Consider the following 115,343-nt stretch of genomic DNA (forward strand, 5'->3'; position numbering starts at 1 on the left):
CGCCGGATCAGCGGAGTGGCGGGCAGGTCCGCCCCCAGGAAGTCACGCAGGATCTCCACCGCCAGTTGAGGGCGATCGGCGAACAGCTTGATGAGGGTGTCATGTCGGGGGGACGGCATGACACTCATTGTTACATCACGAGCACGTAAAGTGACGATCATTTGCCCACCTCCGGCCCGGCCCTGCCCAGACGTCAAGGCGCCACAGCGCGTCGGCCATCACGTAATACCCCAGTGACACCGCCCACGGATACCCGCGGTCTTCATCAGAGCCATCAGCGGCCTCTCCGTGGGTGCGGAGTAGCGATAGAAGGCCAGTTCACCGGTGGTCAGATTGCGGCGGATCAGCAGCCACCGGTATCCCTCGGCGGTGGTTTCATCGATGCGCCCAGACCCAGGCATACCAACGCGAGCCTATGGCGCCATGGCCGGCGCGGTAGCGGTGCCAGTTCCGATCGGCCACCCCGACGGCGAATCGGCGGCGCTGCTGTCGGTTCCATCCGGCTTCACCTGCCGGTTGCCCGCGATCGCCAGCACGTAGCCGACCCCGCATTGCTCCAGCAGGCCGCGTAGGCGCGGGTCCTGGCCGTAGACGTCATCACCCCCCACCGGGCCGACAGTCCAGCAGCCTGTGCCCCCGCGTCTGACAGCCGCGACGGGATCGCGTCCGGGGGTAGCGGGGACCGGCAGGCCCCCGCCGAAAGGCGGAGCCCCCGAGAAGGCAGCCTGAGCGAAAGCGAAGACCATGCTTTTCGGGGGTCGAAGGGGGCGGAGCCCCCTGGGAGGCGCCGCCCGACCGCCAGGGAGGCCCGAGCTTGGGGTTACTTGTTGGTGGGGCTGGGGCTGATCATTTCCGTGGGGGGCTGGCTGGCCTGGCCCTTGGGCTCCGGTGGGAGGGGGGCCTGGTCTGCCGTCGTGGTGATGGCGTCGGGGCCGCCGCAGATGGCGCCGGCTTCAGGGGTGTCCGGGCCGTTCTGGTACTTCTTGATGAACGCCGCGAGCTTCGGGTCGTCGGCCTTGTCGAGCTTCAGCTGGTGGCCCCAGGACGATGCCACGACCGGAGCGGGCAGGTTCGGGTACGGACTGACCAGCATGTAGTCCTGCTGCCCCGTCGAGGTGGCCGTCTTCTTCAGTGCGTCGACCTGCGCCTTCGGCAGGTCGGGGCGGTACGTGATCCACAGGGCGCCGTGCTCCAGCGAGTGGACGGCGTGCTCGTTGTGGATCGGCTTGTCGTAGACCGCGCACTGCTGCCAGTAGTTGTTGTGCTGGCCGCCGACCGGCGGGGTCTCCTTGTACGTGACCGTGTTCCAGACGTGCTGGCCCGCCTCGTACTTGTAGTTGGCCACATCCCCCAATGATGTCTCTTTGGCCTGCTTGACCAAGTAGAAACCGACCACTCCGACGAGCAGCACGATGACGAGTCCGCCTGCCCCCCACATCAACAGCGCGGCGCGGCGCTCCTTGCTCTTCTGCTGCGCTCGCATCTTCTGCAGATGCTCGCGCCGCGCCTGCGCCTTCTCCTTCGTCATCGTTCCTCCATCGGCATGCCAACTCCGGGTCACCCTATGCCCTAGTGCAGTATGCGGAGAATAAGAGCGTCTTAAGTGTCCGGACTCGTCTCGGCGATGAGATGGGTACGCTGGACGAGCCATGGAAAAGCCCGCCAAGAACTCACTGCTCATCGCCTGCGCCGTGCTCGTACTCGCCGGAGCGGTGATCTTCCTCGTATGGGGTCGGAGCGGCACTCCCGGCGACGCCTCGGCGGAGGCCGGATTCGCTCGCGACATGGCCACGCATCACGCGCAGGCCGTCGACATGTCGTTCACGATCAGGGACAAGACGCAGTCCAAGGACATCAGAAACCTGGCCTACGACATCATCACCACCCAGTCCAACCAGCGGGGCATGTTCCAGGGGTGGTTGCAGCAATGGGAGCTCGACCAGGCCACCGACCGGCGGCCGATGGCCTGGATGGCCGGGCACGGGCACAGCGGGTCGGGCACGTCGGCCGCCCCCGCGGCCGTTCCCGTGGGCGGGGCGATGCCGGGCATGGCCTCGCCGGATCAGCTGACCAAGCTCAAGGAGCTGCAGGGCACGGCTGCCGAGGTGCTCTTCCTGCAGCTGATGATCCGCCACCACGAGGGCGGCGTGCAGATGGCCGAGGGTCTGCTGAAGCTGTCCACGCGGGACGAGGTGGTCAACATGGCGCAGAAGATCATCGATGGGCAGACCGGCGAGATCAAGCTCATGACCGAGATGCTCAAGCAGCGCGGCGCGCAGCCGTACCCGACGATCCTGAAGTGAGCGCCAGGCGCCATGGATTGAGGCGGGCCTGAGGTGAGCGCGAGGCGTCTCAGGGCAATGAGCTGGATTGACGCGGGCCTCACGTGGGCTCGCGCCGCCAGGGACTGAGGCGGGGATGAAGTGAGCGCGCGGCGTCACGGATTGAGGCGGCCCTGAGGTGAGTGCCGACGCCGTTGTGGTGGGGTCCGGGCCGAACGGGCTGGTCGCCGCCGTGCTGCTGGCTCAGGCCGGGCGTGAGGTGCTGCTGCTGGAGGCGGCCGATCAGTTCGGCGGGGGGCTGCGGTCGGCGGAGGTCACGCTGCCCGGGCGGGTGCACGATCTGGGTGCGACCGTGATGGCGATGGCGTTGGCCTCACCCGTCTTCAGAGAGCTCGGGATCAGTGCCGGTGGATCCGGCCCCAAAGAGTCCGATCTCCGTGGGGGTGAGGTCGGTTCGGTGGAGTTCGTGCATCCCGCTGTGGTCGCCGCTCATCCGCTCGACGATCGGCCCGCCGTGCTCGTGCACCGTGATGCCCGCCGTACCGCGGCCGGTTTGGGGCAGGATGCGGCGGTGTGGGAGCGGACGGTGGGGGCGGCGGCGCGGGCCGGGTTGCCGCTGGTCGATCTGCTGCTCAAGCCGCTCGGGCCCTGGAAGCCACGGCCGCGGGTGTTCGCGCAGGCGGCCAGGTTCGGGGTGGCGGCGGCATTGCCGGCCACGACACTCGGGCGGCGGGCGTTCCGGACCGTCGAGGGGCGGGCGGTGCTCGCGGGCATGGCCGCCCACTCGATGCTCGACCTGCGCTCGCCCATGACGAGCGGGTACGGCCTGCTCCTGGCGGCCCTGGCGCACCTGGTGGGGTGGCCGGTGGTGAAGGGCGGGTCGCAGGTCCTGGCCGACGCCCTGGTGGCCAGGCTCAGGGCGCTGGGCGGGGAGGCGGTCACCGGGCATCGGGTACGTCACCTGCGGGAGCTGGACGCCGAGACGGTGGTGCTCGACGTGACCCCCCGGCAGTTCCTGACGATGGCCGAGCTGCCGGCCGGGTATCGCAGGGGGCTGGAGCGCTATCGGTACGGGCCAGGGGTGTTCAAGCTGGACTGGGCGCTCGACGGACCCGTGCCGTGGCGGGATCCGGCGGTGGCGGCGGCCGGGACGGTACACCTCGGGGGCACGCTGGAGGAGATCGCGCTCAGCGAGGCCGAGATGGCCCACGGGCGGCACTCACCGCGGCCGTACGTGCTGCTCGTGCAGCCGTACGCGGCCGACGACAGCCGGGGCGGGCACACGTTGTGGGCCTACTGCCATGTGCCGAACGGGTCCAGGGCCGACATGACGGACGCCATCGAGGGGCAGATCGAACGGTTCGCGCCGGGGTTCCGCGACCGGGTGCTGGCCAGGCACGCGATGGGGCCCGCCGAGCTGGAGGCGGCCAACCCCAACCTGGTGGGCGGCGACATCGGGGGTGGGCTGGCGAGCCTGGGGCAGTTCGTCAGGCGGCCGGTGTGGTCGGCGGCGCCCTGGCGGACGCCGCTGCCGGGGGTGTTCCTCTGCTCGGCGGCCACGCCACCCGGGGCGGCCGTGCACGGCATGGGCGGCTGGCAGGCCGCCCGCCTCGCACTCACCGACTGAGAGCCCTAAGCCCTAAGAGCCCTAAGGGCCCAAAGAGTCAGCCCATCTCCTCCCGGATCGCGGCCGCGAAGGCGTCCACGTCCGCTTCGGTGGTGTCGAAGGCGCACATCCACCGCACCTCCCCCGTCGCCTCGTTCCAGGTGTAGAACCGGAACCGCTTCTGCAGCCGCTCCGTCACCTCACGCGGCAGCACCGCGAACACCGCGTTCGCCTCCACCGGCCGCGGCACCTCGACGCCGGGGATGTCGCGGACCGCCGCCGCCAGCCGCTGTCCCATGGCGTTGGCCTGGCGGGCGTTGCGCAGCCACAGGTCGCCGGAGAGCAGCGCCTCGAACTGGGCGGACACGAACCGCATCTTCGACGACAGCTGCATGAACGTCTTGCGGATGTAGTCGATGCCGCCGGCCGCCTCGGGATTGAGCACCACGACCGCCTCGCCGTACAGCAGGCCGATCTTGGTGCCGCCGAAGGAGAGGACGTCGACGCCCGCGTCGGTGGTCAGCGCCCGCAGCGGGACGTCGAGAGCGGCGGCGGCGTTCGTGAGCCGGGAGCCGTCGAGGTGGACGAGGAGGCCGCGCTCGTGCGCGTGGGCGCAGACGGCCGCGATCTCCTCGGGGGTGTAGAGGGTGCCGAGTTCGGTGGTGTTGGAGATGGACACGACGCGGGGCTGGGCGCGGTGGACGTCGCCGAACCCCCAGGCCTGGCGGTCGATCAGCTCCGGGGTGAGCTTGCCGTCGGGCGTGGGTACGGTCAGCAGCTTGATGCCGCCCACGACCTCCGGCGCGCCGCCCTCGTCGGTGTGGATGTGGGCGGTCTCGGCGCAGATGACCGCCTCCCACCGGGCGGTCATGGCGCGCAGGGAGACGACGTTCGCGGCGGTGCCGTTGAACACCGGCCAGACCTGGGCCCGCTCACCGAAGTGCCGCTGGAAGACGTTCAGCAGGGCCTCGGTATAGACGTCGTCGCCGTAGGCGATCTGGTGGCCGCCGTTGGCGTCGGCGATGGCACGCAGGATCTCCGGGTGTACCCCCGCGTAGTTGTCGCTGGCGAAGCTCTTGAGCTGCGGGTCGTGCCGGGCAATCACTGAGTGAGGTCCAATCTGGTGCCGTTGAGCTGCGCGGCGGGCCGGTCGTAGAGGTCGCCGATCGCCTCTGCCAGCGTATTGACGTCGGTGAAGCCGGTGAAACGGGCGTCCGGCTTGGCGGCGCGCATGGCGTCGTTCACCAGGGCCTTGATGACCAAGATGACCGCCGCGCTATGGGTGTCCTTCAGTGCGTCGGCCAGGGCCAGGGTCCACGCCTCCGCGGCCGCCTTGGCGGCGGCGTACGGAGCGCCGCCCGCCGTGGGGTGCTGGGCCGCCTTGGCGGAGACGATCACGAAACGGCCGTTCTGGCTCTTGCGCAGCAGCGGCTCGAAGGCCAGCGAGACGTGCTGGAGCGTGCGGATCAGCAGGTCGTGCAGGGTGTCCCAGTCGTCGAGGTCGGTCTCGGCGAACGACTTCGCGCCGCGCCAGCCGCCGACCAGGTGCACCACCCCGTCGACGTGGCCGTGCTCGGTGGAGATCCGGTCCGCGAGCGCTTGTACGGCCGCACGGTCGAGAAGGTCGACGTCGTCCCTGCCGACCCCGATCACAGTGTGCCCATTTTTCCGGAAAAATCCGGAGACGGCCTGACCCGTGGGGCCACCGGCACCCGTAACCAGAATGATCATGCCCGGATCCCCCTAGTCGATTCGACCACTTCGGCCAGCTTACGGCGCAGTGCCTCATAGAACATGCTCAGTGGGAACTCGTCCGGCAGCACCGCGTCCACCTTGGCCTTCTGCTCCTCCGGCAGCGCCTGGATCCCCTTGGCCCACGTCGATCCGGGGCTCGGTTCGACGTACCCGCTCACCAGCTCGTACGCGGCCAGCCAGTGCGCCAGCTTGGACCGGTCGATGCTGTCCCGGTACAGCTTCTCGACCTCGCCCCGCAGATCGGCGACGCCGCCCGCCACGCGCTCCCAGTCGACCGTGAGCCGGTTGTCGGTCCACCGCACCACGTCGTTGCGGTGCAGGTACGCGAAGAGCAGCTGCCCGCCGAGCCCGTCGTAGTTGCGCACCCGGTCACCGGTGATCGGGAAGCGGAACAGCCGGTCGAACAGGATGGCGTGCTGGACGTACCGCGCGTGCGGCACCCCCTTCTCCTCCAGCCGTACGGCCTCGCCGAACGCCGTCAGGTCGCAGCGCAGCTCTTCGAGCGAGTAGAGCCAGTACGGCATGCGCTGCTTGATCATGAACGGGTCGAACGGCAGGTCACCGTGGCTGTGGGTACGGTCGTGGATCAGGTCCCACATGACGAAGGTGTCCTGGGCCAGCCGCTGCGACTCCAGCAGCCGGGCCGCGTCCGGCGGCAGGTCGAGCTTGAGCGTCGCCGTGGCGGCCGTGGCGACCCGCCGGAACCTGGCGGCCTCACGGTCGGCGAAGATGCCGCCCCAGGTGAACCGCTCGGGTGCCTGACGTACGGCGACGGTCTCCGGGAAGAGCACGGCCGAGTGGGTGTCGTAGCCGGAGGTGAAGTCCTCGAAGGCGATCGGCACGAACATCGGGTTGTCGTAGCCGGACGACTCCAGCTCGGCCAGCCAGTCCGGCCAGATCGTCCGGAGCCAGACGGCCTCCAGGGTGCGGTTCGGGTTGCCGTTCTGGGTGTACATGGGGAACACGACGAGGTGCTCCAGGCCGTCCACCCGCTGGGTGTCGGGGTGGAACAGCTCCAGGGAGTCGAGGAAGTCCGGTACGCCCAGATCCTGGGCGCTCCAGTTGGCCAGGTCGGCGCGGACGGCGGACAGGTAGGCGGCGTCCTGCGGGAAATATGGCGATATTTCGGCTAGCTGGCTGTCGATCGCAGCCACCAGCGCCTTCGCCTGGGGCTTGTCGGCGGGCACCGAGCCGTCCTTGACCTGGAGCGGGCGGAGCTCTTCGACCGTCGCCTTGAGGGCGGCGAACAGGCCCGCCTTCCGCTCGTCCCGGGAGCCGGTGGCGCCGTCGTCCGGCACGCGGGCCGCCCAGGTGACCACGTTCCCCCACAAAGTGCGGTGGTCGTAGTCCTCGATCGAGTCGTCGCCGAACAGGTCCGAGTCGGCGAACACCACGACCCGGCCGCGCCCGTGCCGCACCGCCACCGCCAGCGGCGCCCCGGCCGGATCCGCACTCCCGGAACTGGTGAACAACACGGTCGCGTCCACCGACGAATCCGCGTCGGCCGACGCCGCGTCCGCCAAAGAATCCGCAAGGATCAGCGCGCCGGAGCGGTAGAAGCAGGCGGTCTTGACCCCGGCCAGCAGCCCGTCACTCGTGGCGCGCTCGCCGAGCACCCAGGTCGCCACCCCACGGTGAGCGTGCCCGGGATCCCGCACCGTGGCGTGCGTCACACCCACCCCGAACCGGCCCAGCAACTCGGCCAGGTTGTTGCCGTACTTGTCCTGCTCCTCCTCCGCCAGCACGACCAACCCGCCGCCACCGGCGACGAACGCCGCCACCGCGTCCAACTCGGCGGCGGAGAACACCGGGCTCCCCTGCCCCGTGGTGCGCTCCCACCGCTCCCCCGACGGATGCGCGATGACCAGCACGTCCTGCTCCTGGAGCGTTCCCGCGTCGAGCGGTCCCGTCTGACGGGCCGTCACCGTGTGCCCCAGACGCCGCAGCAGCTCGGCCGCGCGGGCGTAGCTGTTGTCGTCGGGGTGGGCCGGGTTGATGGCCTCGGCGACCTCGCGCCGGATGGTCCACGACTCGCTGTGGGCCTCGTCGAACAGCACCCTGGGGAACGCCTGCATGAAATATCTCCCGCCATAAGCATCTTCTACGGGAAAATATACATATAGGGATGCCCAAAACCGCCAAACCTGTCCGCATGGTGAGATGTCAGGAGAGGTGGACGCTCTGCCTGACGCGGCCCTCGGTGGCGTCGTCGCAGCGGTTCTTGGCGCAGAAGTACAGCACCAGCAGCGGTTTGGGCCGGCGGTCGATGACGTAGCTGACGAAGCCGAGCCGGTTGCCGCTGTTGCGGTCGCGCAGGGAGCCGTCGTACCGGGTGGCGTCGCTGTCGCCGGCGCGGTCGGGTACGGGCTGGTCTACCACGATCTCGCCGGGCAGCAGCCCTTCGAGCATGGCCTTCATCTGGGCGGCGGTCGCGCTCGCGCTGAGCGCGTCGGAGACCTGCACGTACACGCCCACGGCGTTGTCGGCGTCGCCGGTGATGACCTCGTTCACCGCGGTCCAGTCCGCGGCCGCCCCGGAGACGAACATCGACTCGAACTCGGCGGCGTGCGGCGAGGCCACCACGAACAGGTCGCCGTGTGTCCTGACGGTCCAGTCGGCCGGGTACTCGAAGGTGAGCGGGGCGGCGGTGGTGCTCTGGTAACGGGCCCAGGAGTCGCCCTTCTGGGTCATGACGAGCAGCACGACGAGCGACAGCGCCGCGATGGCCGCGATCACCGTGGCCACCACGAGCGGCAGCCTGCTCGGGCCGCCGGACCCGGCGGAGGTCGCCTTCCGGCTCTGGCGTACCGCCGACGACGGGGTGGGCGACGGCGCGGCGGGCTGGCCGCTGATCGCGTCGCGCAGCGCGGTGACGAACGCGGTGCACGACGGGTAGCGCTGCTCGGGCGACTTGGCCAGCGCCCGCATCATCACACCGTCGACCTCGACCGGCAGTTCCGGCCTGACCTGTGACAGCGGCGTGGGCTGCTCGGCCAAGTGCGCCCAGAGCAGCGCGATGTCGTTGTCGCGCGGGAACGGCAGCCGCCCCGACAGCGCCTCGTAGGCGACGCAGGCCAGCGCGTACTGGTCGCACCGCCCGTCGATGTGCTCCTTGTTGATCTGCTCGGGCGCCATGTAGCGGGGCGTGCCGATGAACTGGTCGGTCTGGGTCAGCCCGGAGATCGACGTACGGTGCTTGGTGATGCCGAAGTCGGTCAGGTAGACGTGATCCCCGGCCAGCAGGATGTTGGCCGGTTTCACGTCGCGGTGGATCAGGTCGTGCGCGTGCGCGGCGTCGAGCGCGGCGGCCACCTGGGAGATGATCTGGTTCGCCTGCGCGATCGGCAGCGCCCCCCGGTCGTAGATGAGGCGGCGCAGATCGAGGCCGTCGACGTAGCGCATGGCGATGTAGAGCACGCCGTCGGCGTCGGCGTTCGCCTCGTAGATCGGGATGATGTTGGGGTGCTCGATGCTGGCGACCGTCCGGGACTCCAGGATGAAGCGCTGCCTGAACCGGTCGTCGACGCTGAGCACCGGGTTCAGGATCTTCAACGCCACCCGCCGGCTCAGCCTCGGATCGAGCGCCAGGTAGACGACGGCCATGCCGCCCTTGCCCACGATGTCCTCGATGTAATAGCCGGCCACCTCCTGGCCCACGAGCGATCTGTCGTTCACGGGCATCACGTCTCGATGGGGTGGCCGCAGTAGCCGCAGAAGCGGTGCGCGGCCCCCAGCCGCATTCCGCACGCGGTGCAGTATTTGACCGACGGCTGGTCCTGCTCGGTGAGCACCTGCTTCTGCTGCGGGATCACCTGGAAGGGCTGCGACCTGCGGACCACGACGGTCTGGTTCGCGCCCTCGTCGAGCGGCACCGGCGGTGAGGTCGGCGCGGACGACACCGACGAGGCCGCGGCCGCCGCCGCTGCCGCCGCGACCAGCGGTGGTGGCTGCTCAGGTTGGTCGTCAGGAGTACGGCGGCGCCGCCACAGCAGGTACGCCCCGGCGCCCGCGGCCACGAACAGCACCCCGGCGGCGACGATGAACGGCCACAGCGGCATGCTCCTGGGCGCCGGTGCCACGGCCTGCTTGCTGCCCGCGTCCTCCGGGCCGCCCCGCTTCTGCAGGGAGGTCTGCAGCAGCTTGGCCGCCACCACGTTGCCGGGATAGAGCTCCAGCACGCGCTGGAAGCCCGGCGCGGCCTCGGTGTAGTACTTGGTGTGGTAGCGGGTCAGCGCCGCCTCGAAGGCGGCGTCGATGGCGCCACGGCGCGGCGCGACCCCGGCCTTGGCCAGCGCGGCGAGGATCTCCCTGACGCCGATCATCCTGGCTTCCTTGCCGCCGCCGATCAGCATGCCGATGACGTGGCCGTCCTTGTCGCCGATGACCGGCGCGCCGAGCAGGCCGCGATCGACCAGGGCGCCGAGCTTCACGGGCTCGTCGACCTTCTTCTCCGGATCGGCGAAGCTCCGGCCGGCGTCCTGTCCGCCGCCGCCTTTGCCCAGGTGCGCGATCTCCACCGTCTCCTTGACGTTCGCGCCGGGCCGGTCGGTGAACCCGGCCACGTTGGTGGGCGAGCCCTGCTGGTCGGGCACCTTGTCGGCGAGGGGCGCGGTGGGCATGCCGACGCTGCCGACGGCCCGGCCCGTGGGGATCAGGACGGCGGGGCTGTCGGGCTGCGGGCCGGTCTTGACGATGTCGGCTTTGATGCCCTTGGGGTCGGCCGGGGAGACGTTCGGAAATATCGTGACGTTGGTGGTGACGTTGATGATGCAGGTCGACACGTTGGTCTTGGGCGGGTAGCACTCTTTCAAGTGGTGCTCGAGCAGGTCGTCCTTGACCTTGTGCCGCTCGAAGTCGATCGGGATCTTCACTTTGTGGTGCTCGGCGAAGATCTTGTTGGCCGCGTAGACCGCCACGTCCTTGTCGGTCTTGACCACGCGGGTGAGGGTGACGATGGCGCCCTCGGGGTTGACCACGATGCCCGTTCCCACGCCTAAGGGGACTTCGTAGGACCGTTCCACATGCATCAGCTCGCCTATGTGATCGAGCAGAGTGATCTCGACGTGCGAGGAGGCTTCCACGCGAACCACGGCCGGGGTTACGAGGTCGGTGATCCCGCTGGGATGCTCGTGCGCCGCCGCGGGCAGGGCAAGCAGGACGAGTGTCGCCGCGACACCCCCGGCAAGAGCTGTGAGACGTGCCATCTCCGCTCCAATTTCGCAGTTATCGAAATAAGGGTCTCAATCACCTGCCGGAAGTCAATAGACGTGCTCATAGACAAGCGCTTGCTTGGACGTCTACGGTACCGGAATGGGCTACGCGATCGGCATCGACGTAGGCGGTACCTTCACCGACGTGGTCCTGCGCGGTCATGTGGGCGAGGTAACGGTAGCCAAGTGTTTGAGCACCCCCTACGACCCCATCGCCGGAATTACGGACGGTGTTACACGCGTGCTCGCCGGCGTGGACCCCGCGTCGGTCACCCGGGTCGTCCACGCCACCACGCTGGCCACCAACGCCGTGCTCGAACGCAAGGGCGTGCGGGTGGCCTACGTCACCACCCAGGGCTTCCGTTCGGTCGTCCCCCTGGGCCGGTACGCCCGGGTCGAGGAGGACCGCTACGACCTGCGCTTCACCCCGCCGCCCCCGCCGGTGGCCGCGGGCGACTGCTTCGAGGTGGTGGAGCGGGTGTCGGCGCGCGGGGCCGTACTGACGCCCCTCGATCTGGAGTCCGTACGGCGGGTGGCGGCGGAGATCGCGCGGCGGGGCATCACGTCGGCTGCGGTGTGCCTGGTGCATTCCTACGCCAATCCCGACCATGAGCGGCAGGTGGCCGCGATCCTTCGCGAATCGGTCGAGAACGTGGTCGTCTCGTCCGAGGTGTGGCCGGAGATCCGCGAGTACGAGCGGGCCACGACGACCATCATGTCCGCCTATATCGGACCGATCATGGCCTCGTACCTCTCCAGGCTGCGCGACCAGCTGGCCACGCTGGGTGTGGAGGCGCCCGTCCACGTGATGGAGTCGAGCGGCGGCGTGATCTCCGCCGAGCTGGCCGCCAGGCGAGCCGTCGCCATGATCGAGTCCGGCCCGGCGGCTGGGGTGCTCGCGGCGGCGGGCAGCGGGTTCGCGAACGTCATCTCCTTCGACATGGGCGGGACGACGGCCAAGACCTGTGTGGTGCGTGACGGGCGGCCGGAGATCACGCACGAGTTCCACGTCGGCGGCAAGGGCAGCTTCGGCGGGCGTCGGGCCGGGACCGGGGTGCCGATCAAGACCCCGGCCATCGACCTGGCGGAGGTGGGCGCGGGCGGCGGCAGCATCGCCTGGCTCGACGCCGCCGGCGCGCTGCGCGTCGGCCCGCACTCGGCCGGCTCCGACCCGGGGCCCGCCTGCTACGGACTGGGCGGCTCCGAGCCGACGGTCACGGACGCGAACCTGGTGCTCGGCTACCTGACATCGGCGTCGATCCCGCTGTCCGCGCCGCTCGCCGACAAGGCGCTGGAGCGGCTGGCCGGGCCGCTCGGGGTGTCCAGAGCGGCGGCGGCGCATGCCGTCCACGAGATCGTCAGCGCCTCGATGGCCGCGGCCGTGCACGTGGTGACCGTGCAGCGGGGGATCGATCCGCGGGGGTACGCGCTGGTGGCCTTCGGCGGGGCCGGGCCGATGCACGCGGCGCGGGTGGCGGAGCGGTTCGGGATCGGGACCGTGGTGGTGCCCGCCCACTGCGGGGTCGCGTCGGCGGCCGGGCTGCTGGTGGGCGACCTGTCGACGGACCGGGTGCTGTCGCGGCTGGACGCCGGGGATCCTTCGGACGTGTTCGACTCGCTGGCCGGGGCGGCGGCGGAGGATCTCGGGGTGTCGCCGTCCGATCCGGGGGTGCGGGTCTCGCGGTCGGTGGACGTACGGTTCCGGGGGCAGTCGCATGATCTGACCGTGCCGTGGAGCTCGTCGCGTACGGAGCTGGAGGGGCGGTTCTTCGACCGGTACGAGCGGGTCTACGGGATCTCGCAGCGGGGCGAGGTGGAGATCGTCAGCTACCGGGTCCGCGTCACCCTGCCCGCCGCCCCGGTCCCCGGGGCTCTTTCGGAGCCTGTTGGAGTGCGCTCCGGCCCGGTTGGAGTGCGGTCCGCGTACTTCGCGGAGCTGGGCGACTATGTCGAGGTGCCGGTGCACACCCGCGACACGCTGGCGGTGCTGCCCGGTCCGGGGATCATCGAGGACGCCGAGTCCACGATCGTGGTGCCGCCCGGGTGGACCGCCACGCTGGGCCCGGCGCGGGCCGTACATCTGAGCAGGGAGCCGCATGAGTGACGTGCTGACCGCCGAGGTGCTGCGGAACGCGCTGGTGGTCGCCGCCGAGGAGGCCAGCATCGTCGTCGTGCGGTCGGCGTACTCGACGTTCATCGTGGAGGGGTCCGACGCCTCCGCCGCCGTCCTGGACGCGCGCGGACGGCTGATCGCGCACTCCATGGCCACCACGCTCATGAACAGCATGGCGCTCAAGGTCGCCCTGCCCGAGCTCGTCCGGGACGTGCCGCTGGAGACGATGCGGCCCGGTGACGTGTACGTGCTCAACGACGCCTACCGGGGCGGCGTGCACACCAACGACCTGCTCGTCTACCGGCCCGTCTTCGTCGAGGACCGGCCCGCCTACTTCGCCGCGACCATGATCCACGTGTCGGACCTGGGCGGGCTGTCCGCCGGTGGCATGGCGCCGCTGGCCACCGACATCTTCCTCGAAGGGCTCCAGCTGCCTCCCGTACGGCTGGCCACCTCCGCCGGTCTGGAACCGGCCGTGGAGGCCATCCTGCGGGCCAACAGCCGTACGCCGGACAAGGTCATGGGCGACGTACGGGCGCTCGTGGCGGGCACCGCCGTGGCGGCCGCCCGGGTCGGGGCGCTGGTGGCGGAGTACGGGGCGGCGGGGCTGGCGAGCGGGATCGACGATTACCTCGACTACACGGAGGCCAGGACGCGGACCGCGCTGGCCGACCTCCCGGAGGGCCGCTTCGAGGCGTCGTACCCGATCGACGACGACGGAATAAGTCCTGAAAAATCGCATGATGTCAGGGTGGCCATCACCCTGGAACGCCACTCCTCCGATGGCGGGCGCGTCGAGCCTCAGGCGCCCGAGATGAGGGCCGTGGTGGACTTCGCCGGGACCGGGGCGCAGGTGCCGGCGGCGATCAACGCGTCCGCGTCACAGTCGCTGGCCGCCGCCGTCTTCGCGGTGCGCTGCTTCCTCGATCCGACGATTCCCATGAACGACGGCTGCCTGCGCGCGATCGAGGTACGGCTGCCGGAGGGCTCGCTGCTCAACGCCCGCTCTCCCTACCCGTGCGGTGGACGGTACGTGCCGATCTACGCGGCCATGGAGGCCATCTTCCAAGCGCTGTCGGATGCCGTACCGGAGCGGGCCATCGCGCCCAGCGGCATCCTCCAGCCGTTCTCGATCGCGGCCGTCGGGGCACCGTACTGGATCCACCTGTCGTACGACTTCGGCGGCGTCGGCGCGCGGCGGGGGCTCGACGGGCCGGACGCGACAGGCGTGCACTTCGGCATCGGCCGGAACTCGGTGCCGCAGGCGGAGCCGGTGGAGAGCCGCTGCCCGCTGATCGTGGAGTCGATCGAGACCATCCCGGACTCCGGCGGCCCCGGACGGCATCGCGGCGGGCTGGGCTCGCGGACCGTGTACCGGTTCCTGGCGGATTGCCACGTCACGACGCGCGGCGACCGGCTGCGTCTGGCCCCGCCGGGCCGCGACGGCGGGCTGCCGGGACGGGTCGGCGGCTTCTTCAAGCGCCACCTGGACGGGACGGTCGAGCGACTGGCGTCGAAGGTGAACAACGTACGGTTCGCCGCGGGTGAGGCATTCGTGGTGGAGACGACGGGCGGGGGCGGAATGGGCTCCCCGTACGAGCGGGACCGCGAAGCGGTGCTCGCCGACCTCGACGCGGGCCACGTCACGGAACGCGGCGCCCAGGAGGACTACGGCCTCACCCGCTGATCCAGCGGCTGCGGACGTCCACTCTTCCCCGCCCCCGGATCCCACCGAAGGTGGCATCCCTCCACAAGGACACCAACCTCCACGGCCCGTCACAGGAGATCGAGGCGGTCGTGGGACGAACCACCCCGGGGGACCATCGTCCTAGCTCCGGGGGCGCCAGGAGGCAGCGCCCTGGTGGACGGCGGAGTGGACGGCGCGGGCCAGGCGGGCGCCCCAGGTCGAGCGCGGGCCGCCGAAGAGCTCCTGCTGCCCCTCAACGCGTACGGCCAGGCACAGGGCGTCCGAGGCGGTACCGGTGCACGGGAAGCCCGCCTCGATCAGCGCCTGCGACTTGGCCTCCGTCATCGTCATCACGGCGTTGACCAGGGCGGCGTCGGTCATCGCGACCGGCACCACGGCCATCAGGTTGATCGTCCCCACGGGCGGCGCGGGGGTGGCGAGCATCGGGGCCAGTTCGGGGTCGGTGGCGCCCTCGGGGGCGGCCGCCCAGGTGGGGACGCGTAACCCGACCGTCGCCACGACCTCCGCGCCGCCGTCCACCGACCGCGCGTAACGCTCCACCGAGGCGGCGGTCATCATCCCCACCCCGCTGCCATCAGGCCCGAGATCGAGCAGGTGCTCGACCGGGTCCATCCGCGAGTAGCCCGCCACGACCTGCGCGTTCAGCACCCACGTACGCTCCCCGATCCCCCCGCCCAGCAGCGCCGACGAGATCATCCGCCACCCCGGCCCGAACTCCCACAGCAGCGACCCGAGCCGCGCTCCGTCCTCGACCCGATACGTCAGCTCCACGAAACCCCCTTCAGGACAACGCCCTCGACCCGGTAGGCCACCAGATCCCCTTCAGGACGACATCCTCGACCCGATAGGCCGACGCCACTTTCACGAGACACCCCTGACCAGGTGCACCACGGGCCGGCCTCCGGGACCCGGCGCGATCTCCACCCGGGCGTCGAAGTGGGTGCCGACCAGCGCCTCCGTGAGCACCTGTCCCGGCCGCCCGGCAGCGATGGCCCGGCCGCCGGCGAGCAGGAGGAGCCGGTCGGCGTACTGGCCGGCGAGGGTCAGGTCGTGCAGCGTCGTCACCACGGTCAGCTCGTCGGCGAGCCTGAGCCGGTCGACCAGTTCCAACACCTGCTGCTGGTGCCCGAGGTCGAGCGCGGTCGTTGGCTCGTCGAGCAGGAGCGCGGGCGCCTCCTGGGCCAGTGCCCTGGCCAGGACCACCCGCTGCCGTTCGCCACCGGACAGCTCCCCCAGCCGGCGCGCGGCGAACTCGGTGAGGTCGAGGCGTTCGAGCACGGACCTGGTGACCTCCTTGTCGTGGCGGCTCTCGCTGCCGAGGTAGGGGATGTACGGGGTGCGGCCGAGCAGGGCGTAGTCGTACACAGTGATGTCGGGTGGCAGCGAGGGCGTCTGGGGGGCGTAGGCGACCAGCCTGGCCCGGTCCCTGGGCCTGAGCGTGTTCGCGGCCCGGCCGCCGACGGTGACGTCGCCCCGGTGGGCGACGACGCCCATGACGGCCTTGAGCAGGGTGGACTTTCCGGCGCCGTTCGGGCCGATGATCGCCAGCCATTCGCCGCGCCGTACGGAGAGGTCGACGTCGCTGAGCACCTCGCGCTCACCGAGCCGTACGGACAGGCCGCTCGTCTCGATCATCCGGGCCGGCCGGGCCGTGTCGGCGGTCATGTGGCGGTCTGCCGGGTCATGCGCAGGACCGCCACGAAGAACGGCGCGCCGACGAACATGGTGACCACCCCGATGGGCAGTTCGGCGGGGGCGATGACGGTGCGCGCGACCAGGTCGGCGAGCACGAGGAAGGCGGCGCCGCCGATCAGCGACAGTGGCAGCACGATCCGGTAGGAGCCGCCCGCCAGCCGTCTGACCACGTGCGGGATGACGATGCCGACGAACCCGATGAGCCCGCTCACCGCCACGGCCGCCGCGGTGGCCAGGGAGGCGGCGAGCAGTACCGCCAGCCGTACCCGCCCGGCGCGGACGCCGAGGCTGGTGGCCTCCTCGTCCCCCACCGAGAGCACGTCCAGCATCCGCCCGTGCGCGAGCAGCAGCACGGCCGAGACGGCGGCGTACGGCAGGACCAGCCAGAACTGGTCCCACCCGCCGCCCACGTCGCCCAGGATCCAGGAGTAGATGCGCTGCAACTGCTCGACCTTGAACTGCTGGATGAACGTCTGGATCGCGGTCAGGAACGAGGTGACGGCCACCCCGGCGAGCACCAGCGTGGCGGTGCCGCCCGAGCGCCCGGCGGTGTTGCCGAGCACGTACGCGAGGAACACCCCGCCGACCGCACCCGCGAAGGCGGCCACCGGGATGCCGACGGCCGGGGTCGGCACGAGCACGATGACCACGGTGGTGGTCAGCCCGGCTCCGGCCGCGGCGCCCAGCAGATAGGGGTCGGCCAGCGGGTTGCGGAACACCCCCTGGTAGCCGGCCCCCGCGATGGCCAGCAGTCCGCCGACCACGGCCGCCACCAGCACTCTGGGCAGCCGCAGCTCGAACAGCAGCCCCTGCTCCACGGGGGCCAGCCCCGAGTCCACGTGTACGTACGGCAGCCAGTCGAGCGCCTGGAGCACCACCTGCCACGGCGAGATGTCGGCGGCCCCGCCGAGCAGCCCGGCGACCATGGAGACGGCGAGCACGGCCAGCGCGCCCGCCGTCCACATCGGTCTGGACCTCACTGGCGGGTGGCCGCCTTGCCGACGGCGTCGCTGATGGTCTGTGCCAGGTCGACGACCCGCGGGCCCCAGCGCGAGGCGATGTCGTCGTCGAGCTGGATCACCTGGTCACCCTTGACGGCCGACAGTCCCTTCCAGCCGGGGCGCTTGGCCAGCGTGTCCTTGCTCTGCTGGCAGCACTTCACGTCCGCCAGGAAGATCAGGTCCGGGTCTGCCTGGGCGACGAACTCCGCCGACAGCTTGGGGTAGCCGCCCGCCGGGTCCGGCGCCTTGTCGGCGATGTTGGTGAGGCCGAACATGGCGTAGATCTGCCCGATGAACGTGCTGGACGTCGCCGCGTAGGGGGTCTGGTCGAGTTCGTGGTAGTAGGTGAGCTTCTTGTCCTTGGGGGCGTTCGCCGAGAGCTTGTCGAGGGACGTCTTCATGCCAGTCACGACTTGTCCGGCCTTTTCGGTGTTGCCGGTGGCGGCGCCGAGGTCGGTGATCTCGTCGTACGCCTCGTCGAGCTTGGTGGCGGCGGGCTCCAGGAGGACCGGCACGTTCACCTTGCCCAGCTTGGCGACGATGCCGTCGATGTCGTTGGAGACGATCACCAGGTCGGGCTTCTGGGCGACGATGGCCTCGACGTTCGGCTTGAAGCCGGACAGGTCCGTCTTGGGGACACCGGCCGGGTAGTTGGACTGGTCGTCCACCGCGATGACCTGGGGGCCCGCGCCGATGGCGAAGAGCGTCTCGGTATGGCTGGCGGAGAGCGAGACGATCCGCTCCGGCTTTTTGGCGATGCTGACCTTGCCGTTGCCCGCCTCGACCGTCACGGGGAAGGCGGCGGAGCTGGTCGAGCCGGTCGTGCCGGTCGTGCCGGTGGGGCTCGCGGGTGACGGGGTGGTGGTAGTGCTGGTCTGACCACATCCGGCCAGAACGAGCGTTCCCAGCAGCGCGCCCGCGAAGGCCGTGCGTACGGGCCTCACGAGAAGTCCTTTCACACTGTCGGAACCGAGAGACCCGCTTGAGAGCGACGGATCACCCTTTTCCACGAGGGTTGATGACGTCAGCGCGGAGGCAGGCGACCTGGCTATGACAGTTGCGGGACAGCGCCGGACTCGCACCGGACTTCGCTGCAACTCTGCGCGTCGGACAGACGCTATCAATGCGCCAGATGCGCGTTAAGTCAAGGGGTGCCCAATTGGGCTTCCGCCTCGGCGATGATCTCTTGCAACCTGAGCCCGTGGGCCGCGTCCAGCGGGTGGCCGCCGCCCTGGCGTACGGTCCGCGCGAACTCCTCGGCGATGGTCTCGAACGGATCGTCGTCATCACTGGGCAGCAGCGTCGCGCTGCCCGTCCTGCCGTACACCGCGACACTGGCCGGCGGCAGGTCACCGGCGGCGGCCATGCACAGCGACGCCTCGCTGGCCGCGCCGCCCTCGTGATCGAGCAGCAGTCCGGTCCAGCCGAGCGGGTTGCCGTGCGCGCGCACGCCGGTCACCCGGCCGAGCGCGGCGTCGAGCAGGTCGACCACGTGCGGCCCGACGTCCAGGAGCGCCCCGCGCTCGAGCCGCCACGGGGTGCCGAAGAGGTGGCCGCCCAGCAGGACATCGGAGATGTTCGCGGCGTGACCGCCGAACGCCTCGATTTCCGCGCAGCGCGCCAGGAACTCCCTGACCTGCTTCATATAACGCATGCTGAGCACCATCTGGGAGGCCACACCGGCCTCACGCACGGCATCGGCGAGCCGCCGCGCGTTCTCCAGCGAGTCGGCGAGCGGCTTCTCCAGCAACAACGCCTTCCCGGCCTTCGCCGCGCGCACCCCCAATTCGGCCTGTACGCCCGGCGGCACGCAGAACGCCACGGCCTCGCACGCCTCGAACAACTCCTCGACCCGCTCGAACACCGGCGCCCCCAGCCGAGCGGCAGCCTCCGGACGCCGAGCCCACACGCCGGCGAACCGGAGATGCGGGCTGTTGACCAGCATGGGCGCATGCGCGCGCTCCGCCCACGGCCCCGCCCCGACCAACCCGACCGACACCGGCTCCATTCATCCCCCTTGATCCGCCACAACCCTAATGCGGTTCCTAGGAATGTTCTCCGGGTATCCGGGCTTCCGCTCCCCCGCAGGGGTGTCCGCTCCGAGGGACTCCTGCCACGACAAACCGTCACAGGGATCGAGACAGTCGTGTGACGGACCGCTCCGGGGAATTCCGGTGGTCACCCCGCCGCGTCGCGCCATTGGCGCAGGGCGTGTTCAGGGCGGTGGGCCACCGTGCCGGAGTCGATGACGATGGTCTGTCCCGTGATGCACCGGGACTCAGCCGAGGCGAGGAAGGCGACGAGGTCGGCCACGTCGTCCGGGGTGCAGGCCCAGGGCAGCAGCCGTTCGGCCGCCTTGTCGGCCAGCCGCTCCCGGCCGAGGGCCTGCGCGGCCGCGTCGGTCAGGACCAGTGCGGGCGCGATGGCGTTGCAGCGGATGCCGCGCGAGCCGTACTTGGTGGCCACATAGCGCACGAAACCGGTCAGCGCCGCCTTCGAGGTGCCGTACGCGACGTGCGCGACGTCGCCCAGCAGGCCCGAGACCGACGAGGTGACGACGAACGCGCCGCCGTCGGCCATCACGGGGGCCGCGTGCTTGACCATGAGCAGGCAGCCGCGCAGGTTCACCGCCATCGTGCGGTCCCATACGGCGACGTCGAGGTCCTCGAGGTCGCGGTCGCGGCCGTAGGTGCCGGGGTCGAGCGCGGCCGCGTTGGAGTGGACGATATCCAGGCGGCCGAACGAGGCGAGCAGGTCACCGATCGCCTCGGCCACCTGCTTCTCGTCCGACACGTCACAGACGAGCGCCGTGGCCGTGCCGCCCCTGGCGCGGATGGCGGTGGCGACCGACTTGGCCCCCGCCGCGTGCACGTCCAGGACGCCCACGCAGGCACCCTCGGCGGCCAGGCGCGACGCGCACGCCGCGCCGATGCCCGACCCCGCGCCCGTCACCAGGGCAACCCGCCCATCGAACCGACCCGGCGCGGCACTCACCACGTCACCCGCAGAGCCGTCAGCCCCCGGCCCACGAGGGACTTGCGGTAGACGATGGGCTCGTCGGCGAGCCTCAGCGAGGGTAGGCGGCGGCCGAGCACGTCGAGCGCCGTCCGAAGCTGCAGTCGGCCGAGCGCGGCGCCCACGCAGAAGTGGATGCCGTAGCCGAACACCATGTGGGCGTCGGCGTTGGGCCGGTCGATGACGAACCGGTCCGGGTCGGGGAAGACGGTCTCGTCGTGGGCGGCGGAGTCGGTGGAGAGGAGTACCAACGACTTTTCCGGAATTATCACGTCGTGTAGCGAAATATCCGTGGTGGCGTACCGGAACGACCCGAGGGAGGCGCCGTCGATGCGCATGCACTCCTCCACCGCGTTCTGGATCAGCGGCGGCGCGACTGGCCAGGCGTCCTCGCGCAGTAGCCGCAGGACGCTGTTGGCGAGCTGGTTCGGCACGGTGTCGTTGCCGCCGAGCAGGATCGTGGAGATCAGCTCCACCACCTCGCGGTGACTGAGCTCGGAGCCGATCAGCGAGGTCATGAGCGAGGTGAAGTCGTCGCGCGGCTCCTTGGCGCGGGCCGCGACCAGCCGATCCACGTAATCCAGATAGGTCAGGAAACTGTCGGCCAGTTCGAGCTGGCGGTCGGGCGGCTGCGGCGACAGGAAGAGCTGGAACCAGTCCTTCACATGCGCCTGTACGAACCCCTCGTCCGACTCGGGCACCCCGATGAACCGGGCGGTCAGCTTGATCGACGGCTCGTGCCCGATCTCGGACACGAAGTCGGCCTCGCCCCTGGACGCCACGCGGTCGAGCAGGTCCTCGTTGAGCCGCCGGAAGTGCTGCTCCATGGCCGAGACCGCCCGTGGCGTGAACGCCTTCGACACCGAACGCCGCAGTCTGGTGTGGTCGGGCGGATCGACGTTCGCCACGAAGCTGGACAGGAACGACCCGTGCTCGCCCAGCCTGTCGCGCGTCTCACGGGTGAGGCTGCGGGAGATGGTCAGCGAGCCCTCCGAGGAGAACCGCCTCGGATCGCCGTACGCCGCGCGCACGTCGGCGTGCCGGGTCAGCACATAGGCGCCGAGGTGCTCGCTGCGGAACACCGGCCGCTCCCGGCGCAGCCTGCCGAGGAACTCGTACGGCGAGGCGACGTGCCAATCCGAGCCGACGTCGAAGTCCTCGATCGCGTCCCCGATCGTGCCGTGGGTCGCGCCGTAGCTCGTGCCGCCGGCCGTCCCGCCGGTCGTGCCATCGGTCGCGTCCTTGAGCGTCCCGTCGGTCGTGCCCTCGATCATGCGAAGATCCTCCGGGGATTGTCGACGAGCATCTGGTGGATCTGGTCCTCGGTGACGCCTCTCTTGCGCAGCTCGGGCAGGACGTCGCGGGAGATGTGCAGGAGGTGGTAGTTCGGGTGGCGCTGCCGTACGACCTCGGCGTCAAAGCGATCGTTGAAGCAGTACGAGTCGTGACTTAGCACCATTTGGTCGGCGTGGCCGCGCGCGCACATCGTCGCCACGATCGACACCCGGTCCTCGAACGGCGAGAGCGTCTCGATGCCGAAGCGGTCCATGCCGAGGTAGGAGCCGTTCGCGGCCAGCTCCTCCAGGTAGGCGACGTCGGTCGAGTCGCCCGCGTGGCCGATGACGACCCTCGTGAGGTCGACGCCGAGCTCGCCGAGCAGCCGCTGCTGCTCCAGGCCGCCCCTGGAGGCACTGTGCGAGTGGGTGGTGATGGGCACGCCCGTCTCCAGGTGCGCCTCGGCGACCGCCCGGAACACCCGTTCGGTCCCCTTGGTCATGCCGAGATGGTCAGTGGCGCATTTGAGCATGCCCGCCTTGACCCCGGTCCGGCCGATGCCCTGAACGATGTCCCGTACGAAGAACTCCGCGAGCCGATCAGGCCCGCCGAACAGCGAGCCGGGACCCCGGTTGCCGAAGTACGGGGGGAGGGCGTCGTAGGTGTAGAGGCCGGTGGCGGCGACGATGTTCACGCTGGTCAGCTCGGCCACCCGCTGGACGGCGGGGATATACCTGCCGAGCCCGATGACGGTCAGGTCCACGATCGTGTCGATGCCCTCGGCCCGGAGGTCGTCCAGTTTGGCCGCCGCCTCCCTCGCCCGCCGCTCGAGGTCCCACCCTTCCGGGATGTCCGGCCAGTTCCAGAGAATCTCCGGGCTGAGCCCGAACACGTGCTCATGCATGAGCGTGGCGCCGAGCTCGCCCACCGGCCCTCTCACCGTCTCAGGCATAGGCGTCGTCTCTCATCTGTACGTCTGGTCTCATCTGTACGTCTGGTCTCATCTGTACGACTGGGGCGCTCACACGCACGGGAACCTCGGATGGTCGAACGGCCGGTTCACCTCTAGGTCGAGCCCGTCCGTCTGCTGGTACGGCGTGCCCGTGTAGAGGGCGTTCGCGTCGAAGTACGTGACAGTGAACGACAGGCGCGGCTGGTCACGGTGGTTGGCGGGTGCTCCGTGCACGGTCAGCGCGTGATGCACGGTCGCGTCGCCCGCCGCGAGGTCAAGGGGCGGCGACAGCTCCAGTTGCTTGAGCCACGGGTGCTGGCTGAGCTGATCGTCCCCCGTCCGGGTGAAGCTCCGCCCGAGCAGTCCGTACCGGTGCGAACCGCTGAAGAAGCGCAGCGACCCCATGTCCGCCGGTACGTCCACCAGCGCCAGCCAGACCGTCAGCATCGCCGAGCGGTCCATCGGCATCCACGGGAAGTCCTGGTGGAACTCGGTCGCCGCGTGCTCCCCGGGCTCCTTGACGAGCAGGTTCGTGACCTGCACGCGCACGGCCTCCACACCGTGCAGCAGCCGGGTCGCGTTCACGCCCATGGCCGGGCTCAGGGCCAGCGTCCGGAACGCCTCGTCGCTCTCGGCGATGTCGCGCGACTGCCCGAACGCCTGGTCCACCAGTGTCCGCCGCTCCTTCGCGCGGGCCGCCAGATAGCCGGTCGCCCGCTGCCTCAGCTCGGCCACGGCGTCGGGGGGCACGAGGGCGGGCAGCCGCACCCATCCGTGCTCATGAAAGAAGCCCGCCTCGTCGTCCGACGCGGCGCGCACGGGGATCTCCATGCCCCACAGTCTTGCACCTGAGCAAGCGCTTGGTAAGTGCCCTTGCCCCTTCGGTCAACTAGAGCCCTCAAATACGGAAGGGGAAGCATAAAACGGATACACGGCCATAAAAGTGGGCAGGGAACTCTTGTTCGTCGCGCGCGGGGGAGGCGTTCGACGTCCGCGATATGGGGGAGGAATCATGGCCGTTGCCCAGTCTCGAGCGCGTTCGTCCAAAGAACTAACGATTGATCTGCCGATGATGAGCGTCCAGGTCCATCCCCCGGATCTGCGGATGCCGCACGTCGAGATGCCGCATCTGGGTTTGCCACGTCTTGGGCTGCCGCGCCTTTCCCGGCGGGAGCTCGGTCACGCCGTGGACGTGGCGCGGACGTTCCTTCCGCCGCCCGAGCGCCTCGCGTACTACGGCGCGCTCGGCGCTCTCGCTGCGTTCGGCGTGCTCGACTGGCCGGTGGCCGCCGCCATCGGCGCCGGTGCGCTGATCGCGCGGCGCGGCCAGCAAGGGGAGAGCGGGACACCCGCCCGCGGTACGCAGGCGTCCCCGCCCGCCACCGCCCGCGCCACGACCTCCACCGCCCGTCGTCGCGCCACGACCTCCGGAACCCGCAGCCGCACCACGTCCGCCACGACCCGCGGCCGTGCCACGACCTCCGCCGCGCGCAGCCGCACCGCGACCGCCGCGACCGCCACACCGAAGAGCGACACCGAACAGAAGAGCGCCACCACGTCCAGGAGCTCAGCCGCACCGAAGAGGACCACCACGTCCAGGACCACCACCTCCAGGACCACCACCTCCAGGAGCGCCACCACGCCGAAGAGCACCGCCACCTCCAGGACCACCGCCACACCGAAGAGCACCACCGCCTCCCGGAGCTCCGCCGCATCCAAGAGCACCACCACGTCCAGGAGCACCGCCACACCAAAGAGCACCGCCTCGGGCGGGACCGCCACCTCGGGTCGGCGTACCGCTTCCGGCAGGCGCAGCACCTCCTCGACGAGCGCCGCCGCGACCACCGGCTCCTCGAAGAGAGCCTCCTCCCAGCGCAGAACGGCCTCCTCCACCACGTCACGAGGTGCTCGGGCGAGCACCACCGGGCGTGCGCGGTCGGGCCGGTGAGACCGGGTTGCCACGTGTTCTGAGTAGCCTGCGCGCCCGGACGGTTCAGCGTGTTCTGAGCGGCCCGCGCGCCTGGACAGTTCCGCCGAGCAGCCTGCGCGCCGCCCGGACGGTTCCGCTGAGGGGACGACATGTGGCCGTTCTCCGCTGACACGGTCCTGAGCGTGCTCCCCGAGCCGGTACGGAGCCTGCTCCCCCGCCCTCGCCGGATACAGAAGTGCGCGGGTGGCGTACGCATCGAACTGCGGCACGTCGGCGGCCCCGGCACGGAGTCGGCCGCCCGCGTCCTCGAAGACCGGCTGCGCGCGGCCGGGGTGGACCGGGCCGAGGTGAACGGCGCGCTCGGCTGCGTGTTCGTAGGCTGCGACGCGGCCACGGCCGATCTGGACAAGCTCACGGCCATCGTCGACGAACTCGACCTGGACGGCGCCGGTGGCCCGGTGGCGCTCGACGGGGTGCAGCAGCAGGCCCGCGCCGCGATGAGCCTCGGCCTGCACGTCCTGGGCACCGGGCTCGCGCTGGCCGGCCGGGTCGCCCGCCTGCCGAGTCTGCCGGCGGCCGTGCCCGCCGTCCTGTCGCTGGCCGAGCACACCCCGCGGATCCGGCGCGAGCTGGAGCGGTACATGAGCGTTCCCACCGCGGAGGCGGTGGTCGCGTCCACTCGCCTGGTCTCCCAGACGTTGGCGGTACGGCCCGTGTCGATGCTCGTCGACTCCGTCGCGGCGGCCATCCGCTTCGTCGACTCGTGCGCCGGGCGGCGGGCCTGGGAGCTGCGCGAGGAGGAGTTCGCCGACGCCGACGGGGCGTACCGGCACATCAAGGTCGCGGAGCGGCCTCGGCCTGTTCCGCTGCCGCACGGGCCCGTCGAGCTGTACGCCAACGCCGCGAGCACCGCCACGGTGGTGACGCAGGCGGTCACGACCGTGGTGGGCGGCGGCCACGAGCGGGGGCTCTCCGTGCTCATCACGGGGATCCCGAAGGCCGCGCACTTCGGCAGGGACGCCTTCACCAGCGTTCTCGCGCGCGCCCTGGCCAACCGCGGTGGAATGGTGCTCCACCGCCGCGCGCTGGGCCGCCTGGATCGCGTCGGCACGGTCCTCCTCGACGCCGCCGCGCTGACCACGGGCGGGTGGACGATCGACGGCATCGTCCCGCTCGGCGAAAACCTTGGCACGGACCACCGCGCGAACCTCGGCACAGACCACCGCACGGACATCGGCGCGGACCACCGCTCGGACATCGGCGCGAACCTCGGCACAGACCACGGCGTGGACAAAAGCCTGGACGAGCTGCACGCGCGGATCTACACGCTGCTCGACCTCACCGATCCGGCGGCCCGGCGCGAGCGGGACGGCTGGTCGGCGGGGCCGTACTCGGCGACGCGCGAGCCCGCGGAGGTGCGGAAGTGGCGCCGCCAGGGGATCCGGCCGATCAGCGTCTCTCGGCAGGGAGTCCCGGTCGCGCTGGTCGGGGTGGCGCCGGAGCTCCACCCGCTGGCCGAAGCCGTGGTCGCCGCCGCGAAATGCGCCGGTGACGTGGTCCTGGCCGGTGGGGAGGCGTACCTCGGCCCGCGACTCGGTGTGGACCGGGTCGTCGACGGCGGCTCCCGGCTGGTCGCCGCGCTTCGGTCGCTGCAGTCCGAAGGACACGTCGTGGCCCTGGTGTCCCGTACGTCGAGGCGCGGCCTGCGCCAGGCGGACCTGGGCATCGGCGTGCTCAGGGGGGCGCGGCGCGTGCCGTGGGACGCCGACGTGATCAGCGACCTCGACGGGATCCACCTGCTGCTGCGCTGCGTCCCGTACGCGAAGAAGGCCAGCAGGCGCAGCGTGCGGGTGGCCGCCGCGGCGGGGGTCGTCGGCGCGGGCCTGGCCGTGCTCGGCCCGGCCCCGACGGCGGTGGCGCGGGCGAACCTGGTACGCGACTGCGCCTCGGTGGCCGCCTTGGTCACCGGGGAGTGGGTGGGACGGAACGTCAGGCGGACGGCGCCGCCGGTGCCCGCCGATCGCACGCCGTGGCACGCGATGGCGGTGGCCGACGTCCTCGACCTGCTGCGTACGTCGCCGCACGGGCTGAACGAGAGGGAGGCCGAGCGCCGCAGGACGAAACCGGCGCGGCCGGATTCCGCCGGGCCCACCTCCCTGGTCATGGCGTCTCTGGAGGAGCTCGCCAACCCGTTGACCCCGGTCCTGGCGGCGGGCGCGGGGCTGTCGGCATCGGTCGGTTCGGTCCTGGACGCCGTACTGATCGGCGGCGTGATGGTGGTCGACGCCGTCATCGGCGGGGCGCAGCGGCGCGGCGCCGACCGGGAGGTGCACCGGCTCACCGAGGTCACCGCCGTCCGGGTCCGCCTGCGCAGGCCCGGCGGCGGCGTCTCCGGCGTCGCCGACGACCTGGTGAAGGGGGACGTGATCGAGCTGCGCGCCGGTGACGCCGTACCGGCCGACGGCAGGCTGATCCAGGCGGTCAACCTGGAGATCGACGAGTCCACGCTGACGGGCGAATCGCAGCTCGTGTCCAAGACCGCGGCGCCCACCGTGGCCGCCGCCGTCGCGGATCGCCGATCCATGGTGTACGAGGGCACTACGGTGGCGGCCGGTCACGGACTGGCCGTGGTCGTGGCGACCGGGGAGGAGACCGAGGCGGGCCGGACCGCCGGGCTGGCCACCGAGAGGCCGCCGGTGAGCGGTGTGGAGCTGCGGCTGCGCAGGCTGAGCCGCCGCATCCTGCCCGCCGCGATCGGGTCGGGCCTGGTCCTGATGGTGACCAACCTGCTGCGCGGCTCGCCCCTTTCCGCGGCTCTCGCCCCCGCGGTCAGCCTGGCCGTCGCCGCGGTCCCCGAAGGGCTGCCCTTCATCGCGACCGTGGCCGAGCTCGCCTCCAGCAAACGGCTCTCCCAGCGCAACACGCTGGTCCGCAACCCGTCGACGATCGAGGCCCTGGGCCGGGTCGACGTGCTCTGCTTCGACAAGACCGGGACGCTGACCGAAGGCCACATCAGCCTGCGCCAGGTCTCGGACGGAAGCCACGCCCGGCCGGTCGAGACGTTGACGCCGGAGCTGAAGGTGATCGTCGGCGCGGCGCTCCGGGCGGGCCCCCGCTTCGAGGGCGGGCGGGCCATCCCCCATCCGACGGACCGCGCCGTCGTGGACGGTGCCGCCAAGCTCCACGTGGCGCCCAAGGACGGCCTTCGGGAGTGGCACCGGGTCGACGAGCTGCCGTTCGAGCCCGCCCGCGGCTACCACGCGGTGCTCGGCCTGTCCGAGTCGGGTCACCTGCTGAGCGTCAAGGGAGCCCCCGAGGTCGTCCTCGACCGCTGCACCCACCTGATCCGCGGTGGCGAGCAGGTGCCCATGGGCCCGAGGACCAGGCGTGAGCTGGAGAAGGAGGTGGAAAGGCAGGCGTTGCAGGGCTTCCGCGTACTCGCCGTCGCCGAGCGTGAGGCGTCCAGCCGCGCCGATCTCGACGAGGCCCGCATCCAGCGCTTGTGCTTCCTGGGCTTCCTCTGCCTGGCCGATCCCGTACGGCCCACGGCGAAGCGGAGCGTCGAGGGGCTGATGGGCGCCGGCGTGCGGGTCATCATGATCACTGGTGACCATCCGAGCACGGCCGAAGCCATCGCCGCCGAGATCCACGTTCTGAACGGTCAGCGGGTGATGACGGGACCCGAGCTGGAGCGGCTGGACGACGACGCCCTGGCCGAGGTGCTGCCCGAGGTGGCGGTGTTCGCGCGTACCACGCCCGAGCACAAGGCCCGCATCGTCTCCTGCCTGCGGCGCGCCGGCAAGGTGGTGGCCGTGACCGGTGACGGCGCCAACGACGTCCCCGCGATCCGGCTCGCCGACATCGGCATCGCCCTCGGACCGCGTGCCGTCCCGGCCGCCAGGGCCGCCGCCGACATCGTGGTGATCGACGATCGCATCGAGACGATCATCGACGCGATCTCCGAGGGCCGGGCGATGTGGGGCTCCGTCCGCGACGCGCTCGGCATCCTGCTCGGCGGGAACGTCGGAGAGATCGCCTTCACGGTCGGCTCTAGCCTGCTGTCCAGGCGCAGCGCGCTGAACGCCCGCCAGTTGCTCCTGGTCAATCTGCTGACCGACATGCTGCCCGCCATGGCCGTGGCCGTTCGCCCGCCGAACGCCGAGACCCCGGAGAAGCTGCTCGCCGAGGGGCCGGAGGTCTCGCTCGGCGCCGCCCTGACCCGGGACATCTACGTACGCGCGGTCACCACCGCGGCGGCGGCGACCGCGGCGTGGCTGCTCGGCCGGATGACGGGCACACCGCGCCGCGCGTCCACCGTCGGGCTCATCGGCCTGGTGGGGGCGCAGCTGCTGCAGACGCTGTCGGTGGGGGATGGGGATCGGCTGGTGTTCCTCGCGTCGGTGTCGTCGCTGGCGGCCCTCATGGTGATCATCTCCGTCCCGGGGCTCAGCCAGGTCTTCGGCTGCCGTCCGGTCGGCCCGTTCGGCTGGGCCATCGGGCTGGGCTGCGCCGGGGCGGCGGCGCTGGTGGCGGGGCTGATGGAGCGGGCGAGCGCGGGCTAGTCATCAGCGGTTCACCATATAGACACCTGAATTGTGGCCTTATCGCAACTTTTGTGGCTGATTATCCTCATAACGGTAGGTTTACTGATGTGAGGTACTCAGTGTCTGAATTTCTGGCCTCTGTGCTCGCGAAGGCGGGCATGATGCTCCTGGAAATGCTGATCGCGCGGATCGTCCAGGCGCTGGTCACGTCCCTCGCGGGCCGCACCGCGCTCCGCCTGGCCTGATCTCGCCGCGCGCGTCTTCCGGTCAGGGCCTTTGTTTCCCGTACGGCACAGCCGCCCCACCCGCCACCCGCCGCACATGACTGGGGGCCTCCAGGAAAACGGCCGCTGAACCCGCACGTGGCCGGGCGCCGTTACGTGCGCATAGTTGACCATCTCCATGGTTTCGCCGCGTGATCGCCTCTACGCTGGCAAGCGTAGCTACACAAGCGCTTGCTCAAGCAAGGAGAGGCACGTGCGGCGGTTCAGGTTCGGGGCGGTGGTGCGGCAGGCGGAGTCGGGCAAGGCGTGGGCGGACAAGGCCAGGCGGCTGGAGAGTGCCGGGTTCGACGTGCTGCTCGTGCCCGACCACCTGGTCGGTCCGCGATTCGCCCCCGTTGCGGCGCTGGCCGCCGCCGCGAGCGTGACGACGCGGCTTCGGGTGGGGACCCTTGTGTTCGCGAACGACTTCCGGCATCCGGCCGTGCTGGCCAAGGAGACAGCGACCCTCGACGTGCTGTCCGACGGGCGGCTCGACGTGGGACTCGGGACCGGCTGGATGGCCGAGGACTACCAGCGGGCCGGCCTGCCGTTCGAGCCGCCCGGGGTGCGCGTGGACCGGCTGGCCGAGGCCGTGGCGGTGCTCAAGGGGCTGTGGGGCGACGGGCCGTACACCTTCGACGGGGCGCACTACCAGATCCGGGCGCTCGACCAGCAGCCCAAGCCCGTGCGGCGGCCGCACCCGCGGCTGCTCCTGGGCGGCGGCGGGCCGCGGATGCTGCGGCTGGCCGCCCGGGAGGCCGACGTGGTGAACCTGGGGATGCGGGTACGCGCCGACGGCACCGGACCCGACGGGAACGACGGCGGGCGGCAGGCGTTCATGGACAAGCTGCGGACGGTACGCGCGGCCGCCGGCGACCGCTACGACCGGCTGGAGCTGGGCACGAGCGTGGTGCAGGTGGGCGTACGCAAGCCGGAGGAGGCCTGGAGCGCCGCCGACACCTCACAGCTGGACGAGACACCGCAGGTACTCCTCGGCACCCACCACGACATCGTCGACAAGCTCCGCTACTGGCGGGATGAGCATGATATTTCGTATTTCGTGGTGCACCACGAGCGCGACCTCGACGCCTTCACCCCGATCGTCGAGGAACTCGCTACGGGGTGAGGATCACCTTACCCATGGTGTTCCTGCTCTCCAGCGCCGCATGGGCGGCCGCGGCCTGCTCCAGCGGGAAGGACTGGACGGCCGGCGTGAGCTCGCCGTTCGCCGCCGCCTCCAGCGCCCGCTCCTGCAGGTCGTCCATGCCGCCCTGGCGGCCGAGGAGGTAGGCGAGAGCGTCGTACGAGGTCACGCCGCGGGCCGTCAACTCGTCCTTCTCAGGATGGAACCACTCCCCCGACGCCTGCCCGAACACAACCTGCCGCCCACCCTCGAGGAGTTCGAAGGCGGTCCTGCCGAGTGCGCCGCCGACCCCGTCGAAGACGATCGTGACGTCGCCGACCGACTCCCGCACGACATCCGTCCAGCCGGGCGTGCTGTAGTCGACCGCCAGATCGGCGCCCAGCGAGCGAACTCGGGCCGCCTTCGCGGGGCCGCCCGCCGCTCCGACGACCGTCGCGCCCACCCGGTGGGCGTGCTGGACGAGCAGCGTGCCGATCCCCCCGGCGGCGGCCATGACCAGCACCACGTCCGAGGCCGTCACGGGCGCGACCTCCAGCAGTCCCAGCGTGGTGGCGCCGGTCGAGAGCATGGCGACCGCAGCGCCGTACTCCAGCCCGTCAGGAAGCACCGTCAGACCGGCGGCGGGCGCGACGGCGAGCGACGCGTAGCCGCCCGACGTCACCTCGGAGGTCACCACACGGCTGCCCAGCAGGCCGGGGCCGACGCCCGCACCGACCGACTCCACCACCCCGGCCACCTCGTGACCGAACGTCGTGGGCAGGTCGGGCGCGGGGTGCGGGCCGATCGGGATGCCCCGCCTGAACAGGGTCTCGATGAAGTGCACACCGACAGCGTGTACGGCGATGCGGATCTCGCCGGGGCCCGGCAAGGGATCGGGGACGGACTCATAGCGGAGGTTCTCGGCAGGGCCGTAGGAATAGAGCTTTATCGCGTGCATGCCGCCCAGCCTGCTACCTGAACCACGGTTGAGGTCAACCGTGCCGGATGATGGAAGTCATGGACGAGATGGTGTTGCTCAGGCACGGCGCGACAGAGTGGAGCAAGGCGGGCAAGCACACGGGCCGCACCGATGTGCCGTTGCTGCCCGAGGGCGAGGAGCAGGCGCGGGCGCTGGCGCCGCTGGTCAAGGAGATGACGTTCGATCTGGTGCTGGTGTCCCCCGCCCAGCGAGCCCGCCGGACGGCGGAGTTGGCCGGGCTGGAGGCGTACGAGGTGGACGCGGATCTGTGGGAGTGGGACTACGGCGGCTACGAGGGCATCACCACGCCCGAGATCCGGGAGACCCGGCCGGGCTGGTACCTGTGGCGTGACGGCGTGACCCCCGGCGACGCCGAGCATCCCGGGGAGAGCGCGACCGACGTGGGCGCGCGCGCCGACCGGGTGATCGCCAGGGCCAAGGCGGCCGAGGGGCGGGTGGCGCTGGTGGCGCACGGGCACTTCCTGCGCGTGCTGACGGCCCGCTGGCTGGACCTGCCGCCCACCGACGGCCGCCTGTTCAAGCTCGACACCGGCACGTACTCACGGCTGGGCTACGAACACGCCGAACCCGTGGTGACCACCTGGAACGCACCGGTCGCCTGACCCCCGGCGAGCAGCCCGACGCTAACCCGATGTGCCTCCGGGCGCCAGACGGCTGCCGGGGAAGGGCGACAGGAGGGTCTCGCGCCACGGCCCGTCGAGGAAGTCGCGGGCCCGCCTGGCCCAGTCGAGCAGGCGCGGGTCCGGCGGCACCTCGTCGTCCAGCCCGAGGGCGGCGTCGCGGGCCCGCTGGGTGCGCAGGTGGTCGTCGAGCGACACGCCCCAGACCGTGACGGCCTCGGTGTCGCAGAACAGCACCTCGTACAGGCCGACCAAGTGATGCCCGTGCTCGGCCAGCAGCGGGGCGCGTTCGGTGCGGACCGCCTCCAGGTAGTCGAGGGCGGCGCCGGGTCGTACGCGGGCGCTCTCGAACACGTAGAACTCGGCGGTGGCCACCTCGCTCAGGTCCGGGCAGCCCGGCACGGCGCCGAGCGGGCGGGAGAAGGCGGAGAAGCGCAGGTCGTCGATGTCGGACAGGAACAGACGGTCGTCCACCCCACGGTAGATCTCCATCATCTGGCGCCAGCCGCCGTCCCAGCCGCCGTGGCAGTCCCACAGCGTGACCGCCTTGAACTGCGGGTGCCCGGTGATGCCCACGGCGTAGAAGGCGCCGGCCAGGTCGATCTCGCGGGACCTGATGGACATGCCGGAGGTCAGCGTGGGCGCCTGGCGGGCCTCGTCCTCGCGCTTGTAGCGGGTCAGCCAGGTGAGGTACTCCATCGGGCGCCGGGAGTTCATCGGCCGGAAGTCGACCTCTTCGAGAAGGTAGATCCCACGCCGCATCCAGGGCTCCTTTGACCAAGCGATTGCTCGGCCTCAACCCTAGCCGATCAAGCGACCGCTTGGGTAGGCTGCGGCCCTCTCCCCGTCAGCCACTCCAGCACCCTGCGGTGCCCGGAGGTGGCGTCCTCGAAGTGTCCCCAGTGCCAGTAGCGCGGCTGGTCACGAAGACCCGTGACCCACGTGCGATAGGAGACGGCGGCACCGGAGGGCGCGACGCCGTAGGTGCGGATCACGACCTTGCCGCCGGGTGCGAAGAGCACGTCGTCGGCGATCGGATAAAGGGTCATCTGGTCGAGCATGTGCTGATCATGGAGTCCGCCGGAGGCGGGGCGGTTACGCCTCCGGCGCGCCCCCGTTAAGGGGGCCCGCCGGAGGTTAACAACCTGTTACACCAGGAGGCCGTCGAACTCCCCATCCTTCACTCCGAGCACGAGGGCTCGGATCTCGTCGCGGGTGTAGATCAGGGCCGGGCCATCGGGGAAGCGCGAGTTGCGCACCGCCACCCCGCCGTCGGGGAGCTTCGCGAGCTCGACGCAGTTCCCCTGTGAGTTGCTGTAGTGGCTCTTGCGCCAGGCGACCTGCTGCAGGTCGGTCGCGGGCATGCCGTTGTAGGTCTGCTTCATCTACATCTTTCTGAGAAGACCGCCGATGAGCTCGACGGTGCCCCCTGGCGTGGTGCTCTCCACGCATAACTGCTCCATAGCCGTGAGATATGGATCGATGTCCTCACGCTTGTCCAGGTACAGGGCACCCCAGAGCTGCTCGACATAGACAACGTCCGACAAGTCGGACTCGGGAAATCGCAAGATGCTGAACGCGCCACCTTCAGCGGCGTGCATGCCATATCTGAAGGGCATCACCTGAATGGTGATATTGGGAAGGGCAGCGACTTCCAGCAAGTGCTGAAGCTGCTCGGACATGACCTCCCGCCCGCCGATGGTCCTCTTGAGGGTCGCTTCGTCGATGACCGCCCACAGTCGCGGGCCGTCCTTCTGCGTGAAGCGCTCTTGTCGCTGCATGCGCAGATGCACGCGGCGCTCGATCTGCCCAGGGGTCTCATCGGGGTTGCCGAGTTGGTATACCGCGCGTGCGTATGCTGCCGTCTGCAACAGACCGGGCACGAACTGCACCTCATAGGTACGGATCACGCTGGCTGCTTCCTCTAGCCCCACGTACGTGGTGAACCACGCGGGCAGAACGGCTGAATACTTGTGCCACCACCCGGGGGTGTTGGCTTCGCGGACCATCTCCAGCAGGGCACGGCGCTCGGCGTCGTCGACGACGCCGTACAGGGTGAGCAGGTCCTCCACATCGCGTGTCTTGAATCCGACGCGACCGAGTTCCATACGGCTGATCTTCGACTCGGACGCCCGGATGTGGAATCCGGCCTGGTCGCGGGTGAGCTCGCTGGCTTCACGCAGCCGCCGCAAACTGGCGCCAAGCATGATGCGCCGAACGGTCGAACCTGAACCGGGCGGATCGAGGGACACGTGCTGCTCCTTGGTCGTTTCCTTAGCACACAGTCTGTCACTCCACGGCCGAAAGATCATATGCCGCGGACAAGATCCCCTTTCCCACTGATTGACCTTTTGGGGCAACGGTAGCGCTTGCACACGGTGTCTGCACGTGCATTCGCTCTTGCACCTGCACGAGAGTTTGCTCCAGAATGATCAACGTGCAATCCACCACGGCGACGCAGGGCTCGTGGACCACGTTCGACTGGTGGCCCCCGGTCGGGTGGTGGCCGGAGGCCGCGCGTGACCTGCTGGTCCCAGGCCCGGCCTCGAGCGCCACGTTCGTCCTCCCGCCCACGGCGTCCTCGATCCACTCCGTCCGCAGCTTCACCAACGGCACCCTGACGGGATGGGGGCTCGGTGAGCTGATCGAGAACATGGAGCTGGTGGTCTCCGAACTGGCCACCAACGCCCTGCGACACGGATTACGCCTGGCCGAGCCGCATTGCCATCGCCCGGTCCACATGTCCCTGGTGCGCCGCGGCGCGCTGGTTACCAGCGCCTTCACCGATCCAGGCTCATCGGTGCCCGTGCTGAGATACCCTGGCCCTCTCGACACCGGCGGCCTCGGACTCCACATCGTCGAATCGCTCAGCCACCGATGGGGCTGGTCCGCACTCGCGCCCCACGGGAAGATCGTCTGGGCAGTCCTCTCCTGACCGGGGGTGATCTGCATTACCGTGGATGCTCATGGCTCACGGTGAGTCCCTGCGTGCGACCCCATGAGAGTGCTGACAGATGGATGATCACCTGCTCGGCTGGCTAAGAACACTTGACGAAGACAGGCTGGGCCGCATCCTGGCGACCCGGCCCGACGCCATCGCGGCCCCCTGGCCGCGGCGGCTCGACACCCTTGCCCAGCGGCTCGGCAACGGATTCGCCGTGATGGAGGCCCTGCGCGGCCTGCCCCTTCCCTGCCTTGAGCTGGCTCAGGCGTGCCTGGTCGTGCGGCACGCCACTCCCGAGCGGCTGGCGGCCTTCCTCGGCGTGCCGGCCGAGGAGCTGACCCCCTGGCTCGACCTCCTGCATGACCACGCTCTGGCCTGGCCCGACGGCGAGGGCGTCATCCGCCTGGCCGAGCCCGTGTCGCGGTGGTGGACCGCGCCCCTCGGCCTGGGCGAGCCGCTCGACCACTACCTCAACTCCTGGACGATCAGCAACGACACGCTGCGCTCGCTCGCCAGAAACCTGGGGCTCCCGCCCGACGGCAACAAGCGCCGCACGGTCAGCCGGGCCAGCGAGGTGCTCGGCGACCGGGACCGGCTCGACGCGCTGCTGCGCACCGCCCCCGAGGGCACGGTCCGGCTGCTGGACAGCTTCGCCTGGGAGGGCCCCGTACGCGATGTCGAGGGCGGCCGGTTCGTCATGCCCGGCACGCCGGAGAAGTGGTCCGCCGACCACGGGCTCCTCTACCGGCCGAGCTGGCACGTGGCCGAGATGCCGCGCGAGGTGGCGCTCGGCCTGCGGGGCGGCGACTACCACCCACCCTTCACCCCCGAACCACCCGAGGTGGCCACGATCCCGATCGACCCGGAAGAGGTCGACCATCTGATGACGCTGGCCGCTCCGCACGTGGTGGAACGGTGCGCGGCACTGCTCGACAACGCCTCCAAGGCGCCGCTGCCGCTGCTCAAGACCGGCGGCGTGGGCGTGCGCGAGGTACGCAGGATGGCCAAGGAGACCGGCTGCGACGAGGACGAGACCCGGCTGCTGCTGGAGATCTGCACCGTGGCCAGGCTGCTGGCCTGGGACGAGCCGTCCGGCGGCATGATCCCCACCGAGCGGTTCGACCGCTGGCGGCTCGACGAGGGCTCGGCCAGGCTGCGGGTGCTGCTGTCGGCCTGGTGGCGCATGGAGCGCTCGTCGCTGCGCAAGATCGACGGCAAGTACGGCACCGTGCTGGGCGACGACCAGTCGGGCGCCGCCGTGGCGCGGGTGCGCCGGGCGGTGCTGTCGGTCCTGTCCCACCTGCCGGCCGGCACGGCCTTCGCCGATCGCGCCGGCCTGGTCCGCAACGTCCACTGGCACTCCCCGATGCTCGACCAGGACCTGCTGGCCGAGTGCGCGTCCGCGGTGCTCGTCGAGGCGCGGCTGCTCGGCCTGCTGGCCAACGACTCGCTGACCGACCTGGGCAGGGCGCTGGCCGGGCTGGCCGCCAAGGCGGGCGAGGAGAGCGACGACGCGGTGCCGCTGGTCGAGCACGACCCGATACTCGCGGAGGCGTCGACCAGGGCGCTGGCCAGCGTGCGCAGGAGCGCGCTGTTCGGCCCCGACCTGACCGCGGTGGTGACGGGACCGCCGTCGGCCGAGCTGGCCGCGCTGCTCGACCGGGTGGCCGAGCGGGAGTCGCGGGGCGCGGCCTCGGTGTGGCGGTTCACCACCGAGAGCGTGCGCCGCGCGCTGGACCACGGCTACGAGGCCGACGAGCTGCTGGAGGAGCTGTCCGGCGTCGGCACCGTCCCGCAGCCGCTCGAATACCTCGTACGCGACGTGGCCCGCCGGCACGGCGAGGTGACGGTGACCACGGTGGGCTGCGTGGTGCAGGCCTCCGACCCGACCCTGCTCGCCGAGATCGCCGCTCACCGGCGGCTGAGCCGGCTCGGCCTGCGGTTGCTCGCGCCCACCGTGCTGGTGAGCTCGGCGGGCGCCGAACGGACTCTCGCCGCGCTGCGCGAGCACGGCTACTCGCCCGTCCCCGTCGCCGACGGCGGTGAGATCACGATCCGCCGCACCCGCGTCGAGGAGCCCCACAACGGCAAGCTCATCCTGCTGCCCGGCGGCCAGGTGGCCGAGCTGTCGGAGCTGGCGGCGATCGGCGGGGCCGAGGCGATCCCGCACATCATCGCCGAACCGATCCCCGACCCGCACGAGCACGCCGCCCGCCTGATCAGCGCCAGCCGGGCGGCGAACGACCGCGCGGGGCGCACCTGGGCCGTCATCGGCCGGATGGCGACCAGGTTGCCCACGGCGCAGCAGTCGCTGCTGGGCTTCGTCGTGGACCGCGGCGTGCGGGCCGGCATCACGCTGACCGACGGCCTGACCGCGACGATCAGCCATGGCGAACTCAAGGGCGGCGCCCTCGACGCCTGGTGCGAGGAGGCCGGCGACTACCTGGAGTTCCCGCTGGCCGAGATCGTCGAGGTCACGGGAGCTTATTAGCGTCTGCGATTCTCTGTGTTTGCCGGGGGATTTCCGGCATTCCGGGCGGGCGTGGCGCGTGGCGGGCCACCTGCGTACGTTCCCAGGGGGAGTACGGGGGTGGCTGCGACACGGTGGAAGCCAGTCCGGTGGTGAGAATTGCGTACAGGCCCTGTACGTCCCGCCGGTGAGCGGGATGCCTGGGGTGCCTGGCCCGCCGGACGCTTTCCCATCCCGGGCGTGCCGGGGTCGGGGGCGGGCACCGTGCGCCGGTCGGGCACACGGCTGAACGTCTTGGTGCGGCTGACCTGCCGCCGTTTGGGGGTCGGCCGGGTCTTGGCGCGCGCCCGGGCCGGTGGGCGTGGATGCACATCGGTCTGGGTGCGCCGGGCCCGACGAGCCGCGCGGGTGGGCCTGTTGCGGCGGCGCGCCCGGGTCACGTTGCCTTCCACCACCACCGCGATGGTGCGCACGCCGGTGCCCGGGGCGGTCCGGGTGTGGCGCTGGCCGAGCAGGCCGCGGGCGGCGATCCGCTCGGCCGCGGCATGATCGCGGTCGCACGACAGCCCGCACGCCGGACAGTAGGCCCACTTCCAGCCACGCTCGCCCGGCCGGTCAGGCGCCGGAACATGCCGCAGCACGCTGCCACCCTCACCGCAGCGTGGACAGTAGCGGGAGGTGCCCCGTGCGGGCACCGTCACCACCGCGACACCGTCCTTGGCGGCCAGATGCCGGATCGCCTCGATCACCATGCCGCGCACCTGCCCCGACAACGCCGCATTGCCCCGGCGGACCCCACGCGCCTCCAGCGTGGCCAGATCCTCCAGATAGATCGCCCCGGCACCGAGCGCGACCGCCTGATCCACCGCCCACCGCGCCGCCGACCAGGCCAGCGCATGATCAAGCCGCCGGATCCGGGCACACACCCGCTCATGCTCCACCGCCACTACCCGTAGCCCGCGCTCCAGCGCCACACGGCGCACATCATGGGCATCGGCGGTATTCAGCCCGGACAGCAGTGCCGCGCAGTGATCGCGTTTGGCGGCCAGGTGTTCACGGTGGCCGCGCAGCCGGTGCAGCTTGGCCGAGATCACCGTGGCGTCGTAGCGCAGCATCCGCCCGTCGGTGCACACCCGGCCCTCGCGCGGTTGGCCGTCGCGCAGCCGGGCGACGGAGCCGGTCAGCAGCGTGTTCACGCCCCAGTCCAAGCCCAGAGCCACCGTGTGGCCGACTGCCCGCGCTGAGGGGATCGGGCTCTGGAACGGCAGATCGATACGCACCCGGCCGTCGGCGATGCGCACCGTGGGAGTGCACGGCCGGGCCTGGGCTCCGACAGTGGGCGGCAGCGTCATCGCGATGGCATGCCACGCCCAATCCTTGCGGGAGGCCGGAGTCGCCTTCAGCGGCAACTGCACCCGCAACATCGCGCTGGACTCGCCGGTGCGAATCAGGGTGACCAGTTGCCTGTCGGCCGCCGCCAGCACTGCCTGGGCGGCCACCCGGGGCGGCTCCTCCACCTCGGTGAGGCCACCCGGCAACACGCCATCGCGCTCCAGCACGGCGCGGATCTGCCGGGTACGGTTACGGATCTCGGCGGCGCTGACCCCCTGCGGCAGCGCCGCGCGCAACGCCTTCCGCTCCACCTCGTCACGCCGCCGGGGATCCCGCGGCCACGTGGCCAAGATCGCCGCCACGACGCCCCGCCGATGCACCGCCGCCCGCAACATGCGAGCCGCCTGCTCCTCCGCGCACCGCCGCACCCGATCCGAGAGATACACCCCACCACTGCCCGCTGCGGCAGCACACCCCCAGCCCAGCCGGCGGATCGCCACCCACCCCTTGATCGGCAACACCCGCCCATCCGGCCCCACCCCACCGGCCAGAAGATCCAGATCCCGCGCATCCCACCGTTCAGCGACGATCCCGGCCGTCATCGCCTGGGTCAGCGCGGTCAGCCAGGCCACCCGCTCACCCAGCACCGGCCCGGCCACCACCTCCCCACTCGCCTCCACCACAGCCCGATACCCGGTACAGGATGCGGTCGCCACCAACGCCACCATGCGCACCCGCCCCTCCCCGAACCATCAGTCACATCATGTGCACGCGACGCTACACACCGCCACCGACAATCCCGGAGTCACCCAACCCCACCGCTCGCCGATCCCGGCACGAAACAGACGATCGGATGATCCGAAACACATCTCCACCCACATTCGCTCAGCGAATCAGGACAAGCGTTCATACCTTCTTCAGGTTGGCCACGAGGCCTTCCACGAAGTCGGCGTAGCCCTGGTAGCTGTAGGGGGCCTCGGCGCTCCACGGGTAGAGATGCCCGGCCTTGACGGCGGGAAGCTTGGCGAAGGTGGGCTTCTTCATCATCTCGGCGGGCTTGAGCGACTGGGTGCGGGTGTCGTAGAGGATGACGTCGGCGTCGTAGGTGTCGGCGTTCTCCCAGCTCAGCGTCTGGAAGAAGCCGCCCTCGTCGACCTTGGCGGGCGTGACGATGGTCAGGCCGTTCTGGGTGAGGTGCACGATGTCCGGATACTCCGGCGGGTTCACCACCCACATGGCGTCGGGGCCGGCCGAGACCATAAGGATCTTGAGGTCCTTGAACGCGGCCAGCTCCTTGCCGGCCGCCGCCAGCCGGGCCTTGGCCTCCGGCACCCCCTGCAGGTCCGCGCCCAGCGACGTGGCCAGCTCCTCGTACTTGCCGATCACCTCCATGGCGCTGCGCCCGGTGAGCATGATGCCGGCCGTCGGGGCGATCTGCTCGATCGTGGCCTTCGACTTCTCCGGTACGTACCAGAGCGTGCCCTTGATGTACATGCTGCTGACCAGCAGGTCGGGCTGGAGCGCGATGTACTGCTCCACGTTGAACTCGTCCCACACGTTGCCCAGCCCCGTGACCTTGGTGATGTCGACGTTGCCCACCTGGGGGTCCCTGGCGCCGTCCTTGAGCTTGTGCGGGCCGAAGACGCCGACCGGGCGCACGCCGAAGTCCCACAGCGCCGCCGCGGCGCCGACCTGGGCGACCACCCGGGTGGGGCGCTTGGGCAGGCTGAGCTTCTTGTCCCGGTCGTCGGTGAACGTCCACGCGCCAGCCGCGCCCGAGGCGCCCGACGCGCCGGTCGGGGCCGCCTGGGTGGCGGCGCCCTCGCCACCCGCCTGGGTGGCGGCGCCCTCGCCGCCGCAGGCCGCCAGCGTCAGGGCCGCCGCGACGCCCGCCGTGGCCGCGAAAAAGCCCCTGCGAGGCAGTACCGGTCCCGACATGTCCATCTCCTAAGGTTAGGCTTGCCTTGGTTGTGGGGCTTTACCTTAGCCTCGCCTAAATGTGACCGTGACGAAAGGGGTGCGGGTTGCCCGCGGTAAAAGAGCGCCCGGCCGAGGTCGAGCCCGTGGCGTCCCGGGGGCGTCCGGCGGCGCTGGCCGGTGGGCTGGTGGTCGTGTTCGGCGTGCTGGTGCTGGGGGCGATGGCCAGCGTGGCGCTGGGCGCCCGATCGGTGCCGCTGTCCACGGTGCTGGACGCGCTGACCGCCCCCAACGGGTCCGGCGACCACACGGTCATCCGCGAGTTACGCGTCCCGCGGACCCTCCTGGGCATCGGCGTGGGGGCCGCGCTCGGGCTGGCGGGCGCGCTGATGCAGAGCCTGACCCGCAACCCGCTGGCCGATCCGGGCCTGCTCGGCATCAACGAGGGCGCCGCGCTGGGTGTCACCCTCGCGCTCGGGCTGTTCGGGCTCACGGACCCGGCCGTCTACGTGTGGTTCGCCTTCGGCGGCGCCGCCGTGGCCTCCGTCGTCGTCTACGCGCTGGGCTCGGCCGGCCGCTCGGGCGCCGGTCCGGTACGCCTGGCGCTGGCCGGCATCGCCGTCGGCATGGTGTTCACGGCGGTGGCCTCGGCCATCCTGCGCATGGACCCGCAGACGTTCGACCGGATGCGGTTCTGGCTCACCGGCTCGCTGGCCGGGCAGACCTCCGACGTGCTGCTGCGGATCGCGCCCTTCATGGTCGTCGGCCTGGTGGTGGGGCTGCTGCTGGCAAGGCCGCTGAACATGCTGGCGCTCGGCGACGACGCCGGCAAGGCCCTGGGCGTGGCCGTCACCCGTACGCGGGTCCTCACGGCCGTGTCGGTCACGCTGCTCTGCGGCTCCGCCACGGCGGCGGCCGGGCCGCTGTGGTTCGTCGGGCTGGCCGTGCCGCACGCCGTACGCGCGGTGGTGGGCCAGGATCAGCGGTGGGTGCTGCCGTACACGGTGCTGGCCGCTCCGGCGCTGCTGCTGGCGGCGGACGTGGCCGGGCGGCTCATCGCCCGGCCCGGCGAGGTGCAGGTGGGCATCATGTGCGCCGTGGTCGGCGCGCCGATCTTCATCCTGATGGCCAGGCGCAGGAGGCTGGCCGCGCTATGAGCTTCCGCTTCGGTCCCTGGTCCGTACGGCTGGCGCCGCGGGCCCTCGTCGTCGCCCTGGTCCTCGTCCTGGTCGCGTTCGCCGTGACCGTGGCGGCGATCTCGACCGGCGAGTTCACCGTGTCCGTACCCGACGTGCTGACCGCGCTGTTCGGCCAGGGCACGCCCGTCGCCGAGCTGATCGTGAGCAAGCTGCGCGCGCCCCGGGTGGTCACCGGGCTGCTGGTGGGCGCGGCGTTCGGCCTGAGCGGCGCGATCTTCCAGAGCCTGACCAGGAACCCGCTCGGCAGCCCCGACTTCATCGGCTTCACCGCCGGCGCCTCGACGGGCGGCATCCTCGGCGTGATCGCGGGCGGCACGGCGCTGCAGATCGCGGGCGGCGCGCTGGCGGGCTGCGTCGGCACCGCCGTGCTGGTGTACGCGCTGGCCCATCGCGGGGGCGTGCAAGGCTACCGGCTGGTCCTCGTCGGGATCGGCGCGAACGCGCTGCTCCTGTCCGCCAACTCCTACCTGCTGACCAGGGCCAACATCAACGACGCCGCGACCGCGGGCGCGTGGCTCACGGGCAGCCTCAGCGGGCGCGGCTGGGACCACGCGATCCCGGTGGCGGTGGCGCTCGCGGCGCTGCTCCCGGTCTGCGCCGCCGTGTCGCGGCCGATGCGAATGCTGGAGATGGGCGACGACTCGGCGCGGGCCATGGGCATCAGGGTCGAGGCCGTACGGGCCACGGCCATCACCGCGGGCGTGCTGCTGTGCGCGGTCGCCACGGCCGCCGCCGGACCGGTCATCTTCGTCGCCCTGGCGGCTCCGCAGCTGGCCAGGCGGCTGACCCGGTCGCCCGGCGTGACGATGGGCGCCTCGGCGCTCATGGGAGCCGTCCTCCTGACCGGCGCCGATCTGGCCGCCCAGCGCGTACTCGCGCCCACGCAGTTGCCTGTCGGCGTGCTCACGGCCGCGATCGGCGGCGCCTACCTCGCCCTCCTCCTGCGAAAGGACCGCCACTGATGCCCGCGCGAAAGAACCGACGGCCACTGATGCTCGCGCGAAAGGACCGCCACTGATGGCACTCCCCCAGTCCCAGTCCGCCCGGTTGTCGGGCAGCGACCTGACCCTCGCCTACGACCAGCGCGTCGTGGCGGCCGAGCTGGACGTGACGATCCCCGACGAGTCGTTCACCGTGATCATCGGCCCGAACGCCTGCGGCAAGTCCACCCTCCTGCGCGCCCTGGCCAGAATGCTCAAGCCCAGGAAGGGCGCGGTCCACCTCGACGGCAGCGTGATCACCTCACTGCCGTCGAAGGAGGTGGCCAGGCGACTCGGGCTGCTGCCGCAGAGCTCGATCGTGCCCGACGGCATCACCGTGACGGACCTGGTGGCCCGCGGCCGCTACCCGCACCAGAAGCTGATGCGGCAGTGGTCACGCGCGGACGAGACCGCGGTGAGCGAGGCGATGCGCGCCACCGATGTGTCCGAACTGGCCGACCGGATCGTGGACGAGCTGTCCGGCGGCCAGCGGCAGCGCGTGTGGCTGGCGATGGCGCTGGCCCAGGAGACGCCGATCCTGCTGCTCGACGAGCCGACCACGTTCCTGGACATCTCCCACCAGATCGAGGTGCTGGACCTCTGCGCCGACCTGCACGAGGCCGGCCGCACGATGGTGGCGGTCCTGCACGACCTCAACCAGGCGTGCCGCTACGCCACGCACCTCATCGTCATGCGCGACGGCGCCATCGTGGCCGAGGGCGACCCGGCCGGGATCGTCACGCCCGACCTGGTGGCCCAGGTGTTCGACCTGCGCTGCGAGATTATCGAAGATCCACAGTCGGGCACTCCGCTCATCATCCCGGAGGCGCGCCGCCAGGTGAGAACGACGGCCTGATCCACCGGCTCCCCCCTCTCATCCCGCTCTCAGCCCACCAGGGCCCCGACCAGGGCGGTGATCGCGTCGCGGGCGCGCGCCTCGCCGTACTCCTCCCTGAGCACGCCCGCCACCTCCGCGGCGGTGGCCGCCAGCAGCGCGTGGGACAGGACGTCCGCGTCGGACCCCGGGCGCGAGGCCGCCAGCAGGATGGCCGCGTGGCGGTGCCAGAAGCGGTAGGCCCCGATCCGGTAGCGGGCGCCCGGACTGGCCGTCTCGGACATGCGTACCAGGTCGAGGTGGGCGAACACGTAGTCCAGATAGGCGTCGACGAAGGCGGTGAGCCGGTCGCGGGCGGGCGCGCCGGGGCCCAGCGGCGGCGGGCCGGACAGGATGCGTTCCTGCAGCACCCGCTCGCGCTCGTCAAGCAGCGCCACCGCCAGCCCCGATTTATCCCCGAATCTGCGGAACAACGTGCCCTTCCCCACCCCGGCCTCCGTCGCTATCGCATCCATGGAGACCGCTTCGACACCCTTCTCAGCGAACAGTCTGGCCGCGGCGGCAAGGACCTTCTCCCTGTTGCGCGCCGCGTCCGCACGTTCGTTGACCGGGCCCCCGCGAAGCAGTTCCAGTCTCTGTCTTGACGAACCGGACCGCGGTCCGTTAGCTTTCGAGCCATCCACAAACCGGACTGTAGTCCATTTGGACCGGAGGCCACAATGACCATCACCCGCGACGAGCTCCGAGCCGCACTCGGCACGGTCACCGTGCTCGACACGCTCGGCGGCGCTTACTACGAACAGCAGCACCTGCCTGGTGCCATCGCGCTGGTCGAGAGCGAGGTCGTCGAGCGGGCGCCCGCTCTGCTGCCCGACAAGGACGCGCCGATCGTCACCTACTGCTCGAACCCGGCCTGCAACAACAGCAAGGCCGTCGCCCGCCGCCTGACCTCCCTTGGCTACACGAACGTGCGCAGGTACGTCGAGGGGATCGAGGACTGGGTGACGGCGGGCCTGCCGGTGGAGTCCTCGTAGAACATAGTTCTTGGAGCGTGCCAAAGGACGTGGAAGCGGGCGGCGGGCGCGGGTGACCCTCTGGAAGCCACAACTTTCTCAGGGGGAACCATCATGGATCACGCCATCGTGATCGGCGCGAGCATGGCGGGCCTGTTGTCCGCCGCCGCTCTGCACCGCAGGTACGCCAGAGTCACCGTGATCGACCGCGACACACTGCCCTCGGCCGACGCTCATCGCAGGGGCGTCGGCCAGAGCCGTCACGCGCATGGCCTGCTCGCCAGGGGCCGTGAGGTCATGGACGAACTGCTGCCGGGGCTCACCGCCGAGCTCGTCGCGCAGGGCGCGCTCATGGGCGATCTGCAGAGCCGGGCCCGCTGGATCCACAGCGGGCATACACACGCCCGCGCGGAGAGCGGCCTGATCGGGCTGTCGGTCAGCCGCACGCTGCTCGAAGGGCAGATCCGCCGCCGCGTCAGCGCCTTGCCGGGGGTGCGGGTGCTGGACGACCGCCCCGTCACCGATCTGCTCGCCAACCGGGGCCGGGTATGCGGCGTGGGGCTGGCGAGTGGCGACCCGATGCCGGCCGACCTGGTCGTCGACGCCTCGGGGCGCGGCTCGCGTACGCCGTACTGGCTGTCCGAGCTCGGCTACGAGCGGCCCGCCGAGGAGCGGGTGACGATCGACCTGAGGTACGGCACGCGTGAGTTCCGCCGCCGGCCGGACGAGCTCGGCGGCGACCTGGTGCTCGTGGTGGCGCCGACGGCCGAGATCCCGCGCGGCGGGGTGGCGCTGGCGCTGGAGGGCGACCGCTGGATCGTCACCATGGCCGGGTACACCGGCAACGGGCCGGAGCTCCCACTCCGGCAGTTCGCCGCGTTCGCCGAGACGCTGCCCGCCCCTGATCTGCACCAGTTGATCACCGTCGCGGAGCCGATCGGGGAGCCGCGTTCGTACCACACCCCGGCCAGCGTCAGGTATCGCTACGAGCGGCTCTCGCGCTTCCCCGAGGGCCTGCTGGTGGTCGGGGACGCCGTCTGCGCGTTCAACCCGTTCTACGGCCAGGGCATGTCGGTCGCGGCGCTGGAGGCCAAGGCGCTGCTCGACCCGGATCTGCGGCCGCTGCCGTTCTTCAGGCGGATCACCAAGGTGCTCGACGCGCCATGGGACATCGTGGTCGGCGGTGACCTGCGGCTGTCCGGTGTGGAAGGTGAGCTCACGCCGAAGATCCGGATGATCAACGCCTACCTGGGGCGCTTCCACGCGGCGGCGGCACACGATGCGGACCTGGCCAGGCGTTTCCTCCGCGTGTCGAACCTGATGGACGCGCCGCCGTCGCTGATGAGCCTGGGGGCGCTGCTCAAAGTGTTCCGCAACGGCGCACCACGAGCGTTGCCAGCGCTCGTGTGACCTCGCGCAGTTCGCGCAGCTCGACCTGCTCCCTGGGGGCGTGCGCGTACCGTACGTCGCCAGGGCCGTAGTGCAGCGCCGGGATCCCGCCGGCCGCGTAGAGCCGCAGGTCGCTCCCGTACGGCGCGGCCTTCTCCATCGGCCGCGCGCCCGTCGTGTCGGCGATCGCCCCGGTCACCTCCGCCAGCAGCGGGTGTGCCTCGGGCAGCCGCCCGCTGGCGAACTGGCCGCCCGGCCAGGTGATCGCCGGCGGGTGGTCGCGCAGCCACGGGTGCGCGACCGTCAGCACCGCCTCCTCGAACGCGGCCCGCGCCGCCGCCGGGTCCTCGTCGAGCCGGACGCCCATCCGGCCCTCCGCGACGAGCAGGTCGGGCACGCTGCTGGCCCAGTCGCCCGCCCGCACGGTGCCGATCTCGATCGGGTACGGCATCGCGTTCCCGGCGAAGATGGCCGGCACGTCACGGTTGCGCTCGGCCTCCAGTCGCCGGATCGCCTCGAACACCGGCCAGAACACCTCGACCGCGTTGACCCCCTCGTACCGGGTGGCCCCGTGCGCGGCCCGGCCCACCACCTCCAGCCGGAACGTCAGCGCCCCCGCGTTGGCCGTGATGACGGCGCCACTGGTCGGCTCGGTGATGACCGCCGCCTCCGCCGTGTGCCCCCTGGCCAGCGTGGCGAACGCGCCGAGGCCGCCGTCCTCCTCGCTGACCACGCAGTGCACGGCGAGCGGCCGGGCCAGCCGTACCCCGGCCTTCTTGAGCGCGCGGACGACGGCGAGATTGGCCACCAGCCCGGCCTTCATGTCGCAGGCGCCGCGGCCGTGCAGGGTGTCGCCGGTGATCCTGGCGGCGAACGGGTCGTGTCCCGCCCACTGGGCCAGGTCGCCGATGGGCACGACGTCGACGTGACCCTGCAAGGCCAGTGCCGGGGTGCCTTCGCCGCCGGTCACGGCCACCACGCCGTAGCCCTCGGCCCGGGGCGCCTCGGTGCCGGGGAAGCCCGCGCGGCGGCCGAGGTCGTCGAGGTCCAGCTTCCAGACGTCCACGTCCAGATCGGCCTCGGTGAGCACGCGGGCGACGCGGTGCTGCAACTCGGACTCCGCGTCGGTCCCCGTCACGCTGGGCACTCTGACGGTCTCGGCCAGCAGGTTCACGGTGTCGGTGTCGTCGATGGCCTGGAGGACCCTGGCTTCCGCGTCGCGCATGGAGGCCACCATCTCATGACGTGAACCTCTGTGATGATTCGTGGCGATACATGGGAGGAGGTGCGGGTGCGAACTTTGGTGAGCGTTCTGGTGTGGTTGGTGGTGGCTCCGCTCGCGGTGTGGGCGGCGCTGCGGGTGAGTCCGTACGACGGGTTGTGGCCGTGGGTGCCGATCGTGGCGTTCACGCCGTACGCCGCGGCGGCCTCCGTGCTCGCCCTCGCCCTGGCCGGGGCGCTGCGGCGGTGGGTCGCCGGGGCGGTCGCGCTCGTCACCGTGGCGGCCCTGGCGCTGGTCGTACTGCCTCGCTGGTTCGCCGACGGCGAGCCGGTCGCGGGCGGCAGGACGCTGCGGGTGCTGGCGGCCAACCTGATGGTGGGCTCGGCCGACACGGCGGGGCTGATGGACCTGGTCGCCAGGCTCCGGCCGGACGTCCTGACGCTGCAGGAGCTCACCCCCAAGGCCGCGGCGGCCCTGGACCGGGCGGGTCTGCGCAAGGTGTTGCCGCAGGCCGTGGTCCGGGCGCTGCCCGGTGTGGGCGGCTCCGGCGTCTACTCGCGTTATCCGCTCACGGCGGGGCCGGCCATCCAGTTCGGGGCGTTCGGGCAGGCCAGGGCGGTGGTCGCGGAGCCGGGCGGGACGAAGATCGAGGTGGTGTCGGTGCATCCGTGCGCGCCCAAGTACGAGCGACGTACGCCCTGCTGGCAGCAGGGGCTGGTCGCGCTGCCTCGCGGCGGCGGCGCCGCGCGGGTGCTCGCCGGCGACTTCAACGCCACGCTCGACCACGTACCGATGCGCGACCTGCTGGCCGCCGGCTACCGCGACGCGGCGGACGTCACCGGACGGGGCTTCACCGCGACGTACTGGCCCAGCGGCGGGCGGGCTCCCGGTGTGGTGATCGACCATGTGCTGGCCTCCGCCGGGATGGGGGTACGCGCGTTCTCGGTCGAATCGCTGGCGAAGACCGACCATCGGCCCGTCTTCGCCGAGCTCACACTGCCCTGACGTCGCCATTGCCGGTTCGCGGGAGTCCGGATGACCGTAAACTGAGCGCGTGGTAGCACCCAAGTTCGAGATCCAGATGCTCAACGACCGGGTGATGATCCGGCTTGAGCAAGAGACCGAGGAGCGGCGCAGCGGCTCCGGGATCGTCATCCCCGCGACGGTCAAGATGGCCAACCGGCTGGCCTGGGGCGAGGTCTGCGGGGTCGGCTCGAACGTGCGCGCGGTCAAGGTAGGCGACAAAGTGCTGCTCAACCCGGAGGACCAGTTCGAGGTGGAGCTGCACGCGCAGGTCTACCTCGTCATGCGCGAGCGAGACCTGCACGCCGTCGCCACGCAGGAGACCGACCACGGCACCGGCCTCTACCTCTAGCCCCGGTGGAAGGTCAGCCAGAGGTTCGCCTTCCACGTCTGGGACGGGATGTCGGCCAGCACCCGTGTCACCTTGCTCGTCAGGTCGAGCACCGACAGGCGGTAGACGCTCTGGTGGGGCATGACCGCGATGACATGGCTCTCGTCCCACCAGCCGAACAGCATCGGCGGGCTGACGGCCACCCGGCTCGCGATCTTGCCGGTGGCCGGGTTCACCACGCAGAGCTGCTGCGTGAAGCGTGCCGGGCACCACGTGGTCAGGCGGCTGCCCGACGGCGAGTAGGCGTCCTCCGGGCCGGTCGGCGGTCCGACGCCCACGAACGTGCGCAGAGTCGCGCCGTCACTGGCCCGGTAGGTCCGCAGGCCGTCGCCGAACCTGGCGACGAGGTCGCCGCCGGGGCTCCACCCGAAGTCCGCGCCCCCGTCGAGCCCGGCCGGGCGGACCGTGCGCGCGGTGCCCGCCACCACGTCGACGACGGTGAAGCCGACGGTCCGCCAGTTCCCGCCGGCCTTCTGCTCGACGGTGAGCGCCACGCGCTTGCTGTCGCGCGACCATGAGATGTACGAGGCGGCCAGGGGCTTCTTGACCGTACGCACCCGCCTGGTCTGGCCGCTGGCGCGGTCGGTGAGCAGGAGCGAGTCGTAGCCCGCCCGGTAGGACTTCGGGACGCCGGCCACTGTGGCGGCGTCGGGTGAGACCGCCGCCTCCGACAGGGCCGGCTGCCTGGCGAACGCGTTGCCGGTCCTGGTCCTGAGGTAGGTGCTCTTGGTGCCCAGGCCGTAGCTGCTGAGCCGTACGGGATCACCCGCTTTTTCCTGATATTTCACGCTGATGCCGGGAAGGAGCAGTGTGTCCGCCTGAGCGGTCGGGAGCCCGGCCTGAGCGGTCGGGAGCCCGGCCTGGACGGCGGGGAGCACGGCGGTACCGGTGGGTGAGGCCGGAGCGAGCAGGGCGAGCGACACGGCGACGGCGATGTGGGCGATCACGCCCCGCAGAATAGGCACCGGATGGCCCGAATTCCGGCAGCGATAACGACCCGGTCTAGATAACGCGCTGGGCCAGCGCGATCAGATCGATGCCGAGCGTTCTGAGCCCGAAGTAGACGATCACGGCCGCGACGGCCACGGTCACGATGAGCACGATGACGCGGACCGTCCAGCCCTGCCGTTTGTACCATTCGGTCCAGTCGTGCAGCACCCGCTTGCCAAACTCCAGCGCCCGGCGCGCCCAGTGGAACTCGGTGGCCAGCACGGCCAGCCCCGCGAACACGACCAGCCAGCCCGGCCCGGGGAACGGCACCATGATCAGGCCGCCCACCACCATGATCGCGCCGATGGCGCCGATGACGATCTTCAGCGTGAGCGCGCCCGCGCGGGTGGATCGAATGCCGTCCAGCCAGCCGTGGATGCCCGACCGGCGCTCGGGCATGCTGGAACGGTCTGCCGACTCATCCTTGATCGCGTCGGCGTCTCCGGTCTCGGAGTCCTGGATCGGCAACGTACTCCCCCGCACGGTCGATGTGCCCCCCAGGATACGGCCCAGCGGCCCTGAAATAGGCTGCCTTACCAACCCGACAACCCGCCAAATCGACAAACCGCTCAAAACGTAAAATTTCATGCTTTTATAGGCGACTTCGGGCAAAAATCGGTTACCGTCTCCTATGCCCGAGGCCATGCTTCGTACCGTCACCGGTCCCGTACCCGCGACCGCCATCGACGGCGCCGTCCTTCCCCGCGAGCACCTGCGCACCGACATGCGCTGGGCGACCGGCATCGACTCCGACCCCTATCGGTGGCTCGACGAGGACCAGACCGTCACCACCGAACTCCGCGAGGTGCGCCAGTCCGACCACCTCGGCTTGATCATCGATCTTACCTGCCTGGGTATGGGCCGCGACGCCGCCGCCCTGGCCAGGATCGCGATGGGCAGCCGGGTTCCGGTGATCGCCTCGACCGGCCTGTTCGCCGGACCGTTCAGCGGTCCCCGCGACACGGACGTCGAGACGCTCACGAGGCGGCTGATGAGCGAGATCTCCGACGGTCTCGACGACATCGGCGTGTTCCCCGGCGTGATCGGCCAGGCCGGCTGCTGCGGCACCGAACCCAGCCCGGCCGAGGAGCGCGGCCTCATCGCCGCCGCCCGCGCCGCGCTGGCCTCCCGCCTGCCCGTGGCCACGTACGGGCACAACGGGCTGGCCATGCTGGAGATCCTCCTCGCCCAGGGCCTGGCGGGCGACAGGGTGAGCGTGGGCTACGCGGGCAGCGACCCGGCCGTCGCCCGCAAGATCGCCGAGGCCGGTGCGTACGTCAGCCTGGGCTCGCTCAGCCTCGGCACGGACCAGTCGGCCAGGATCGCGCTCGCCCTCATCGAGGACGGCCACGCCGACCGCCTCCTGCTCAGCACCGGCGTGAGCCGGATCGCGCAGGTCAACCGGTACGGCGGGCCCGGATACGCGCACCTCTTCCACACGCTGCTGCCGCGCCTGCGCGAGTCCGGGGTGACCGAGGACACGATCCGCCTCGTCACCCGGGACAACCCACTGCGCTGGCTCACCAGCGGAGCCGCCTGATCTGGACGGCGCTGCAGGTGGCCGACGGCGCTCCAGGCGGAGTCGCTTGACTTGAACCGCGCCCCAGGTGACCGGGGTTGCCAACTGCGCCCCAGGTTGCTGGCCGCACCCCAGGTTGGCGGGCGTGCTCCAGATTGGCGGGCGCTCCAGGTGGCGGCCAGCCGAACCCCCACAAGATCGTCTCGTGGGGGTTCGGGCGGCCCAGCCGCCAACCGGAGGGCCGGAAACTGGCTAGGATTATGGGCTGAGCGAGCCTGGCCAGGTGGGGGGACGGTGACCGAGCACACGCACAGCGGTGACGGCCCGCGCGGGCCGTTCAAGGCGCTGTCCCGCATGGCCCGGCTGGGTGACGTCCCGGTCGTGATCATGCTGGCCTGGGCCGGCTGGCTGGCCGTCCCGTGGTCCTTCAGCGGCCTGGCCCAGGCACGCGCCGCCGCTGCCGCGGCCGCCGCGGAGGCCGAGCCGCCACCGGCCATCTCCACGGGCACGGCAGGAGCCGGCACTTCCACCGATGCCGCACGAGTGGGCACCGCCGCCGACACCGCACGAACCGGCCTACCTGTCGATGCCGTACGAACCGGCACCACCGCCGACGCTGCACGAGCCGGTGTCACCGCCGATGCCGTACGTACCGGCTCGCTGGCGACCGCGACGCCCGCCAGGGCCTGGGGCATCCCGGCGGCCCACAGCCTCGCCCCGGCACACCGCACGGTCCGCGCCCTCCGTGACGACGCCCCCTGCGACGGCGCCCTCCACGCCGACGTCCCCTGTGACGGCGCAGTGGGTGACGCCGCATCGGGTGGCGGGCCCCGGGAGGATGTACTCGCCGCCGAGCGGGCGCGGATCGCCGGGGAGGTGCACGACGCCGCCGGGCATGGGCTGGCGGCCATCGCCCTGCAGGCCGGGCTCGCGCTCGTCACGCTCGACGACGACCCCGAGCAGGCGCGCGCCTCGCTGCTGGCGATCAGGGAGACCAGCACGACGGCGCTCACCCAGCTACGCGCCGCACTCGACCGGCTCGACCCGCGCGACAGCACCCATGACCCGCACGCCGGCGCCAATGACGCGCGGGACGGCGCCCACGACCTGCCGAGCCTCATCGACGGGGTCCGGGCCGCGGGGCTCGCGGTGGACGTGGAGCCCGCCGACCCCGTCGTGCCCGCTCACCTCAGCGCGACCGTCTACGGGGTGGTACGCGAGTCGCTCACCAACGTCCTGCGCCACGCCGGCCCGACACAGGCGCTCGTCCGGCTGTCCAGCGACCCGGCCGGGCTGCTTGTCCTGGAAATCGCCGACCGAGGCGCCCTCCGAAGCACTGGTCCAGCCGCCGGCCGGCTGGGAACGACCGAGGAGCACGGCCGAGCAGGGACGTCCGAGGGCCGGGGACTGGCCGGGATGCGGGCCAGGGTGCTCGCCGCGGGCGGACACTTCACGGCGGGCCCGCGGGACGGCGGCGGCTTCCAGGTCCTCGCCACATTCCCGCAGCAACCCGCACTCCAGACCGGCTCAGCTCGCCACAACACCGCCGACTCCCCGGCAGACCTCACGTGACCCCCGCCTCAGCCGAGGAACCCGAGGAAGCCAAAGAAGCCGAGCAGGGGCCGGTGATCCGGGTGGCCGTCGCCGACGATCAGGCCGTCGTACGGATGGGGCTCAGGGCGTTGCTGGACCGGGAGCCGGGCCTGGAGTGCGTGGGTGAGGCGGCCGACGGCGCGGCGGCGCTCCAGCTCATCCGCCGCACCCGTCCCGACGTACTCCTGCTCGACATCCGCATGCCCGGCATGGACGGCCTGGCGACCCTGCGGGCCATCGCCGGTGACCGCGAGCTGAGCGGCACCAGGATCGTGGTGGTGACCACGTTCGCCGTGGACGAGTACATCTTCGCCGCGCTCCAGGCCGGAGCCAGCGGGTTCCTGCTCAAGGACAGCGCCCCCGACGAGCTGGTCGGCGCGGTCCGGGTGGTGGCCGCGGGCGAGGCGCTGCTGTCGCCCGCGATCACCAGGAAGGTCATCGGCCTGTTCGGCCGCCACGGCACCGAGCCGGTCGAGGGCCTCGACACCCTCACGCCGCGCGAACGCGAACTGGTCGCCTGGGTGGCCACCGGCAGGTCCAACGAGGAGATCGCCAAGGAGTTGGTGATCAGCCCCGACACCGTCCGCACGCACGTCAGCCGGGCCATGGTCAAGCTCCACGCCCGCGACCGCGCCCAACTGGTCGTGTTCGCGATGCGCGCCGGCCTGGCCGTCCCAACGTAACCAGCCGACCTGGCCGTCCCAACGCAGCCAGCCGACCCGGCCGTACCAACGTCGCTATTTCCTGAGGAAGCCCTCGTAGTTGCGCTGCTGGAGCTGCGCCTCGATCTGTTTCACCGTCTCGAGCCCCACACCCACCATGATCAGAATGCTGGTCCCCCCGAACGGGAAGTTCTGCTGGGTGCTCGGATCCCGCAGGATCGCGAACGCGAGCAGCGGCAGCAGCGCCAGCACCCCCAGGTAGACGGCCCCGGGCGCGGTCAGCCGCGACAGCACGTACGCCAGATACCGCGCGGTCGGCGCGCCAGGGCGGATGCCCGGCACGAACCCGCTGTACCGCCGCATGTTGTCGGCCACCTCGACGGGATTGAAGGTGATCGACACGTAGAAGTACGCGAATCCCACGATCAGCAGGAAGAATCCGATCATGTAGAGCGGGTGCGTGCCGGCGGTGATGTTCCGCGACACCCAGCCTCCTACCTCTTCACCGAGGAGTGGAGCAGCGAGCGTCGGCAGGTACAGCAGCGACGTGGCGAAGATGACCGGCACAATGCCCGCCTGATTGACCTTCAGGGGGATGTAGGTGCTGCTCCCGCCGTACATCCGCCGCCCCACCGCCCGCTTGGCGTACTGCACGGGAATGCGCCGCTGCGCCTGCTCGATGAACACCACGGCCGCCACCAGGAACACCCCGGTCACCAGCAGCATGCCGAAGGCGAACGGGCTGAGCACGAAGATGGTCGACATGTACGACGGGAAGAAGGCCACGACCTGGGTGAACATCAGGATCGACATCCCGTTCCCGATCCCCCGGTCGGTCACCAGCTCGCCCAGCCACATCACCATGCTGGTCCCCGCCACCAGGGTGACCACCACCACCGCGACGCCCAGCAGGCTCTCGTCGCGCAGCAGCGGCCGCGCGCACCCGGGCAGCAGTTGCCCGCCGCGCGCCAGCGCGACCACCGTGGTGGCGTTGAGCACGGCCAGCCCGATGGTCAGGTAACGCGTGTACTGGGTGATCTTCGCCTGCCCCGACTGCCCTTCCTTCCTGAGCGTCTCAAGTCGCGGCACGACGACGGTCAGCAGCTGCATCACGATGCTGGCGGTGATGTACGGCATGACGCCCAGCGCGAAGACCGACAGCTTCAGCATCGCGCCGCCGCTGAGCATCTGCACCATGTCGAACAGCCCGCCACGCGCCGTACCCAGGCACTGCTGGACCGCCACGACGTCCACCCCCGGCGCCGGCAGGATCTGCCCCAGCCGGAACAGCCCGATGATGGCCAGCGTGAACAGTAACTTCTTACGGAGATCCGGCACCCGGAACGCCCTGAACAGCACGGTCAGCATGAGCCGAGTCTGTCGGCGCGCCCGTCTCCGGTCGTCCGCCGAGCCGCGTCACCCGCGTACGCAGATCCGCGTACGCGACACTGACCACATGAGCACGCTTTGGGTGATCAGCGGCCCGCCGGGGGCGGGCAAGTCCACCGTCGCGGCGGCGCTGCTCGCCCGCCTCGACCCGCCGGCCGCCCTGCTCGACAAGGACACCCTGTACGGCGACTTCGCGACCGAGATCCTCCGGGGGTACGGCAGGCACCACGGCGAACGCGAAGGCCCGTGGTACGACGAGCACATCAAGGCGCACGAGTACGCGGGCATGACCAGGACGGCCAGGCAGATCCGCGAGCACGGCTGCCCGGTGCTGCTCGACGGCCCGTTCACCGCGCAGGTGCACTCGGCGCGGCTCTGGGAGCGCTGGGTCGGCGAGCTGGGTGGCGACCCGGTCAGGCTCATCTGGGTTCGCTCGGACGGGCCGACCCTGCGCGAGCGCCTGGTGGCCAGAGGGCTGGAGAAGGACGCGGGCAAGCTGGCGGCGTTCGAGGCGTACCTGGCGGCGATCCGGGTGTCCGAGCCGCCGGCCGTACCGCACCTGGAGATCGACAACCGCCCTGGCGCGCCGTCGGTCGGCGAGCAGCTGTCAAGAGCGGGCATCCCACCGCGCCCCGACAAATCAGGTTAAGGAACCCGATACTCGTCGTCGCGCGCGTCGATGATCGCCATGTGGCCCGGCAGATGGCCGATCGCGAAGTCCACGCCGCTGGCCATGATCACCGCCTGCGGCGTCACGCCGCAGGCCCAGAACAGCGGCACCTCGCCGGCCCGTACCTCCACCGGATCGCCGAAGTCGGGCCGGCCGAGGTCGGTGATCCCGATCGCGGCCGGGTCGCCCACGTGCACGGGCGCCCCGTGCACCTGCGGGTAGTGGCCGCTGACCTCGATCGCGACGTCCACGAGCGCCGCCGGGACCGGCCGCATCGACACCACGAGCGGGCCTGACAGCGGGCCGGACGGGCGGCAGGGCACGCTCGTCCGGTACATCGGCACGTTCGTCCCCAGCTCGAGGTGCCTGATCGGCACCCCGGCCCGCAGCAGCGCCTGCTCGAAGGTGAAGCTGCAGCCGATGAGGAAGGCCACGAGGTCGTCACGCCACTCGGCGACCACGTCGTCGAGGTCGGCGACCGGCCGCCCGTCGCGATAGACGCGGTATCCCGGCAGATCGGTACGCAGGTCGCCCGGGAACAGGGCGGTGGACCAGGCCCCCGGCTCCCCCACGTCCAGCACCGGACACGCCTGTGCGTTCAGTTGCGCGAACAGCAGCAGCTCGTAGCCCAGCTCCTTGGGCACGGCGATCAGATTGGCCTGCGTCCAGCCGGAGCACCAGCCCGCGGTCGGCACCCGCTCGCCCGCGCGGAAGCGCTCGCGCGCCTGCGCCGGGGTCAGGTCTGCGACATCCACACCTCGAGATTACGCCCGGTAACTGGGCCCGCAATCGCCGACATACTCTGACTTTTCGGGGTAGTAGGGAACGCCGTGCGCCTTGATGTGAACCTCCTCGACTACGCGCTCATCGCGATCTACTTCGCGACCGTGCTCGGCATCGGGTTCGCCGCCAAGCGGCGGATCAGCTCGAGCCTCGACTTCTTCCTGGCCGGCCGTGGATTACCCCCGTGGATCACCGGGCTGGCCTTCGTCTCGGCCAACCTCGGCGCGATCGAGATCCTCGGGATGGCGGCCAACGGCGCCCAGTACGGCGCCATGACCGTGCACTACTACTGGATCGGCGCGGTGCCCGCGATGGTGTTCCTCGGCATCGTGATGATGCCGTTCTACTACCGCTCGAAGGTACGCAGTGTCCCGGAGTTCCTGGGCCGCCGCTTCAACGGCGCCACCCAGTTCCTGAACGCGCTCTCCTTCGCCGTGGCCCAGATCCTCATCGCCGGGGTCAACCTCTACGCGCTCGCACTGGTCATGGAGGCCCTGCTGGGCTGGCCCCTGCCGGTGTCGGTGGTGGTGGCGGCGGTGATCGTGCTGTCGTACATCACGCTCGGCGGGCTGTCGTCGGCGATCTACAACGAGGTCCTGCAGTTCTTCGTGATCCTGGCCGGCCTGATCCCGCTGACCATCCTCGGGCTGGCCAAGGTGGGCGGCGTCTCCGGCCTGTTCGACAAGGTACGGCAGAGCGCGCTCGGCGAGGCCGGCCTGCACACGTGGGCCGACAGCGCGGGCAAGAACCCGATGGAGGCCCACTGGCTCGGCATCGTGTTCGGCCTGGGCTTCGTGCTGTCCTTCGGCTACTGGACCACGAACTTCGCCGAGGTGCAGCGGGCATTATCCGCCCGCAACACCAACGCCGCCCGGCTCACCCCGATCATCGCGTCCTACCCGAAGCTGTTCATCCCGCTGGTGACCGTACTGCCGGGGTTGATCGCCCTCGTCCTGTTCAAGGACCTGGGCAAGGGTCAGGCCTACAACAACGCGATCCCGCTGCTCATGCAGGACCTGCTGCCCAACGGTGTGCTCGGCGTGGCGGTGACCGGGCTGCTGGCCTCGTTCATGGCCGGGATGGCGGCCAACATCAGCGGGTTCAACACCGTGTTCACCAACGACATCTGGCAGGCGCACCTGGCCAAGGACCGCGACGACGGCTACTACCTGCGGGTCGGCAGGATCGCCACCGTCGCGGGCGTCGCGCTGGGCGTCGGCACGGCGTTCATCGCGGCCGGCTACTCCAACATCATGAACTACCTGCAGGCGCTGTTCTCGTTCTTCAACGCGCCGCTGTTTGCGACCTTCATCCTCGGGCTGTTCTGGAAGCGGATGACGCCGTGGGCCGGCTTCTGGGGCCTGCTGGCCGGGACCGCGTCCGCGTTCGCCTCGTACATCGCGTACAAGGCCGGAATGCTGGACTTCGGCACCGAACTGAACGCCAGCTTCTGGGGCGCGGGCGTGGCCTTCGTCGTCGACCTGCTCGTCTCGGTGGTGGTCACGCTGGTCACCACGCCCAAGCCCGTGGAGGAACTGCGCGGGCTGGTGTACGGGCTCAGCGCCGTCGACCTGGCGGACGACGCGCTGGCCGGTGACAAGAAGTGGTACCGCTCGCCCGTGATCCTCGGGACGGGCGCGATCGTCCTGGCCGCCGCGATGTACGGGGTGATCCTGTGAGCGACATCAGAATGGTGATCGGCGGGCTGTTCCTGATCTACGGGGTGATCCTGATCATCGCCGGGGTGGTGGGGGCGGCGGTCAACCTGTGGACCGGGCTGGTCATGGCGGTCTTCGGCGGCGCCTTCGTGATCTGGGCCCGCGTCAAACGCATCTGACGCCGGGGGGCGGCCGGCCCGCATCCAACGCCGGGGGGCGGCCGGCCCATCGGCCCGCCGCCCCCTGTCGAGGTTTTCAGTAGTCGAGCCCGAACGTATGAGCGCCCAGGCCGAACCCGTTCCCCCGCGGCACCACGTAGCCCTGCTCGATCAGCGTGGCCACGCTCCGGCGTACCTCTTCCTCTTCCAGACCGGTCGCGCGGATCAGCGCGCCGAGCTCCGCGCCGCCGGACTCGACCGCCTGCGAGGCGACCGCCTCGTACACGTGGATGTCGACGTCGGACAGTGCCTGCACATCGTGATCTCGGGCCATCAGCGTCGCCTCGCTCCCTCTCTCAGCCGCCCGGGGTCGATGTCGCGCTCCGGGTAGCGGCGCAGGTATTCGCTCTCCAGTTGGTTGGTCCGCGTGGTGTGGCGCGCGAGCGCGTCGTCCGAGCCGTGCAGGAAGGTGTCGGTCCGCGTGGTGTGCAGTTGCCGCAGCTCACGCAGCAGGTCGTCGTCCTGGAGTTGCGCTGGATCGATTCCCATCATCGTCATGGAGTAGCCCCTACCCCAGAAGGCGCCCGACAATATGTGTCACATTTCCTGACATAAGGGCATTGTCGGGAGGAGATCACCGCTTTACCTTCCCGTTATGGACCTCGAGCTCAGGCACCTCAGGATCGTTCGCGCGGTCGCGGACGCGGGAAGTGTGAGCAAGGCCGCGTCCCTGCTCGGGCTGGCGCAACCGGCCCTCACCGCACAGCTCAAACGTATCGAGCGGGTACTCGGCGGCACCCTGTTCGAGCGCGACAGGCACGGCGCCCGGCCCACCCGGCTGGGCGAGCTGGTGCTCGCCCGCGCCCGCGTGCTCCTCCCGGCGGCCAAGGAACTGCAGGACGAGGCCGTACGGTTCGCCCAGGCCCCCTCCCCCGGCTTCCGCATCGGCGCCACGAACGGGCCGATACTCGGCGGCCTCGTCGACCGGCTCGCCGCGGAACGGACGGTGAGCACGTACACCTCATGGTCGGCCGACGAACTCACCGCCATGACCGGGCTCGGCCGGCTCGACTACGCGCTGACCGGCGCCTGCGGCGACGGCGGCACCCCCACGGGCTCGCTGCGATGGGAGACGATCAGCTATGACCCGGTCTTCACCCTGCTCGCCGAGACCCACCCGCTGGCCGGCGAGAAGGAGCTGGACCTGTCCGAACTCGCCCTCGAAAGCTGGGCCGTCACGCCCGGCGACGGCTGCTTCGCCGACTGCTTCGCCACCGCCTGCGCCCGCGCCGGCTTCACCCCGGGAACGATCTATGAGACCGACGTGGCCACCTGCACCCACCTCGCCCGGGTCGGCCGGGCCGTGGCCCTCTGCCAGGCCACCCACCAGCCCGCCCCCGGCCTGGCGATGGTCCCGCTCGCGGGCGCGCCGCTGCGCTGGCGGCAACTCCTCGGCCACCACCCCGCCGCCCCGGATGCCGCCTGGGTGGCGGAACAGGCCAAACAGACCCACGCGGAGGTGGTACGGCGAAGCACGGTCTATCAGGACTGGCTGGTACGGAACACCGGCTTCGGCACCGCTCCCTAACCTGCCCTGATGTCCGACCTCCGCGCTGGGCCGCGATCTCGTAAGTGAGGGCCGGGGAGCCACGCCTCCCCGTGCCCGCCAGGGAGCTTTGGGGGCTCTAGGCGCTTAGGCCAGGGTGTACTCCCACCCCGGCTTCCAGTCGAACGGAGCATCCACAAGCTCCTCCAACGCCACGCCCTCAAGCAGATTCTGCAACGCCCACCGATTGGCCGAGTGCGAGATCACCAGCACCGTACGCTTCTGCCACTTGTCCATCACCTCTTCAAGAAACGCCGCGGTCTCCGCGACCACCTGCCGATAGCTCTGCCCCCCGGGCCACGGCATCTCAATGAACCGCCGCCGCAACCTCGCCACCTCACTGACGGGCCGCCCGTTGTAGATCCCGTAGTCGCACTCCCGCAACCGGGAGTCGAGCCGAATCTCCCGCCCATCCCCGAACGCGACCTCCGCCGTCTGCACCGCCCGCCGCAGATCAGAGGCGTAGACCACATCCACGTCCCGCCGCCGCACCCCCAACTCCACAGCCAACTCCCGCCCAGCCTGGGACAACTCCCCCGGCAACCAGCCGGTGGCGATCCCCTTCTCGTTGTCCACCGTGAGGGAGTGCGTCTCGTAGATCAGCTTGACCGCCATGGCCCGACGCTACCCATGGATCCCGGTGTCTGGCGTACGCGCTGAGTGAACGAGGACGATCTATGCTGGCATGAGGGCTCAGGTGTGGAAGACTGCATGTTTGCAAGGGGCGGTAGCTCAGCCGGTCAGAGCATCGGACTCATAATCCGTGGGTCGTGGGTTCAAGTCCCACCCGCCCTACTTCTCGATACCAGCAGAAACCCCCGCCTGACCTGCACTTTTGTGCCGGGGCGGGGGCCACATACGTCCGGCTGTCCACGGCTGGAGCCGATCGTTCGCGGGCGTCTCTCCCCAATGCGTCCCCACGGTTCCGGCCATGTTCCGGGTCATGAGTCGAGGTCGGCCACCTGCGCGCGCGTAGGCCCAAGCAAGGCCGCGACTTTCGCTCTTCCCGCCAAGTCGAGCCACCCTGCTCCGGACACCTGTAGGACGACGTTCAGTTCGAGGTCATAGGGCAGTAGCGCCATTCCCGTTGCCGAAGATCTTTACGGCTGCGTGAGACCCTCTCAAGGGCGATGAGTCGCTCTTCAAGTTGAGACCACTCGTAGGGGCGGCTGATGGATTCTGGCTGCGCCGGCCGGTCAGGCTTCCAGGATGGCCGACTCGATGCGCTCGGTGATCCATTGGACGGTCCGGTCGACGCCCCAGCCGAATGTCGTGGGGCTCGCGCCAGCCGTACTTCCGAGTCACTGGTGCCCGCTGGCGGCCGCGAGTGACTGGAGCTTTCCGCCGTTGGCGTCGAGCCAGTGGGTCGTGTCCTCCAGCTTGCGGATCCGGTCGGTGACCTCGCCGAGCTGTGCCTTCCCGTTCAGCCAGCGGCCTGCCCGCGACAGGGCGCTGCCGACCGCCCGGGCGAGGAGCAGCCGGGGCAGCGCGTCGGCCTCGGCGGCGTCCAGCGGGCGGACCGAGGCGTACCCCCGCAGGAAGGCCATCGTGCGGAGCTGCCAGTCGCGCGTCTCCAGGGCCCCGCTGTAGAACAGCGCCGCCATCATGTCCTGGACCAGGAAGCCGACCCCGGCGAACTCGAAGTCAAGCAGCCCGCTCACCTCCCCGGTGTCCTCGTCGACCAGCACGTTCGAGGCCGCCAGGTCACCGTGGATGACCTGGGTCGGCAGCGCGCCACCGCCCGCAGGCCACTCCTGCCCGACGCGGCGCGCCACGGCGTCGAGGCGGGCGACCCGCTCCGCGCTGATTCCGGCGGCGCGCAGCTGATGGCAAAGGGCGCCGACGTGCGGCACGGCGGGGTGCGCCAGAGGATTACCACGCCAGTCCCCCAGCCCGTCTTCTGGTGGCACGCCCAGCATCGCCTCGCCGAGCAGCCCGGCTGCCCGGCCGAAGCGCTCGAGTGCCGTCGGGCCCGTGAGGTCGGGCCGCACGCCGGGGATCCACCGGCAGACGGTGGCGGGCCCGGCCGCGGTCTCGATCACCGTGTCCCCGCTGGGCGCGGCGACTGGTTCAGGCACCTGGAAGGGAAGTCCGACCGACCGTAGCCGCCGCAGGATCCGGTGCTCGGCGCCGGCCTGCGCGGCGGACTGGGTCCGGCTGACCCGGAGCACGAATCGAAGGCCCCCCTGGCGAAGCAGGAACGTCTGGTTGTTGGTCCCCTGCTCGGTTCGGATGATCGTCGCGTCCGGGGGGAAACCCCACGCTGCCAGCAGCGGGGCCAGGAACTCCAGGTCGGCGGAGGCGGTCATGCGCCAATTCTGGCGGCATGCCCAGGTCGGCGGGCAACCGGTTATAGGCCCCCTTCGGAGCAAGAGTACGGCTGGTGCGAGGCCCGCGACGGAGCTCGTTGCCTCGATATTTCGCAGGTCAGAGAGTTCAAGATCCGCTCATGGCCGGAATTTCTGTCATCTCGGCTCACCCCGGTCACCGGCGAGCGGTTGCCTGGTTGAGCCGAGCCATGGGCTCGCGATTGGTGGCGCGTGCGGCGGACAGATCCTCGTCGTGTTCTTCGAGTTGGAGGCGCAGATCGACGACTTGTTGCTCCAGATGGGTGATCTTCTCGTTGAGCGTGTCGACATCGGCGGGTGTGCCGAGCCCGGACTCGCGCCAGACCTGTTCGCCGAGTGCCTCGGACAGGCGCTTCTCGAGTTGCTGGGCGCGGGCGTTGAGTCGGACCGCCCGTTCGTGGGCAGCGAACAGGTCGGCTTGCAGTGATCGATGCCTGCTCGAGAGCCGATCTGGGGTCGAGTTCGCCGTTCGGTTCACCAGCGAAGAGCGGAGAAGTCGATGGGAGCCGGCGGCAGTTTGCGGGTGCGGGTGGATTCCCAGGCCGGGTTCTCCCGCGCCAGGTGTGCTATCAGGTCCCGGATCTCCTTGCTCATCCGGGGCCGACCGGGTCGGCTCGTGGTGGCGGCCACGAAGAGCACCGGCGCGCTGTTCTCCAGCTTCGGGCTCTGGTTCGGCGACGACTTCGGTCCTCGGCGCGATCATGTTGCTCGCCGACTACCGGCACCGGCACTTCGGCTGGTGGGTCTCCGATGCCGGGTCGTGGGGCGGCATGCCGGCGGGCGTCACCTCAACCTGCGCCGTCACGGCGGACGGACGGCGGCTGCGCTTCCTGCGCAACTGGACCTGGCAGGAGATCGCCGTAACGGCACCGACCGCGGTGCGCGACGTGCTCGCCGGCGCCGACCACGCGGCAGGTGCGGAAATACGTCTCGGTCCATGGGATGTACGTGGGCTGCTGGAGATGCCAAAGTCCTCGCTGGACCATGGCCCGTCGGGCCGGGGCCGCTGTCCGCAATGACGCCCCCGCCGTCCAGACCGCTGGAGCCGCTACGGAAGGGCCGGCTCCAGGGTCCGGACGGCACGTGGCATTCAGACGCGGGTCCACTTCTGGTTGTTCTGGCCGTTGCACGCCCAGATCTGCACCTTGGTGCCGTTGGCGGTGGCGGCGCCGCTGACGTCCAGGCACTTGTTCGCCCCGACGGCGGTGATGCTGCCATCGGCGTTGAACCGCCATTTCTGGTTGTTCCGCCCGTTGCAGTCCCAGATGATCACGGCGGTGCCGTCCGCCGTCCCGCCCCCGTTCACATCCAGGCACTTATTGCCGTACACCTGAAGCTCATCCGCGGCGGTCGACGTCCACTGCTGGCCGGCCTGCCCGTTGCAGTCAAAGATCTGCACCTGTGTACCGTTCGTCGGCGAGGCGGCGTTGAGGCACCGGTTCGACCCGACACCCCGCAGCGCGCCCGTGCTGCCCGGAGGCGAGCCGTCGCCCTGCCCGACGCCCTTGCCGTTGACGGTGAACGAGTCCACGTCGAACGAGTTCGCGGACGGCGACTTGAACACGACGTAGACATTGCGGGTGCCACCGGGATCGGTGACCTGCACCGCGGGCAGGGACACGTAGGTGTTCCATCCCCCGGTCGCCGGCACGGGGCTGGAGGCGATGAGGGCTCCGGTCGGCGAGTCGGCGTGCAGTTCGATGGACGCCCCGGTGTTGGACGGTGCCGAGACGCGGAAGGACACCGTGTCGATCCCGGACAGGTTGATCGGGCTGAAGGAGGTCCAGTCGTTGTTGGAGATGTCGCCGATGCGCCTGCCGCCTTCGGCTCCGGGCTCGTCGACGATCCGGATTCCGGACGAACCGGTGAAGTGCTCGGCCTGCTTGTGCTTGGGCTGCAGGGTGACGCCGGCGCTGCCCTTCAGGCCGCCCTTGTCGGTGTAGTCGGCGGACAGGGCGTAGTAGACGTTGGCGGCCTCGTCATGGCCGGAGGCGGTGGTCGTGACCGTTCCGGAGCAACCGGTGTGCTGGCCGGTGTCGTGGGCGTGCTGGTCATGGCCGAGCGCGGTGATCACGTTGACCTTGGTGCAGTCGATGGCGCCGTCCTCGGGGTCGGTGACGTTCACCGTGTAGGCCACCTGGTCGCCGAAGTCGATGAACCCGCCGTCGGGCGGAGCCGAGAAGACGACCTTGGGACGGGTGTTGCCGACGGCGATGGACAACGTGACGCTGCCCGTCTTCCCGCCGGAGTCCCGTACGGTGAGCTTGGCCGTGTATGTCCCGTTGGCGTTGTAGGTGTGGGACGGGTTGGCGCTGGTGGAGGTCCCGCCGTCGCCGAAGTCCCACGCGTAGGTGATCGCGTCGCCGTCGGGGTCGGACGAGCCGGCCGAGGAGAACGCCACCGTCAGCGGCGCCGCGCCCGAGTCGGGGTTGGCGCTCGCCTTGGCCAGGGGCGCGCGGTTTCCGGCTACGTAGTCGACCCGGTAGACGCTGTCATCGGTGTTCGCGTGGCCGAAGCCGTTGCCCCAGTCGGCCATGTACAGGGCGCCGTCCGGACCGAACTTCATGTCGATCGGCGCGTGCGGGGCGAGCTGTGCCGCGAAGGGGTTGATCTTCAGGAGGTTGCCCGAGGAGTCCAGCCGGAACTCCTTGACGAAGTTGCGGCTCCATTCGTAGACGAACGGCGTGCCGTCGAAGTACTCGGGGAACTTGCGGTCAGAGCCGCCGGCGGCGTCGTAGCGGTAGAAGGGGCCGCCCATCGGGGCGGCACCGCCGCAGCAGTCGATCTCGGGGAACTCGGCCGAGGCGTGGTAGTTGTACCAGACGGTCGCGGGCTTGGCCGCGGGCAGATTGGTCAGCCCGGTGTTGTTGGGCGAGTCGTTGACGGGCGCCGAGCAGTTGAACTTCGCGCCGGAGGTGTTGGTGGCGAAGTTGTAGTCGTTGAACGGGATGTTGTTGCCGACGCAGTACGGCCAGCCGTAGAAGCCCGGCTGCTTGATCAGGTTCCACTCGACGGTGCCCTCGGGACCGCGGCTGGGGTTCGCGGCGCCGGCGTCGGGGCCGTAGTCACCCAGCGAGATCCACCCCGTCACCTTGTCGACCGAGAAGCGGAACGCGTTGCGGAAGCCCATCGCGTAGATCTCCGGCCGCGTCTTGGCGGTGCCGGGCGCGAACAGGTTGCCGGACGGAACCGTGTAGGTGCCGTCGGCCTCGGGGTGGATGCGCAGGATCTTGCCGCGCAGGTCGTTGGTGTTGGCCGCGGACCGCTGGGCGTCGTAATGCTCCCGGCCCGGCCGCTCGTCGATCGGGGCGTAGCCGCTGGAGCCGTTGGGATTGGTGTCGTCACCCGGGCCGATGTACAGGTTCCCGCCCGGCCCGAACGCGAGGTAGCCGCCGGTGTGGCCGGGCTCGTCGACGTTGCGGTACGCCGGAACCTCGATGATCTTCTTCTCGCTCGCCAGGTCGAGGCTGGTGCCGTTGAAGGTGAACCTCGACACCCGGTTCACCTCGCCGCCGTTGGACGGCGAATAGTTGACGTAGATCCAGCCGTTGGTGGCGAAGTTCGGGTCCAGCGCCAGCCCGATGCCGCCGTCCTCGCCTCCGTCGTACACCGACAGGGTGGCGATGACGCGCGTGCCCCCGCCGTTGGCGGGGATCAGGTTCACCTTGCCCGAGCGCGAAATGTAGAAGACCCTGCCGTCGCCGGCCACGTCCAGTTCCATCGGCTGGTCCGGTGCGCCGTCGAGGGTCACCTTCTGGAACCGGGCCGCGACGGTGCCGCCGCAGTCGCCCGGCGCCGCGCCCGCCGCCCACTTCACCCCGCCCAGCAGGTGCTGTTTGAACGACGGCTCCGAATAGGAGGACGCCTGGTGGCCCATCGCGGTGGCCCACACCCGGCCGCCCTCCGGGTTGTGACACCAGGAGATCGGGTGGTCGGCGCCCATCTTGTTCGGCCCCGCGTCATAGGTGGTCTCGTCCGCGGTCACCAGCACGTGCACCGAGCCGCGCAGGTTCTTGTCGAAGTTGTACCACTCCTCTGTGCGCACCCAGCGATCCGGCAGTCCCTTGGTGGAGGGGTGAACCTTGTCGGCCACCTTGGCGGTGCCCTGCAGGACGGATGAATGCGCGGTCATGTGCGCGCCGGCCAGGGCGACCTGGTCCCACCAGGGGAACTGCGCCTCGATGTTCATGTCGGTGGCGTTGTGGATCGCGACGACGCCGTGGCCGCTGCGCACGTACGCCTGGAAGGCCTGACGCTGGGCGTCGTTGTCCCACACCATGCCGCTGGTCTGGAACATGATCACCGCGTCGTAGGTGTTCAGGGTCGCGGCCGTGAAGACGGCGGAGTCCTCGCTCTGGTCGAGCTGGAAGTTGTTGTCGGCCGCCATCTGCTGGAACATCGCGACACCGGCGGGGATCGAGTCGTGCCGATAGGCGCCGCTCGCGGTCTTGGTGAACAGCAGCACCTTGAACTGCGGCGCGGCCGCGTGCGCCACCAGCGGCACCGCGGACAGCCACAACCCTAATAAGGCTGCGGCGAGGGCGGAAAGCAGGCGTGATGTTCGCATGAAGGATCTCCTGGGGGGTTACGGAGTTGACGGGTGGGAAGGCGTGCGTCATCTCGGCCGATGCCGGTCGTCTTCAGCAGTGACCCACCCATCGATCCGGGCGGCGGGGCCTGACCATGCGACAGATGTCGAATCGATTCGGAACGAAAATAGGTCGGGCTAAACATGAGTGTCAAGCATGCTTATCGAGCGAGTCCAAGACCGCCTTTCCGCTTCTACTGAGTCAGGGTCTCACCGCCTTTACCGGGAATCTGCAGGTTCAGGCCGCGTAAGCGATGCCGCGCCGCTCCGCCGGCATTCAAAAGGGCAAGGAAAAAGCCTTCAATAAGTATGAAACTTTCAAGCACCATTTTGATCAGAGGGTGCGCAGGTAGGCGAGGCCGTCCACGGCCAGCGCGTCCTGGCTTTCGGCGAGGGGTCGCCAGATGGAGGCCGCGGTGGCGATGGTCTGGTTGTGCGCGGTGAAGGACTCGATGACGAGCGGCCCTTGATAGCCGGCGTCGTTCAGGGCCCGGGTGAAGCCGGGCCAGTCGAAGCGGTCGGCTCCCGGCGTGCCGCGGTCGGTGCCGCACACCTGGACGTGCGCGATCCGATCCGCCGCGACCCGCACCGCCTGGGCGGGGTCTTTCTCCTCGATGTTCATGTGGTAGGTGTCGAGTGTCAGGTGGCAGTCCTCAGGCAGCGCGTCCAGCGCCTGCTCGACGGTGTTGACGAGGCTGGTCTCGTACCGGTTGAGCGGCTCGACCGCGAGCTTCACCCCACGGCCGGCCGCGTAGTCCAAAACGGGCCGCAGATGCTCACGCAACTCCGCGTAGACCGCCCTGCGCTCGTCCGGCGCCAGCCGCCACGTACGGCCGACCGAGGCGTACGCCGGCCCCCCGATCGCGGGGGAGCCGACGGTCGTCGCCACGTCGACGCAGTGCCGCAGATAGTCCTGGGTGTCGCGGATGGTCTCCGGAGAGGCGGCCACGAGTTCCCGCCCCGGCGGCATGACCAGTACCACGGACGCGGCCAGCCCGTGCTCGGCCAGTACCGTCGCGGCCTTGTCCGGGTTCCAGTCGCCGGGCTGCTCGATCGGCAGTTCGATGACGTCGAAGCCCCACCTTGCGATGCGGGGCGCGAGCCGGGCCAGTTCGTCGTCGGTCAGCGGGGAGACCCAGACCCAGGTGTTCACTCCGATGGAGAACATGCGCCCCTCTTCGTGGTCGGTTCGCGGAAGGAGCCGATCAGCTCTTCTTCCCGCCCCAGTTCTCGGGGAACCCGGGCAGGGTTTCGCAGCCGCACAACGCGTAGTGCAGCGGTGGCATGTTCGGCTTCAGGTACGCCGACAGGTTCTCCGAGGTGACCTTCGGCTGCGGCAGGTTCCACATTTTGGGCACCTCCTCGCCCTTGAGGATCTTCAGCGCGGCGATGATCGGGGTGCGCCATTGGTAGGTCGGATATGTGGGCGCGATGGCGGTGAGGTCGGCGTCCTTCCACTTCTGCAGGAAGTCCTGCTGGTCCTCGCCGTTGATGGGTGGTACCGGCAGGCCCGCGTCCTCGAATGCCTCGATCGCGGCCACCGCCGTGGCGCCTGCGTCCATCCAGACGCCGTCGATCTTGCCGTGCCGCTGGATGTAGTCGCTGACGATGCTCTTGGTCTTGGCGGCGTCGCCGTCGGTGAACTCGACCCCCACGACCTGGACCTCGCTCTTGTCGAAGACCACCTTGGCCGCCGACCAGCGGGTCTCCAGCACGTCCACGCCGGGCAGGATACGGAGCGCGAGCACCTTACCGCCGGCCGGAACCTTCTCGACCAGGAACTCGGCGGCGTCGGCGCCGAAGGCGTAGCCGCCGATCGGCTTGATGAACGTCACCGGGCAGTCCGTTTCCACGCCCCGATCGAACACGATGACGGGCACCTTCCCGCAGGCGGCCGTCACGGCCGGGGTGAGCGTGGCCGTGGTGTTCGGCGAGACGATCAGCGCGTCACAGCCGTTGGCCTGCAACTCGGCGATGTCGGAGATCTGCTTGTCGTCCTTGCCCTCGGCATCCAAGGCGGTGAACTTGGTGATCTCCTTGTGCAGGCCGGCCTCGGCCTGCATCGTCTTCCACCCGACCTGGCGCCAGGGGTTGTTGACCGCGGCGTTGGAGAAGCACAGGTGGTACGGTCCGTTCTTCTTGTACTTCGCCGTATCGACCATCTGCGGGGCGATGGCCTGCTCCCAGGGCTTGTCCATGGGACCCTGCGGCGTCTGGGAGCGCATGGCCAGCTGGGCGTCGAAGTCCGCCCGCACGAAGAACTTCGACTGCGCACCCGTGCCCGAGCGGTGAGCGCTCGTGGCGGGAGCCGCGGACTGGGTAGTGGACGTCAGCTTGTCGGTGGTGCAGCCGGCGAGGGCGAGCGCGGCGAGCACGGCGACTGCGGCCTTATGACGCGGCATGTGCGTCTCCTTTGCGGGGGGTGAACGTCCGGGGAAGCCGGATTGCTCCCGCCGCGACCGCGGCGATGATGATGACGCCCTGCACGGTGAACTCCAGCTCCCCCGAGATTCCGTACAGGTTGAGCAGGGTGAACAGCGCCTCCAGCGTGAAGGCCCCGGCCATGGCGGCCAGCACGGAGCCGCGGCCGCCGCCGAGCACCACGCCGCCGAGCACGACCGCGGTGATGGCGGAGAACTCCAGTCCCTGGCCGACCTGGGCCGAGACACCGGCGAAGCCGCCGAGCAGGATCGCCGCGACGGCCGCGGCCAGGCCGGAGAGCATGAAGGCGAAGATCTTGGCTCGGTGGACCCGGACCCCGGACAGGGCCGCGGCGCGTTCGTTGTCGCCGGTGGCGATGAGCGTCTTGCCGAAATCCGCGCGCATGAGCAAGATCGCCGCCGCGCCCCCGGCGAGGAGGATCAGCACCGACCACGGCACCGGTCCGAGGCCGCCGCGGCCGAGGGCCCGGAAGCCCTCCGACAACGCGCCGCGCGGTGCGCCGCCGGTCCACAGGAAAACGGCTCCGGACAGGATGAGCAGCATGCCGAGCGTCACGATGAACGACGGCACCCGCAGCTTGGTGGTGATCACTCCATTGATCAGTCCGACGAAGAGCCCGACGGCGGTCAGCAGCGCGAGGACCGGCCAGGTGGCGGACTCGTCGCCGTCGATGAGCCGCGCGGCGATCACCACCTCCGCCGTCACCAGCGAGCCGACTGAGAGGTCGAACTCGCCGGAGACGATGACGAAGTACTGCCCCGCGGCCAGGATCACCAGCGGCGCGGCCCGTTTGAGGAACGCCAGGAACCCGGCGGGCTCCAGGAAGAAGGGGTTGGCGACCGCTATCGCGGCCAGCAGCACCAGGAGGACCGCGACGATGGGAAGTGCCCGTTTCATGCCGACCGCTCCTTGGTGCGCCGGGCGTAGACGGCCACCGCGATCACGATGACCACGCCGCGGACCACGTCCTTGACGAAGGAGTTGACCTCGAGCTGATTGAAGATGGTGTCCAGGACAGCCAGCAGCAGGACGCCGCCCACGGTTCCGGCGACGCCACCCTTTCCGCCGGCCAGCGCGGTCCCGCCGAGCACGACCGCGGCGATGGACTCCAGGTCGTAGCCGCCGTCGGTGCCGACCGTGGGCGCCCCCGCCCCGAGCCTGCCGGCCAGGAGCAGGCCCGCGATGCCGGCGCAGACCGAGCAGAGCACGTGGGTGAGCAGGATGACGCGACCCGTACGGATCCCGGACAGCCGGGCGACCTCCTCGTTCCCGCCGACCGCGTAGATGCGGTAGCCCGGCCGGGTCCTGCTCAGCAGGAACCAGGCGGCGACGGCGACGCCTGCCCAGAGCAGGGCGGAGACGGGGATCGGCCCTATTCGGGAGTAGCCGAGGATCTGGAACGACTCGGGCACCTTGCCGGCGGGGCCGTCGTACAGGTGGTCGACGATGCCCCTGATGATCAGGGCGACGCCGAGCGTGGCGATGAAGGCGTGAACCTGGAGCCTGGTGATGACCAGCCCGTTGACCAGCCCCACCAATGCACTGACGGCAAGCACCGCGGCGACCGCCGGCAGGATGTTCCCGTCCTGGCCCGCCATGATCTCCGCCGCGATCAGCGAGGTCAGGCTGATCAGGTACGCCACGGATAGATCGAGCGACCCGGCCAGGATCGCCAGCGTCTGCCCGATCGCCACGATGCCGAGGGCCGCCGAGCGCTGCTGGATCCCGACGATGCTTTCCATGGTCAGGAACTGACCGCCGTCGAGCGCGACCAGGACCCAGCCGACCGCGACCAGGCCGAGCAGCGCGAGGAACACCACCTGTGTGGGCTCACGTAACCAGGCCGCCAGGCCGCCGTGCGCCTCGCCGTGGTGGGCGGGACGGCGGACGCGTGAGAGCGTGTTCATTCAGCCGCCTCTCCTGCGGCCAGACGCATGATGGCTTCCTCAGATGGGCCGGCCGGCAGTGTGCCTGCGATCCGGCCGCCGCGCAGGACGACGACGCGATCGCTCATGCCGATGAGTTCGGGCAGCTCGGAAGAGATCATCATGATGGCCATGCCGTCATTCGCCAGCTCACGCATCAGGTCGTGGATCGCGGCCTTGGCCCCGACGTCGACGCCCCGGGTCGGCTCGTCGAACAGCAGCACGCGCGGCGCCATCGTCATCCATTTGGCGAGCACGACCTTCTGCTGGTTGCCTCCGGACAGGTAGCGGACCTCCTGTTCCTGTCGTGGAGGCGACAGGCGTACCCGTTCGAGCAGGTCGTGGACGCCATTGCGGCCCTTGGCGCCCACCGCCCGGGCGACGAGCAGGGCGTTGTCGCGAACCGACTGGCGCAGGGCGAGTCCTTCGGCCTTGCGGTCCTCGGTCACGAGCCCGATGCCCATGGCGACGCCTTCCCGGACCGAGCGGGGGCGCGACGGGGTCATCTCGCCCGTAGTGAACGGCTCCGCGCCGAAGATCGCCTTGGCGAGCTCCGATCTGCCGGATCCTTGCAGGCCGGCGATGCCGACGATCTCCCCGGCACGCAGCTCCAGATCGATGTCGCGGAGCTTGTGGTTGCCCGCTCCGCGCAGGCTGAGCCGTACCTCACCGGGGCCCGGCGAGCGGGGCGGGAAGTAGGCGCCGAGGTCGCGGCCCACCATCAGGCGGATCAGCTCGTCGGGGGTCACCTCGCCGATCGGGAGCGTGGTGACGAGCGAGCCGTCCTTGAGCACGGTGACGCGGTCCGCCAGGTCGAACACCTCGCGTAATCGGTGGGAGATGTACACGACGGCGACGCCGCGCTCCCTCAGCCGCCCGATCAGCCGGTAGAGCAGCTCGACCTCGTGCTCGGCGAGCGCCGCGCTGGGCTCGTCCATGACGACGAGCCGGGCGTTCATCGACAACGCCTTGACGATCTCGACGACCTGCTGCTGGGCCACCGACAGGCGCTTGACCGCGTTGCGGGGGCCGAAGGAGTCCTCGCCCAGTTCGGCGAGGAGCCGCGCAGTCGCCTGCTCCATGGTGGCCCGGTCGACCAGGCCGCGCCTGAGCGGCTCGCGCCCGAGGAAGACGTTCTCGGCGACCGTACGCTCGGGCAGCAGGTTGAACTCCTGGTACATGATCGCGATGCCGGAGCGCTGCGCCTCGAGCGGATGGCCGAAGGAGACGGGGTGACCGTCGATCTCGATCGTGCCCTCGTCCGGCGGGTGAACACCGCCAATGATCTTCATCAGGGTGGATTTGCCGGCGCCGTTCTCGCCGACGACGGCGTGCACCTCGCCGGCCGTTACGTCCAGGTCCACTCCGGACAGCACCCGCACGCCCAGGAAGCTCTTGCCGATGCCACGCATGCTCAGCACCCCGCCCACCTCCCCCACCGTGGCCGATCCCGCGGACGGAGTCTTGAGGGTAAGCCTGGGCCAGCGGCAAGTTTCGGCCTTATATCCCTCATGCTGCCGGATGCTAAGCGGGCTTATGTTGATGGTCAAGCAAAAGCTCGCACCCTTGACGGCATAATCGGTGGTCTACAGCAGGCCTTGAGCAGCACCTCGACATCCTGGCGAGCGAGCTCGGCGACCGCGCGGCCATCACCGGTGCGGCGGTGATGGCCGTAATCGGCGGATAATATGACAGCGATAAGCCTTCTTATGCTTGACCATCGACAAAAATGGCTCTTACCATCACGGAGACTTACATACCGGATGCCTTCCGCATGCGGGGATAGTCCCGACACGATGGAGCTTTCATGGACAAGCTCGGTGTGTGGCTTATCGGGGCACGGGGATCCGTGGCGACCACTGCCATCGTGGGAGCCGCGGCCATCAGGGCAGGAGCTGCCGCCCCGCAAGGATGCGTGAGCGAGTCCCCCGGCTTTCCCTGGCACCTGGTTCCGCTGACCGACCTGGCCTTCGGCGGCCATGACATCACCGAGACCTCCTTACGCAAGCGCGCCGAACAGCTGGGCAGAGCAGGAGTCATATCACCGGACCTGCCGGGGCTGCTCGCCTGCGACCTGGACGCCGCAGACGCCGAGATCCGGCCGGGTCACGTCCCCGGCGACGGCGGCCGGGCCGCGACCCGGCTGATCGACGACATCGCCGGCTTCCGGGCCCGGCACGGGCTGGCCCGGGTGGTCGTCGTCAACGTGTCGTCGACCGAGCCCCCGGTGGATTCGCGTCCGGAGTTCGAGAGGCTGGCCGATCTCGAGGAGCGGCTCGCCGCGGGGGACGACGTCCTGCCGCCGAGTTCGCTGTACGCCTATGCGGCGTTCCACGCCGGGTGCGGCTATGTGGAGTTCACCCCTTCCACCGGGCCGGCCCTTCCCGCCCTGGCGGAACTCGCCGCCCGGCGGGGCGTGCCGTACGCGGGACGCGACGGCAAGACCGGCGAGACCCTGGTCAAGAGCGCCCTGGCGCCCATGTTCGCCGACCGGGCACTGCGGGTCCGCTCCTGGTCCGGGCTCAACCTCCTCGGCGGCGGCGACGGGGCGACCCTCGCCGATCCGGCCGCCAGGTCCAGCAAACAGCTCTCCAAGGACCAGGTCGTCGCGAAGGTCCTGGGAGGACCCGTCGAGGGTGAGACGCACATCGACTACGTCCCGGATCTCGGAGAGTGGAAGACCGCCTGGGACCACGTAACATTCGAGGGCTTTCTCGGCGTGCGGATGACGTTGCAGTTCACCTGGCAGGGCTGCGATTCGGCGCTGGCCGCTCCGCTCGTCCTGGACCTGGCCCGGCTGGTCGCCCGTGCGCACGAGAAAGGGCGGCACGGCGTCCTGCCCGAGCTCGGCTACTTCTTCAAGAGCCCGCTGGGGACGGACGAGCACGCGCTGGCCGCCCAGTACGCCCGGCTGCGCGCCTTCGCCGAGGAGCTGTCGTGAGGGCGCTGCTCGAGCTGGTCCGCGCCCCGGCCGCACTGTCGGTGCCGGGGGACACCATGGCGGGGGCCGCCGCCGCGGGGCGGATGCCGGCACCCGGCCTGGCCCTGGCGTCGGTGCTCATGTACTGGTCGGGAATGGCGCTCAACGACTGGGCCGACCGTGAGGCGGACGCCGTCGAGCGTCCTGAACGCCCGATCCCGTCAGGCCGGGTTCGCCCGGGCGCCGCGCTCGGGCTCGCGGCCGCCCTGAGCGGCGCGGGCCTGGCCACCGCCGCCCTCGCCGGCGGCCGTCGCGCTCTCACCGTGGCCGGCCTGCTGGCCGGCGCGGTGTGGGCCTACGACCTGGGCCTCAAACGGACGGCGGCGGGACCGGCCTCCATGGCGGCCTGCCGCGTGCTCGACGTGCTTCTGGGCGCGGGCGAGCAGGTCAGGGCCGCCGTGCCGACGGCGCTGGCGATAGGTGCGCACACTTACGGGATCAGCGTCCTGGGCCGGGCCGAGGTAACGGGGGCGGCACGCGGGACCGCCGAGCGCGCGCTCGTGGCCAGCACCGCGGCGGCCGGTCTCGCAGCCGCCTCCTGTGTAGGCAACCGAGCCGCCGCCCGGGCCGGAGCGGGCGTCCTCATCGCCGGCTATCTCGCCTTCACCCTCCCGGTCCAGGCCGGGTTGCGGGCCCGTCCCGACCCCGAGAACGTCCGGCAGGCCGTCCGCCTGAGCATCCTCGGCCTGATCCCGCTCCAGGCGGCGGCGGTCGCCGGTGGCGGGCGGTTCGCGACGGCGGGCGCGCTGCTGTGTTCGCTGCCGCTGGGAAGGTGGCTCTCATCCCGGCTGGCGACATCGTGAAGTGGGCCTACTGCACCAACGGCTTCGCCGGCCACCGGCTCCCCGAGGCGCTGGCGGTCCTGGCCGATCTGGGGTACACCGGTGCGGCGATCACGCTCGACCACGGTCATCTCGACCCCCACTCCCCCGGCCTGGCTGCGGCGGTGTCGCGAATCGCCGGGCTCCTCGAACGCCTGGGCCTCGATGCCGTCGTCGAGACGGGCGGGCGTTACACCCTCGATCCCCTGCGCAAACACCATCCGACCCTCATCAGCGACAACGCCGAGCGCAGAGTGGAGTTTCTGACCACGGCGATGCGGGTCGCCGCCGATCTGGGCGCTCCCGTGGTGCACCTGTGGAGTGGGGTCCGCCCCGACGGCATGCCGGAGGCGGAGGCGTACACGCGGCTGGCCCGCCAGTGCGCACGGCTGCTCGACGAGGCCGACCAGGTGGGCGTCACGCTGGGATTCGAACCGGAACCCGGGATGCTCGTCGCCGACCTGGACGGCTTCGAGCGGCTGCGCGCGATGCTCGGCGGCCATGACCGGTTCGGTCTCACCCTCGACATCGGGCACTGCCACTGCGTGGAGCGGGAGGACCTGGGCACCTGTATCCGCCGGGCGCTGCCGTACACCGTGCACGTGCAGATCGAGGACATGCGCCGCGAGGTCCACGAGCACCTGGAATTCGGCGAGGGTGAGATCGACTTCGTGCCGGTGCTCGCCGCTCTGCACGGCTACTCGGGTCTGGTGGCCGTGGAGCTGGCCCGGCACAGCCATGCGGCCCCGCAGGTCGCCCGCCGCTCGATCGACTTCTTGAGGAGGGCACATGAAGGAGCCGGCGCAGGAGTGGCTGGCACAGGCCGTCCGGCAGGTCGAGGCTGACCCGTACGCGATCCACCGGCTCTTCGCGCAGGCCGAACGGCGGGGCGGCCCCGGCGCCCGACGCGCGCTGCTCGGCGCGCTGCACGGCGACCACGCGGTGATCCACGGCCTGTACGAGGCCGGCGACAGCGGCGAGAGGCTGGCGATCCTGACCGTCCTGCATGAGCTCGATTCAGAAGGGACGGCGGTCGGGCTGGTGGAGGACGCGCTGCGCACCAATGACACGCGGCTGGTCGCCGCGGCTCTCGGCCCGTACGGCTCGGCGTGGCTGGACGACCACTCCTTCCGTCAAGGAGTGCTCAAGTGCGTCTTCATGTCGATCCCCCTGGCGGCGGTGGCCGGGCTGGACCGCCGCTTCGACGCCGAACTGGCCCGGATGCTGTCGGACTACGCGGCGGAGCTGCGGGCGGCCGGCCGGCCCGTCCCGAGCGACATCCTGGAGAGGAGCTGAATGCGCATCTTCGACCCCCACATCCACATGACCTCCCGGACCACCGACGACTACCAGCGCATGTACGCCGCGGGGGTCCGGGCCGTGGTCGAACCCGCCTTCTGGCTGGGGCAGCCCCGTACCAACGTGGGCAGCTTCCTCGACTACTTCGACGCGCTGCTCGGCTGGGAGCCGTACCGCGCCGCGCAGTACGGCATCCACCACCACTGCGCGCTCGCGCTCAACCCGAAGGAGGCGAACGATGCGCGGTGCGTGGGGGTGCTGGCCGAGTTGCCGCGATACCTGCTGAAAGACTCCGTCGTCGCGGTCGGCGAGGTCGGCTACGACTCGATGACGGCGGAGGAGGAACGGGCCTTCGAGGCCCAGCTCGCCCTGGCGCAGGAGAATGACCTTCCGGTGCTCGTGCACACTCCGCATCGGGACAAGGCCGCGGGCACCCGCCGCACCCTCCACGTGGTACGGGACGCCGGGATACCCCCCGAACGGGTGCTCATCGACCACCTCAACGAGATGACCGTCGGCATGGTCGCGGACTCCGGCTGCTGGATGGGGTTCTCGATCTACCCCGACACCAAGATGGACCCGGACCGGATGGTGGCCCTGCTCAAGGAGTACGGCACGGACAGGATTCTGGTGAACTCGGCCGCCGACTGGGGACGGAGCGACCCGCTCAAGACACGTGAGGTGGCCGACGTCATGCTCGCGGCCGGTTTCGGCGAGGACGACGTGGACCGGGTGCTGTGGCGCAATCCGGTCGCCTTCTACGGGCAGAGCGGCCGCCTCGACCTCGAGACCGGCTCGGAAGCCGGCCCCGACCACGCCGGCAACACGATCAAGCGGGGGTGACCATGCGGCTGCGCCATCCGGACGGCTCGACGGTGCACCTGTCCTACTGCACCAACGTCCACGCCGCCGAGGATCTCCCCGGCATCCACGGTCAGCTGTCCGGCGTCGCCGCGCGGGTCAGGCGCCTGCTCGGCGTCGAACGGCTCGGGCTCGGGCTGTGGCTGTCCCAGCACGCCGCCGCGGACCTCCTCGCCCGGCCCGGGGAACTCGCCGGGCTGCGCGAGCGGCTGACCGCGCTCGGGCTGGAGGTCGTGACCCTCAACGGGTTCCCCTACCGCGGCTTCCACGACGAGATCGTGAAGTACCGCGTCTACACCCCTGACTGGGCCGACGCGGAGCGGCTGCGTTACACGCTCGGGCTCGCCGAGATCCTCGCCGCGCTGCTGCCGGACGGCGTCACCGAGGGCACGATCTCGACCCTCCCCCTCGCCTGGCGGACCGGGTGGACGAAAGAGAAAGCGGCGGCGGTCATGGCCAATCTCGACGCGGTCGCCCAGGGCTTGCGCGCGCTGGCCGGCCGTACCGGCAAGGTGATCCGGCTGGGCTTCGAGCCGGAGCCCGGTTGCATCGTCGAGACGACGCCCCAGGCTACCGCCCTGCTGAGCGGCGTGGATCATGACCACCTGGGCCTCTGCCTGGACGCCTGCCACATGGCCGTGGGCTTCGAGGAACCCGGCGCGGGCGCCCGCACCGGGCTGCCCATCGTGAAGCTCCAGGCGTCGTGCGCCTTGGTGGCCCCACCGGGAGCACAGCGGGCGCTGGCCGCGTTCGACGAGGCCCGCTTCCTCCACCAGACGCGCTCCGCCACCGGATACGCCGATGACCTGGGCGAGGCCCTGTCCGGCGGCCTGCCCGCGGACGAGAGCTGGCGCGTGCACTTCCACGTCCCGCTGCACGACGCGCCGCCCCCTCCGCTCGCCACCAGCGCCCCCTACCTGCGTGACCTGCTGAACGTGCTCCTCGGCGGAGAACGGCCGCTGACCAGGCACGTCGAGGTGGAGACCTACACGTGGAACGTGCTTCCCGGCGCGCCGGCCGATGTCGCGGAAGGCATCGCCGCCGAGCTCGACTGGATGCGGGGACAGCTCGCCGCCCTCGGGCTGAAGGAGACGTGATGGCACCGCTGATCGTGATCAATGTCGTCGGGCTCACCCCGCGCCTGCTCGCGCACATGCCGAACGTGGCGAAGGCGGGCGCGGCGGCCGCGCTGCGGCCCGTGCTCCCGGCCGTCACCTGTTCGATGCAGGCCACTCTGCTGACCGGTTCGATGCCCCGCGACCACGGCATCGTCGGCAACGGGTGGTACTTCCGGGACCTCGGCGAGGTGCTGCTGTGGCGCCAGCACAACGCGCTCATCCAGGGTGACCAGCTGTGGACCGCGGCGCCCGGCCTGCGCACCGCCAACGTCTGCTGGTGGTATGCGATGGGCGCGCCGACCGACCTCCTCGTCACCCCGCGCCCCGTCTACCACGCCGACGGCCGCAAGTCGCCCGACTGCTACACCCGCCCGCCCTCACTTCACGACGACCTCGAGGCCGCGCTGGGGCCGTTCCCCCTCTTCACCTACTGGGGCCCCAACGCGGGGATCACCTCGTCCGAATGGATCATCGCCGCGGCCCGCCGCATCCTGGCCCGCGAACGGCCGGATCTGCTGCTGGTCTACGTGCCTCACCTCGACTACGACCTCCAGCGGTACGGCCCCGCCGGTCCCGAGGCCATCGCGGCGGCCCGCGCCGTCGACGCCGCGCTGGCTCCGCTCCTGGCCGAGGACGCCGAGGTGGTCGTGCTCTCGGAGTACGGCATCACCCCGGTGTCCCGCCCGGTGGACATCAACCGGGCGCTGCGGACCGCGGGTCTCCTGGAGGTCCACACCCAGGCCGGGATGGAGTACCTCGACCCGTGGACGTCCCGGGCCTTCGCCGTCGCCGACCACCAGGTGGCCCACGTGTACGTGCGCGATCCGGCCGACCTCGGCCGCACCTGCGCCGTCGTCGCCGAGCTGACCGGCGTGGACGAGGTGCTCGACCTCGCGGGGAGGGCGAAGTACGGGCTCGACCACGAACGCGCCGGCGAACTCGTCGCGGTCGCGGAACCTGACGCCTGGTTCACCTACTACTACTGGCTCTCCGACGACCGCGCCCCGGATTTCGCCAGGCTCGTGGACATCCACCGCAAACCCGGCTACGACCCCGCCGAGCTGTTCATGGACCCGAATGATCCGTTCGTCAAGCTCCGTGCGGCGGCGGCGCTGGCCAGGAAGAAACTGGGCTTCCGCTACACGATGCGGGTGGTGCCGCTCGACCCGGCGCCGGTGCGGGGCAGTCACGGCCGGTTGCCCGACCTCCCCGACGACGGCCCGCTCATCATCGGCCCCTTCGACCGTGACTCCTACGAGGCGACCGAGGTCAAGGACCTCCTGGCCGGTCTGGCCCGGAGAAGCCGCTGACCGCGGACACCCCGGGCCGCCATATCGGCCTCAGACGCGGGTCCAGCGCTGGTTGGTTCCTCCGGTGCAGCTCCAGATGCGCGCCTTGGTGCCGTTGGCGGTGGCACCGACGTCCAGGCACTTGTTCGCCCCGACCGCGGTGACGGTGCCGTCGGAGTTGAGGCGCCACTTCTGGTTGTTCTGCCCGTTGCAATCCCAGATGATCACCGCGGTGCCGTCCGCCGTCCCGGCCCCGTTCACGTCCAGGCACTTGCCGCCAGAGGCCCGCAGCTCACCCGCGGCGGTCGAGGTCCACTGCTGGTTGGCCTGGCCGTTGCAGTCCCAGAGCTGCGCCTGCGCGCCGTTGGCCGGCGAGGCGCTGACGTCCAGGCACCGCCCGGACCCCACGCCCTTGAGGGCGCCCGAGCCGCCCGGTGTGCCGGCCAGTTCCTTGACGCGGATGTTGCGGAATGACACCACGTCGCCGGACCCGTGGTTCTGGATGCCGATGTAGCCCTGCTGGAGCGAGCGGACCGGATCGGCGTTGGTGAAGTCGTTGATTCTGGTGCCGTTCAGGAACACCTGCAGCCGCTCGCCCTCCACCAGCAGCTCATAAGTGTTCCACTGACCCGGCGGGTTCAGCGCCGCGTCGCGGGCGGCGATGTCGGCCGTCTTGAACCCGTAGATCGCCCCGGTCGTCTTGTCCGGGGTGTCGGTCGCGTCGATCTGCACCTCATATCCGGTGCTGAGCGCCGCGTCGGGGTCGCTGGTGGCCGGGAAACCGACGATCACGCCGGAGTTGGAGTCGCCGGTCATCTTCCAGTCGAGCTTGACGGAGTAGGAGCGGAACTCCTTGGCGTTGTACCACAGCATGCCCATGCCGCCCTGGGAGGTCAGCGTGGCGTCGCTGTTGGCGAACGACCCCGGCCCGGCCTGCGACCAGCCCGTCGTCGAGCCGTTGTACAACGTCGTGTACCCCGTCTCCGGGCGGCAGTCGGCGTTGGTGGCCTTGGCCGCGTACCGGATTCCGCCGAGCAGCAGCGTGCGGAAGTTCGGATCGGCGTACGACTCTTTGGTGTGCCCCAGGCCGGTGTAGAACGCGCGGCCGGAGGACTGAGGGTGGCACCAGGTGATCGGGTGATCGCCCATGCCGCCGCCGCTGTAGCTGCCCTCGTCCAGGCTCTGGAGCACCCGGACGTTCGGGCGGGGGTTGGTGCGGTAGTTGTACCACTCGTCGGTACGCGACCAGGTCACCCCCAGGTGAGCGGTCGCGGCGTGCGCCCGGTCCTCGTTCCGTACGGTGGCCTGCTGGATCGCCGGGTGGTTGTTGAACCAGGCCCCCATCAGCTGCCCGTAGTAGGCCCAGCTGTACTCGGTGTCCGCGGCCGAATGCACCCCGACGTAGCCGCCCCCGCCGTCCACGTACGTCTGGAAGGCGGTCTGCTGGTTGTCGTTCAGCACGTCACCGGTGGTGCTGAGGAACACCACCGCCTTGTACTGGGCAAGGTTGGCCGTGCTGAAGGCGTTCGAGTCCTCGGTGGCATCGACCGCGAAGTCGTTGGCGGCCCCCAGGTCGCGGATGGCCTGGATCCCGTTGGGGATCGAGTCGTGCCGGAATCCGGCCGTCTTGGAGAACACCAGCACCTTGTAGGCGGCGGCCTGGGCGGGGATGGCGGGGATCACCGTCGCGACGGCGGTGATCGCCGCCACCGTCACTGAGAGGCGTCGCAGCACAGATGTCTTTCGGTCGCTCGGCATGGGTGTCCTTTCAGACGCGGGTCCAGCGCTGGTTGGTTGCTCCGGTGCACGTCCAGATGCGCATCTTGGTGCCGTTGGCGGTGCCGGAGCCGGTGACGTCCAGGCACTTGTTCGCCCCCACCGCCGTGATGGTGCCGTCGGCGTTGAGGCGCCACTTCTGGTTGCTCTGACCATTGCAGTCCCAGATGATCACCGCGGCGCCGTCCGCCGTCCCGGCCCCGCTCACGTCCAGGCACTTGCCGCCAGAGGCCCGCAGCTCACCCGCGGCGGTCGACGTCCACTGCTGGTTCGACTGCCCGTTGCAGTCCCAGAGCTGCGCCTGCGCGCCGTTGGCCGGCGAGGCGCTGACGTCCAGGCACCGCCCCGACCCCACACCCTTGAACGCACTCGTGCTCCCCGAGGGCGGGGTGCCGGTGTCGAGAGTGAAGTCGTCCACGTCGAACAGGTAACCCTGTCCGGTCGGGCCGCGGAAGACCAGATAGAGCGTCGTGGTGCCGGCCGGCGCGCCGCTGAGGTTCGCCGAGACGTCGGTGAAGGTGTCCCAGCTGCCGGTGCTCGCCACGTTCACCGTTCCCAGCAGTGTGCCCGTCGCCGAGCCTGCCCGCACCTCGATCCGGCCGCCCGCGCCGGCCGAGGAGACCCGGGCGGTGATCCTCGTCGCGTTGCCCAGGTTGTACGGCTGGAAGGAGATCCAGTCGCCGTCGTCGGTGAAGCCGACCGTCTTGCCGCCTTCCGCGGTGGCGTGGTCGGCCGTCTGGATGCCCTGCTGGGCGCCGAAGTGCTCGGCCTGCCGATGCCGCGGCTGGAGGGTACGGTCGCTGGTGGAGGTCAGACCGCCCTTGTCGGTGTAGGAGGCCTCGAAGACGCCGTAGATGTTGGCCGCGGCGTCATGCTCACCGTCGACCGGCACCGAGATGGAGCCTGAGCAGCCGGTCGTGGAGGTGATCTGGTGGCGGTGGCTGTCGTGGCCGAGGAAGTAGGCGACGGTGACCCCGGCGCAGTCGATCGTGCCGTCCTCCGGGTCGCTGACGGTGACCTGGAAGGGAACGGTGTCGCCGAAGGAGAACAGCTGTCCGGCGGAGGGGGTGGTGAGGATGACCGTCGGCGCGGTGTTGCCGACGTTCACGATCACGCTTGCCGTGCCGGTGAGGCCCTGCGGGTCCCGGACCGTGAGCGTCGCCGTGTAGGCGCCGTTCGTGGTGTAGGTCTTGCTCGGATTCGCCGCCGTGGAGGTGGTGCCGTCGCCGAAGTTCCACGAGTACGTCAGCGCGCCGCCCTCCGGGTCGGAGCTGCCCGCCGCGGAGAAGTTCACCGTCAGCGGAGCCGGTCCAGACGTCTTGTCGGCGGACGCCTTGGCGATCGGATTGCGGTTGGCACTGCCGATGTACTCGATGCGATACAGCGCCTGGTTGTTGTTCCCGTCGCCGTAGTCGAGGACGTACAGGGCCCCGTCAGGACCGAAGGCCATGTCCATCACCTGCGTCCCCGACCAAGGGAACGCCGAGATCTCCCCATAGGCGCCGTCCGGCTTGACCTCGATCGCCTTGATCCAGCGCCGGCCGTACTCACCGGCGAAATACCGCCCGTCGAGCGCCTGGGGGAACTTGACGGCCGAGTTCAGGTTGGGGTCGTAACGGTAGACCGGACCACCCATCGGCGACTCCGATCCGGAGCCGAACTCCGGCGGGCTTCCGGCGTCCCCCGCGTACCTGATCCACGCCGGCTTCGCCGCAGGCAGCGTGGTCAGGCCGGTGTTACGGAAGGAGTTGTTGGTCGGGCCGCCCGCGCAGTTGTACTTCGGACCGGTGCTGTTGGTGGCGAAGTTCCATTCGTTGTAGGTCTCGCTGGTGGTGTTCGTGCCCGTGCAGTACGGCCATCCGTAGTTGCCGGGACCGGTGATGCGGTCGAACTCCACCTGCCCGCTCGGCCCCCGGTTGGCGTTGGTCACACCCGCGTCCGGCCCGTAGTCGCCGAGGTAGACGATGCCGGTCGCCTTGTCCACGCTCATCCGGAACGGGTTGCGGAAGCCCATCGCGTAGATCTCCGGCCGGGTCTTCGCCGTCCCCGGCGGGAACAGGTTGCCGCTGGGGATCGTGTAGGTGCCGTCGGGCTGCGGCTTGATGCGCAGGAGCTTGCCGCGCAGGTCGTTGGTGTTGCCGGCCGAGCGCTGGGCGTCGAACTGCGGGTTGCGGTCGGTCCGCTCGTCCAGCGGGGAGTAGCCGCTCGACTCGAAGGGGTTGCTGTCGTCGCCGGTGGTCAGATAAAGGTTTCCGGCAGCGTCGAAGTCGAGGTCCCCGCCCACGTGACAGCACAGGCCGCGGTCGTTCTGGACCTGCAGGACCACCTTCTCGCTGGCCATGTCGAGAGTGTCGTCCGGCTTGAGGGTGAACCGGGACACGTGCAGCTCGCCCTTCCACTGGTCGAACTGCGCCTGCGTGCCGTTGCTCGGCGCATCACCGTTCGGCGTGCTCAGCCGCGGCGAGTAGTAGAGCCAGATGTACCGGTTGGACGCGAAGTCGGGGTCCACCGCCACACCCTGCAGGCCCTCCTCGTCGTGACTGTAGACGTTGAGCCTGCCGGCCACCTTCGTGTTGCCGTTGACATCGGTGACGCGCACCGTACCGTCGCGCGCCGTGTGCACCACCGACCGGTTCGGCATCACGGCCAGCGACATCGCCTCACCCAGCTCGGCGCCTCCCGACGCGAGAGACACCTGCTGGTAGTCGGCCGCCGGAATGGCGAGGGCGTTCGCCGGGGAGGCGTCGAGCGCGAGCGCTCCGGGAATGATCAGCGCCATCGTGGTCAGCAAGGTGAGCCACGGACGTCGGGACATGAGCGTTCCTCTGCTATCGAATCGATTCGAGCGAAAGCTTTCTCGTCCCCCGAGAATGGGGGTGCCGAGGGCGCGTCGCCAGACGGTGTCAGGCGCGCGCCCACTTCTGGTTGGTGCCTCCGGTGCAGGTCCAGATGCGTGCCTTGGTGCCGTTGGCGGTGCCGGAGCCGGTGACGTCCAGGCACTTGTTCGCGCCGACCGCGGTGACGGTGCCGTCGGAGTTGAGGCGCCACTTCTGGTTGTTCTGGCCGTTGCAGTCCCAGATGATCACCGCGGTGCCGTCCGCCGTCCCGGCCCCGTTCACGTCCAGGCACTTGCCGCCGTACACCCGCAGCTCACCCGCGGCGGTCGAGGTCCACTGCTGGTTGGCCTGGCCGTTACAGTCCCAGATCTGCGCCTGCGCGCCGTTGGCCTGCGAGGCTCCGCTGACGTCCAGGCACCGCCCAGACCCCACACCCTTCAAGGCACTCGTGCTCCCCGAAGGCTGGCCCTGGGGACCGGCGGACGCCATCACCGCCTGGGCGCCCGCGGGCCAAGCGCCGTTGGTGACGGTGACATTGTTGTTCACCACGTTGCCGCGGTCGCCGTTGGTCACATTGGTGCTGCCGTTTGTCGACCAGTTGCCGGTGACGGTGAAGTTCCCCATGTTCTCGCCGCCCCAGTAGTTGGCGGTGGCCCAGGTGCCGGTGTTCGAGAGCACGTTGCCGGTGACGGTGTAGTACTTGGAGCCCTCGTCGAAGTAGATCCCGAACCAGCCGTTGGTCCGCAGGCAGTGGTTGCCGCTGATCACCGCGTTCGGGTTCCACGACAGCGTGTAGATACAGCCCCCATCGGTCATCTGCTGCATGACGTCGTGCACGTAGTTGCCGACGAGCTTGTTGCCGGACGCGGTGGTGGGAGTGGTGTAGCGCGGCTGGTAGTTGTACAGGCCGCGGTTGGCGTACTGGTTGCTGCCGCCCGGCTCGTTGGCGCCCCAGCCGTACCCGATCGACATGCCGGTGTACGGCAGGTTGTAGACCTCGTTGTGTGACACGTCGGTGTTGGTGACGTAGGTGGTCAGGACCGAGACGATGCCCCGGTAGTCCAGGCCGAGGTCGTGAATGCGGTTGTTGCTGACGGTGATGTTCCGGTTGACCATGCGCTGGTCACTGGGGTGGTGCGCGTCGGCGCGCACGCCACCGACCACGATGCCGCCGGCCGAGCTCTGGGCGATCTCGGACCGGGTGACGGTAATGTCGCCGGCGCCCAGGCCGACCCCGCTGGCGTGCGCGTTGGCGTCGTTGCCGATGCCCACGGCCGTCTGGCCGAGGTTGACGAACCGGGAGTCGGTGAAGGTGATGTTGCCGGCCGCGGACACCTGCACCGCTGCCGGCATCTGCTGCCAGTGCGGCCGCGCGGCCTCGAACTGCTGGCAGCCCTCCTGGCAGGAGGTCAGCCTGTCGGCGGGCCAGTTCCAGTTACCCGCGATGTAGGCGCCGGTCTGCTGGTCCGCATAGCCCTGGTTGCCGCTGGGTCCGAGCCAGGTCGTGCCGGTGAACGTGATCCCGCTGAACGTGATGTGGTGCGCGGGTGCGTCGTAGGTGCCTCCGACGTTCACCAGGGACTGGAGAACCGGCAGCTCAACGTTGACATTGCTCATGTTCTGCCCGGCAGCCGGGATGTAGTACAGGACGCCGGTCCCGGGGTTGATGTACCACTCCCCCGGCGCGTCCAGGAACTCGTAGGCGTTCTCCAGGTACAGCGGACCCGCCCGGTGCGGCTGCGTGAAGGTGTCGTACCCGAAGGTGTTGTTGTTCCAGCCGGGCTGCTGCATCGTGATGAAGTTCCCGCTGATGCTCTGCACCGTCACATAGCGGTCCGTGAACGAGCCCACGCTCTCCATCTCGACCCGGTTCTGGTTGGCCAGGTTGTTCAGATAGTTCAGCGCGCTGTTGCCGAACCGCAGGCCGGTGCTGCTCGCGGTGAGGTCCGACCGGTTCACGGCCGTACGCGCCCGCGTGGCGATGGCGCCGTTGACGTACAACTGCCGGGTGTCGATTCCCGTGCCGACGTCGGCGCGCCAGATGTTCTTCCCTGAATCGGCCACGGTCCATCCGGTGACCGCCCTGGCTCCACTGATGACGGGACGGGCGCCCGCCGCGGCCTGCCATTTGACGGAGTAGCCGTTGTTCCCGGAATCGGCGGCGGCCAGCCGGAGCGGCGCGGAGAGCCGGTACACCCCGTCGGCCAGTTCCACGACGATGTCACCGGACATCGCGCCGTTCAGCGAGCGTACCGCCGTCTGCGCCGCGGACAGCGAGCACGGCTGGGTGGAGGTGCAGGCGGTGCCGGTGCCGGCGGGTGACGCGTACAGGGTCGTGGTGGCCGCCAGGGCTGGGGTGGCGGGGGCGATGAGGGCGAACGCCGCGGCCAGCGCCGCGGCGACGATGCCGATCAGAGCCGGTCTCAGTGCCGTGACGGGCGAAGATGACTGCACAGTTGTTCCTTTGGGGGGTACGGGTGTGGCCAGGTCACGCCCTGCTGCTCAGGCAGGTGACACCCTTCTGAGGGTCCTCGCCTCTAATTACGTTGTGAGTATTGATAGCCGTCAAGACCTTAAGCCCGCTTATTTCACCATTTGCACACCTGGCGCATGGCCATAGTTAGCCGCATCTCTTTCTTTACCAGCGGCAATGCAGGCCATCACGGTTACCCGCGCCGATCGCCCTCGTATGAACCGTTCATATGTGTCGTACTAATCGGCAGTACGTCTGAGCTTGGGAGGAACCCACATCAGTCATACTTTGCAGAGAACGGCGAGGAGGAAGCACGGTGACCGACACCCCGCGCGAGAGCGGATACCGGCCGGGCTACGAGGTGGCGGCCGAGCAGGTGCTGGAATTGATCGTCCGGCTCGGCCTGCGTCCGGGTGACCGCATGCCGACCGAGATCGAGCTGGCCGGGCAACTGGGCACCAGCCGCACGGTGGTACGCGAGGCGGTGAAGCTGCTCTCCGCGCTCGGCCGGGTACGCGCTCAGAAGGGCCGCGGCCTGTACGTGGCCGACGACGAGGGGATGTTCGGCACCGGGCGCTGGGCCTCCTTCTTCCTCCCGACCGACCTCGACCACGTCTACATGCTGTTCGAGTTCCGCCGGGTGCAGGAGATGGAGACCAGCAGGCTGGCCGCCCGCCGCGCCACCCCCGCGGAGCTGAGGGCCATCGAGGAGGCGGCCGGCGTGTGCCGCCACGGCTTCGAGACCGGGCAAGAAGACCTGTTCAACAAGGGCGACGACACCTTTCACACCGCCATCGCCACGGCCTCGCACAACATGTTCCTCCAGGTGGCGGTGCGGGAGGCCCGCAGGCTACAGGCTCAGTCCAACCTCATCGGGCTGAGCGGCTCGGTGGGCGGGCACGCCGCCAAGGCCGTCGAGGAGCACGACGCCATCTACCAGGCCATCCGCGCCGGCGACCCGGAAGCGGCCGCCCAGGCCGCGGCCACGCACATCGACAACACCCTCGACGACTACCGGAGAGAGATCCAGCAGCGCCTCTTCTCCTCCCAGTGATCCGGCCCTCCGAACCGGTTCGCCCTGCGGGGCACTGACGGGACCTGATCAGCCGGGCCGACGGCGGATGAACGTTTCATCGAGCCCGGCTACGAGCGTGGCCGATGAGTGCCGCCGGACAGGGGTTCCGGCAGGCAGCCGGACAGGACCGAGCCTTGACAGGCCGTCCGCCCGTCGTATGTGCTTCGCCGTACACCGCTGTCTCCCCCTCCTCAGTTGATCAGTACGTTGGCGAATCGATTCGCACCGGTCTCCGAGCGCGGCTGTCTCCGTCTCGCCCTACCTCCAAGGAGTACGACAATGCAGCCTTCATCCGTTCCCTTATCGGGCCGTGTGAGGCGTTCTCGGGCGGCCGTCGTCGCAGCTGTGGTGGCGGCGCTGGCAACGCTCCTGGCCACCGCCCTGACCTGGTCGGCACCGGCCTCGGCAGCGACAACGCCGCTGGTGGGCGTGGGCTCGGGGCGTTGCCTGGATGTCAGCGCCTCGCAGACGAACGGCGCGCAGGCGCAGATCTGGGACTGCAACGGCCAGGCCAACCAGCAGTGGACCTCGACCGCCGCGGGTGAGCTGCGGGTGTACGGCACCAAGTGCCTGGACGTTTACGGCGCCGGCACCGTCGACGGCACCAGCGTGATCATCTGGGACTGCAATGGCCAGAACAACCAGAAGTGGCGCCTCAACGCCGACGGCTCCGTCACCGCGGTCGGCGCGAACAAGTGCCTGGACGTCAGCGGCGCCGGCACCGCCAACGGCACGAAGGTGCAGATCTGGACATGCCACGGCGGCACCAACCAGAAATGGACCACCGGAGCCGAGCCCACCCCGACGCCGACCCCGACCCCGCAGCCGCCCGGCGCGCGCCCGTGCGACATCTACGCCTCCGGCGGCACGCCGTGCGTGGCCGCGCACAGCACGACACGGGCGCTCTACGGCTCCTACAACGGCAACCTGTACCAGGTCAGGCGCTCCGACAACACGACCAGGAACATCGGCGTGCTGACCGCGGGCGGTGTCGCCGACGCCGCGGCCCAGGACTCGTTCTGCGCCGGCACCACGTGCGTCATGACCGTCGTGTACGACCAGTCCGGGCGGGGCAACGACCTGTGGTACCAGGGATCCAGCGTGGTCCCCGGCTCCCCTCAGAGCAGGCCCGCGATCGCGACCACCGAGTCGCTCACCGTCGGCGGCGGCAAGGCGTACTCGCTCTACATCAACCCCGGCAACAGCTATTGGCGGGACGGCCACCTGACCGGCGTGCCCACGGGGACCGCGCCCGAGGGCATGTACATGGTGACGAGTGGCACCCACGTCAACGGCGGCTGCTGCTTCGACTACGGCAACAGCGAGACGACCAGGAAGGCCGACGCCGCCGGCGCCATGGACGCCATCAACTTCAGTACCCAGTGCTGGTTCGGCGGCTGTTCCGGGGGCGGCCCCTGGGTCCAGGCCGACCTGGAATGGGGTCTGTACCCCGGCGGCAGCCAGTCGTGGAACCCCAACCAGCGGGCCCTCCCCCACAAGTTCGTCACCGCCACGCTGAAGAACAACGGCACCAGCCGGTTCGCCATCAAGGGCAGCAACGCGCAGTCCGGCAACCTGTACACCCTGTACGACGGGCCGCTCCCCAACGGCTACAACCCGATGAAGAAGCAGGGGGCGATCATCTTGGGCAGCGGCGGCGACTGCTGCAAGCCCGATGGCGGCGCCAATCTCAGCGCCGGAACCTTCTACGAAGGAGCCATGACCGCCGGCTATCCCACCGACGCCACCGAGAACGCCGTCCAGACCAACATCATCGCCGCCGGCTACCGCTGACCCGGTCTCACGAACCTTCGACAGACCCGGAGGCCGGCGAGAGGCGCATGACACTAGGTCTGATGGAAGCCGCCGGTGACCGCCAGCAGCCGTCGTCCGGCGTGCTCCGGCCGGATGTTGGGGCCTTCCGCGGCCCTGGCGTCCGGTCGGCGGGTGAACGCGTTGATCGCGTTCTCGTCGATCGTGATGCCGAGACCCGGCGCGTCTCCGAGGATGAAGGCGCCGTCCTCGATGGACAGGTCGAGCGAGATCCCGACCGGCGGGTGCAGATCCTGCAGCTCGCTGGCCAGGTGGTTCGGCACCGACGTCGCGGCGTGCAGCAGCCCGACCGGCGTGGTGCCGATCGGGCTGACCGGCAGGTCATGGGCGTGCGCCAGGGCGGACACCCGAAGGAAGTGGGTCACCCCCCAGACCGCGGCCGTCTGTACGATGTCGACCGCCCCCGTGGCCAACAGCGGACGGAACTGCTCGAGCCCGGTCAGGTTCTCCCCGGTGGCGACGGAGGCGCGGATGCCGTTGCCGACGACGGCCAGGCCTTCGGCGTCCCACCTCCGGACCGGCTCTTCGATCCAGGTGAGATCCAGGGTGCGTTCGAGCTCGCAGACGTGCCGGACCGCCTGCTTGCGGGTCCAGGCCTCGTTCACGTCGAGCATCAGGCCCGGCCGTGATCCGTGCCTCGCCTCGGTCAGGACGTCCCGTACCAGTGTCAGGCGGTGCCGGTCGCAGTCGATGTCGAGGCCGCCCTTGAGCTTGGCCGCCCGCAGGCCGTGCTGGGCGTAGAGCTGGTACGCCGAGACGAGTTCGTCGTCGGTCAGGCCGATGTCGAGGCCTGAGGCATAGGCGGGGACCCGCCGGTCGCGTCCGCCCAGCAGCCGCCAGAGCGGTTCACCGGCCGCCTGTGCCTTGATGTCCCACAGGGCGGTGTCGAGCGCGCCGATCGTGCCGAACACGGCTCCGGCGTGGCCGGCCTTGAACGTCTGCCGCAGCATGCGGTCGTAAAGAGCCGTCACGCCGCGCGGGTCCTCCCCCTCGATCGCGGCGAACACGGTGTCGATCTCGACGTGCGGCCCGAGGCCGATGCCGGTGATCCCCTCGTCCGTGTCCACCATGACGACCGGCACCGACACGACACCGTCGGCGAAGACACCGTTGGCGTCACCGACAGGACGGCCCCATCTCTGGACCGTCGTCGTGGTCCGATATGCCGTGATGCGCATGTCAGCCTTTCGTGGAACCGGCGGTGACGCCGTCGGCGATCTGCCGCTGGAGGAACAGATAGATCATCAGTACGGGTATCGCGGCGATCAGGACTCCCGAGGCGAAGGTGGGGATGTCGTCGGAATACTGTCCGCGCAGCGCGTTGACCCCGATCATGAGAGTGCGATGCTCGGGCGACGGCATCATCAGCAGGGAGATGAGCACGTCGTTCCAGCAGAACAAGGCGTCGAGGATGCCGACCGACAGCAGCGCCGGAACGCCCAGCGGCAGCATGATCCGCCGGTACACGCCGTACACCGTGTTCCCGTCGATCCTGGCCGCGTCGACGATCTCCGCCGGAATGGTCCTGTAGTGGCTCGTCATCAGGAAGACGGTGAACGGCAGGAACTGCGCGACGTAGGCCAGGATCAGCCCCGGATAGGTGTCGATGAGCCCGCTGTCGGCCATGATCCTGGTGAGCGGCACCATGATCACCTGGAAGGGGATGAACAGCCCCGCGAGACAGCCCAGGAAGATCACCGAGGATCCGCGGAAGCGCAGTTGGCTCAGCGCAAAGCCCGCCATCGAACCCAACAGCAGCAGCAGGGCCACGGCGAATGCCACGACGATGAACGAGTTGACGAAGTATCGCGCCATTCCGGCGCCGGCCCACGCCTCGGCGAGGTTGTCCCAGCGCAGGGAGCCCGCCGGGGAGAACCGGTCGAGGATGTAGTCGCGGCGGGTCTTCATCGCGACATTGGCGGTGAACAGGAGAGGATAGATCGTCGCCAGCGCGAGAGCGGCCATGGAGACAGCGGCCACCCACCTGGCCGGACGCCTGCCGGGCATCAGTCCTGCCTGCCCGCGCGCCGGAGCAGAGTGATCTGCAGGAGCCCCACCACGAGCATGACGACGAAGAGAACCGTCGAGGCGGCCGAGGCGAGCGCCGGCTGGTTCAGCTGTCCCTGCTGGTGCCAGATGTAGAACTCCGGCAGGTAGGTCGAACCCTCTGGTCCTCCGCCGGTCATGACGAAGAGCAGGCCGAACATGGAGGTCAGCATTCCGATCATGGTGGTCACGAAGACGAACTGGATGGTGCGCGTCAGGCTCGGGATGATCACGTGCCAGATGATCTGGCCAAGCGAGGCGCCGTCCACGCGGGCGGCGTCCAGCAGCGAGGCGTCCAGGGTGCTGAACCCGGCGAGGAACACCACCAGAGCCATCCCGAACGTCGCCCATATGTGCACGCCGACAACCGTGAACATGGCGATGCCCGGATCGCCGAGCCAGTCGACCGGGCCGACGCCGACCGCCCCGAGGACGGCGTTCAACGGGCCGTCGAACCCGAGCATGAGGTTGAAGATCGCACCGACGATCACCGGTGAGAGCACGGCCGGGAAGAAGTAGACACTGCGGTAGACCCGGTGACCGGGCACCCGCAGATAGATGAAGGTCGCGAGCAGGCCGGGGATCGCCACCGCCACGGGCAGCAGCAGCACCAGCAGCCCGACGTTGCGCAGCGACGTGCTGAACAACGGGTCGCCGAGCAGTTCCAGATAGTTGCTCAGGCCGACCGGGGCCCCATTGAGCTCGCCGTCACCGGTGAAGGAGAAGTTGACCCCCAGGACCAGCGGCCACAGCCGCAACACCACGATGATCAGTACGGCCGGCGCCACCAGGACGTAGGGCGCGAGGCGCTCGGCGCGCGCCCTACGGGTGGTACGGGCGCCCCGGTGCGTGACGGTCGCTGCGCCGGCTCGCCCGGAGCCGGCCGGGCGGACCAACGGCGACGGACCTCCGATCGGCACCCGGTCAGCCTGTCCGGTCGGAGGCGGCCAGCTGCTCCACAGCCTTGTCCACGGTGGTCGAACCACTCAGGAGCTGCTGGGACAGTCTTCCCATCAGGTCCACAGTCTTGGAGGACAGCGCGACATGCAGGGCGGGCTTGCCGGTCTTGATCTCGGGCACGATCGCGGCGACGGCCGGGCCCGCCTGAGAGACGTCGATCGTCGTGTCGGACGCGATCGCGCCGGCCTTGGCGTAGAACGCGGTCAAGGCGTCGGTCGAGGTCAGGGATCGCACCAGATCGGCGGCCAGCTTCGGGTCCTTCGTCCACTTGGCGACGGCGTAGCCGATGCCGCCGTCGTACGGAAGGCTGGGCGTGGCTCCGTCGGTGACGACCGGGGCCGGCATGACGCCGATCTTGTCGGGCGGCAGGAACTCGGCGAAGTCCTTCCAGTGCCCGACGTCCGACATCAGCCCGATGATGTGCGCGGCCTTACCGGTCTCGAAGACCCTGAAGATGTCGGTGAACATCGCGGTGGAGTTGGCACCGTCGTTGTTCAGCCCCTTGTCGCCGGCGTCCTTCCACAGCTCGAAGATCCGCTTCACGTGGGGGGAGGTCCAGTCACGCTTCCCGGCGATCCAGTTGTCGTACTCCTGAGACGTCAAGATGCCGGAGCCGAGGCCCGACATGAAGAACTGGATGCCGATGCCTTCCTTGTTGCCGAGCGCGAAGCACGCGGCTCCGGTCGCCTTCTTGATGGCGGCGCAGCCGCTGACCAGCTCCTCCCAGGTCTTGGGCGGGTTCGCCGGGTCGAGACCGGCCTTCTCGTAGAGCGCCTTGTTGTAGTAGATCGGGTGGCCCTGCAGGGTCACCGGCGCGGCGTAGGTCTTGCCGTCCTTGCTGAAGGCGTCCCAGCCCGCCAACCGGCTCTTGTCCTCGCTCACGTACTGGTCCAGCGGAAGGAGCGCGGCGACCCGATCGCGGAGCTGTCCGCCCCCGTTGAACAGCATGACGTCGGGTCCCTTGCTGGACTGAATGGCCGTGCCGAGCAAGGTGTAGTACTGGTCGAAGGGCTGGGCGACGAACTCGACGGTGACGCCGGGATGCCGATTGGCGAAGTCGGCCTTCGCCTTCTCGATGTAGGTGGCCGCCGCCGGTTCGCCGGACTTCCAGTCCCACACCACGAGCTTCTGCGGCTTGGACTGCGAGTCTCCGCCGGACGGGGACTCCGTCCGCGCCGCACTCCCGCAGCCGGCCACGGCCAGTCCCGCGGCAAGCAGGACCGACCACAACGCTCGCTGCCTCATAGCTGTTCACCCTCCGAGAGCGGCCGATATGCCCGTCGCCCTGGGAAACATAATTCGTATGACGTATTACGGTCAAGAGGGACATGTAGACTGATGCGGTCGCGCTGTCCTTGCCAGTCACCAGAGGGGGGATATGACGGCATCGCAGGAAACGGGCAGCGCCGTCCCGGCACCACCGGCCTGGGCCCAGCGTCCGGCCAGTCTCGCCAGAGCGGTGACCGCCGAGCTGGTGGAGCGCATCGTTCGCGGCGTGCACCCGCCGGGGACGCCGCTGCCCACCGAGCCCGCGCTGTGCGAAGCCTTCTCCGTGAGCCGCACCGTCGTCCGGGAAGCGGTGAAAGTCCTGCAGGACAAGGGACTGGTACGGGTCCGTCAGGGCTCCGGCACCATGGTGACCCCTCCGGTGATGTGGGACATGCTCGACGAGCTCGTCCTCGCCGCGGCCATCGCCGCGGACGAGAGCCTGACGATCCTCGACGACCTCGTCGTCACGCGGCGCGTGCTGGAGTCCGACATGGCGAACGTCGCCGCCCGCCTGGCCGAGCCGGACACCATCGAGCAGCTGCGCGCACTGGTGGATCGGATGGACGAGCTCGTGGCCGACCCGGTCACCTACGCCGAAAGCGACCGCGCCTTCCACGACACGATCATGCGGGCGTCGGGAAACCGCATCGCCCGTGGCGTCGTACGGGCGATGGAAAGCCAGGTCATCAACACCGCCCGGTACATGGGCCGGACCGAGCGAGCCCTGTGCGTGGCGTCGAACCTCGGCCACCGCCGCGTCTACGAACGCATCGCCGCCCACGATCCCGCGGGCGCCGCCGAGGCGATGTTCCATCACATCACCGAGGCCTGGATCGTCCGCCGCAGCGGAACGGCCGACCCCGCCCGGTTGCAGCGTTAGCACCCGTTCGCGTCCACGGAACCGATTCGATCGAGGGCCGTGAAAGTTTCATCGCGGCGCGTCAGTGGTGACCACGGTCGCTTTTCCTGGTCAGCAGCCGGAGCGATGGGGTCGTCTCAGGCACAGGCCCGCAATGTCGAGAAGGCCGAGCCTTGACAGGTCTTGTCACGGTCATATTTGCTCCGCTGCACCATCGCCTCCAGCCGCCAGGAAGAAAGGAGGCCCCATTATGGCGGCGTTGAGTGAGCGCTAACACTCCAACGCCCTCACCTCCGGAAACGGCGGTGGAAGTGGCTTCCCTTTTACGTTGTCCCCCCAAAAAAAGGGAAAGGAAATGTGTGATGTCGAGGCTTAGATACCTCCTCACCGCTATCGCTTCCGCTGTACTGCTCGTCGTCCTGGCCACGGTGCATACGGCGCTGGGCGACAGCGCGCCCCCGCCTCTCGCACAACAGAGCGCCCTCGCGGGCACCGCTGGATGCGGCAAGACCCCAACGCTGAGAAGCGGTACGCAGTCGATTACCACCAGCGGGAAGAATCGTAGCTATATTCTGAGAATTCCAGACAACTACAACAACAACACCCCATACCGGTTGATCTTCGGATTCCACTGGAATGGCGGCACCGCCAACGATGTCGACGGGGGCGGAACCAGTGGGTATCCCTGGTCCTACTACGGGCTCAGGGCATTGTCGAACAACACCGCGATCTTCGTCGCGCCTCAGGGCTTCAACAACGGCTGGGCCAACTCGGGCGGTGAGGACATCACCTTCGTCGACGACATGATCCGCCGGATCGAGGCGGACCTCTGTGTGGACACCTCCCAGCGCTTCGCCATGGGCTTCAGCTACGGCGGCGGCATGAGCTACTCGCTCGCGTGCACCAGGGCGACGGTCTTCCGCGCCGTGGCGGTCTACTCCGGCGGGCAGCTCAGCGGGTGCAGCGGCGGCAACGAGCCCATCGCGTACATCGGGCTGCACGGCCTCAGGGATCCGGTGCTCAACATCTCCACGGGCCGGTCGCTACGTGACAGGTTCGTCAGGAACAACGGCTGCACCCCCCAGAACCCGCCGGAGCCGGCGCAAGGCAGCCTTACGCACATCGTCACCAACTACTCGGGGTGCCGGGCCGGGTATCCGGTCGCATGGGCGGCGTTCGACGCCGGCCATACCCCCGGTCCCGTGGACGGGAAGCCCGGCGACTTGGAGCCCGGCGAGAAGTCCTGGACCAGGCCAGTGGTGTGGAACTTCTTCGCGCAGTTCGGAGGCAGCGACCCGAATCCGACGCCGACGCCGACGGTTGATCCGCCGGCGACAGGCGCGTTCAAGGGTGTGGGGTCGGGGCGGTGCCTGGACGTCAGCGGAGCCTCGCAGGCCAACGGCGCGCAGGCGCAGATCTGGGACTGCAACGGGCAGTCCAACCAGCAGTGGGCCGCCACCAGTTCCGGTGAGCTGCGGGTCTACGGCGGCAAGTGCCTGGACGTGAACGGGGCCGGGACGGCGGACGGCACCGCGGTGATCATCTGGGACTGCAACGGGCAGAACAACCAGAAGTGGCGCCTCAACGCCGACGGGAGCATCACGGCGGTAGGGGCGAACAAGTGCCTGGACGTGTCCGGGTACGGCACCGCCAACGGCACCAAGGTGCAGATCTGGACCTGCACCGGCGCCACCAACCAGCAATGGACCCGCGTCTGACAGCTGACCACGCGCCATCGCCGGGACGAGTCATCGCCCCGGCGATGACCACGAGCACGCAGGCACGTATGTGGTGCAGGGCTAGTGCTCGTACCCAACGGAGGCCGACCGCCCGCGAAACCCTCATGGGCTTGGAGAACCGAAAATGGCTGATTTATCGCGAAGACAAGTGCTGAGATTCGGCGCGGCTGGAGCTGGAGCCGCGCTGTTGCCCTTGCAGTGGACGGCCGCGGCCCGGGCCGCGTCGGTGGCGCCTCCGGAGGTGCGCGCCGCGAACGATCTGGCCTTGTGGTACGACGAAAGCGCCGGCACGGAGTGGCTGCGCGCGCTTCCGATCGGAAACGGTCGCCTGGGCGCCATGGTGTTCGGCAACGTCGACACCGAGCGGCTGCAGCTCAACGAGGACACCATCTGGGCCGGCGGGCCGTACGACCAGAGCAACACGAAGGGTGCGGCGGCGCTGGGGCAGATCCGGCAACTCGTCTTCCAGAACCAGTGGAGCCAGGCCCAGACCCTTGTCGACCAGAACATGCTGGGCAACCCTTCGGCTCAGCTGGCCTACCAGCCCGTGGGCGATCTGCGACTGACCTTCGGCAGCGCCGCCGGGGTTTCGGAGTACAACCGTTTCCTCGACCTGACCACGGCCACCACGACGGTGACGTACCTGCAGAACGGCGTCCGGTACCGGCGTGAGGTGCTCGCGAGCGCGCCGGATCAGGTGATCGCCCTCCGCCTGACCGCCGACAAGCCCGGCTCGATCACGTTCTCGGCGACCTTCGGCAGCCCGCAGCGGACGACGCGGTCCAGCCCGGACGGCACGACGGTGGCGCTCGACGGCATCTCCGGCGACCAGAGGGGCCTGGCCGGCAAAGTCAGGTTCCTGGCACTGGCCCGGGCCGTCGCAGAAGGCGGCAGTGTCAGCAGCTCCGGCGGCACCCTGCAGGTAAGGTCCGCCAACAGCGTGACGGTGCTGATCTCCATCGGCTCCAGCTACGTGAACTACAAGGACGTCAGCGGCGACTACCAGGGCATCGCCCGGCGCCATCTCGACGCCGCCGCCGGCCGGACCTACGACGACCTGCGTGGCCGGCACGTCGCCGATTACCAGCGGCTGTTCGGGCGCACGACGCTCGACCTCGGCCGCACCTCGGCCGCCGACCAGCCGACCGACGTACGGATCGCGCAGCACGCGAACAGCAACGACCCGCAGTTTTCGGCGTTGCTGTTCCAGTACGGCCGTTACCTGCTGATCTCCTCCTCGCGCCCGGGCACCCAGCCAGCCAACCTGCAGGGCATCTGGAACGACTCGCTGACCCCGTCCTGGGACTCGAAGTACACCCTCAACGCCAACCTGCCCATGAACTACTGGCCGACCGACACCACCAACCTGCCGGAGTGCTACGAGCCGGTGTTCAGGATGATCAACGATCTCACGGTCAGCGGCGCCCGCACGGCCCGGGTGCAGTACAACGCCGGCGGCTGGGTGACCCACCACAACACCGACGGCTGGCGGGCCTCGTCGGTCGTCGACTTCGCCGCGGCGGGCATGTGGCAGACCGGCGGCGCGTGGCTGGCCACCATGATCTGGGATCACTACCTGTTCACTGGCGACCTCGATTTCCTGCGGCAGTACTACCCGGCCATGAAGGGGGCCGCGCAGTTCTTCCTGGAGACCCTCGTGCAGGAGCCGAGCCTGGGTTACCTGGTAACGAACCCGTCGAACTCCCCCGAACTCAACCACCACTCGGGCGTCAGCATCTGCGCCGGACCCACGATGGACAACCAGATCCTGCGTGACCTGTTCAACGGCTGCGCCAACGCCGCCCAGGCGCTCAACGTCGACGCCGACTTCCGTACGCGGGTCCTGGCCGCCCGGGACCGGCTCGCGCCGATGAAGGTGGGCTCGCGCGGCAACATCCAGGAGTGGCTGTACGACTGGGTCGAGACCGAGCAGAACCACCGGCACATCTCCCACCTCTACGGCCTGCACCCCAGCAACCAGATCACCAAGCGCGGCACCCCCGCGCTGTACACCGCGGCGCGGCGGACCCTCGAACTGCGCGGCGACGACGGTACGGGCTGGTCGCTGGCGTGGAAGATCAACTACTGGGCGCGGATGGAGGAGGGCACGCGGGCGCACGACCTGATCCGCGCCCTCGTGACGACGGCCCGGCTCGCCCCCAACATGTTCGACCTGCACCCGCCATTCCAGATCGACGGCAACTTCGGCGCGACGTCCGGCATCGCCGAGATGCTGCTACAGAGCCACAACGGTGAGCTTCACGTGCTGCCGGCGCTCCCGGCGGCCTGGCCGAGCGGGACGGCACAGGGTCTTCGAGGGCGCGGCGGCTACACCGTGGACGCGACGTGGAGCTCCGGCGGGGCCACCGAGATCCTCATCAGGTTCGACCGTGACGGGACGGTCAACGTGCGCGGCCGGATATTCGCCGGGACCTACCAGGTGGTCGACACCACGACCGGCGACACCGTCAGCGTCACCAAACCCGAGAACGACGTCATCAGATTGACCGGTCAGGCCGGTCGTACATACCGCATGACCGGGTCCGGCGGCACCCCGCCGGCGACCTACGTGCGGATCACGAACGCGGCCACCGGCCTGGCGCTGGACAGCGGCGGGAATGTCGCCTCGGGGGCGAACCTCAAGCAGTGGAACTGGGACGGCAGCACCAACCTGCAGTGGCAGCTCGTGGACCTGGGCGGTGGGTGGTACCGCATCGTCAACCGTACCAACGGCATGGTCGCCGACAGCTGGGGCAACACCGCCAACGGAGCCAACGCCAGGCAGGCGGCGTGGGGCGGCGGCGACAACCAGCAGTGGCGCCTCAACAGCACGGGCAACAGCCGCTACCAGATCATCAACCGCGGCACCGGCACGGCCCTCGACGGCATGGGCAACAGCACAGCCGGCTCCACGGTGGCCATGTGGACGCCGAACAACAGCACCAACAACCAATGGACCATCACGGGCCTGTGACCTCATATCCACCGCCGATCACTTTGGAGAGAGAGGGTTACTCAACCGCCCGACGCGAGCGAATGGGCGGGGCCGAACGCGGGCGGATCAGGACGAAGGGACGGGGCCTGTCGAGTCGCGGACGCCGCAGTCGTCCTGAACTGCCACCAGTTCACGTTGAACAGGTAGCCGCTTCCGCTGCGTCGGACTTCGCCCAACTGAAGGTGGTCAGGCTCAGCGGGGAGCCGTGATCGGTCCAGTTCACCATGTCGGTGGAGGGACGCAGCAAATATGCGGCAAAAAGGTACTGTCAAGAGCGCCTTAACTTGCCGTGGCCGGAGGAGGCACCGACCAGGTGCGCTCACCTCGGATTATCCAGTCCGGACGCGATCGACCCAGCGAGAGCGTCGCCATGAAACTTTCATCCCGCCAAGCCGCCCGAAATATTTCGAACCAAGATTGCGCATCTGGCCAGTCCAGCAGATACAGAATGAGCAGGCGACTCCGAAAGTTTCACTACTTTCTTGACAAGTTTCGGCGAGATCCACACACTGAGTGCCCGAGGTGAGTTCCCCCTTCCCATGATTCGCCTATGGAGGCTCAAGCATGCGTGTCAACACCATGTCCCCGCCTGCCGCCCGGCGGCCGCTCGGCGCGCGCCGCCGGGCGCTGATCACCGGCGCGCTCGGCGCACTCGGCATGATCACGGCACTTGCGACGGCGATTCCAGCCGATGCCGCAGCGAGCACGCTCGGCGCGGCAGCCGCGCAGAGCGGCCGCTACTTCGGCACCGCCATCGCCTCGGGCAAGCTCGGCGACTCCGCCTACACGACGATCGCCAATCGCGAGTTCAACATGGTGACGGCCGAGAACGAGATGAAGATCGACGCCACCGAGCCCAACCGGGGCCAGTTCAACTTCACCAGCGGGGACCGGGTCTACAACTGGGCCGTGCAGAACGGCAAGCGGGTGCGCGGGCACACCCTGGCCTGGCACGGCCAGCAGCCCGGCTGGATGCAGTCATTGTCGGGCAGCTCGCTGCGCCAGGCGATGATCGACCACATCAACGGCGTCATGGGCCATTACAAGGGCAAGATCTACGCCTGGGACGTGGTCAACGAGGCCTACGCGGACAGCGGCGGCGGCCGGCGCGACTCCAACCTCCAGCGCACCGGTAACGACTGGATCGAGGTCGCCTTCCGCACCGCCCGCAACGCCGACCCGGCCGCCAAGCTCTGCTACAACGACTACAACATCGACAACTGGACCTGGGCCAAGACGCAGGGCGTCTACAACATGGTCAAGGACTTCAAGGCCCGCGGCGTGCCGATCGACTGCGTCGGCCTGCAGTCGCACTTCAACGGCAACAGCCCCTACAACAGCAACTACCGCACCACCATCTCCAGCTTCGCCGCCCTCGGGGTGGACGTGCAGATCACCGAGCTGGACATCCAGGGCGGCTCGGCCACCACGTACGCCAACGTCGTCAACGACTGCCTGGCGGTGCCGCGTTGTGCCGGCATCTCGGTCTGGGGGGTTCGCGACAGCGACTCCTGGCTCGGCGCCAACGCCACCCCGCTGCTCTTCGACGGCAACGGCAACAAGAAGGCCGCCTACACCTCGGTGCTCAACGCGCTCAACGGCGGCAGCACGACGCCGCCGCCCGGCGGAGGCGACGCGGGGCAGATCAAGAGCACGGCCTCCGGCCGCTGCGTGGACGTGCCCAGCTCCAGCACCACCGACGGCACCGCGGTGCAACTGTGGGACTGCAACGGTCAGAGCAACCAGCAGTGGACGCAGACCTCAGCAGGGGAATTGACGGTGTACGGCAACAAGTGCCTGGATGCCGGGGGCACGGGCAACGGCGCCAAGATCCAGATCTACTCCTGCTGGGGTGGCGACAACCAGAAGTGGCGCGTCAACTCCGACGGCACGATCGTGGGCGTGCAGTCCGGGCTGTGCCTTGACGCCGTCGGCGGCGGCACCGGAAACGGCACAGGGCTGCAGCTGTACAGCTGCTGGGGCGGCAGCAACCAGAAGTGGACCTACAACGCGGGCACCGCGTGAGCTTCACCGACTGCTCGCCCTGGCGCCTGGTGACCTGGACCAGCTTCACCTGCTGACCGCACTCCCGATGCGATCCTCCCCCGGCCCCGGCGAAGGGGCCGAGAGGGGTGAGCCACGCCCGTCGTGGACCGCAGACCCAAGCGGCCCCTCGATCCGGCCCGTGCAGCATGTCGGAGCCCCGGCACTCACATCTGGGCCACGCCACCAAGAGAGCAAGTTAACTTGTGATCCGTGGCAGATTACCTTGAACTTCTCTGAAACTTTCACATGCACGAGCAGTTCGGCGTGATCTCCTCGGAGGCAAAACTCCAGACGGGAAAGCGTTCTGACGGCAACATCCAGGGCGGCAGGGGGTACCCGTCGTTGACGCCGGGCGGGACCGTCGGATGTACTCCGCGACAACGTACTCAACGGAGCAGCCCGTACAGCTCGACAAGATCAATGTTAGCGCTAACAGCTTCGAGCTGTTTGCAATCTAGTCAAGGAGCCCTGGATGTCCCCCCGCACCAGCTTCTGGGTGATCGCATGAGCGAACTGTTAACGCTAACGCGGCGTTCGCGAGCAGCGTCTCCGCCCATCAGCCAGGGCGGCCTCTCCGAGGGCCTAACCCGATGAACCCGTGACCGGCGGCGGCCGGTCACCACCCCCCATCTGCGAGGAGCTCCGCATGTCCTTGAGCCGCCGTCAGCTCTTTCAGGCCGCAGGCGCGACCGCCGCACTCTCGGCCGCAAACCAGATAGCCGGCGCATCCCCCGCTCTGGCCGCACTCCCCTGGGCCAGATCCGACATCGGCGTCTCGGCCTACGAGTTCGACCTCGGCCAGGTCCGGCTGGCCCCCGGCCGCCTGCTGGACAACCAGAACCGCACCCTCAACTACCTGCGCTTCGTCGATGTCGACCGGCTCCTGTACGTCTTCAGGGCCAACCACCGGCTGTCCACCAACGGCGCGGCGGCCAACGGCGGCTGGGACGCGCCGAGCTTCCCGTTCCGATCCCACATGCAGGGTCATTTCCTGACGGCGTGGGCGCAGGCCTACGCCGTGCTCGGCGACACCACCTGCCGGGACAAGGCCACCTACATGGTGGCCGAACTGGCCAAATGCCAGGCGAACAACGGCGCCGCCGGGTTCACCAGCGGCTACCTGTCCGGCTTCCCCGAGTCCGACATCACCGCTGTGGAGAACCGCACCCTGACCAACGGCAACGTGCCCTACTACTGCATCCACAAGACCCTGGCGGGGCTGCTGGACGTGTGGCGGCTGATCGGCAACACCCAGGCCCGGACCGTGCTGCTGGCCCTGGCAGGGTGGGTGGACGCCCGCACGTCGCGACTCGGCTCAAGCCAGATGCAGGCCATGCTCGGCACCGAGTTCGGCGGCATGAACGCCGTGCTGACGGACCTGTACCAGATGACGGGCGACTCCCGCTGGCTGACCACGGCCCAGCGGTTCGACCACGCGGCCGTGTTCAACCCGCTGGCCGCGAACCAGGACCAGCTCAACGGGTTGCACGCCAACACCCAGGTGCCCAAGTGGGTCGGGGCGACCCGCGAGTACAAGGCGACGGGCACGACCCGCTACCGCGACATCGCCGCCAACGCCTGGTTCATCACCGTCGGAGCGCACACATACGCGAACGGTTCCAACAGCCAGGCCGAGCACTTCCGCGCCCCCAACGCGATAGCCGCCCACCTGACCAGGGACACCGGCGAGGCGTGCAACACCTACAACATGCTCAAGCTGACCCGGGAGCTGTGGCTGCTGTCGCCGACCCGGGCCGACTACTTCGACTACTACGAAAACGCCCTGCTCAACCACTTGATCGGGCAGCAGAACCCGGCTGAGGCACGCGGGCACGTCACCTACTTCACCCCGCTCAACCCGGGCGGACGCCGGGGCGTCGGCCCAGCCTGGGGCGGCGGCACCTGGAGCACGGACTACAACTCCTTCTGGTGCTGCCAGGGCACCGGCCTCGAGACCAACACCAAACTGATGGACTCGATCTACTTCCACAACGGCACCACCCTGTTCGTGAACCTGTTCACGTCCTCCACGCTCGACTGGAGCCAGCGCGGCATCACGGTCGGCCAGACCACCTCCTATCCGGTCGGCGACACCACGTCGCTGCAGGTCACCGGCAATGTGAGCGGATCGTGGACGATGCGCATCCGTATCCCGGCCTGGACCCAGGGCGCGACGATCAGCGTCAACGGGGTCCAGCAGAACATCACCACCACGCCGGGCACCTACGCCGACCTCACCCGCTCGTGGGCGTCGGGCGACACGGTGACCGTGCGGCTGCCCATGCGGGTGGTCATGAAGGCCGCCAACGACAACCCCGGCGTGCAAGCCGTCACCTACGGCCCTGTCGTGTTGTCGGGCGACTACGGCGACACGAGCCTGTCGTCGGCCCCGGCGCTGACCCCCTCCTCGATCACCCGTACCAGCACCACCTCTCTGGCCTTCACCGCCACGGCCGACGGCGCGTCGGTGCAGTTGGGGCCGTTCTACGACGCGCACGACCACAACTACGTCGTCTACTGGAGCACCGGCGGTCAGGGCGGTACCGGCACGGCCGGCTTCCGGCTGGTCAACGCGGCCAGCGGGCTGGCCCTCGGCATCCAGAACATGTCCACCGCCGACGGCGGCCTGGCCCTTCAGTGGACCGACAACGGCACCGCCGACCACGACTGGGTCCCGGTCGTCGAAGGCAGTGCCCTGCGCTTCCGCAACGGGCACAGCGGCAAGGTGCTCGGCGTCGAGAACATGTCGACCGCGGACAATGCCCGGGTGCTCCAGTGGGGTGACACCGGCACCGCCGACCACCGCTGGACGATCATCGACGTCGGCGACGGCTCCGTCAAGATCCGCAACGTCTACAGCTCCAAGCTGCTCGGCATCCAGAACGGCTCGACCGCGAACGGCGCCCAGGTGGTCCAGGACTCCGACAACGGCAGCCCGGACAACCAGTGGCGGTTCGTGCCGAACGGCGCGCGGCGTATCCAGAACGCAGGCACCGGGATGGTGCTCGACGTCACCGGCATGTCCACGGCCGACGGCGCGCTCGTCGTCCAGTGGGGCGACACCGGCACCACCGACCAGCTGTGGACGGCGATCGTCGACACCGGCGGCTACCTGCGGCTGCTCAACTCCAACAGCCAGAAGGTGCTGGGCGTGGAGAACCTGGGCACCGCCTCCGGGTCGCGCGTCGTGCAGTGGGCCGACAGCGGCACCGCCGACCACCGCTGGCGGCTGCGTTACGGGTCGGGCGCCGCCTTCCGCATCCAGTGCGCCAACGGCGGCCGGGTCCTCGGCCTCGGCGGGACGTCCCAGGGCGCGCAGATCGTGCTCGCCGACGACAACGGCTCGAACACCAACCTCTGGAGGTTCCTGTGAGGCGCGTGCTCGCGGTGCTCTCGTCTCTGCTTCTCGTGGGCGTGTTACTCACGCCCCAGGCGTCGGCCGCGACGGTCGACACCAGCACGGGGTACGGGCTGGTCAACCGCAACAGCAACAAGGCCCTGGAAGTCCAGAACGCCGCCACCGCCGACATCGTCCAATATGACGACTGGGGTGGCAACAACCAGCAATGGCAACTCGTCCCGGTCAGCAGCGACCCGAATCCGGGCGGCACCTACACCAATCCGGTCGTCTGGCAGGACTTCGCCGACGGAGACATCATCCGGGTCGGCGACGCCTACTACTACTCGGCCTCGACGATGCACTACTCGCCGGGCGCGCCGATCCTGCGCTCCTACAACCTGGTCGACTGGGAGTACGCCGGGCATTCGGTCCCGAGGCTCGACTTCAACTCGAGCGCCTACGACCTCAACGGCGGCCGGGCGTACGTGAAGGGCATCTGGGCCTCGACCCTGAACTACCGGCCCAGTAACAGCACCTACTACTGGATCGGCTGCGTCGAGTTCAACCGGACCTACGTCTACACCGCCTCAGCCGTCGACGGCACGTGGACCAAGCGCTCGCAGATCAACAACTGCTACTACGACGCCGGCCTGCTGATCGACGCCAACGACACCATGTACGTCGCCTACGGCAACGGCACCATCAACGTGGCCCAGCTCTCGCCCGACGGGCTCAGCCAGGTGCGCGCTCAGCAGGTGTTCCAGACCCCGAGCAACGTCGGCACCCTGGAAGGCTCCCGCTTCTACAAGCGGAACGGCTACTACTACATCTGGCTGACCCGCCCGGCCAACGGCCAGTACGTGCTCCGCTCCACCTCGCCGTGGGGCCCGTACGAAATGCGGCAGGTCCTGCTCAACATGCCCGGCCCCATCTCCGGCGGCGGCGTCCCCCACCAGGGCGGGCTCGTCCAGACCCAGAACGGCGCCTGGTACTACATGTCGTTCGTCGACGCCTACCCCGGCGGCCGGGTCCCGGCGCTCGCGCCGATCGCCTGGATGAATGACTGGCCGACCGTGCAGACCGTCAACGGCGGTTGGGGCGTCAACTACCCGATGCCGAACATCCAGACCAGCCGGACCGTGGCGCCCATGATCGGCCCTGACACCTTCACCTCAGGCAGCCTCGGCCACCGCTGGGAGTGGAACCACAACCCCGACACCAGCCGCTTCTCCACCGGCAACGGCCTGCGCCTGCAGACCGCGACCGTCACCGGCGACCTCTACAACGCCCGTAACACCCTGACCCACCGCATCCAGGGTCCGTCCTCGACGGCGACGATCGAGCTCGACTACTCGCAGATGGCCAACGGCGACCGCGCCGGGCTGGCCATGCTGCGCGACCAGTCGGCCTGGATCGGCGTCAAACGCGACAACGGCGTCAACCGGGTCGTGATGACCAACGGGCTGACCATGAACAGTTCGTGGCAGACCACCGGCACCGGTGCTGAGGCGGCAGGCGCGAACATCTCGGGTGGCCGGCTCTGGTTGCGGGTCAACGCGGACATCCGGCCCGGCTCTGGCAGGCAGGCCCGCTTCTCCTACAGCACCGACGGCAGCAACTTCGTGAGCCTCGGCCCGGCCTTCACGTTGAACAACGCCTGGCAGTTCTTCATGGGCTACCGCTTCGGGATCTTCAACTACGCCACCCAGTCCCTCGGCGGAGCGGTGACCGTGCGCCGCTTCGACCTCACCACCCCCTGAGGCAACGCGTCGACACAGGAAGGCACCAACCAGCGATGGCAACTCGTGCAAGTCGGATAAATCGGAGCACATCATGAGATTCAGATCCCTATCCGTTCTCGCGATGGTGGCCACCTTATTGGCGAGCCTGTTCGTCGCCCTTCAGGCTCAGTCCGCCAACGCGGCCACCGTCGACACCAATGCCTGGTACGTCCTGGTCAACCGCAACAGCGGCAAGGCACTCGACGTCTACAACCTGTCCACCGCCGACGGCGGCCGCATCACCCAATGGACCAGGAACAACCAGAACCAGCAGCAATGGCAGTTCGTCGACTCCGGCGGCGGCTACTACCGCATCAAGTCCCGCCACTCCGGCAAAGTCCTGGACGTCTACAACTTCTCCACCGCCAACGGCGGTGCCATCGTCCAGTGGACCGACGGCAACGGCTCCAACCAGCAATGGAGCCTCGCCGACTCCACCGGGGGTTACGTACGGCTGATCAACCGCAACAGCAACAAGGCCCTGGAGGTCCAGGGCGCCTCCACCGCCGACGGCGCGAACATCGTCCAGTACGACGACTGGGGCGGCGACAACCAGCAATGGCAACTCGTCCGGGTCGACGGCGGCGGCAACCCCGGTCCGTGCGATCTTCCGTCGACATACCGCTGGACATCGACGGGCCCGCTGGCGAACCCGAAGTCGGGATGGGTCTCGCTCAAGGACTTCACCGTCGCCCCCTACAACGGCAGGCATCTCGTCTACGCCACCACGCACGACACGGGGACGAAGTGGGGTTCGATGAACTTCAGCCCCTTCACCAACTGGTCCGACATGGCCTCGGCCGGCCAGAACACGATGTCCTCTTCCACGGTCGCACCCACACTCTTCTACTTCGCCCCGAAGAACATCTGGGTGCTCGCCTACCAGTGGGGCGGGACCGCCTTCTCCTACCGGACCTCCAGCGACCCCACCAATCCGAATGGCTGGTCATCCCAGCAGGTGCTCTTCTCCGGCAGCATCTCCGGCTCCGGAACAGGACCCATCGACCAGACACTCATCGGTGACAGCACCAACATGTACCTGTTCTTCGCCGGCGACAACGGCAAGATCTACCGGGCCGGCATGCCCATCGGGAACTTCCCGGGCAGCTTCGGTACCACATCGACAGTGGTCATGAGCGACACGACGAACAACCTGTTCGAAGCCGTTCAGGTCTACCAGCTCCAGGGCCAGAACCGATACCTCATGCTCGTCGAGGCGATCGGCGCGCAGGGCCGCTACTTCCGCTCGTTCACCGCCACCAGCCTGAACGGTTCATGGACACCGCAGGCCGCCACCGAGAGCAACCCCTTCGCCGGCAAGGCCAACAGCGGCGCCACCTGGACCAACGACATCAGCCACGGCGAGCTGGTCCGTGCCGGCGCCGATCAGACCTTTACCGTTGATCCCTGCAACCTGCAGTTGCTCTACCAGGGACGCAACCCCAACTCCGGCGGCGACTACGGCCTCCTGCCCTACCGGCCGGGTCTGCTGACGCTGCAGCGCTGATGGCGTGACACGAGTCCGGCTCGGAGCCGGCGCGGCAGGGTCGCCTGCTCGTGCCCTTCCGCGAGACGGCCCTCCGGCTCGGCACACTGTTTCGGGGCGGACCGGCGATCCGGGCCGCCCCTCCGTCAACGGCAGGCTTCGACCCGCGCATCCAGACCATCATCAGCTTCGAGGGCACGCCCAGCTCCTCGTAGACGAAGATCTTCATCGGCGCGCTGCTGCTCGTCTTCATCCTCCTGCAGAGCCCATGACCCGGTGGCCCAGAAGCTTTGATCTTGGCAAGCCGGCACTGCCGGCCTGCCCGCACTCCGTGACAAACTGCCGCCATGCCCACGGAGTCGTCTCCTCTCACCATCGCTCAGCTCGCCGAGCTGGCCGGAGTTTCCACCGCGACGGTCTCCAAGGTAGTGAACGGCCGTTCCGCGGTGTCGTCCGAAACCCGCGCCGCCGTGGAGGAGCTCATCCGCCGGCACGGCTACCGCCGCCAGCGCCGCCGCTCCACGCCGGCAGCCCTGGTGGATCTCGTCTTTCACGCTCTGGAGGGCGACTATCCCGTCGAGATCACCAAAGGCGTGGCGGAGGTCGCGCGAGAGCACGACCTCATGGTCGGGATATCGGACCTGCGCCGTGACCACACCGCCCGAGACGCCTGGCTGGAGGGCGTGCTGCGGCGCCGTCCGATCGGTGTGATCGCGGTGTTCTCCGGCCTGACCGAGACCCAGCACGAACAACTCGCCCGCCGCGAGATCCCGCTGGTCCTGCTGGACCCGGCCGACGATCCCGCGCGGCACATCCCATCGGTCGGCGCCGGCAACTGGACCGGCGGCCTCACGGCCACCCGCCACCTCCTGGAGCTCGGGCATCGCCGCATCGCCATCATCGCGGGGCCCGACTCCGCACTGTCCAGCCGGGCCCGTCTCGACGGCTACCGCACCGCCCTCGACATGGCCGGCGTGCCCGTCGACCCGGCGCTGATCGGCCGGGGGGACTTCTTCATCGAGGGCGGTATGGCCGAAGCGCACCACCTGCTGCGCCTGCCCGACCGGCCGACCGCGTTCTTTGCCACGAACGACGGCCAGGCCATCGGCGTCTACCACGCGGCCCATCAGCTCGGCCTGCGCATCCCGGATGATCTCAGCGTGATCGGCTTCGATGACATGCCATCGGCGCGGTGGGCCATTCCACCGCTGACCACCATCCAGCAGCCCCTCACCAAGATGGCCGCCGCGGCGACCTCGATGCTGCTGACGTTGGCCCATGGCGAGCAGCTGCCACAGAGCCGCGTCGAGCTGGCCACCGAACTCGTCGTACGGGAGAGCACCGCGCCTCCCGCACTCCCGTCCGCCTGAGCCGAAACGCGTCCTCGACCGTCGGCCGCCGCGCACAGCGAGCACGACAGACGGCCCCTGCCCTCTACGGCCGAACTCGCAGCAACACCCAGCCGTGCGCCTGCGCCGACGGCAGCTCGGGCGGCGCCGTCCCCGCCACGCTGCCCGGGCCGATCGCTTGCCCCCGCGACGCGTCCGGCTCCAGACAGCCGGACGCGAAGCTGAGGAGACGTCAGGAGATGGTGAGCGTGCCGTCCGCGTTACGGGCGCACGTGACGATCGTGCGGGGCGCCGCGGCGGAAGCGCCGGTCAGGCACTGGCCGAGGACCGTCTGGCCCGCGGCGTTGGGGTGCCACGACTCCTGGCAGGTCTGGAAGTAGGTGACGCAGGTGTTCGCCGCCCGCTGGATGCCGATCTTGTCCCAGCCGGACAGGCTGGTGATGAACGTGCCGGACGGCCCGTCCTGTACCCGGACCGGCGTCGCCAGCGCACCCGCCGGGCTGTCGGGGTTCTCGCAGAGCCTGGCCCCGTCGAAAGCCCTCTGGACGTCCAGTACGCGCAGGTCGGCCGCCGGGCGTTCGGCTGCCAGCGTGGCATACGCGTTCTCGACCAGGGAGCCGAGGTTCTCGGAGAACACGTGCCCGGGGGCGAGGCTCGCACGGTGGATCGGGCACCCGGCGGCGTAGCGCTCGGCGCCGAGCGCGCGGAACTTGTCGCGGGTGTCGGTGCGGCCGTCCTCGTCGTAGTATTCCGGAGCGATGTCGGGCGGCAGCGGGTTGGTGTAGGTCTGCAGAATCACCTGGTGGGTGCCGTCGGCGTCGATCTGGTCGAGGGTGTCGAGGATCTGGCGCAGGCCCGCGGTGGTCTCGGTGGTGGCGGCGGCGACCTCGGCGTCGGTGGCCAGGTCCGAGGCAGTGCAGGGTCTCTGCGGCACCTCGCCCTTCAGATAGGCCCAGAACTCCCACCAGCCTGTCCAGGCGTCGGCGATGAAGCGGTTGGCGCACAGCGTGGCCACGTCGCCGAAGGTGAAGTAGCTGTTGTTGGAGCCGAGGCCGACGAGGACGACGTCGATGTCGTGCGTCTGGGCGAGGGCGCGCAGCTGATCGAGTTGCGAGGCGACGGCGCGGCCCTCGGCCCGGGCGCTTGAGGGGGTGGCGATGTCGGCGGGCTGGGCTCCGGAGCACGCGAGGTTGAAACGTTGCTGAATGCCCGGGAGCGACGCCGTGAACACCGAGGCGTTCGCCGACCGGTGACAGAAGTAGGCGTTGCTGTTGGGCGCCGACCAGCCGGGGAAGGCCTGTGCCGTACCGGAGGCGTCGACGACGGGCTGGTAGTCCCCCGCGCCCTCCCCGCTGACGAAGCTGTCGCCGAGCGCGACGGCGGCAGTGGGCAGAGCCGCCTGCGCCGGTCCACTCTGCACGACCTGGATGCCCGCCGCGCTCACCAGGAGCATGACAGCTGCGGCGGCACGCTGGAGGAACCTCATAGCCACCTTATTTCCTACTAAATAAGTACGAAATACGCATGTGTGGATCACAACATGCCGCACCAGCGGCGTCAACAGGCCCGCCTCCGACAAGAGCATCCTCACCGCCGGTCCGGGCATGCTCTACGGCTAGCGCGTCATGCGCCGGCCGGTGACACCTATCGAGCCGACTCATAATCCGTGGACGGTTCGCAGGTCGTTGAGGTCGGCCACATCCCGGTGAGGCTGGTGTTGCGGTGTCGGTGGGAAGCTTCATGGTTGTCTGCGCATCAGAAGGCCGGGAAGGCCCAGCCCGAGGGATGGAACGGCTCGCGTTCGCCACGGAAGGCGAGGGAGGCGGCGGTGACCGCGCCGCCGCGCAGTTCCTCGACTCGGCCGACGGCCGCCAGGGACGACAGGGTGGTGCCGCCCAAGTAGGCCGCACCCAGTTCGGCGGAGGTCAGCCGCAGGTCGGCCCGGGCTCGGGTGCGTTCGCAGGTGACGGACTCGCCGTCGGCCCCCAGGTGGTAGCGTCCCGCGTTCCACGGGCAGAACGTGTCCTGGACCTCCAGAACCAGGTCCAGCGGGGTCGAGTAGCGGCGTCCCGCCAGCGCCCGGTCGACGTCCGCCAGGCGGACCCAGAGGTTGTCGATCACGGTGGCGCGGGTCGCACGCGGGTCGGTCAGCAGGTGCTTCAGCGGCTCGTCGATGGCGCCGTCGTAGCTGAGGTGGGTGTGAGCGTCGAGGTCGATGAGGAAGCGCCACAGGGCGGCGTACGACTGCCTGGTGGTGGCCGCGACCTCGATGACGTGCGCCAATCCCGGCTTGGAGCGGTAGAAGGCGTAGCCGCTGGCCTCGCCGCCGGGCTCCAGGTGGACGGCGTAGCGCAGTGCTGTCCCACCGTCGCGAACGCGCTCGCCGTCGGCCAGCCGGGCCTGCCAGAACTTCTCCGTGCGGTCGACCCAGCCGACTGCCGTACGGCGGGCGGTGTCGTAGATCTTCTCCAGCAGCGGCCGCGCCTTCTGACCGTCGAGCAGGCGGATCGTTCCGTCGCCGAAGTCGGTGCCGGGCCGCAGGGCCATGAACCTTTTGTCCGCCTGGATCTCGGCCACATGGCTGGCGACGCCGTACCCGAAGCGGCCGTAGATGGTGGCCTCGGCGGCGTTGAGCGCGGCGATCGGCTCGCCACCCGATTCATGCAGGTCGGTGAGCTGCTTGCGCATCATCGCGGTGAGGATGCCGCGCCGCCGGTGCGTGGGCAGGACCGCGACCAGCGTGACGCCGGCGACAGGTGTGGCCGCGCCGGGGATCGTCATGATGCGGCCGTAGATCGACGCGCCGCCGACGATCTCCTCCCCGTCGTAGGCGGCGATCGTGCGTTCGGGCTCGATGGAAGAGGCGGCGTTCCTGAGGCCGCCCTCGTACCAGTCCTGGCCGTAGGTCGTGGTGACCATGCGAGCCCACGAGTCGAGCTCATGGGCGCCGATGGTTCGCAGCGGGTAGGTGGCTGTCATGCTTCGAGCGTGGCCGGATAAACACACATGACGCATCGGGTGATCTGTGTATTTATATGCTGGCGCCGTGGTGGCAGAGCGCGTGGTCAGTCCGGTGTTCGTCGGCCGGGGCGAGGAGTTGTCGGCGCTGGCGGCGGCCTTCGACATGGCTGTGGAGCAAGGGCCGGCGGTGGCGCTGGTGGCCGGGGAGGCCGGGATCGGCAAGTCGCGGCTGCTCGCCGAGTTCGCGCGGTCCCTGGGTCCGGAGGTACGGGTGGTCGAGGGCGCCTGCGCGGAACTGGGCAGTGACGGCCTGCCGTACGCGCCGTTCGTGACGGTGCTGCGCAGGCTGATCCGGGTCGAAGGCGTCCTGCCAGGGCCCTACCGCCAGATCGCCCGCTGGTTCCCCGAGCTCGGCGAGGCGGGTGACGCGGAAGGCGGTAGACACCGGCTGTACGAGGAGGTCCTGACGCTGGTCGAGCGGGTGGCCGCGGATCGGCCGGTCGTCGTCTCGATCGAGGACCTGCACTGGGCGGACGCCGCTACCCGCGAGCTGCTCGGTTTCCTGACCAGGAACCTGGCGCAGGCCGGCGTGCTCCTGGTGATCACCTACCGGCCGCCGGGGAACGGCGACGGACTGCTCGGGCCGCTGCTGTCCGAGGTCTCCCGCCGCCCGCGCACCACCACGCTGCGGCTGGATCGCCTGGATCGGCAGGAGGTGGGCCGCCAACTGGCCGCGATCCTCGGCGCGGAGCCGGACGCGGCCACCGTACACCGCGTGCACGAACGCAGCGACGGCAATCCGCTGTTCGTCGAGGCGCTCGCCCGTGCCGGTGAGCGGACCCCGGACAGCCTGCGCGACCTGCTGCTGTACGGCCCGCGGTCGCTGCCGGGCCCGGCTCGCGAGCTGTTGCGCATCGCTTCGGTGGCGGGCGGCCGGATCGGCCACCGGCTGCTGGCGCGGGTGGCCGGGCAGGACGGAGCCGAGCTGGACGTCCTGCTGCGGGAACTGGTCGATCGCGGCCTGCTCGTCACGGCAGGCGACGGATACGACTTTCGCCATGCCCTGATCCGGCAGGCGGTGTATGAGGATCTGCTGCCCGGCGAGCGGGCGCGCCTGCACGCGCGCTACGCCGCGGCCCTGAGCGACTGGGGCGCCCACGCGGAACTGGCCGCGCACGCCTACGCCGCCGGGGATCGCGGGCTGGCCCTGTCCGCCGCTTACCTGGCCGCGGGCCAGGCACGCGGGTCCTACGCCTACGAGGAGCAGGTCCGCATGCTCGACCAGGTCCTCGAACTGTGGGACCCGGAGGCACGGCTGGGCGCCGACAGGATCGACGTCCTGACCGGCGCGGCCGAGGCGTGCATGCTCAGCGGCGACTACGCCCGCGGTATCGACTACGCCACCGCCGGGCTGGCCGCGGTGGATGAGCGGCGTGAGCCCGAGCGGGCCGCCCAGCTGCTGGAGCATCGGGGCAGGCTGCGGCACCGGCTGAACGCGACCGGCGTTCGCGACTGGCAACGAGCACTGAGCCTGCTCCCTGCCGACCCCCACAGTCTCCAGCGGGGGCGGCTGCTCGGGGTGCTGGCCATGGGCCTGCTGCCGGAGGTGGACAAGGCTCGCGAGCCGTTCGAGGAGGCGCTCGGCATCGGCCGGCGCACTGGCGATCCCATGGTCACCGTCCGCGGACTGCTGGGCGTCGGGTCCATGACGGGCGACCTCGGGATGCTGGCGCAGGCCCGTACGCTCGCCGAACGGCTCGACAGCCACGACCTGTTCATGACCGTCCCGATGTACGAGGCCACGTTGCACACCAAGGCCGGCGACCAGCGGCGCGCCATCGAGGCGGCCTGTGGCGGCATCCGCCACGCCCGCCGGTACGGACTGGGCCGCAGCCGTGGCGCGGAGCTCGCTCGCTACGCCGGGCGCGGCCTGATCCTCGCCGGGCGGTGGGACGAGGCGGCCGCCGTGCTGGCCGAGAGCCTGCGGGAGGATCCGCCACCGCTGTCGCGGCAGGCTGTGCGCGCCCTGGCCGGCTACCTGTCGCTGCTGCGCGGGGACCTGGCCGCGGCGGCCGACGCGGCGGCCGGCGTGGAGCACGCCGACAGCGGAACCCTGTTCCCCCGCCATCAGCTGCTCTGCCTGCTCGCCGTCGCCCAGGGCGACCTTGTGCGTGCCGATCTGCTCCTGAGCCGGGCGCTGGCCGATCCGGCGCTCTTCCGGATCTACAGCAGCGACGCCCGGCCGGTCCTGGTCGCCGGCGCCCTGGCGCAGCGCGTACGGCTCGCCCAGGGCACCGGTGAGGACCTACGGCAGCGGGTCGCGGCACGGCAGGCCGAACTCGCCGCGGCTGATGCGGCGCTCGGCGTGGACGGGCCGCTCGACCGGGCCTGGCAGATCATGCTGCACGCGCTGATCGAGGACGAGGGCTGGGACCCCGTGGCGGCTGCCTGGCGGGAACTGGGCCAGCCGTACGAGCTGGCGCTGAGCCTGTTCCACGGCGCGCGAGCCGCACTGGCCGCGGGTGACCGGCCCGGCGCAACGGCCCGCCTCAGGGAAGCCGCGCAACTGGCCGAAGACCTGGGCGCCGCGCCGCTTGCTCGGGAGATCGCCCTGCTCGGGCGGCCCCGACCAGCCCAGGACGGGCTCACCGAGCGCGAGCGTGACGTGCTCCGGTTGATCGCCGAGGGTCTGAGCAACCGGCAGATCGCCGCCCGGCTGCACATCTCACCGAGTACCGCCGGCGTGCACGTCTCCCATATCCTGACGAAACTGGGCGCGGCCAGCCGCACCGAGGCGGCGGTCATCGCCTTCCATGACGGACCGACGAGGCCCGCCACCACCTAGGTGAATGACGCCACTCCGGCGAGTTCGGTGCGGTTGGCGACACCGAGCTTGGCGTAGATATGGGAGAGGTGGGTCTTGACGGTGCTTCGGCTCATGAAGAGTCGTGCTCCGATCTGCGGGTTGTTGAGGCCGGTGGCGGCCAGCCGTGCCACGCTCAGCTCGGTCGG

The 115,343-nt window shown here is 69.8% G+C and carries 94 protein-coding genes, 1 tRNA gene and 1 riboswitch (1 of these 96 running past the window's edge); of the genes, 44 read left to right on the forward strand and 51 right to left on the reverse strand.

Annotation, left to right across the window (positions count from 1 at the left end; translation table 11 throughout):
* Nucleotides 1-413: 413 nt before the first annotated feature.
* Both AB0B64_RS46300 and AB0B64_RS46305 read right to left on the reverse strand, forming a co-directional pair.
* A complete protein-coding gene (locus AB0B64_RS46300; protein ID WP_357960130.1) occupies nt 414-608 on the reverse strand; it encodes a hypothetical protein in 195 nt (64 codons plus the stop codon).
* A gap of 212 nt (nt 609-820) precedes the next feature.
* On the reverse strand, nt 821-1,528 hold the full coding sequence (locus AB0B64_RS46305) for a DUF3105 domain-containing protein (RefSeq protein ID WP_358189138.1): 708 nt from the start codon (nt 1,526-1,528) through the stop codon (nt 821-823).
* Between the two features lie 121 nt (nt 1,529-1,649).
* Here AB0B64_RS46305 and AB0B64_RS46310 point away from each other — a divergent pair, with 121 nt between their 5' ends.
* Both AB0B64_RS46310 and AB0B64_RS46315 read left to right on the forward strand, forming a co-directional pair.
* Nucleotides 1,650-2,303: a DUF305 domain-containing protein gene (locus AB0B64_RS46310; RefSeq protein WP_357960125.1), complete on the forward strand. Its 654-nt coding sequence runs from the start codon at nt 1,650-1,652 to the stop codon at nt 2,301-2,303.
* Nucleotides 2,304-2,460: 157 nt separating this feature from the next.
* Nucleotides 2,461-3,909, forward strand: a complete 1,449-nt coding sequence (locus tag AB0B64_RS46315) for an NAD(P)/FAD-dependent oxidoreductase (protein ID WP_357960122.1) — start codon at nt 2,461-2,463, stop codon at nt 3,907-3,909.
* Nucleotides 3,910-3,946: 37 nt separating this feature from the next.
* On the opposite strand, the gene AB0B64_RS46320 is transcribed toward AB0B64_RS46315, so the two are convergent.
* From AB0B64_RS46320 to AB0B64_RS46340, 5 genes are all read right to left on the reverse strand, one after another.
* The gene (locus AB0B64_RS46320; RefSeq protein ID WP_358189153.1) at nt 3,947-4,993 is read right to left on the reverse strand and encodes a low specificity L-threonine aldolase; all 1,047 of its coding nucleotides are present in this window, start codon (nt 4,991-4,993) and stop codon (nt 3,947-3,949) included.
* Nucleotides 4,990-5,619, reverse strand: coding sequence for an SDR family NAD(P)-dependent oxidoreductase (locus AB0B64_RS46325; RefSeq protein ID WP_357960116.1), 630 nt, complete (start codon nt 5,617-5,619; stop codon nt 4,990-4,992). Before AB0B64_RS46325 ends, AB0B64_RS46320 begins: the two co-directional genes overlap by 4 nt.
* The gene (locus AB0B64_RS46330; protein WP_358189170.1) at nt 5,616-7,718 is read right to left on the reverse strand and encodes a DUF6421 family protein; all 2,103 of its coding nucleotides are present in this window, start codon (nt 7,716-7,718) and stop codon (nt 5,616-5,618) included. Before AB0B64_RS46330 ends, AB0B64_RS46325 begins: the two co-directional genes overlap by 4 nt.
* An 88-nt stretch (nt 7,719-7,806) precedes the next feature.
* Nucleotides 7,807-9,324 (reverse strand): serine/threonine-protein kinase, encoded by a 1,518-nt coding sequence (locus tag AB0B64_RS46335; protein WP_358189179.1) that lies wholly within the window; start codon nt 9,322-9,324, stop codon nt 7,807-7,809.
* A complete protein-coding gene (locus AB0B64_RS46340) occupies nt 9,324-10,847 on the reverse strand; it encodes a hypothetical protein (protein WP_358189186.1) in 1,524 nt (507 codons plus the stop codon). Before AB0B64_RS46340 ends, AB0B64_RS46335 begins: the two co-directional genes overlap by 1 nt.
* A gap of 106 nt (nt 10,848-10,953) precedes the next feature.
* Here AB0B64_RS46340 and AB0B64_RS46345 point away from each other — a divergent pair, with 106 nt between their 5' ends.
* Both AB0B64_RS46345 and AB0B64_RS46350 read left to right on the forward strand, forming a co-directional pair.
* Nucleotides 10,954-12,957 carry a hydantoinase/oxoprolinase family protein gene (locus AB0B64_RS46345; protein WP_358189195.1) on the forward strand — a complete coding sequence of 668 codons (2,004 nt, stop codon included), beginning with the start codon at nt 10,954-10,956 and terminating at the stop codon, nt 12,955-12,957.
* On the forward strand, nt 12,950-14,653 hold the full coding sequence (locus tag AB0B64_RS46350; protein WP_358189201.1) for a hydantoinase B/oxoprolinase family protein: 1,704 nt from the start codon (nt 12,950-12,952) through the stop codon (nt 14,651-14,653). Before AB0B64_RS46345 ends, AB0B64_RS46350 begins: the two co-directional genes overlap by 8 nt.
* A gap of 141 nt (nt 14,654-14,794) precedes the next feature.
* Here the strand turns inward: AB0B64_RS46350 and AB0B64_RS46355 are convergent, their stop codons facing one another.
* The 10 genes from AB0B64_RS46355 to AB0B64_RS46400 form a co-directional block, all read right to left on the reverse strand.
* Nucleotides 14,795-15,445 (reverse strand): adenosylcobinamide amidohydrolase, encoded by a 651-nt coding sequence (locus AB0B64_RS46355; RefSeq protein WP_357960099.1) that lies wholly within the window; start codon nt 15,443-15,445, stop codon nt 14,795-14,797.
* 90 nt (nt 15,446-15,535) lie between these two features.
* Entirely contained in the window at nt 15,536-16,339 is an 804-nt protein-coding gene (locus tag AB0B64_RS46360) for an ABC transporter ATP-binding protein (protein ID WP_357960096.1), read from the reverse strand.
* Nucleotides 16,336-17,334 (reverse strand): iron ABC transporter permease, encoded by a 999-nt coding sequence (locus tag AB0B64_RS46365; protein ID WP_357960142.1) that lies wholly within the window; start codon nt 17,332-17,334, stop codon nt 16,336-16,338. Before AB0B64_RS46365 ends, AB0B64_RS46360 begins: the two co-directional genes overlap by 4 nt.
* A gap of 11 nt (nt 17,335-17,345) precedes the next feature.
* Nucleotides 17,346-18,314 (reverse strand): ABC transporter substrate-binding protein, encoded by a 969-nt coding sequence (locus tag AB0B64_RS46370; protein ID WP_358189233.1) that lies wholly within the window; start codon nt 18,312-18,314, stop codon nt 17,346-17,348.
* A gap of 72 nt (nt 18,315-18,386) precedes the next feature.
* Nucleotides 18,387-18,507: riboswitch (cobalamin riboswitch) on the reverse strand.
* 7 nt (nt 18,508-18,514) lie between these two features.
* Nucleotides 18,515-19,378: a Gfo/Idh/MocA family oxidoreductase gene (locus AB0B64_RS46375; protein ID WP_357960090.1), complete on the reverse strand. Its 864-nt coding sequence runs from the start codon at nt 19,376-19,378 to the stop codon at nt 18,515-18,517.
* 170 nt (nt 19,379-19,548) lie between these two features.
* Entirely contained in the window at nt 19,549-20,364 is an 816-nt protein-coding gene (locus tag AB0B64_RS46380) for an SDR family oxidoreductase (RefSeq protein ID WP_357960087.1), read from the reverse strand.
* Nucleotides 20,361-21,659 (reverse strand): cytochrome P450, encoded by a 1,299-nt coding sequence (locus tag AB0B64_RS46385; RefSeq protein ID WP_358189262.1) that lies wholly within the window; start codon nt 21,657-21,659, stop codon nt 20,361-20,363. The genes AB0B64_RS46380 and AB0B64_RS46385 overlap by 4 nt, the downstream gene beginning before the upstream one ends.
* Nucleotides 21,656-22,612, reverse strand: a complete 957-nt coding sequence (locus tag AB0B64_RS46390) for a phosphotriesterase-related protein (RefSeq protein ID WP_358189267.1) — start codon at nt 22,610-22,612, stop codon at nt 21,656-21,658. The genes AB0B64_RS46385 and AB0B64_RS46390 overlap by 4 nt, the downstream gene beginning before the upstream one ends.
* 69 nt (nt 22,613-22,681) lie before the next feature.
* The gene (locus tag AB0B64_RS46395) at nt 22,682-23,443 is read right to left on the reverse strand and encodes a phytanoyl-CoA dioxygenase family protein (protein ID WP_357960077.1); all 762 of its coding nucleotides are present in this window, start codon (nt 23,441-23,443) and stop codon (nt 22,682-22,684) included.
* A 402-nt stretch (nt 23,444-23,845) separates the two neighbouring features.
* On the reverse strand, nt 23,846-24,574 hold the full coding sequence (locus AB0B64_RS46400) for a hypothetical protein (protein WP_357960075.1): 729 nt from the start codon (nt 24,572-24,574) through the stop codon (nt 23,846-23,848).
* Between the two features lie 117 nt (nt 24,575-24,691).
* On the opposite strand from AB0B64_RS46400, the gene AB0B64_RS46405 reads away from it, so the two are divergent.
* The 3 genes from AB0B64_RS46405 (at nt 24,692) to AB0B64_RS46415 (ending at nt 30,475) form a co-directional block, all read left to right on the forward strand.
* On the forward strand, nt 24,692-29,104 hold the full coding sequence (locus AB0B64_RS46405) for a cation-translocating P-type ATPase (protein ID WP_358189291.1): 4,413 nt from the start codon (nt 24,692-24,694) through the stop codon (nt 29,102-29,104).
* 101 nt (nt 29,105-29,205) lie between these two features.
* Nucleotides 29,206-29,331, forward strand: a complete 126-nt coding sequence (locus AB0B64_RS46410; RefSeq protein WP_357960069.1) for a hypothetical protein — start codon at nt 29,206-29,208, stop codon at nt 29,329-29,331.
* A 232-nt stretch (nt 29,332-29,563) separates the two neighbouring features.
* Complete coding sequence (locus AB0B64_RS46415) at nt 29,564-30,475, forward strand: TIGR03621 family F420-dependent LLM class oxidoreductase (protein WP_358189309.1); 912 nt, start codon at nt 29,564-29,566, stop codon at nt 30,473-30,475.
* Here AB0B64_RS46415 and AB0B64_RS46420 read toward each other — a convergent pair.
* Nucleotides 30,465-31,430: a zinc-binding dehydrogenase gene (locus tag AB0B64_RS46420; RefSeq protein WP_358189317.1), complete on the reverse strand. Its 966-nt coding sequence runs from the start codon at nt 31,428-31,430 to the stop codon at nt 30,465-30,467. The two genes, AB0B64_RS46415 and AB0B64_RS46420, sit on opposite strands and share 11 nt — an antisense overlap.
* 59 nt (nt 31,431-31,489) lie before the next feature.
* Between AB0B64_RS46420 and AB0B64_RS46425 the strand changes: the two genes are divergently transcribed.
* Entirely contained in the window at nt 31,490-32,074 is a 585-nt protein-coding gene (locus tag AB0B64_RS46425; RefSeq protein ID WP_357960061.1) for a histidine phosphatase family protein, read from the forward strand.
* Nucleotides 32,075-32,095: 21 nt separating this feature from the next.
* On the opposite strand, the gene AB0B64_RS46430 is transcribed toward AB0B64_RS46425, so the two are convergent.
* The 4 genes from AB0B64_RS46430 to AB0B64_RS46445 all read right to left on the reverse strand — a co-directional run bounded on the left by AB0B64_RS46430 (nt 32,096) and on the right by AB0B64_RS46445 (nt 34,299).
* On the reverse strand, nt 32,096-32,854 hold the full coding sequence (locus AB0B64_RS46430; protein WP_357960058.1) for a hypothetical protein: 759 nt from the start codon (nt 32,852-32,854) through the stop codon (nt 32,096-32,098).
* Between the two features lie 47 nt (nt 32,855-32,901).
* Nucleotides 32,902-33,153 (reverse strand): hypothetical protein, encoded by a 252-nt coding sequence (locus AB0B64_RS46435; protein WP_357960055.1) that lies wholly within the window; start codon nt 33,151-33,153, stop codon nt 32,902-32,904.
* 87 nt (nt 33,154-33,240) lie between these two features.
* A complete protein-coding gene (locus tag AB0B64_RS46440; RefSeq protein WP_225299640.1) occupies nt 33,241-33,477 on the reverse strand; it encodes a DUF397 domain-containing protein in 237 nt (78 codons plus the stop codon).
* Complete coding sequence (locus tag AB0B64_RS46445) at nt 33,478-34,299, reverse strand: helix-turn-helix transcriptional regulator (RefSeq protein ID WP_225299863.1); 822 nt, start codon at nt 34,297-34,299, stop codon at nt 33,478-33,480.
* A gap of 221 nt (nt 34,300-34,520) precedes the next feature.
* Between AB0B64_RS46445 and AB0B64_RS46450 the strand changes: the two genes are divergently transcribed.
* Both AB0B64_RS46450 and AB0B64_RS46455 read left to right on the forward strand, forming a co-directional pair.
* Entirely contained in the window at nt 34,521-35,027 is a 507-nt protein-coding gene (locus AB0B64_RS46450) for an ATP-binding protein (protein ID WP_357960052.1), read from the forward strand.
* Nucleotides 35,028-35,106: 79 nt separating this feature from the next.
* Nucleotides 35,107-37,527 carry a helicase-associated domain-containing protein gene (locus AB0B64_RS46455; protein ID WP_358189343.1) on the forward strand — a complete coding sequence of 807 codons (2,421 nt, stop codon included), beginning with the start codon at nt 35,107-35,109 and terminating at the stop codon, nt 37,525-37,527.
* Here the strand turns inward: AB0B64_RS46455 and AB0B64_RS46460 are convergent.
* Both AB0B64_RS46460 and AB0B64_RS46465 read right to left on the reverse strand, forming a co-directional pair.
* Entirely contained in the window at nt 37,524-39,554 is a 2,031-nt protein-coding gene (locus tag AB0B64_RS46460; RefSeq protein ID WP_358189352.1) for a zinc ribbon domain-containing protein, read from the reverse strand. The two genes, AB0B64_RS46455 and AB0B64_RS46460, sit on opposite strands and share 4 nt — an antisense overlap.
* Nucleotides 39,555-39,744: 190 nt before the next feature.
* Nucleotides 39,745-40,776: an ABC transporter substrate-binding protein gene (locus tag AB0B64_RS46465; RefSeq protein WP_358189367.1), complete on the reverse strand. Its 1,032-nt coding sequence runs from the start codon at nt 40,774-40,776 to the stop codon at nt 39,745-39,747.
* An 86-nt stretch (nt 40,777-40,862) separates the two neighbouring features.
* Here AB0B64_RS46465 and AB0B64_RS46470 point away from each other — a divergent pair, with 86 nt between their 5' ends.
* The 3 genes from AB0B64_RS46470 to AB0B64_RS46480 are packed head-to-tail and all read left to right on the forward strand — an operon-like array spanning nt 40,863 to nt 43,790.
* Nucleotides 40,863-41,912, forward strand: a complete 1,050-nt coding sequence (locus tag AB0B64_RS46470) for an iron chelate uptake ABC transporter family permease subunit (protein ID WP_358189379.1) — start codon at nt 40,863-40,865, stop codon at nt 41,910-41,912.
* On the forward strand, nt 41,909-42,916 hold the full coding sequence (locus tag AB0B64_RS46475) for an iron chelate uptake ABC transporter family permease subunit (RefSeq protein WP_357960039.1): 1,008 nt from the start codon (nt 41,909-41,911) through the stop codon (nt 42,914-42,916). Before AB0B64_RS46470 ends, AB0B64_RS46475 begins: the two co-directional genes overlap by 4 nt.
* A 55-nt stretch (nt 42,917-42,971) precedes the next feature.
* Nucleotides 42,972-43,790, forward strand: coding sequence for an ABC transporter ATP-binding protein (locus AB0B64_RS46480; protein ID WP_358189402.1), 819 nt, complete (start codon nt 42,972-42,974; stop codon nt 43,788-43,790).
* Between the two features lie 29 nt (nt 43,791-43,819).
* Here the strand turns inward: AB0B64_RS46480 and AB0B64_RS46485 are convergent, their stop codons facing one another.
* Entirely contained in the window at nt 43,820-44,452 is a 633-nt protein-coding gene (locus tag AB0B64_RS46485; RefSeq protein WP_357960034.1) for a helix-turn-helix domain-containing protein, read from the reverse strand.
* Between the two features lie 36 nt (nt 44,453-44,488).
* Here AB0B64_RS46485 and AB0B64_RS46490 point away from each other — a divergent pair, with 36 nt between their 5' ends.
* Both AB0B64_RS46490 and AB0B64_RS46495 read left to right on the forward strand, forming a co-directional pair.
* Nucleotides 44,489-44,803, forward strand: coding sequence for a rhodanese-like domain-containing protein (locus AB0B64_RS46490; RefSeq protein WP_357960031.1), 315 nt, complete (start codon nt 44,489-44,491; stop codon nt 44,801-44,803).
* A 93-nt stretch (nt 44,804-44,896) separates the two neighbouring features.
* Nucleotides 44,897-46,192 (forward strand): NAD(P)-binding protein, encoded by a 1,296-nt coding sequence (locus tag AB0B64_RS46495; RefSeq protein WP_358189433.1) that lies wholly within the window; start codon nt 44,897-44,899, stop codon nt 46,190-46,192.
* Here AB0B64_RS46495 and AB0B64_RS46500 read toward each other — a convergent pair.
* Nucleotides 46,143-47,396 (reverse strand): ArgE/DapE family deacylase, encoded by a 1,254-nt coding sequence (locus tag AB0B64_RS46500; RefSeq protein WP_358189445.1) that lies wholly within the window; start codon nt 47,394-47,396, stop codon nt 46,143-46,145. The two genes, AB0B64_RS46495 and AB0B64_RS46500, sit on opposite strands and share 50 nt — an antisense overlap.
* Before the next feature lie 66 nt (nt 47,397-47,462).
* On the opposite strand from AB0B64_RS46500, the gene AB0B64_RS46505 reads away from it, so the two are divergent.
* Both AB0B64_RS46505 and AB0B64_RS46510 read left to right on the forward strand, forming a co-directional pair.
* Nucleotides 47,463-48,398: an endonuclease/exonuclease/phosphatase family protein gene (locus AB0B64_RS46505; protein WP_358189457.1), complete on the forward strand. Its 936-nt coding sequence runs from the start codon at nt 47,463-47,465 to the stop codon at nt 48,396-48,398.
* Between the two features lie 49 nt (nt 48,399-48,447).
* Entirely contained in the window at nt 48,448-48,768 is a 321-nt protein-coding gene (locus AB0B64_RS46510) for a co-chaperone GroES (protein WP_219533268.1), read from the forward strand.
* Here the strand turns inward: AB0B64_RS46510 and AB0B64_RS46515 are convergent.
* Together AB0B64_RS46515 and AB0B64_RS46520 are read right to left on the reverse strand one after the other, a co-directional pair.
* Nucleotides 48,765-49,754: a hypothetical protein gene (locus AB0B64_RS46515; RefSeq protein ID WP_358189470.1), complete on the reverse strand. Its 990-nt coding sequence runs from the start codon at nt 49,752-49,754 to the stop codon at nt 48,765-48,767. The genes AB0B64_RS46510 and AB0B64_RS46515 overlap by 4 nt on opposite strands.
* A 55-nt stretch (nt 49,755-49,809) precedes the next feature.
* Nucleotides 49,810-50,265: a TIGR02611 family protein gene (locus tag AB0B64_RS46520; protein ID WP_358189478.1), complete on the reverse strand. Its 456-nt coding sequence runs from the start codon at nt 50,263-50,265 to the stop codon at nt 49,810-49,812.
* A gap of 175 nt (nt 50,266-50,440) precedes the next feature.
* On the opposite strand from AB0B64_RS46520, the gene AB0B64_RS46525 reads away from it, so the two are divergent.
* The 3 genes from AB0B64_RS46525 to AB0B64_RS46535 all read left to right on the forward strand — a co-directional run bounded on the left by AB0B64_RS46525 (nt 50,441) and on the right by AB0B64_RS46535 (nt 53,592).
* Nucleotides 50,441-51,337: an aryldialkylphosphatase gene (locus AB0B64_RS46525; protein WP_357960014.1), complete on the forward strand. Its 897-nt coding sequence runs from the start codon at nt 50,441-50,443 to the stop codon at nt 51,335-51,337.
* Nucleotides 51,338-51,610: 273 nt separating this feature from the next.
* Nucleotides 51,611-52,888, forward strand: a complete 1,278-nt coding sequence (locus AB0B64_RS46530) for a histidine kinase (RefSeq protein WP_358189493.1) — start codon at nt 51,611-51,613, stop codon at nt 52,886-52,888.
* Entirely contained in the window at nt 52,885-53,592 is a 708-nt protein-coding gene (locus tag AB0B64_RS46535; RefSeq protein WP_357960008.1) for a response regulator transcription factor, read from the forward strand. Before AB0B64_RS46530 ends, AB0B64_RS46535 begins: the two co-directional genes overlap by 4 nt.
* Nucleotides 53,593-53,646: 54 nt before the next feature.
* Here the strand turns inward: AB0B64_RS46535 and secY are convergent, their stop codons facing one another.
* The gene (gene secY / locus AB0B64_RS46540; RefSeq protein ID WP_358189511.1) at nt 53,647-54,939 is read right to left on the reverse strand and encodes a preprotein translocase subunit SecY; all 1,293 of its coding nucleotides are present in this window, start codon (nt 54,937-54,939) and stop codon (nt 53,647-53,649) included.
* An 88-nt stretch (nt 54,940-55,027) separates the two neighbouring features.
* Between secY and AB0B64_RS46545 the strand changes: the two genes are divergently transcribed.
* Nucleotides 55,028-55,609 carry an ATP-binding protein gene (locus tag AB0B64_RS46545; RefSeq protein ID WP_357960002.1) on the forward strand — a complete coding sequence of 194 codons (582 nt, stop codon included), beginning with the start codon at nt 55,028-55,030 and terminating at the stop codon, nt 55,607-55,609.
* Here AB0B64_RS46545 and AB0B64_RS46550 read toward each other — a convergent pair.
* Nucleotides 55,606-56,385, reverse strand: coding sequence for a putative hydro-lyase (locus AB0B64_RS46550; protein WP_357959999.1), 780 nt, complete (start codon nt 56,383-56,385; stop codon nt 55,606-55,608). The two genes, AB0B64_RS46545 and AB0B64_RS46550, sit on opposite strands and share 4 nt — an antisense overlap.
* A gap of 75 nt (nt 56,386-56,460) precedes the next feature.
* On the opposite strand from AB0B64_RS46550, the gene AB0B64_RS46555 reads away from it, so the two are divergent.
* Together AB0B64_RS46555 and AB0B64_RS46560 are read left to right on the forward strand one after the other, a co-directional pair.
* Nucleotides 56,461-58,092 carry a sodium:solute symporter family protein gene (locus AB0B64_RS46555; RefSeq protein WP_358189536.1) on the forward strand — a complete coding sequence of 544 codons (1,632 nt, stop codon included), beginning with the start codon at nt 56,461-56,463 and terminating at the stop codon, nt 58,090-58,092.
* Nucleotides 58,089-58,250, forward strand: a complete 162-nt coding sequence (locus AB0B64_RS46560) for a hypothetical protein (RefSeq protein ID WP_357959995.1) — start codon at nt 58,089-58,091, stop codon at nt 58,248-58,250. Before AB0B64_RS46555 ends, AB0B64_RS46560 begins: the two co-directional genes overlap by 4 nt.
* 76 nt (nt 58,251-58,326) lie before the next feature.
* Here AB0B64_RS46560 and AB0B64_RS46565 read toward each other — a convergent pair whose 3' ends face one another.
* Nucleotides 58,327-58,563, reverse strand: a complete 237-nt coding sequence (locus AB0B64_RS46565; protein WP_358189549.1) for a hypothetical protein — start codon at nt 58,561-58,563, stop codon at nt 58,327-58,329.
* A complete protein-coding gene (locus AB0B64_RS46570; protein WP_357959988.1) occupies nt 58,563-58,787 on the reverse strand; it encodes a DUF6158 family protein in 225 nt (74 codons plus the stop codon). The genes AB0B64_RS46565 and AB0B64_RS46570 overlap by 1 nt, the downstream gene beginning before the upstream one ends.
* A gap of 97 nt (nt 58,788-58,884) precedes the next feature.
* On the opposite strand from AB0B64_RS46570, the gene AB0B64_RS46575 reads away from it, so the two are divergent.
* Nucleotides 58,885-59,817, forward strand: coding sequence for a LysR family transcriptional regulator (locus tag AB0B64_RS46575; protein ID WP_357959986.1), 933 nt, complete (start codon nt 58,885-58,887; stop codon nt 59,815-59,817).
* Between the two features lie 105 nt (nt 59,818-59,922).
* On the opposite strand, the gene AB0B64_RS46580 is transcribed toward AB0B64_RS46575, so the two are convergent.
* A complete protein-coding gene (locus AB0B64_RS46580) occupies nt 59,923-60,450 on the reverse strand; it encodes a histidine phosphatase family protein (protein WP_358189568.1) in 528 nt (175 codons plus the stop codon).
* A gap of 106 nt (nt 60,451-60,556) precedes the next feature.
* On the opposite strand from AB0B64_RS46580, the gene AB0B64_RS46585 reads away from it, so the two are divergent.
* Nucleotides 60,557-60,630, forward strand: a tRNA-Ile gene (locus AB0B64_RS46585).
* 506 nt (nt 60,631-61,136) lie between these two features.
* Here the strand turns inward: AB0B64_RS46585 and AB0B64_RS46590 are convergent.
* On the reverse strand, nt 61,137-62,144 hold the full coding sequence (locus AB0B64_RS46590) for a phosphotransferase (RefSeq protein ID WP_358189585.1): 1,008 nt from the start codon (nt 62,142-62,144) through the stop codon (nt 61,137-61,139).
* Nucleotides 62,145-62,319: 175 nt separating this feature from the next.
* Nucleotides 62,320-62,661 (reverse strand): hypothetical protein, encoded by a 342-nt coding sequence (locus AB0B64_RS46595; RefSeq protein WP_358189592.1) that lies wholly within the window; start codon nt 62,659-62,661, stop codon nt 62,320-62,322.
* Nucleotides 62,662-62,884: 223 nt separating this feature from the next.
* Here AB0B64_RS46595 and AB0B64_RS46600 point away from each other — a divergent pair, with 223 nt between their 5' ends.
* Nucleotides 62,885-63,202 (forward strand): hypothetical protein, encoded by a 318-nt coding sequence (locus AB0B64_RS46600; protein WP_358189602.1) that lies wholly within the window; start codon nt 62,885-62,887, stop codon nt 63,200-63,202.
* A 71-nt stretch (nt 63,203-63,273) separates the two neighbouring features.
* On the opposite strand, the gene AB0B64_RS46605 is transcribed toward AB0B64_RS46600, so the two are convergent.
* The 6 genes from AB0B64_RS46605 to AB0B64_RS46630 form a co-directional block, all read right to left on the reverse strand.
* On the reverse strand, nt 63,274-66,750 hold the full coding sequence (locus tag AB0B64_RS46605) for a ThuA domain-containing protein (protein WP_358189613.1): 3,477 nt from the start codon (nt 66,748-66,750) through the stop codon (nt 63,274-63,276).
* A 355-nt stretch (nt 66,751-67,105) separates the two neighbouring features.
* On the reverse strand, nt 67,106-67,939 hold the full coding sequence (locus AB0B64_RS46610) for a sugar phosphate isomerase/epimerase family protein (RefSeq protein ID WP_358189623.1): 834 nt from the start codon (nt 67,937-67,939) through the stop codon (nt 67,106-67,108).
* A gap of 37 nt (nt 67,940-67,976) precedes the next feature.
* Nucleotides 67,977-69,173, reverse strand: coding sequence for an ABC transporter substrate-binding protein (locus AB0B64_RS46615; RefSeq protein WP_358189632.1), 1,197 nt, complete (start codon nt 69,171-69,173; stop codon nt 67,977-67,979).
* Entirely contained in the window at nt 69,160-70,110 is a 951-nt protein-coding gene (locus AB0B64_RS46620; RefSeq protein ID WP_358189642.1) for an ABC transporter permease, read from the reverse strand. The genes AB0B64_RS46615 and AB0B64_RS46620 overlap by 14 nt, the downstream gene beginning before the upstream one ends.
* The gene (locus AB0B64_RS46625) at nt 70,107-71,120 is read right to left on the reverse strand and encodes an ABC transporter permease (RefSeq protein ID WP_358189655.1); all 1,014 of its coding nucleotides are present in this window, start codon (nt 71,118-71,120) and stop codon (nt 70,107-70,109) included. The genes AB0B64_RS46620 and AB0B64_RS46625 overlap by 4 nt, the downstream gene beginning before the upstream one ends.
* Nucleotides 71,117-72,550 carry a sugar ABC transporter ATP-binding protein gene (locus AB0B64_RS46630; protein WP_358190465.1) on the reverse strand — a complete coding sequence of 478 codons (1,434 nt, stop codon included), beginning with the start codon at nt 72,548-72,550 and terminating at the stop codon, nt 71,117-71,119. Before AB0B64_RS46630 ends, AB0B64_RS46625 begins: the two co-directional genes overlap by 4 nt.
* Nucleotides 72,551-72,945: 395 nt before the next feature.
* Here AB0B64_RS46630 and AB0B64_RS46635 point away from each other — a divergent pair, with 395 nt between their 5' ends.
* The 7 genes from AB0B64_RS46635 to AB0B64_RS46665 are packed head-to-tail and all read left to right on the forward strand — an operon-like array spanning nt 72,946 to nt 79,527.
* A complete protein-coding gene (locus tag AB0B64_RS46635; protein ID WP_358189664.1) occupies nt 72,946-74,079 on the forward strand; it encodes an inositol-3-phosphate synthase in 1,134 nt (377 codons plus the stop codon).
* On the forward strand, nt 74,076-74,921 hold the full coding sequence (locus AB0B64_RS46640; RefSeq protein ID WP_358189692.1) for an SCO3242 family prenyltransferase: 846 nt from the start codon (nt 74,076-74,078) through the stop codon (nt 74,919-74,921). Before AB0B64_RS46635 ends, AB0B64_RS46640 begins: the two co-directional genes overlap by 4 nt.
* Nucleotides 74,918-75,784, forward strand: coding sequence for a sugar phosphate isomerase/epimerase family protein (locus AB0B64_RS46645; RefSeq protein ID WP_358189738.1), 867 nt, complete (start codon nt 74,918-74,920; stop codon nt 75,782-75,784). The genes AB0B64_RS46640 and AB0B64_RS46645 overlap by 4 nt, the downstream gene beginning before the upstream one ends.
* Nucleotides 75,729-76,235 (forward strand): EboA domain-containing protein, encoded by a 507-nt coding sequence (locus AB0B64_RS46650; protein ID WP_357959933.1) that lies wholly within the window; start codon nt 75,729-75,731, stop codon nt 76,233-76,235. Before AB0B64_RS46645 ends, AB0B64_RS46650 begins: the two co-directional genes overlap by 56 nt.
* Nucleotides 76,236-77,081: a TatD family hydrolase gene (locus AB0B64_RS46655; protein ID WP_357959930.1), complete on the forward strand. Its 846-nt coding sequence runs from the start codon at nt 76,236-76,238 to the stop codon at nt 77,079-77,081.
* A 2-nt stretch (nt 77,082-77,083) separates the two neighbouring features.
* Nucleotides 77,084-78,196, forward strand: a complete 1,113-nt coding sequence (eboE, locus tag AB0B64_RS46660) for a metabolite traffic protein EboE (RefSeq protein WP_358190476.1) — start codon at nt 77,084-77,086, stop codon at nt 78,194-78,196.
* Nucleotides 78,196-79,527, forward strand: coding sequence for a nucleotide pyrophosphatase/phosphodiesterase family protein (locus AB0B64_RS46665; RefSeq protein WP_358189758.1), 1,332 nt, complete (start codon nt 78,196-78,198; stop codon nt 79,525-79,527). The genes eboE and AB0B64_RS46665 overlap by 1 nt, the downstream gene beginning before the upstream one ends.
* A gap of 30 nt (nt 79,528-79,557) precedes the next feature.
* Here the strand turns inward: AB0B64_RS46665 and AB0B64_RS46670 are convergent, their stop codons facing one another.
* The 3 genes from AB0B64_RS46670 to AB0B64_RS46680 all read right to left on the reverse strand — a co-directional run bounded on the left by AB0B64_RS46670 (nt 79,558) and on the right by AB0B64_RS46680 (nt 86,573).
* The gene (locus AB0B64_RS46670) at nt 79,558-81,264 is read right to left on the reverse strand and encodes a ThuA domain-containing protein (RefSeq protein ID WP_358189772.1); all 1,707 of its coding nucleotides are present in this window, start codon (nt 81,262-81,264) and stop codon (nt 79,558-79,560) included.
* 10 nt (nt 81,265-81,274) lie between these two features.
* The gene (locus AB0B64_RS46675; RefSeq protein WP_358189788.1) at nt 81,275-84,097 is read right to left on the reverse strand and encodes a carbohydrate-binding protein; all 2,823 of its coding nucleotides are present in this window, start codon (nt 84,095-84,097) and stop codon (nt 81,275-81,277) included.
* A gap of 88 nt (nt 84,098-84,185) precedes the next feature.
* The gene (locus AB0B64_RS46680; protein ID WP_358189797.1) at nt 84,186-86,573 is read right to left on the reverse strand and encodes an RICIN domain-containing protein; all 2,388 of its coding nucleotides are present in this window, start codon (nt 86,571-86,573) and stop codon (nt 84,186-84,188) included.
* A gap of 335 nt (nt 86,574-86,908) precedes the next feature.
* On the opposite strand from AB0B64_RS46680, the gene AB0B64_RS46685 reads away from it, so the two are divergent.
* A complete protein-coding gene (locus AB0B64_RS46685) occupies nt 86,909-87,646 on the forward strand; it encodes a FadR/GntR family transcriptional regulator (protein WP_357959915.1) in 738 nt (245 codons plus the stop codon).
* A 333-nt stretch (nt 87,647-87,979) separates the two neighbouring features.
* Nucleotides 87,980-89,461, forward strand: coding sequence for an arabinofuranosidase catalytic domain-containing protein (locus tag AB0B64_RS46690; RefSeq protein WP_357959912.1), 1,482 nt, complete (start codon nt 87,980-87,982; stop codon nt 89,459-89,461).
* A 53-nt stretch (nt 89,462-89,514) separates the two neighbouring features.
* Here the strand turns inward: AB0B64_RS46690 and AB0B64_RS46695 are convergent, their stop codons facing one another.
* The 4 genes from AB0B64_RS46695 to AB0B64_RS46710 are packed head-to-tail and all read right to left on the reverse strand — an operon-like array spanning nt 89,515 to nt 93,751.
* Nucleotides 89,515-90,678, reverse strand: a complete 1,164-nt coding sequence (locus AB0B64_RS46695) for a mandelate racemase/muconate lactonizing enzyme family protein (protein ID WP_358189817.1) — start codon at nt 90,676-90,678, stop codon at nt 89,515-89,517.
* A gap of 1 nt (nt 90,679) precedes the next feature.
* Nucleotides 90,680-91,507: a carbohydrate ABC transporter permease gene (locus AB0B64_RS46700; RefSeq protein WP_357959906.1), complete on the reverse strand. Its 828-nt coding sequence runs from the start codon at nt 91,505-91,507 to the stop codon at nt 90,680-90,682.
* Complete coding sequence (locus AB0B64_RS46705; RefSeq protein WP_358189836.1) at nt 91,507-92,466, reverse strand: sugar ABC transporter permease; 960 nt, start codon at nt 92,464-92,466, stop codon at nt 91,507-91,509. Before AB0B64_RS46705 ends, AB0B64_RS46700 begins: the two co-directional genes overlap by 1 nt.
* Nucleotides 92,467-92,470: 4 nt before the next feature.
* On the reverse strand, nt 92,471-93,751 hold the full coding sequence (locus AB0B64_RS46710; protein WP_358189849.1) for an extracellular solute-binding protein: 1,281 nt from the start codon (nt 93,749-93,751) through the stop codon (nt 92,471-92,473).
* 133 nt (nt 93,752-93,884) lie between these two features.
* On the opposite strand from AB0B64_RS46710, the gene AB0B64_RS46715 reads away from it, so the two are divergent.
* The 8 genes from AB0B64_RS46715 to AB0B64_RS46750 all read left to right on the forward strand — a co-directional run bounded on the left by AB0B64_RS46715 (nt 93,885) and on the right by AB0B64_RS46750 (nt 109,391).
* The gene (locus AB0B64_RS46715; RefSeq protein WP_357959900.1) at nt 93,885-94,655 is read left to right on the forward strand and encodes a FadR/GntR family transcriptional regulator; all 771 of its coding nucleotides are present in this window, start codon (nt 93,885-93,887) and stop codon (nt 94,653-94,655) included.
* A gap of 593 nt (nt 94,656-95,248) precedes the next feature.
* Nucleotides 95,249-96,352 (forward strand): lectin, encoded by a 1,104-nt coding sequence (locus AB0B64_RS46720; protein ID WP_358189870.1) that lies wholly within the window; start codon nt 95,249-95,251, stop codon nt 96,350-96,352.
* A 169-nt stretch (nt 96,353-96,521) separates the two neighbouring features.
* Complete coding sequence (locus AB0B64_RS46725) at nt 96,522-99,347, forward strand: glycoside hydrolase N-terminal domain-containing protein (RefSeq protein WP_358189881.1); 2,826 nt, start codon at nt 96,522-96,524, stop codon at nt 99,345-99,347.
* Between the two features lie 585 nt (nt 99,348-99,932).
* On the forward strand, nt 99,933-101,393 hold the full coding sequence (locus tag AB0B64_RS46730) for an endo-1,4-beta-xylanase (RefSeq protein WP_358189893.1): 1,461 nt from the start codon (nt 99,933-99,935) through the stop codon (nt 101,391-101,393).
* A 667-nt stretch (nt 101,394-102,060) separates the two neighbouring features.
* Nucleotides 102,061-104,787, forward strand: a complete 2,727-nt coding sequence (locus tag AB0B64_RS46735) for a beta-L-arabinofuranosidase domain-containing protein (RefSeq protein WP_358189902.1) — start codon at nt 102,061-102,063, stop codon at nt 104,785-104,787.
* Nucleotides 104,784-106,514, forward strand: a complete 1,731-nt coding sequence (locus tag AB0B64_RS46740; protein ID WP_357960822.1) for a family 43 glycosylhydrolase — start codon at nt 104,784-104,786, stop codon at nt 106,512-106,514. Before AB0B64_RS46735 ends, AB0B64_RS46740 begins: the two co-directional genes overlap by 4 nt.
* A 103-nt stretch (nt 106,515-106,617) precedes the next feature.
* Nucleotides 106,618-108,042 carry a non-reducing end alpha-L-arabinofuranosidase family hydrolase gene (locus AB0B64_RS46745; RefSeq protein ID WP_358190486.1) on the forward strand — a complete coding sequence of 475 codons (1,425 nt, stop codon included), beginning with the start codon at nt 106,618-106,620 and terminating at the stop codon, nt 108,040-108,042.
* A 326-nt stretch (nt 108,043-108,368) separates the two neighbouring features.
* A complete protein-coding gene (locus AB0B64_RS46750; protein ID WP_358189915.1) occupies nt 108,369-109,391 on the forward strand; it encodes a LacI family DNA-binding transcriptional regulator in 1,023 nt (340 codons plus the stop codon).
* A gap of 211 nt (nt 109,392-109,602) precedes the next feature.
* Here the strand turns inward: AB0B64_RS46750 and AB0B64_RS46755 are convergent, their stop codons facing one another.
* Together AB0B64_RS46755 and AB0B64_RS46760 are read right to left on the reverse strand one after the other, a co-directional pair.
* Nucleotides 109,603-110,856, reverse strand: a complete 1,254-nt coding sequence (locus AB0B64_RS46755) for a hypothetical protein (RefSeq protein ID WP_358189923.1) — start codon at nt 110,854-110,856, stop codon at nt 109,603-109,605.
* A 269-nt stretch (nt 110,857-111,125) separates the two neighbouring features.
* Complete coding sequence (locus AB0B64_RS46760; protein WP_357960813.1) at nt 111,126-112,349, reverse strand: GNAT family N-acetyltransferase; 1,224 nt, start codon at nt 112,347-112,349, stop codon at nt 111,126-111,128.
* 67 nt (nt 112,350-112,416) lie between these two features.
* On the opposite strand from AB0B64_RS46760, the gene AB0B64_RS46765 reads away from it, so the two are divergent.
* Nucleotides 112,417-115,176, forward strand: coding sequence for an AAA family ATPase (locus tag AB0B64_RS46765; RefSeq protein ID WP_358189953.1), 2,760 nt, complete (start codon nt 112,417-112,419; stop codon nt 115,174-115,176).
* On the opposite strand, the gene AB0B64_RS46770 is transcribed toward AB0B64_RS46765, so the two are convergent.
* A protein-coding gene (locus AB0B64_RS46770) for a LuxR C-terminal-related transcriptional regulator (RefSeq protein WP_358189965.1) crosses the window boundary here: on the reverse strand, nt 115,173-115,343 show its 3' end. The gene runs 2,508 nt beyond the window's last position; only the last 171 of its 2,679 coding nucleotides appear in the window; the start codon falls outside the window, past its right edge; it ends in the stop codon at nt 115,173-115,175. The two genes, AB0B64_RS46765 and AB0B64_RS46770, sit on opposite strands and share 4 nt — an antisense overlap.

This window comes from Nonomuraea sp. NPDC049129, from assembly GCF_040648495.1.
In the GTDB taxonomy this organism is placed as follows: Bacteria; Actinomycetota; Actinomycetes; order Streptosporangiales; family Streptosporangiaceae; genus Nonomuraea.

Coding starts and splice junctions, on each gene's coding strand:
- AB0B64_RS46700 (WP_357959906.1), bottom strand. CDS start 91,507: ATGCCCGGCAGGCGTCCGGCCAGGTGGGTGGCCGCTGTCTCCATGGCC.
- AB0B64_RS46665 (WP_358189758.1), top strand. CDS start 78,196: ATGGCACCGCTGATCGTGATCAATGTCGTCGGGCTCACCCCGCGCCTG.
- AB0B64_RS46625 (WP_358189655.1), bottom strand. CDS start 71,120: ATGAACACGCTCTCACGCGTCCGCCGTCCCGCCCACCACGGCGAGGCG.
- AB0B64_RS46750 (WP_358189915.1), top strand. CDS start 108,369: ATGCCCACGGAGTCGTCTCCTCTCACCATCGCTCAGCTCGCCGAGCTG.
- AB0B64_RS46435 (WP_357960055.1), bottom strand. CDS start 33,153: ATGCTCGACCAGATGACCCTTTATCCGATCGCCGACGACGTGCTCTTC.
- AB0B64_RS46425 (WP_357960061.1), top strand. CDS start 31,490: ATGGACGAGATGGTGTTGCTCAGGCACGGCGCGACAGAGTGGAGCAAG.
- AB0B64_RS46330 (WP_358189170.1), bottom strand. CDS start 7,718: ATGCAGGCGTTCCCCAGGGTGCTGTTCGACGAGGCCCACAGCGAGTCG.
- AB0B64_RS46305 (WP_358189138.1), bottom strand. CDS start 1,528: ATGACGAAGGAGAAGGCGCAGGCGCGGCGCGAGCATCTGCAGAAGATG.
- AB0B64_RS46455 (WP_358189343.1), top strand. CDS start 35,107: ATGGATGATCACCTGCTCGGCTGGCTAAGAACACTTGACGAAGACAGG.
- AB0B64_RS46620 (WP_358189642.1), bottom strand. CDS start 70,110: ATGAAACGGGCACTTCCCATCGTCGCGGTCCTCCTGGTGCTGCTGGCC.
- AB0B64_RS46675 (WP_358189788.1), bottom strand. CDS start 84,097: ATGTCCCGACGTCCGTGGCTCACCTTGCTGACCACGATGGCGCTGATC.
- AB0B64_RS46350 (WP_358189201.1), top strand. CDS start 12,950: ATGAGTGACGTGCTGACCGCCGAGGTGCTGCGGAACGCGCTGGTGGTC.
- secY (WP_358189511.1), bottom strand. CDS start 54,939: ATGCTGACCGTGCTGTTCAGGGCGTTCCGGGTGCCGGATCTCCGTAAG.
- AB0B64_RS46600 (WP_358189602.1), top strand. CDS start 62,885: ATGTTGCTCGCCGACTACCGGCACCGGCACTTCGGCTGGTGGGTCTCC.
- AB0B64_RS46630 (WP_358190465.1), bottom strand. CDS start 72,550: ATGCGTGGCATCGGCAAGAGCTTCCTGGGCGTGCGGGTGCTGTCCGGA.
- AB0B64_RS46440 (WP_225299640.1), bottom strand. CDS start 33,477: ATGAAGCAGACCTACAACGGCATGCCCGCGACCGACCTGCAGCAGGTC.
- AB0B64_RS46570 (WP_357959988.1), bottom strand. CDS start 58,787: ATGACGATGATGGGAATCGATCCAGCGCAACTCCAGGACGACGACCTG.
- AB0B64_RS46615 (WP_358189632.1), bottom strand. CDS start 69,173: ATGCCGCGTCATAAGGCCGCAGTCGCCGTGCTCGCCGCGCTCGCCCTC.
- AB0B64_RS46525 (WP_357960014.1), top strand. CDS start 50,441: ATGCTTCGTACCGTCACCGGTCCCGTACCCGCGACCGCCATCGACGGC.
- AB0B64_RS46445 (WP_225299863.1), bottom strand. CDS start 34,299: ATGCTTGGCGCCAGTTTGCGGCGGCTGCGTGAAGCCAGCGAGCTCACC.
- AB0B64_RS46655 (WP_357959930.1), top strand. CDS start 76,236: ATGCGCATCTTCGACCCCCACATCCACATGACCTCCCGGACCACCGAC.
- AB0B64_RS46610 (WP_358189623.1), bottom strand. CDS start 67,939: ATGTTCTCCATCGGAGTGAACACCTGGGTCTGGGTCTCCCCGCTGACC.
- AB0B64_RS46650 (WP_357959933.1), top strand. CDS start 75,729: ATGAAGGAGCCGGCGCAGGAGTGGCTGGCACAGGCCGTCCGGCAGGTC.
- AB0B64_RS46545 (WP_357960002.1), top strand. CDS start 55,028: ATGAGCACGCTTTGGGTGATCAGCGGCCCGCCGGGGGCGGGCAAGTCC.
- AB0B64_RS46580 (WP_358189568.1), bottom strand. CDS start 60,450: ATGGCGGTCAAGCTGATCTACGAGACGCACTCCCTCACGGTGGACAAC.
- AB0B64_RS46500 (WP_358189445.1), bottom strand. CDS start 47,396: ATGCGCGACGCGGAAGCCAGGGTCCTCCAGGCCATCGACGACACCGAC.
- AB0B64_RS46420 (WP_358189317.1), bottom strand. CDS start 31,430: ATGCACGCGATAAAGCTCTATTCCTACGGCCCTGCCGAGAACCTCCGC.
- AB0B64_RS46390 (WP_358189267.1), bottom strand. CDS start 22,612: ATGCCTGAGACGGTGAGAGGGCCGGTGGGCGAGCTCGGCGCCACGCTC.
- AB0B64_RS46730 (WP_358189893.1), top strand. CDS start 99,933: ATGCGTGTCAACACCATGTCCCCGCCTGCCGCCCGGCGGCCGCTCGGC.
- eboE (WP_358190476.1), top strand. CDS start 77,084: ATGCGGCTGCGCCATCCGGACGGCTCGACGGTGCACCTGTCCTACTGC.
- AB0B64_RS46575 (WP_357959986.1), top strand. CDS start 58,885: ATGGACCTCGAGCTCAGGCACCTCAGGATCGTTCGCGCGGTCGCGGAC.
- AB0B64_RS46310 (WP_357960125.1), top strand. CDS start 1,650: ATGGAAAAGCCCGCCAAGAACTCACTGCTCATCGCCTGCGCCGTGCTC.
- AB0B64_RS46375 (WP_357960090.1), bottom strand. CDS start 19,378: ATGGAGCCGGTGTCGGTCGGGTTGGTCGGGGCGGGGCCGTGGGCGGAG.
- AB0B64_RS46335 (WP_358189179.1), bottom strand. CDS start 9,324: ATGCCCGTGAACGACAGATCGCTCGTGGGCCAGGAGGTGGCCGGCTAT.
- AB0B64_RS46635 (WP_358189664.1), top strand. CDS start 72,946: ATGGACAAGCTCGGTGTGTGGCTTATCGGGGCACGGGGATCCGTGGCG.
- AB0B64_RS46430 (WP_357960058.1), bottom strand. CDS start 32,854: ATGCGGCGTGGGATCTACCTTCTCGAAGAGGTCGACTTCCGGCCGATG.
- AB0B64_RS46325 (WP_357960116.1), bottom strand. CDS start 5,619: ATGATCATTCTGGTTACGGGTGCCGGTGGCCCCACGGGTCAGGCCGTC.
- AB0B64_RS46710 (WP_358189849.1), bottom strand. CDS start 93,751: ATGAGGCAGCGAGCGTTGTGGTCGGTCCTGCTTGCCGCGGGACTGGCC.
- AB0B64_RS46360 (WP_357960096.1), bottom strand. CDS start 16,339: ATGACCGCCGACACGGCCCGGCCGGCCCGGATGATCGAGACGAGCGGC.
- AB0B64_RS46495 (WP_358189433.1), top strand. CDS start 44,897: ATGGATCACGCCATCGTGATCGGCGCGAGCATGGCGGGCCTGTTGTCC.
- AB0B64_RS46465 (WP_358189367.1), bottom strand. CDS start 40,776: ATGTCGGGACCGGTACTGCCTCGCAGGGGCTTTTTCGCGGCCACGGCG.
- AB0B64_RS46475 (WP_357960039.1), top strand. CDS start 41,909: ATGAGCTTCCGCTTCGGTCCCTGGTCCGTACGGCTGGCGCCGCGGGCC.
- AB0B64_RS46755 (WP_358189923.1), bottom strand. CDS start 110,856: ATGAGGTTCCTCCAGCGTGCCGCCGCAGCTGTCATGCTCCTGGTGAGC.
- AB0B64_RS46365 (WP_357960142.1), bottom strand. CDS start 17,334: ATGTGGACGGCGGGCGCGCTGGCCGTGCTCGCCGTCTCCATGGTCGCC.
- AB0B64_RS46745 (WP_358190486.1), top strand. CDS start 106,618: ATGGTGGCCACCTTATTGGCGAGCCTGTTCGTCGCCCTTCAGGCTCAG.
- AB0B64_RS46760 (WP_357960813.1), bottom strand. CDS start 112,349: ATGACAGCCACCTACCCGCTGCGAACCATCGGCGCCCATGAGCTCGAC.
- AB0B64_RS46395 (WP_357960077.1), bottom strand. CDS start 23,443: ATGGAGATCCCCGTGCGCGCCGCGTCGGACGACGAGGCGGGCTTCTTT.
- AB0B64_RS46590 (WP_358189585.1), bottom strand. CDS start 62,144: ATGACCGCCTCCGCCGACCTGGAGTTCCTGGCCCCGCTGCTGGCAGCG.
- AB0B64_RS46605 (WP_358189613.1), bottom strand. CDS start 66,750: ATGCGAACATCACGCCTGCTTTCCGCCCTCGCCGCAGCCTTATTAGGG.
- AB0B64_RS46345 (WP_358189195.1), top strand. CDS start 10,954: ATGGGCTACGCGATCGGCATCGACGTAGGCGGTACCTTCACCGACGTG.
- AB0B64_RS46695 (WP_358189817.1), bottom strand. CDS start 90,678: ATGCGCATCACGGCATATCGGACCACGACGACGGTCCAGAGATGGGGC.
- AB0B64_RS46340 (WP_358189186.1), bottom strand. CDS start 10,847: ATGGCACGTCTCACAGCTCTTGCCGGGGGTGTCGCGGCGACACTCGTC.
- AB0B64_RS46405 (WP_358189291.1), top strand. CDS start 24,692: ATGTGGCCGTTCTCCGCTGACACGGTCCTGAGCGTGCTCCCCGAGCCG.
- AB0B64_RS46735 (WP_358189902.1), top strand. CDS start 102,061: ATGTCCTTGAGCCGCCGTCAGCTCTTTCAGGCCGCAGGCGCGACCGCC.
- AB0B64_RS46670 (WP_358189772.1), bottom strand. CDS start 81,264: ATGCCGAGCGACCGAAAGACATCTGTGCTGCGACGCCTCTCAGTGACG.
- AB0B64_RS46565 (WP_358189549.1), bottom strand. CDS start 58,563: ATGGCCCGAGATCACGATGTGCAGGCACTGTCCGACGTCGACATCCAC.
- AB0B64_RS46490 (WP_357960031.1), top strand. CDS start 44,489: ATGACCATCACCCGCGACGAGCTCCGAGCCGCACTCGGCACGGTCACC.
- AB0B64_RS46715 (WP_357959900.1), top strand. CDS start 93,885: ATGACGGCATCGCAGGAAACGGGCAGCGCCGTCCCGGCACCACCGGCC.
- AB0B64_RS46480 (WP_358189402.1), top strand. CDS start 42,972: ATGGCACTCCCCCAGTCCCAGTCCGCCCGGTTGTCGGGCAGCGACCTG.
- AB0B64_RS46385 (WP_358189262.1), bottom strand. CDS start 21,659: ATGATCGAGGGCACGACCGACGGGACGCTCAAGGACGCGACCGATGGC.
- AB0B64_RS46450 (WP_357960052.1), top strand. CDS start 34,521: ATGATCAACGTGCAATCCACCACGGCGACGCAGGGCTCGTGGACCACG.